Source organism: Hymenobacter arizonensis (assembly GCF_900115775.1).
GTDB lineage: Bacteria > Bacteroidota > Bacteroidia > Cytophagales > Hymenobacteraceae > Hymenobacter > Hymenobacter arizonensis.
In genome coordinates, this window is the sequence record NZ_FOXS01000007.1 from 115,343 (window position 1) to 230,685 (window position 115,343).

The 115,343-nt window shown below is 61.1% G+C and carries 87 protein-coding genes and 2 riboswitches (2 of these 89 running past the window's edge); of the genes, 49 read left to right on the plus strand and 38 right to left on the minus strand.

Going from position 1 to position 115,343, the window contains the following annotated elements; genetic code table 11:
- Positions 1–687 carry the 3' portion of a hypothetical protein gene (locus tag BMZ66_RS20720; RefSeq protein WP_092677979.1) on the plus strand. The gene continues 621 nt to the left of window position 1, outside the view, so 687 of the gene's 1,308 nt are visible here — the last part of the coding sequence; its start codon lies beyond the left edge, outside the window; it ends in the stop codon at positions 685–687.
- 79 nt (positions 688–766) lie between these two features.
- The gene (locus tag BMZ66_RS20725) at positions 767–2,329 is read left to right on the plus strand and encodes an OmpP1/FadL family transporter (protein ID WP_092677981.1); all 1,563 of its coding nucleotides are present in this window, start codon (positions 767–769) and stop codon (positions 2,327–2,329) included.
- Positions 2,330–2,427: 98 nt separating this feature from the next.
- On the opposite strand, the gene BMZ66_RS20730 is transcribed toward BMZ66_RS20725, so the two are convergent.
- Entirely contained in the window at positions 2,428–3,453 is a 1,026-nt protein-coding gene (locus tag BMZ66_RS20730; protein WP_092677982.1) for a hypothetical protein, read from the minus strand.
- 103 nt (positions 3,454–3,556) lie between these two features.
- Between BMZ66_RS20730 and BMZ66_RS20735 the strand changes: the two genes are divergently transcribed.
- A complete protein-coding gene (locus BMZ66_RS20735) occupies positions 3,557–5,797 on the plus strand; it encodes a S9 family peptidase (protein WP_092677984.1) in 2,241 nt (746 codons plus the stop codon).
- 746 nt (positions 5,798–6,543) lie between these two features.
- Here BMZ66_RS20735 and BMZ66_RS20740 read toward each other — a convergent pair.
- Together BMZ66_RS20740 and prmC are read right to left on the minus strand one after the other, a co-directional pair.
- Entirely contained in the window at positions 6,544–8,121 is a 1,578-nt protein-coding gene (locus BMZ66_RS20740; RefSeq protein WP_234795199.1) for a catalase, read from the minus strand.
- Between the two features lie 361 nt (positions 8,122–8,482).
- Complete coding sequence (gene prmC, locus BMZ66_RS20745; RefSeq protein ID WP_092677988.1) at positions 8,483–9,340, minus strand: peptide chain release factor N(5)-glutamine methyltransferase; 858 nt, start codon at positions 9,338–9,340, stop codon at positions 8,483–8,485.
- Between the two features lie 54 nt (positions 9,341–9,394).
- Between prmC and ribD the strand changes: the two genes are divergently transcribed.
- From ribD to BMZ66_RS20765, 4 genes are all read left to right on the plus strand, one after another.
- Complete coding sequence (gene ribD / locus BMZ66_RS20750) at positions 9,395–10,432, plus strand: bifunctional diaminohydroxyphosphoribosylaminopyrimidine deaminase/5-amino-6-(5-phosphoribosylamino)uracil reductase RibD (protein WP_092677990.1); 1,038 nt, start codon at positions 9,395–9,397, stop codon at positions 10,430–10,432.
- A gap of 99 nt (positions 10,433–10,531) precedes the next feature.
- Positions 10,532–11,014: a free L-methionine (R)-S-oxide reductase MsrC gene (locus tag BMZ66_RS20755; RefSeq protein ID WP_092677992.1), complete on the plus strand. Its 483-nt coding sequence runs from the start codon at positions 10,532–10,534 to the stop codon at positions 11,012–11,014.
- Between the two features lie 48 nt (positions 11,015–11,062).
- Positions 11,063–11,740, plus strand: coding sequence for a Cj0371 family chemotaxis-regulating polar lipoprotein (locus BMZ66_RS20760; protein WP_092677994.1), 678 nt, complete (start codon positions 11,063–11,065; stop codon positions 11,738–11,740).
- A gap of 161 nt (positions 11,741–11,901) precedes the next feature.
- Positions 11,902–13,077 carry a glutathionylspermidine synthase family protein gene (locus BMZ66_RS20765; protein WP_092677996.1) on the plus strand — a complete coding sequence of 392 codons (1,176 nt, stop codon included), beginning with the start codon at positions 11,902–11,904 and terminating at the stop codon, positions 13,075–13,077.
- Between the two features lie 143 nt (positions 13,078–13,220).
- Here the strand turns inward: BMZ66_RS20765 and BMZ66_RS20770 are convergent, their stop codons facing one another.
- From BMZ66_RS20770 to BMZ66_RS20785, 4 genes are all read right to left on the minus strand, one after another.
- The gene (locus tag BMZ66_RS20770) at positions 13,221–13,886 is read right to left on the minus strand and encodes a phosphatidylserine decarboxylase family protein (RefSeq protein ID WP_092677998.1); all 666 of its coding nucleotides are present in this window, start codon (positions 13,884–13,886) and stop codon (positions 13,221–13,223) included.
- Positions 13,887–14,063: 177 nt separating this feature from the next.
- A complete protein-coding gene (locus BMZ66_RS20775; protein WP_092678000.1) occupies positions 14,064–15,353 on the minus strand; it encodes a Glu/Leu/Phe/Val family dehydrogenase in 1,290 nt (429 codons plus the stop codon).
- Between the two features lie 230 nt (positions 15,354–15,583).
- A complete protein-coding gene (locus BMZ66_RS20780; RefSeq protein ID WP_092678002.1) occupies positions 15,584–16,588 on the minus strand; it encodes a phosphatidate cytidylyltransferase in 1,005 nt (334 codons plus the stop codon).
- 62 nt (positions 16,589–16,650) lie between these two features.
- Complete coding sequence (locus tag BMZ66_RS20785; protein ID WP_092678004.1) at positions 16,651–17,625, minus strand: CPBP family intramembrane glutamic endopeptidase; 975 nt, start codon at positions 17,623–17,625, stop codon at positions 16,651–16,653.
- Between the two features lie 216 nt (positions 17,626–17,841).
- Here BMZ66_RS20785 and dusB point away from each other — a divergent pair, with 216 nt between their 5' ends.
- Entirely contained in the window at positions 17,842–18,834 is a 993-nt protein-coding gene (gene dusB / locus BMZ66_RS20790; protein ID WP_092678006.1) for a tRNA dihydrouridine synthase DusB, read from the plus strand.
- Positions 18,835–18,933: 99 nt separating this feature from the next.
- A complete protein-coding gene (locus tag BMZ66_RS20795; RefSeq protein ID WP_092678008.1) occupies positions 18,934–20,145 on the plus strand; it encodes an ATP-binding protein in 1,212 nt (403 codons plus the stop codon).
- Between the two features lie 198 nt (positions 20,146–20,343).
- Here the strand turns inward: BMZ66_RS20795 and BMZ66_RS20800 are convergent, their stop codons facing one another.
- From BMZ66_RS20800 to BMZ66_RS20815, 4 genes are all read right to left on the minus strand, one after another.
- The gene (locus BMZ66_RS20800; protein ID WP_092678010.1) at positions 20,344–21,414 is read right to left on the minus strand and encodes a lipocalin-like domain-containing protein; all 1,071 of its coding nucleotides are present in this window, start codon (positions 21,412–21,414) and stop codon (positions 20,344–20,346) included.
- Positions 21,415–21,509: 95 nt separating this feature from the next.
- Complete coding sequence (locus tag BMZ66_RS20805) at positions 21,510–22,214, minus strand: carboxypeptidase-like regulatory domain-containing protein (protein ID WP_092678012.1); 705 nt, start codon at positions 22,212–22,214, stop codon at positions 21,510–21,512.
- A gap of 40 nt (positions 22,215–22,254) precedes the next feature.
- On the minus strand, positions 22,255–23,088 hold the full coding sequence (locus BMZ66_RS25615) for a carboxypeptidase-like regulatory domain-containing protein (protein ID WP_092678014.1): 834 nt from the start codon (positions 23,086–23,088) through the stop codon (positions 22,255–22,257).
- Between the two features lie 112 nt (positions 23,089–23,200).
- Positions 23,201–24,061, minus strand: coding sequence for a carboxypeptidase-like regulatory domain-containing protein (locus BMZ66_RS20815; RefSeq protein WP_092678016.1), 861 nt, complete (start codon positions 24,059–24,061; stop codon positions 23,201–23,203).
- Between the two features lie 183 nt (positions 24,062–24,244).
- On the opposite strand from BMZ66_RS20815, the gene BMZ66_RS20820 reads away from it, so the two are divergent.
- Entirely contained in the window at positions 24,245–24,742 is a 498-nt protein-coding gene (locus BMZ66_RS20820; RefSeq protein WP_092678018.1) for a hypothetical protein, read from the plus strand.
- A gap of 81 nt (positions 24,743–24,823) precedes the next feature.
- Positions 24,824–26,599, plus strand: a complete 1,776-nt coding sequence (locus tag BMZ66_RS20825) for an amino acid permease (protein ID WP_092678020.1) — start codon at positions 24,824–24,826, stop codon at positions 26,597–26,599.
- Between the two features lie 155 nt (positions 26,600–26,754).
- On the opposite strand, the gene BMZ66_RS20830 is transcribed toward BMZ66_RS20825, so the two are convergent.
- The 3 genes from BMZ66_RS20830 to BMZ66_RS20840 form a co-directional block, all read right to left on the minus strand.
- Positions 26,755–27,255, minus strand: coding sequence for a hypothetical protein (locus BMZ66_RS20830; RefSeq protein WP_092678022.1), 501 nt, complete (start codon positions 27,253–27,255; stop codon positions 26,755–26,757).
- A gap of 161 nt (positions 27,256–27,416) precedes the next feature.
- Positions 27,417–27,755, minus strand: a complete 339-nt coding sequence (locus BMZ66_RS20835) for a hypothetical protein (RefSeq protein WP_092678024.1) — start codon at positions 27,753–27,755, stop codon at positions 27,417–27,419.
- A gap of 413 nt (positions 27,756–28,168) precedes the next feature.
- Positions 28,169–28,939, minus strand: a complete 771-nt coding sequence (locus BMZ66_RS20840) for a helix-turn-helix domain-containing protein (protein ID WP_092678026.1) — start codon at positions 28,937–28,939, stop codon at positions 28,169–28,171.
- Positions 28,940–29,265: 326 nt separating this feature from the next.
- Here BMZ66_RS20840 and BMZ66_RS20845 point away from each other — a divergent pair, with 326 nt between their 5' ends.
- Positions 29,266–30,351: a sensor histidine kinase gene (locus BMZ66_RS20845; protein WP_092678028.1), complete on the plus strand. Its 1,086-nt coding sequence runs from the start codon at positions 29,266–29,268 to the stop codon at positions 30,349–30,351.
- Positions 30,352–30,389: 38 nt separating this feature from the next.
- Here BMZ66_RS20845 and BMZ66_RS20850 read toward each other — a convergent pair whose 3' ends face one another.
- Together BMZ66_RS20850 and BMZ66_RS20855 are read right to left on the minus strand one after the other, a co-directional pair.
- On the minus strand, positions 30,390–30,791 hold the full coding sequence (locus BMZ66_RS20850; protein ID WP_092678030.1) for a response regulator: 402 nt from the start codon (positions 30,789–30,791) through the stop codon (positions 30,390–30,392).
- Positions 30,792–30,798: 7 nt separating this feature from the next.
- On the minus strand, positions 30,799–32,226 hold the full coding sequence (locus BMZ66_RS20855; protein ID WP_092678032.1) for a PAS domain-containing sensor histidine kinase: 1,428 nt from the start codon (positions 32,224–32,226) through the stop codon (positions 30,799–30,801).
- Positions 32,227–32,604: 378 nt separating this feature from the next.
- On the opposite strand from BMZ66_RS20855, the gene BMZ66_RS20860 reads away from it, so the two are divergent.
- Entirely contained in the window at positions 32,605–33,594 is a 990-nt protein-coding gene (locus BMZ66_RS20860) for a lipid A deacylase LpxR family protein (RefSeq protein WP_092678034.1), read from the plus strand.
- 152 nt (positions 33,595–33,746) lie between these two features.
- Here BMZ66_RS20860 and BMZ66_RS20865 read toward each other — a convergent pair whose 3' ends face one another.
- Positions 33,747–34,778: a DMT family transporter gene (locus BMZ66_RS20865; RefSeq protein WP_234795190.1), complete on the minus strand. Its 1,032-nt coding sequence runs from the start codon at positions 34,776–34,778 to the stop codon at positions 33,747–33,749.
- A gap of 235 nt (positions 34,779–35,013) precedes the next feature.
- Here BMZ66_RS20865 and hemA point away from each other — a divergent pair, with 235 nt between their 5' ends.
- Positions 35,014–36,285, plus strand: coding sequence for a glutamyl-tRNA reductase (gene hemA / locus BMZ66_RS20870; protein WP_092678036.1), 1,272 nt, complete (start codon positions 35,014–35,016; stop codon positions 36,283–36,285).
- Positions 36,286–36,425: 140 nt separating this feature from the next.
- On the opposite strand, the gene BMZ66_RS20875 is transcribed toward hemA, so the two are convergent.
- The 4 genes from BMZ66_RS20875 to fdhD form a co-directional block, all read right to left on the minus strand.
- Positions 36,426–38,450: a sensor histidine kinase gene (locus BMZ66_RS20875; RefSeq protein WP_092678038.1), complete on the minus strand. Its 2,025-nt coding sequence runs from the start codon at positions 38,448–38,450 to the stop codon at positions 36,426–36,428.
- 281 nt (positions 38,451–38,731) lie between these two features.
- Positions 38,732–41,287 carry an FdhF/YdeP family oxidoreductase gene (locus BMZ66_RS20880; protein WP_092678040.1) on the minus strand — a complete coding sequence of 852 codons (2,556 nt, stop codon included), beginning with the start codon at positions 41,285–41,287 and terminating at the stop codon, positions 38,732–38,734.
- A 321-nt stretch (positions 41,288–41,608) separates the two neighbouring features.
- Complete coding sequence (locus tag BMZ66_RS20885) at positions 41,609–41,932, minus strand: DUF7009 family protein (protein ID WP_092678042.1); 324 nt, start codon at positions 41,930–41,932, stop codon at positions 41,609–41,611.
- A gap of 84 nt (positions 41,933–42,016) precedes the next feature.
- Complete coding sequence (gene fdhD / locus BMZ66_RS20890) at positions 42,017–42,901, minus strand: formate dehydrogenase accessory sulfurtransferase FdhD (RefSeq protein ID WP_092678044.1); 885 nt, start codon at positions 42,899–42,901, stop codon at positions 42,017–42,019.
- A gap of 282 nt (positions 42,902–43,183) precedes the next feature.
- Between fdhD and BMZ66_RS20895 the strand changes: the two genes are divergently transcribed.
- The 6 genes from BMZ66_RS20895 to BMZ66_RS20920 all read left to right on the plus strand — a co-directional run bounded on the left by BMZ66_RS20895 (position 43,184) and on the right by BMZ66_RS20920 (position 51,883).
- Entirely contained in the window at positions 43,184–43,795 is a 612-nt protein-coding gene (locus BMZ66_RS20895; protein ID WP_092678046.1) for an RNA polymerase sigma factor, read from the plus strand.
- A 139-nt stretch (positions 43,796–43,934) separates the two neighbouring features.
- Positions 43,935–44,963 (plus strand): FecR family protein, encoded by a 1,029-nt coding sequence (locus BMZ66_RS20900; protein WP_143080322.1) that lies wholly within the window; start codon positions 43,935–43,937, stop codon positions 44,961–44,963.
- 54 nt (positions 44,964–45,017) lie between these two features.
- Positions 45,018–48,119: a TonB-dependent receptor gene (locus tag BMZ66_RS20905; RefSeq protein ID WP_092678050.1), complete on the plus strand. Its 3,102-nt coding sequence runs from the start codon at positions 45,018–45,020 to the stop codon at positions 48,117–48,119.
- 142 nt (positions 48,120–48,261) lie between these two features.
- Positions 48,262–49,170 carry an AEC family transporter gene (locus tag BMZ66_RS20910; RefSeq protein ID WP_092678052.1) on the plus strand — a complete coding sequence of 303 codons (909 nt, stop codon included), beginning with the start codon at positions 48,262–48,264 and terminating at the stop codon, positions 49,168–49,170.
- Positions 49,171–49,263: 93 nt separating this feature from the next.
- Positions 49,264–50,577, plus strand: coding sequence for a cation:dicarboxylate symporter family transporter (locus BMZ66_RS20915; RefSeq protein ID WP_092678054.1), 1,314 nt, complete (start codon positions 49,264–49,266; stop codon positions 50,575–50,577).
- 139 nt (positions 50,578–50,716) lie between these two features.
- Positions 50,717–51,883, plus strand: coding sequence for a putative sulfate/molybdate transporter (locus tag BMZ66_RS20920; RefSeq protein ID WP_234795191.1), 1,167 nt, complete (start codon positions 50,717–50,719; stop codon positions 51,881–51,883).
- A 53-nt stretch (positions 51,884–51,936) separates the two neighbouring features.
- Here the strand turns inward: BMZ66_RS20920 and BMZ66_RS20925 are convergent, their stop codons facing one another.
- The 9 genes from BMZ66_RS20925 to moaA form a co-directional block, all read right to left on the minus strand.
- Positions 51,937–52,350, minus strand: a complete 414-nt coding sequence (locus BMZ66_RS20925) for an acyl-CoA thioesterase (RefSeq protein ID WP_092678058.1) — start codon at positions 52,348–52,350, stop codon at positions 51,937–51,939.
- A 143-nt stretch (positions 52,351–52,493) separates the two neighbouring features.
- A riboswitch (cobalamin riboswitch) is annotated at positions 52,494–52,717 on the minus strand.
- A 54-nt stretch (positions 52,718–52,771) separates the two neighbouring features.
- Positions 52,772–54,349, minus strand: a complete 1,578-nt coding sequence (locus BMZ66_RS20930; RefSeq protein WP_234795192.1) for an MDR family MFS transporter — start codon at positions 54,347–54,349, stop codon at positions 52,772–52,774.
- Between the two features lie 99 nt (positions 54,350–54,448).
- Entirely contained in the window at positions 54,449–55,681 is a 1,233-nt protein-coding gene (locus BMZ66_RS20935) for an MFS transporter (RefSeq protein ID WP_092678060.1), read from the minus strand.
- Positions 55,682–55,962: 281 nt separating this feature from the next.
- On the minus strand, positions 55,963–56,754 hold the full coding sequence (locus BMZ66_RS20940) for an SDR family oxidoreductase (RefSeq protein WP_092678062.1): 792 nt from the start codon (positions 56,752–56,754) through the stop codon (positions 55,963–55,965).
- 3 nt (positions 56,755–56,757) lie between these two features.
- Positions 56,758–57,135 carry a cupin domain-containing protein gene (locus BMZ66_RS20945; protein ID WP_092678064.1) on the minus strand — a complete coding sequence of 126 codons (378 nt, stop codon included), beginning with the start codon at positions 57,133–57,135 and terminating at the stop codon, positions 56,758–56,760.
- 186 nt (positions 57,136–57,321) lie between these two features.
- Positions 57,322–58,482: an MFS transporter gene (locus BMZ66_RS20950; RefSeq protein ID WP_092678066.1), complete on the minus strand. Its 1,161-nt coding sequence runs from the start codon at positions 58,480–58,482 to the stop codon at positions 57,322–57,324.
- Between the two features lie 161 nt (positions 58,483–58,643).
- Positions 58,644–61,547: a response regulator gene (locus tag BMZ66_RS20955; protein ID WP_092678068.1), complete on the minus strand. Its 2,904-nt coding sequence runs from the start codon at positions 61,545–61,547 to the stop codon at positions 58,644–58,646.
- A gap of 259 nt (positions 61,548–61,806) precedes the next feature.
- A complete protein-coding gene (locus BMZ66_RS20960; RefSeq protein WP_092678070.1) occupies positions 61,807–62,598 on the minus strand; it encodes an alpha/beta hydrolase in 792 nt (263 codons plus the stop codon).
- A gap of 59 nt (positions 62,599–62,657) precedes the next feature.
- A complete protein-coding gene (gene moaA / locus BMZ66_RS20965) occupies positions 62,658–63,695 on the minus strand; it encodes a GTP 3',8-cyclase MoaA (RefSeq protein ID WP_234795193.1) in 1,038 nt (345 codons plus the stop codon).
- A gap of 147 nt (positions 63,696–63,842) precedes the next feature.
- On the opposite strand from moaA, the gene BMZ66_RS20970 reads away from it, so the two are divergent.
- Complete coding sequence (locus BMZ66_RS20970; RefSeq protein ID WP_092678201.1) at positions 63,843–64,085, plus strand: MoaD/ThiS family protein; 243 nt, start codon at positions 63,843–63,845, stop codon at positions 64,083–64,085.
- Positions 64,086–64,168: 83 nt separating this feature from the next.
- A complete protein-coding gene (locus BMZ66_RS20975) occupies positions 64,169–64,591 on the plus strand; it encodes a molybdenum cofactor biosynthesis protein MoaE (RefSeq protein WP_092678072.1) in 423 nt (140 codons plus the stop codon).
- Positions 64,592–64,744: 153 nt separating this feature from the next.
- Here the strand turns inward: BMZ66_RS20975 and BMZ66_RS20980 are convergent, their stop codons facing one another.
- From BMZ66_RS20980 to moaC, 4 genes are all read right to left on the minus strand, one after another.
- Positions 64,745–65,437 (minus strand): porin family protein, encoded by a 693-nt coding sequence (locus tag BMZ66_RS20980; RefSeq protein ID WP_092678074.1) that lies wholly within the window; start codon positions 65,435–65,437, stop codon positions 64,745–64,747.
- A gap of 222 nt (positions 65,438–65,659) precedes the next feature.
- The gene (locus BMZ66_RS20985) at positions 65,660–67,423 is read right to left on the minus strand and encodes a S41 family peptidase (RefSeq protein ID WP_092678076.1); all 1,764 of its coding nucleotides are present in this window, start codon (positions 67,421–67,423) and stop codon (positions 65,660–65,662) included.
- 66 nt (positions 67,424–67,489) lie between these two features.
- Positions 67,490–68,686 (minus strand): NTP transferase domain-containing protein, encoded by a 1,197-nt coding sequence (locus tag BMZ66_RS20990; protein WP_214607041.1) that lies wholly within the window; start codon positions 68,684–68,686, stop codon positions 67,490–67,492.
- A gap of 8 nt (positions 68,687–68,694) precedes the next feature.
- Entirely contained in the window at positions 68,695–69,186 is a 492-nt protein-coding gene (gene moaC, locus BMZ66_RS20995) for a cyclic pyranopterin monophosphate synthase MoaC (RefSeq protein WP_092678078.1), read from the minus strand.
- Positions 69,187–69,429: 243 nt separating this feature from the next.
- Here moaC and BMZ66_RS21000 point away from each other — a divergent pair, with 243 nt between their 5' ends.
- The 25 genes from BMZ66_RS21000 (at position 69,430) to BMZ66_RS21115 (ending at position 106,025) form a co-directional block, all read left to right on the plus strand.
- Positions 69,430–70,497 carry an SDR family oxidoreductase gene (locus tag BMZ66_RS21000; protein ID WP_092678205.1) on the plus strand — a complete coding sequence of 356 codons (1,068 nt, stop codon included), beginning with the start codon at positions 69,430–69,432 and terminating at the stop codon, positions 70,495–70,497.
- 102 nt (positions 70,498–70,599) lie between these two features.
- Positions 70,600–71,814, plus strand: coding sequence for a molybdopterin molybdotransferase MoeA (locus tag BMZ66_RS21005; RefSeq protein ID WP_092678080.1), 1,215 nt, complete (start codon positions 70,600–70,602; stop codon positions 71,812–71,814).
- Between the two features lie 357 nt (positions 71,815–72,171).
- Positions 72,172–72,279: riboswitch (SAM riboswitch) on the plus strand.
- A gap of 72 nt (positions 72,280–72,351) precedes the next feature.
- Positions 72,352–76,044, plus strand: a complete 3,693-nt coding sequence (metH, locus tag BMZ66_RS21010) for a methionine synthase (protein ID WP_092678082.1) — start codon at positions 72,352–72,354, stop codon at positions 76,042–76,044.
- Between the two features lie 83 nt (positions 76,045–76,127).
- The gene (gene metF, locus BMZ66_RS21015) at positions 76,128–77,084 is read left to right on the plus strand and encodes a methylenetetrahydrofolate reductase [NAD(P)H] (protein WP_092678084.1); all 957 of its coding nucleotides are present in this window, start codon (positions 76,128–76,130) and stop codon (positions 77,082–77,084) included.
- A gap of 112 nt (positions 77,085–77,196) precedes the next feature.
- Positions 77,197–77,682, plus strand: coding sequence for a tetratricopeptide repeat protein (locus BMZ66_RS21020; RefSeq protein WP_092678086.1), 486 nt, complete (start codon positions 77,197–77,199; stop codon positions 77,680–77,682).
- A 101-nt stretch (positions 77,683–77,783) separates the two neighbouring features.
- Positions 77,784–78,368 (plus strand): energy transducer TonB, encoded by a 585-nt coding sequence (locus BMZ66_RS21025; protein ID WP_092678088.1) that lies wholly within the window; start codon positions 77,784–77,786, stop codon positions 78,366–78,368.
- A 41-nt stretch (positions 78,369–78,409) separates the two neighbouring features.
- Positions 78,410–78,982 carry a hypothetical protein gene (locus BMZ66_RS21030; RefSeq protein WP_092678090.1) on the plus strand — a complete coding sequence of 191 codons (573 nt, stop codon included), beginning with the start codon at positions 78,410–78,412 and terminating at the stop codon, positions 78,980–78,982.
- Positions 78,983–79,004: 22 nt separating this feature from the next.
- Entirely contained in the window at positions 79,005–79,445 is a 441-nt protein-coding gene (locus tag BMZ66_RS21035; RefSeq protein WP_092678092.1) for a putative signal transducing protein, read from the plus strand.
- A gap of 159 nt (positions 79,446–79,604) precedes the next feature.
- Positions 79,605–80,834, plus strand: a complete 1,230-nt coding sequence (locus BMZ66_RS21040) for a PA14 domain-containing protein (RefSeq protein WP_092678094.1) — start codon at positions 79,605–79,607, stop codon at positions 80,832–80,834.
- A gap of 80 nt (positions 80,835–80,914) precedes the next feature.
- Positions 80,915–81,862 (plus strand): SDR family oxidoreductase, encoded by a 948-nt coding sequence (locus BMZ66_RS21045; RefSeq protein WP_092678096.1) that lies wholly within the window; start codon positions 80,915–80,917, stop codon positions 81,860–81,862.
- 234 nt (positions 81,863–82,096) lie between these two features.
- A complete protein-coding gene (locus BMZ66_RS21050; protein WP_092678098.1) occupies positions 82,097–83,512 on the plus strand; it encodes an L-lactate MFS transporter in 1,416 nt (471 codons plus the stop codon).
- Between the two features lie 34 nt (positions 83,513–83,546).
- Complete coding sequence (locus BMZ66_RS25620) at positions 83,547–83,693, plus strand: MFS transporter small subunit (protein ID WP_177204838.1); 147 nt, start codon at positions 83,547–83,549, stop codon at positions 83,691–83,693.
- 127 nt (positions 83,694–83,820) lie between these two features.
- The gene (locus BMZ66_RS21055) at positions 83,821–85,344 is read left to right on the plus strand and encodes a M20/M25/M40 family metallo-hydrolase (protein WP_092678100.1); all 1,524 of its coding nucleotides are present in this window, start codon (positions 83,821–83,823) and stop codon (positions 85,342–85,344) included.
- 184 nt (positions 85,345–85,528) lie between these two features.
- Positions 85,529–86,134 carry a gluconate 2-dehydrogenase subunit 3 family protein gene (locus BMZ66_RS21060; protein ID WP_092678103.1) on the plus strand — a complete coding sequence of 202 codons (606 nt, stop codon included), beginning with the start codon at positions 85,529–85,531 and terminating at the stop codon, positions 86,132–86,134.
- A gap of 212 nt (positions 86,135–86,346) precedes the next feature.
- On the plus strand, positions 86,347–88,041 hold the full coding sequence (locus BMZ66_RS21065; RefSeq protein ID WP_092678105.1) for a GMC family oxidoreductase: 1,695 nt from the start codon (positions 86,347–86,349) through the stop codon (positions 88,039–88,041).
- A gap of 207 nt (positions 88,042–88,248) precedes the next feature.
- A complete protein-coding gene (locus BMZ66_RS21070; protein ID WP_092678108.1) occupies positions 88,249–89,583 on the plus strand; it encodes a family 1 glycosylhydrolase in 1,335 nt (444 codons plus the stop codon).
- A 105-nt stretch (positions 89,584–89,688) separates the two neighbouring features.
- On the plus strand, positions 89,689–89,979 hold the full coding sequence (locus BMZ66_RS21075; protein WP_143080323.1) for a hypothetical protein: 291 nt from the start codon (positions 89,689–89,691) through the stop codon (positions 89,977–89,979).
- Positions 89,980–90,276: 297 nt separating this feature from the next.
- Positions 90,277–92,856, plus strand: a complete 2,580-nt coding sequence (locus BMZ66_RS21080; protein WP_092678112.1) for a DUF5686 and carboxypeptidase-like regulatory domain-containing protein — start codon at positions 90,277–90,279, stop codon at positions 92,854–92,856.
- A gap of 82 nt (positions 92,857–92,938) precedes the next feature.
- Complete coding sequence (locus BMZ66_RS21085) at positions 92,939–94,984, plus strand: 7TM diverse intracellular signaling domain-containing protein (RefSeq protein WP_143080324.1); 2,046 nt, start codon at positions 92,939–92,941, stop codon at positions 94,982–94,984.
- A gap of 358 nt (positions 94,985–95,342) precedes the next feature.
- On the plus strand, positions 95,343–97,847 hold the full coding sequence (locus tag BMZ66_RS21090) for a beta-glucosidase family protein (RefSeq protein WP_092678116.1): 2,505 nt from the start codon (positions 95,343–95,345) through the stop codon (positions 97,845–97,847).
- 63 nt (positions 97,848–97,910) lie between these two features.
- Positions 97,911–101,090: a SusC/RagA family TonB-linked outer membrane protein gene (locus BMZ66_RS21095; RefSeq protein ID WP_092678118.1), complete on the plus strand. Its 3,180-nt coding sequence runs from the start codon at positions 97,911–97,913 to the stop codon at positions 101,088–101,090.
- 21 nt (positions 101,091–101,111) lie between these two features.
- Entirely contained in the window at positions 101,112–102,590 is a 1,479-nt protein-coding gene (locus BMZ66_RS21100) for a RagB/SusD family nutrient uptake outer membrane protein (RefSeq protein WP_092678120.1), read from the plus strand.
- Between the two features lie 214 nt (positions 102,591–102,804).
- The gene (locus tag BMZ66_RS21105; protein ID WP_092678122.1) at positions 102,805–104,061 is read left to right on the plus strand and encodes a hypothetical protein; all 1,257 of its coding nucleotides are present in this window, start codon (positions 102,805–102,807) and stop codon (positions 104,059–104,061) included.
- Between the two features lie 167 nt (positions 104,062–104,228).
- Positions 104,229–105,104, plus strand: coding sequence for a glycoside hydrolase family 16 protein (locus BMZ66_RS21110; protein ID WP_092678124.1), 876 nt, complete (start codon positions 104,229–104,231; stop codon positions 105,102–105,104).
- A 15-nt stretch (positions 105,105–105,119) separates the two neighbouring features.
- Complete coding sequence (locus BMZ66_RS21115) at positions 105,120–106,025, plus strand: glycoside hydrolase family 16 protein (RefSeq protein ID WP_092678126.1); 906 nt, start codon at positions 105,120–105,122, stop codon at positions 106,023–106,025.
- Between the two features lie 280 nt (positions 106,026–106,305).
- On the opposite strand, the gene BMZ66_RS21120 is transcribed toward BMZ66_RS21115, so the two are convergent.
- From BMZ66_RS21120 to BMZ66_RS21135, 4 genes are all read right to left on the minus strand, one after another.
- Positions 106,306–108,543, minus strand: coding sequence for a xanthine dehydrogenase family protein molybdopterin-binding subunit (locus BMZ66_RS21120; RefSeq protein WP_092678128.1), 2,238 nt, complete (start codon positions 108,541–108,543; stop codon positions 106,306–106,308).
- A gap of 113 nt (positions 108,544–108,656) precedes the next feature.
- Positions 108,657–109,637, minus strand: coding sequence for an FAD binding domain-containing protein (locus tag BMZ66_RS21125; protein WP_092678130.1), 981 nt, complete (start codon positions 109,635–109,637; stop codon positions 108,657–108,659).
- The gene (locus BMZ66_RS21130) at positions 109,634–110,260 is read right to left on the minus strand and encodes a (2Fe-2S)-binding protein (protein ID WP_439645770.1); all 627 of its coding nucleotides are present in this window, start codon (positions 110,258–110,260) and stop codon (positions 109,634–109,636) included. The genes BMZ66_RS21125 and BMZ66_RS21130 overlap by 4 nt, the downstream gene beginning before the upstream one ends.
- A 42-nt stretch (positions 110,261–110,302) precedes the next feature.
- Positions 110,303–110,839 carry a DUF4136 domain-containing protein gene (locus tag BMZ66_RS21135; protein WP_143080325.1) on the minus strand — a complete coding sequence of 179 codons (537 nt, stop codon included), beginning with the start codon at positions 110,837–110,839 and terminating at the stop codon, positions 110,303–110,305.
- A gap of 378 nt (positions 110,840–111,217) precedes the next feature.
- Between BMZ66_RS21135 and BMZ66_RS21140 the strand changes: the two genes are divergently transcribed.
- Both BMZ66_RS21140 and BMZ66_RS21145 read left to right on the plus strand, forming a co-directional pair.
- Positions 111,218–112,828, plus strand: a complete 1,611-nt coding sequence (locus tag BMZ66_RS21140; RefSeq protein ID WP_092678136.1) for a PQQ-dependent sugar dehydrogenase — start codon at positions 111,218–111,220, stop codon at positions 112,826–112,828.
- Between the two features lie 135 nt (positions 112,829–112,963).
- Positions 112,964–115,343, plus strand: partial view of a cyclic nucleotide-binding domain-containing protein gene (locus BMZ66_RS21145; protein ID WP_092678138.1) — the 5' portion only. The gene runs 923 nt beyond the window's last position; 2,380 of the gene's 3,303 nt are visible here — the first part of the coding sequence; it begins with the start codon at positions 112,964–112,966; its stop codon lies beyond the right edge, outside the window.

The following is a 115,343-nucleotide window of genomic DNA, read 5'->3' on the forward strand; positions in this document are numbered from 1 at the left end:
CATGGCAACAATTTCGGCTACGGCAATCGCTCTTTCGGTAACGAAAACGTGCGCCCCAGCCGCACCTATGGCCCCCGCAACAACCGCGTGATGGACGGCCGCTACTCGGCTGGTGGCGGCACTGCCAGCCCCAACGGGGCCGTGCGCAACGCCGATGCAACGGTTGCGCCGGGTCGGGCCCGCGTTCAGGACCGCCTTGCGCCCGGCACTCCGCAAACCATTGACGGCGCTACGGGCACCCAGACGCGTTCGGAGAACATTTCGGCTTCGCCCACTGAAAACGGTCGCAATGAGGGCTACAACCGCCCGCGCCGCCAGATGCGCGGCGAGCAACCCGTGTACCGCGACATGACGCAGCCCGGGGAGCGCATTGTGCGCGAGGGAGACGCCACGCCCCAGCGCGAGCAGACCACTACCCCACAGGAGGGTCAGCGTCGTCGGGGTGGTTTCTTCCAGAACGTTGTTACCCCTCCCAGCAACCCCGCGGGCCAGACAGCTGACCAGCCCGTGCGCCAGCGCACGTACGAACAGCCCCGTCAGGAGCGCACGCGTACCTACGAGCAACCTCGTCAGCAGTCTTACGAGCCCCAGCGCTCCAGCCAGCCCTCCTACTCGGCCCCGTCGTACAACAGCGGTGGTGGTGGCGGAGGTGGTGGCGGTGGCAGCCGTGGCCGTAGCCGCGACTAAGTGTTAAGCTGTTGATTTCTGCAAAACCCTTCTCAGCGAGCCGGCCTAACGGCCGGCTCCTTTTCTTCCTACCCTTCTCATGAAAAAACGGATAATTTGGCTCAGCCTGGCCCTGGTTGCAGGGTCGGCCAGCCACGCCTTTGCCCAATTTGCCAGCGATGCTCTTCGCCATTCCCGCCTGCAGTTTGGCGGGCCTGCCCGCACCCTGGGCATTGGCGGAGCCAACGTGGCGCTGGGCGCCGATTTTGGCAACCTGACCAGCAACCCAGCTGGCTTGGGCATGTATCAGAAATCCGAACTTCACTTCACGCCGGGCGTTGGCTTTGGTCAAGGCGAGGGCCGCATCGAGGGTAACTCGGCCGCGGCCCAGGAGGCAACCCAAAACAGCTTTCACGTGGGCAGCGCGGGCCTGGTATTCACCACCCGGCGCCCCGACGATGACCAGACCACCAACTGGCGGGCCGGGTCGTTTGCGCTGGGCTTCACACGCGTAGCCGATTTCAATAGTGCTTCGAACTACCAGGGTTCCATTAATAACAACCAGTCGTTTCTTTCGCGCCTGAGGCCTCAGGCCGGCGTCCGCAACCAGGCGTTCTATGACGACTTGGATAATCAGTTCGACAACAACCGATACACCACTAATTTGGGCCTTGCCTACGGTGCCTTTCTGGCCGACGTCCGGCAGGCCCGCACCGGAGCCCGACGCGACTCAGCCGTGGTGCTGCGGCAGCAAGGCAGCGTGCTGAATCAGGGAGAATTGGTAACGACTTCTGGCTCACAGTCGCAGTTTGACCTGGGCTACGGCGCCAGCTACCGCGACCGGCTGTACATCGGCGGCGCCATTGGCATTGTGAGCTCCAACTTCACGGAAACCCGTGTGCTGAGCGAAACCGATAACGACCCAAGCACTTATTTCATTGGCTTGCGCAGCCGAACTGTACAAAAAACGCAGGGCTCCGGTGTGAATGCGCGAGTGGGCGCCATCTATCGAGCTACCGACAACTTGCGGGTAGGCGCTTCGGTTCAGACCCCTACTTACATGCGCTTTACGGAGACATTTGATGAAAGCCTGACGTCTGAGTTCAGCGCTCAAGGCGCCGACCGGGTACCCAGCGACCTGCCCGTGGGCGAAAGAACCGTGGCTTTCGACCCGAACGACTACGAATACGCCCTGAATTCGCCGCTCCGAGCCAATGGCGGTTTAGCCTATACCATAGGCAAATTGGGCTTCATTACCGGCGATGTGGAATACGTGGGCTACGGACGGGCGCGCTTTGCCAACACTGACGACGTTGGCAGCCAGATAATTACCGATGAAAACAACGCCATCAAAACCCGCTACCAGAGCGCCCTCAACCTGCGCCTCGGGGCCGAGGGCCGCTTCGATATCTTCCGGGCACGGCTGGGCTTTGCGCGGTATGGCAGCCCTTACAAGACTGATACCGGCAGCGAGCGCGCCCAGAACTTCTATACTGGAGGTATAGGCATGCGGCAGGGCAACTTCTTTATTGACGCGGCCGCGGTGTACACCACCTTCAACCAAATCTATACTCCTTACTCGTTGGTCAATGGCTTGCAGCCGGTTGTGAACGTAAGCAACAACCGCTTCACCACCAGTGTCACGGCCGGCGTCACTTTCTAGTGCCTGGTTGGGCCGCAGTGCCACACAAGCAAAAAGGCTGCTCCTATTGGGGCAGCCTTTCTTGTTTGAGGTGCAGGGCTTTGATTACCTGTGCCCGGCTATTTCTGAACCTTAATGCTGCAGTTAAGCAAAGGAGAAGTGCCGGGCACTAGTTGTCCCACCAGCAGCAATCCATAATACCCTTCGCCGGTGCGGAAAGCAATTACATTGTTTTGGGCCAGCACGCCGGTTGATAAACTGTCGCTAGTGAAGAACGGCGTGCCTGCCGCAAAGGCCGAGACGAAGTTGGCAGTGGTGCGCGCTTCGGCAAACTGCGCGGCGGTGAGGCTGGTGCGCAACAATCGGGTGGCATTGCGGTTGGCCCGAGGCCACCGGGCCGTCGACAGCCGGCGCCCCAGGCTATCGGATGCGGGGCCATCAAGGCGGATGGTGGCCCCGGTGCTGTTGGTCACGCACACCAAGTCAATCAGCCGCTGGTTGGGCTGCACCGTTGTTTCATTATTTAGCACAGCGTATCGGGGTAAGAGCAAGCCGTAGCGCAGGTTGAGAAACACCCGGGCCCGGTTGCGGAGGGTATCGGTGGCCGTCGCGGGCTGGGGCCGCATTAGCACGGTGTAGTTATGAAACACGGCAGCGGAATCCGCCTTGCTCACCGTGATGCGGTAGGAGCGGGAAGCGCTTTGGCCGTCGGCATCCGTCGCGGTGTATGTCCATTGTTCGATGCCAGAGGTAGAGCGCGCCGAGAAGCGGTTGTCGAAGATGTACTCGCCGCCTTTATAAGGAGAAGTGTAGTTGCGAGTGCTGAAAAGGGGCGTTATCAGCGAATCCAGGTAAACGAGGGTTTGGGAGGCTGGGGCATTGTCAGCGTCGAAATTCGAAATCGGCAGTGGATACAGAATGGGGCTTAGGCCGGGCGTGTAGGTAACCTCGATGCGCAGGCGCCGCAGCAGGCTTTCGCCGCCCACGGCGTAAGCTCGGGTGGAGAGGGTATCGTTGGGGGAAGCAGTGCGGTTACTGGACGTCAGGGCGGTGTTGCCGATGAAGTCGAGGCGTACTGGGCCCTTTGCTTTAGAGCAAGCGCCCAGCAGCAAGGGCAGAAAAACGTACAGAAGGCGAAAGCGCATAGTGCAAAGGTAGCGGGAGGCCCGGGCTGCACAGGTGCTGCCGGTGGCTATTACCTTTAACGTTCTGTTCCCTTCCTTATTTCGCTCACGCCCTTTATAGTATATGCGTTTTCGCTTTTTTGCGCTGGCCGCGCTACTGGCCACCAACGGACCGGCCCTGCTGCCAGGCTTCACTCCTACCACTGTTCAGGCGCAGCAAAAGCTGCCTCTCACCTTAGAAGATATTTGGGCCAAACCCACGTTTCGCGCCGCGAGCGTGCCAGGATTCAACTGGATGAACGATGGCCGGTACTACTCGGCGCTAGAAGCCGGGGGCCTCGTGCAGCACGAAGTAACGACCGGCAAGGCCGTGCAAAACTTAGTAGCAGCCACCGACCTGAAAGTAGAAGGCTCCGACAAGCCCCTGGCCGTGGACGGCTACTCTTTCAATGCCAACGAGCAGAAGGTGCTGTTCACTACCGGCACCGAGCCCATTTATCGGCACAGTGCGCGAGCCAGCTATTACGTATTCGACCGCGGCACCAAAAAGCTCACGCCGCTGAGCGCCAGCGGCAAGCAGGGCTACGCCACGTTTTCGCCCGATGGCCAGCGCGTGGCCTTCACCCGCGACAACAACGTGTTTGTGACCGACCTGGCCACCATGCAAGAAACCGCCGTGACCACCAACGGCGTGAAAAACCAACTCATAAACGGCTCTGCCGACTGGGTGTACGAAGAGGAATTTGGCTTTGCCCAAGGCTTTTTCTGGTCGCCCGACAGCAAGCAGATTGCCTTCTTCACCTTCGACGAAAGCCAGGTGCCGGAGTACGACATGCAAAAGTGGGGCGACCTTTACCCCGAGGAGTACCGGTTTAAATACCCCAAAGCCGGCGAGAAAAACTCAGTGGTCAGCGTTTCGACCTACGACGTAGCCAGCGCCCGCACCACCAAAATGGACGTAGGCCCCGAGCCCGACCAGTACATTCCCCGCCTGCAGTGGACCACAGCGCCCAACACGCTCAGCATTCAGCGCCTGAACCGCCTGCAGAACAAGCTCGAAATTCTGCACGCCGACACCCGCACCGGCGCCACCCGCGTGGTGCTGACCGACACCAATCCGGCTTACGTGGAAATCAACGACGACCTGAAGTACCTGGCCGGCGGCAAGCAGTTCATCTTCACCAGCGAGAAGGACGGCTACCAGCACCTCTACCTGCACGACATGAACGGCAAGCAGTTGCGCCAGCTCACCAAGGGCAACTGGGAAATCAGCGCCATCAACGGCTTCGACCCCAAAAGCGGCTTCGTGTACTACACCAGCACCGAGGGCTCGCCGTTGCAGCGTCACCTCTACCGCGTCAACCTGAAGGGCACGGGCAAAAAGCGCATCAGCGACGCCGAAAACGGCACCGACGTGGTGAACATGAGCCCCGACACCAAGTACTTCCTCAATACGCACTCCTCGGCCGGCGTGCCGGCCCTAGTGAGCCTGCGCGAGGGCAGCACCGGCAAGCTGGTGAAGGTGCTGGAAGACAACTCCAAGCTGGTTCAGACCCTGACGCAGTACGACCTTGGCAAGCACGAATTCATCAACTTCAAAACGTCGGAAGGCATCGACCTGAACGGTTGGATGATTAAGCCCAGCAACTTCGACCCCAACAAAAAGTATCCGGTGCTCATGCACGTGTACGGCGGTCCCAGCTTCGGCACCAGCAGCTCCCAGACCGTGCTCGACAACGCCGGCGGCGGCACGGCTTTTACTAACTACCTCTGGCACCAGATGCTGGCCCAGCAGGGTTACATCGTGGTTTCAGTAGAAAACCGCGGTACTTCGGGCCGCGGCTCGGCTTTCCGCAAGTCCACTTATGCCAACCTGGGCAAGCTGGAGACCATTGACCAGGGCGAAGGCGCCAAGTACCTCGGCAGCCTTCCCTACGTTGACAAGTCGCGCATCGGCATTTGGGGCTGGAGCTACGGCGGCTATATGACCTCGCTGGCCATGACCAAGAACCCTGACCTCTTCAAAATGGGCATCGCCGTGGCGCCCGTCACCAACTGGCGCTACTACGACACCGTGTACACGGAGCGCTACCTCAAAACACCCCAGGAAAACCCCGCCGGCTACGACGAGAACTCACCCGTGCAGTTCGCGCAAAACCTCAAAGGCAAGTTCCTGCTCGTGCACGGCACCGGCGACGACAACGTGCACTTCCAAAACTCCATCGCCTTCGTCGACGCCCTGATTAAAGCCGACAAAGACTACCAGACGCTGTACTACCCCAACCGCAACCACGGCATCGGGGGCGGCAACACGCGCCTGCACCTCTACCGGCAGATGACCAATTTTGTGAAGCAGAATTTGTAAGCCTGCTGATTTTCTTTTTAGCTAAGCCAGATACTCGGTTTCTCCATCATGAGAAATAGAGTATCTGGCTTTTTTAATTTTTAATAATTTTTCCAACTCATAAATATACAATTTTGGTAGAGCCTCATATTTTTTAATTCTATAGTGAATGCCCATTTCATATTTTTTATCATATTTTATTTATTTTATAATTTTAACAACTTATCTCATTTGATAATCATTAGTAAATTTATCTTCGTCAACAACTTATGCCTTTGATAAAAATTATTTTGTATAATTTAGCGGGCCCAACGGCATTAGCAGCGTTGGGTCTCCTTCGCAGTGGGGAGTTGTCCACTGTTTAATTCCCACCTTTATTTAGTTATGCCAAGCAATACTTTTACCCGAGCTATTCTGCTGTCCGGAGCAATCTGTGCCTATGCTACCAGCATAGCCAACCCGGCATTTGCAGGCACGAAACCTAGCCGAGCTTCTATCAGTGTGGATAAAACCATGACTGCTATTAGCAATACAAAGGTTACTATATGCCACAAAGGGCACGCCATTACGGTATCCATCAATGCCTTGCCTGCACACTTGGCACATGGTGACTCCCAGGGCACTTGCGGTCAGACCACCGTGCCAGACCGGCCAAATACAGAGCGAGTGGCGCGTTAGTGCCGGGCTGAGGTTGAATAGTATCCTATTTGACGTAGCAATAAAAAAGGGCTCCCTACTGGGAGCCCTTTTTTATTTGTGCCTCTGGATTAGTAAGGCTTGGCGTCGTGCGCCATTTCTTCGGCTTCTGCCACGGCTTCTGAGCCACGGCTTTCGTTGTACTGGTTGCCGCCTTCGGCGCTTTTGCCAGCGCGGGCGGCCTGCAGGCCTTCGGCCAGGCGGCGGCCCCAGTCGGCGTCGCAGTTGGTACACAGCTCAACCATTTTGTCGCTCACGGTGCGGTTGGCATCGGCGAGAGCGCCCACCATGTTGTTGATGAGGTCGTCGCGCTCCCAATCCTCGTGCAGGCGGTAGCGCTCACCAGCTTGCTTGAAGTTGTTGGTGCGGTCGATGGATTCGCGCATCAAACGGCCGTTGTACTGCGGCATGTGGTCGGGCGCGGTACGGGGCGCCTCCTTCAGGCCGTTGAGCGAACTGGGCTCGTAGTTGATGTGGTTGTTCTGGCCCGGGGCCGAGTCCACGTGGTAGGCCATCTGGCCGTCGCGCTGGTTAGTGGCCACGTGCTTTTTGGGCGCGTTGATGGGCAGTTGCAAGTAGTTGGTGCCCACGCGGTAGCGCTGGGTATCGGAGTACGAGAACGTACGACCCTGCAGCATCTTGTCATCGGAGAAATCGAGGCCATCTACCAGCACACCCGTGCCAAACGCCGACTGCTCGACCTCAGCGAAGTAATTTTCGGGGTTCTTATTCAGCGTCATCATGCCCACGGGCAGGTGCGGGAACTGGTCTTCGGGCCAGATTTTGGTGTCGTCGAGCGGGTCAAAGTCCAGCTCCGGGTGCTCGTCGTCGCTCATAATCTGCACGCGCAGCTCCCATTTGGGAAAGTTGCCCTTCTCGATGTTCTCGAACAGGTCCTGGGTGGCGTGGTTGAAGTTCTTGGCCTGAATGGCTTCGGCTTCGGAAGCAGTCAGGTTTTTAATGCCTTGCTGCGGCTCCCAGTGGTATTTCACCAGCACGGCTTCGCCAGCGGCGTTTACCCACTTGTAGGTGTTCACACCCGAGCCTTGCATTTGGCGGTAATTGGCCGGAATGCCCCAGGGCGAAAACAGGAACGACACCATGTGCATGGCCTCGGGCGTGTTCGAGATGAAGTCAAAAATGCGTTCGCCGGTCTGGCGGTTGTGCACCGGGTCGGGCTTCTGCGAGTGAATGAGGTCCGGAAACTTCATGGCATCGCGAATAAAGAACACCTTCAGGTTGTTGCCAACCAAGTCCCAGTTGCCGTCTTCGGTGTAGAACTTTACCGCGAAGCCGCGTGGGTCGCGCAGGGTTTCGGGGGAGTGGCCGCCGTGGCCCACCGTGCTGAAGCGCACAAACACCGGCGTCTCTTTGCCAGGAGTGTTGAACAGCTTGGCGCGGGTGTACTTTTCAATGGGCTCATCGCCCACTTTGCCGTAGGCTTCGAATACGCCGTGGGCGCCGGCGCCGCGGGCGTGCACCACGCGCTCAGGCACTCGCTCGCGGTCGAAATGGCTGATTTTCTCAATGAACTGATAGTTCTCGAGCGTAGCCGGGCCGCGGTTGCCTATGGTGCGGGTGTTCTGGTTGTTGGTCAGGGGATGGCCCTGGCGAGTGGTGAGGGTTTGGGCGTTTTCGCCGGCAGCCATGCGGCCGTCTTGTGAAGTGCCTGCCCCGTTTACCGCGGTGCCCGTGCCGTCGCCAGACGTGGGATTTTGCTCTTGGCTCATAGTATAGGTAGGTTAGAAAAGGTTGAAAGAATAACTACGTGTGCTGCGCAAATAACGCCAAAAAAAGAGGCTATGTTTGAAGCCACACGCCCCAAAAATGCTCATTTATCAGCGTTTAGGGGCGGTATAAAAGAGTCAGCCACAACTGCGGTCAATCCAGAAATTGACTGTAAAGACACGGACTATCAGGACATAGTTCGATGATTACCGCTGAGCATACATTACGGACTATAGTCAGTACGTGACGCCTTAAATAAGCTGGAAAGCTGCGCTCAACAAACTACTCACGGGTGCCGCGCACCACCCGCGGCTTGTCGAACATATCGGCCAGCACGCGCACATCACTGAAGCCGTACTCCTGCACCAACGCCGCCGTTTCCTCGCCCAGCGCTTCGTTGATTTCCAAGTAGAGGCCACCGCCGGGGCGGAGCAATTCGCGGCCAACTTCGCACAAGCGGCGATAAAACAGCAACGGGTCCTCGTCGGGCACAAACAGTGCGGTGGCGGGCTCCCAGGCCAGTACGTTTTCCCGCATCTGGGTCCGCTCGCTTTCGCGCACATAAGGTGGGTTACTCACCAAAATGTCGAGCGAAGCAGGTGGTATGGTAGCTGGCATGGCCTGCAGAATATCTACCTGTTCAAATGATACCGCTGGGGCATAGCGGGCGCCGTTGCGACGAGCGACGGCCAACGCTTCCTCCGAAATATCTACGGCCAGCACCTGAGACTTGGGCAGCAGCCGAGCCAGCGCCAGGGCCAGGCAGCCCGAGCCCGTACCTACGTCCAGCACCTGCAGGCCTGCCTGGCCCTGCCGCTCCATTCGAATCGCTCGGACCAATTCCTCGGTCTCGGGGCGCGGAATGAGGGTGGCTGGGCTTACCTCCAGCGTCATTTCCTCGAAAAACGCCTCTTGCAGCACATACTGCACTGGTTCCTGGCGTAGCAAGCGCGCCTGCAGCGGCGGCAGGGCGGCCAGCGCCTCAGCGGGCACCGGCTCCTGGGCATCCATCATGCGCTGCAGGGAATCGATTTGCAGCAGGTGCTCTACCACGAGGGTGGCAATGGCTTCGGCTTCGCGGTGGGGGTAGGTGGGCTGCAGCGCGGAGGCCAGGGTAGTGGTGAATTCGCGGATGGTCATCGGAACAAAGGTAGGCCCAAGGCGTAGCTATAAGCCGTTACCTACCTTCACCGGATGAAATCAGAAGATGTCATTTTCATGCGCCGCGCCCTCGATTTGGCACACTTGGGCACTGGCTACGCCCGCCCCAACCCCTTGGTCGGCTGCGTGGTCACTCACCAGGGACGCATCATTGGCGAGGGCTGGCACCAGCAGTACGGCGGGCCGCACGCGGAAGTAAACGCGCTGGCCGCTGTGCACGACCAGTCACTGCTGCGCCAAAGCCGCGTGTACGTAACCCTGGAGCCCTGCGCCCACCACGGCAAAACCCCGCCCTGCGCCGACTTGCTCATTGCCAAGGGAGTGCCCGAAGTCGTGATTTGCAACGAGGACCCGTTTCCGCTGGTGGCCGGCCGAGGCATTGAAAAGCTGCGCGCGGCCGGTGTGAAGGTCGAAACCGGCGTACTGGCCGAAGAAGGCCGCTGGCTCAACCGGCGCTTTTTCCGCTTCCACGAGAAGAAAAGGCCTTACCTGGTACTGAAATGGGCCGAAACGGCCGACGGCTTTCTGGCGGGGCGCTTTTTCCAGCCAGTGCAAATCAGCTGCCCGCAAGCGGGCCTGCTCACCCACCAATGGCGGGCCGAAGAACAGGCCATTCTGGTGGGCACGCGCACGGCCCTGCACGACAACCCCCGCCTGAACGTGCGCGACTGGCCCGGCCCCCAGCCCACGCGGCTCGTTATCGACAAAAACCTGTGCTTGCCGCCTTCGCACAACCTGCTCGACGGCTCGCAGCCCACCCTCATCTATACCTACCGGCAGCCCCGCCACGCCACCAACCTCGACCTCGTGACCCTGTCCGAGGCCGACGACCTCATCCCGCAGGTTCTGGCCGATTTGTATGAGCGCCAGATTCAGTCAGTGTTTGTGGAGGGCGGCCCCACTGTGCTCAACGCCCTGATTAATGCCGGGCTTTGGGACGAGATTCGCGTGTTTCGGGCGCCCATGAAGCTGGGCCAGGGCATAGCCGCCCCACGCCTTGGCCTAAATGGTTTGCACGAGCGTCGGAACGTTGGGCCCGATGAGTTGTTCTGGTATGTGAACGATAAGTAATCGGGCCACGGCCTAACTGTAATGCGCCGCATCTTTTGGCGAATAATCCTTTATTAAAATCACCATTCAACAACGCGAACGTACCCGTTCGCGCCTTCCATGGCCGAAAACCTCACCCTAGACACCACCCTCACCAAAGCCGAGCAATACCAGCAGCTGCTGCCTCAAATCGAGGCCCTGACCACCGGCGAGCCCGACTTAACTGCCAACCTGGCCAACACGGCGGCCGCTCTGCGCCAGGCCTTTGGCTTTTTCTGGGTCGGCTTCTACCTGGTGAAGGGCGATGAGCTGGTGCTGGGTCCGTTTCAGGGGCCCATTGCCTGCACGCGCATCCGCCACGGCAAGGGCGTGTGCGGCGCCAGTTGGGCCCAGGCCCAAACTTTATTGGTGCCCGACGTAGAAGAGTTTCCCGGCCACATTGCCTGCAGCTCCGATTCTAAATCCGAAATCGTGGTACCCATTATCAAAGCAGGCCAGGTGGTGGGCGTACTCGACGTGGACAGCGACCAGCTCAACGACTTCGACCACGACGACCAAACGGCGCTCGAGCAGCTCACGCAGCTGGCAGCCCGGTGGTTCTAGATTCTGTTTATACTTCCAGGTAACTTCTTTCTTTCCTATCTCAAGTCTATGAAAAAGCACTTTCACCCCCTTGGCGACTGGCGGCGCAACGTGCTGCTGATTGCCGCAGCCAGTAGCCTGGGCCTGGCGCTGGCCGCCTGCTCCGATAACAACCGCGCCGATACCAACGGCGCCGAAGCCGGCTGGGGCGGCGAAACCTACAGCCAGGGCGTCATCACGGAAATGACCGAGGTGCAGCCCGGCGAATGGAAAATCACGGCTGAGCGCCCGGCGGGCAAGGAAGAAGTAGCGGCCGTCCTGCGCCACTTCGATGGCAAGGTCGATACCCTGCAAGGCCAGGCTCTGCAACAAAAAATGCAGGATTACAGCCGCACCAACCCCGAAAACCGCGCCCGCGGTACGGGCATGATGGACATCCTTATGTGGAGCGGCATTGGCTACATGGCGGGCCGCTTCCTCACGCCCAACCGCGGCGCCTACTCTAACCCCGGCATCCTCCAGCAGAACCAGGGCTGGCGCTCCAACGTGGCCCAGGAGCGTCAGACGCAGGGCCGCGGCTTCTACGGCCGGGGCTTCGCTGGTGGCCGCACCTCTCCCAACGCAGGCATCCAGGAAAGCCGTTCTACGGTGCGCAGCTCGCCCCGCGGGGGCTTCCGCAGCAGTGCGCCGGCCGGCCGCAGCAGCGGGTTTGGCTCGCGTGGCGGCTCGCGGGGTTTTGGCGGGTAACTTATTTCAACGAGCACTGAAGAACGTCATGTCGAGCGCAGCGGAGACATCTCGCGTGGGGCACTAATCCAATCGTACAACGAAGCGAGCGAGATGTCTCGGCTGCGCTCGACATGACGTTCTTCAGTGCTGACTGCTCATTAATAATTGTTCATTGACTCATGATAAACCTCCTCCCCCTCACCGGCGACGTATCACCGGCCGTGCGCACGCTGGGCTGGGACTGGGCCATTGAGGAAGCCTGCCAGAACTATGTGGCCCGCGAAGCGGTGCAGCTCAGTGAGAACGAAGCCGAAGTGCTACTCCAAGCCGCTGACTCGCTCTACGACATGCTGGTGGAAGCCATTCCGGACCCCATTCCCGATGAGTTTCTGCAGCGGCTGGCCATTCCGGCCAACCTGTGGGGAGCCGTGCGCCACTCCTGGAACGATGAGCGCCACTGGCACCTTTACGGCCGCTTCGACCTGGTGATGACGCCGGAAGGCCCCAAGCTACTCGAGTTCAACGCCGATACCGCCACTAGCCTTCCCGAAACCAGCGTGGTGCAGTGGGCCAGCTTGGTGGCCACGGGCCAGTCCGACGAAGGTAGCCAGGCCAATGGCTTGTTTGAGTGCCTGGAAGACCAGTTCCGCCACTGGCGCACCCTCAACATCGACAAGCAAGCCACCCTCCTGCTCGTGTACCTGCCCGACAGCCCCGAGGACGAAGCCAACTGCGCCGTACTGGCCGAAGCCGCCCATGCGGCCGGCTTTGCCGACTACCACATTTGCCCCGTCGACGACATGAAAGTGTCGATAGCTGGCGAGGACCGCGGCATCTGGGCCGAAACGGCACCCGACCAGTGGCAGAAATTCGACTTCCTCTTTAAGCTAGTGCCCTGGGAAATACTGGCCGAGGAAGAGCCCGAGCTCACCGACGACCTCGTGCACCTGCAGCTCACCCGCGACGTGGTTACGGCCAATCCCGCGTATAGCCTAATGTTCCAGAGCAAAGCCCTGCTAGCTCACCTGTGGGAGACGTTTCCGCACCACCCCCTGCTGCTCGAAGCCAGCCTGACTAATCTGCCTGGCCACCACGTTCGTAAGCCTCTATTCGGCCGCGAAGGCCAGAACGTGGCCGAAATCCAACCCGACGGCCGCGCCAGCACTGAGGTACCCGGTGATTTTTCAAACCAGCCGCAGCTCTACCAGCGCTGGGCCGAGCTACCAACCGATGCACAGGGCCGCCGATACCAGGCGGGTGTGTTTTGGGCGGGCGAAGCTTGCGCCATTGGCTTCCGGCGGGAGGCGGGACTGATTACTAATTTGTCGGAGTTCGTGCCGCACGTATTAGTCTGACGCTAAGAGAGGCGCAGCCAACCACGGATTTATCAGATTTTGTGGACGGCATTTATTTGCTGCGTCTCGAAATAAACCTGAAGCAAAAAGCCCGGCTGCATCCATGCAGCCGGGCTTTTTGTATGTTATCAAGCTAGTAGTAATTACTTCACTTTGAGCTGGCAAATTACGGTTTCACCACCTTTTACTTTCTGGCCCAGCTCCACTTTTATCTCGGTGTCGATGGGCACAAATACGTCGACACGGGAGCCGAATTTGATGAAGCCGAACTCTTCGCCCTGGCTTACTTCGTCGCCCTCGTTCACGTACCACACAATGCGGCGGGCCATGGCACCGGCAATTTGCCGGAAGAGCACTAGCGGGCCGGCGTCGCTTTCCACCACCACGGTGGTGCGCTCGTTTTGGGTGCTGCTTTTGGGGTGCCAGGCCACCAGGTAGTTGCCCGGGTGGTACTTGAAATACTTCACCAAGCCCGAAATTGGGTTGCGGGTGACGTGCACGTTGATGGGCGACATGAAGATGCTGATTTGCTTGCGCTCATCTTCAAAATACTCGGGCTCGAACACGTTTTCGATTACCACCACCTTGCCGTCGGCGGGCGCCAGCAGCAGGTCTTCGTGGGTAAACAGGTGCCGGAACGGGCTGCGGAAGAACTGCAGGATTAGCAGAAAGACAATGACCGTGGCCCCGGCAAACAGCCGGTTGAACAGGTCAGCACCTTTGTTAAAATTAAATACCAATAAGTTAAGCACTAGCAAAATAAGCAGTGTAACAAACAGGATGCGTCTTCCTTCTTTATGAATCTTCATGCGAGTTGCGAATCGGGCCGCCGGGAGTGCAAGTTAAGCCCTCTAATTAAACAACGGCCCACTTTACCGCAACGGGTAAAGTGGGCCGTATGTTCGCTTGGTGCGCAAAACGTTGGCCTTGCGCTACCATCCAACCGATTAAAGCAGTTTCCTGCGCCAGTGGATGGGGTTAAATTATTAGAAGCCGCCGCGGAACTTGTAGGTCTGGGCTACTTTATCGATGGCCACGACGTAGGCGGCAATGCGCATTGGCACGTTGTACTTCTGGCTGGTCTGGTACACTTTCTCGAACGCGTCGTTCATGATGCGGTCGGCGCGGTCGGTCACCATGTCCAGGCTCCATTTGAATCCCTGCTTGTTCTGCACCCACTCGAAGTACGACACCGTGACGCCGCCCGAGTTGGCGAGGATGTCCGGCACCACCATGATGCCTTTCTCGTTGATGATGGAGTCGGCCGAGGCCGAAGTGGGGCCGTTGGCGCCTTCCACAATCAGTTTGGCTTTGATGAGGTGGGCGTTGTGCTCGGTGATGACGTCTTCCACGGCGGCGGGCACCAGCACGTCCACGTCGGAAGTCAGCAGGTCGTCGGGGTCTATGGGCGTGGCGCCGGTGAAGCCTTCCAGGCGACCATTATGAGCGTTTTTGTAGGCAATGGCATCGTCGATGTTGATGCCGTTGTCGTTCCAATAAGCACCCGAGATATCGGAAACGCCTTTAATTTTTACGCCCTCGGCATGAAGCAGGATGGCGGCCCAGGAGCCCACGTTGCCAAAGCCCTGCACGGCCGCGGACACTTCGCTGGGCTTCAGGCCCAGCTTTTTCAGGGCAGCCAGCGTCGACACCATCACGCCGCGGCCGGTGGCCTCGGTGCGGCCCAGCGAGCCGCCCATTACCAGCGGCTTGCCGGTAACTACTGCCGGCGAGGTCATGCCGTTGGTTTTGGAAAATTCGTCCATCAGCCACGCCATTTCGCGGGGGCCGGTACCCATGTCGGGGGCCGGAATGTCGCGGTCGGGGCCGAAAATATCTTTCAGGGCGAGGGTGTAACCACGGGTGAGACGCTCAATTTCGCCGGCACTCATGGTAGTGGGGTCGCAGATAATGCCGCCTTTGGCGCCGCCGTAAGGAATATCGACCACGGCGCACTTCCAGGTCATCCAGGCGGCGAGGGCTTTCACCTCGTCGAGGTGCACGTTTTTGTCGTAGCGAATGCCGCCCTTGCTCGGGCCCAGAATGGTATTGTGAATAACACGGTAGCCTTCGAACACGCGAATGTGGCCATCGTCCATCGTTACCGGAATGTTCACGATAACCTGCTTATCGGCAACTTTAAGAACGTTGTAGGTGGCGTCGTCGAGACCCAGAATGTCGGCCGCGATATTGAAGCGCGACATCATGGATTCAAGCGGGTTTTCGCGGTCCATTATCGGAGCCGGCTCTTTGTACACAGTGTGGTGGGCTGCCATTCGGTTGTGTGGTTAGGAAAGTGTTGGGTGGGAGTGCTCGTACGGTTTAGGGGCGCAAAGGTATTGCTTTTGCCAAGACGAAGAGCCGTTTTGGTGCAAACGTTTGTGGTAGTTTTTTAAGATAGTTTTTCAATGCAGAAACCGGCTTGGCTGAGCGCCAATGGCTTCTTGCGCTGGCCCGCAATCACTAAGCGCCAGCTACCGTCAGGCAGCAATAACAAGTCCAATTTTTAGCCAGCCAGCAACTGCAGCAGTGCCAGCACCGGCAGCACCAGCAAAAACGCATCGAAACGGTCGAGCAGACCGCCGTGCCCGGGCATCATAGTGCCCGAGTCTTTCACGCCCACGCTACGCTTGAGCATGGACTCGGCCAGGTCGCCAACGGGCGCAAATATGGCGACCACGGCTGCCGCCACTAAGCGGTGCGTCAGGGGCAAATCGGGCAGCAGAAAGCCCATGGCCCAGCCCAACAACAAGGTCAGCAGGAAGCCCCCGGCCCAGCCCTCCCAGGTTTTGCCAGGCGAGATAGCCGGGGCCATTTTGTGCTTGCCGAAGGTCTTGCCCGCGGCGTATGCGCCGATGTCGGACGCCCAAACCAGGAAAAGCAGGGCGAAGACGCGGCGGTAGTCGTAGTGCAGCAAGTCGGTAGCGTAATTCTGAGTGTAGGCCAGCACTTGCAGCAAGGCCATCGGAATGCTCACGTAAAAGATGCCGCCCAGCGTGACCGATATATTAATGAATGGGGTAGGCGAATTTGGCCAAAGGACTATCTCCCGCAGTATCAGCAACGAAAAGAGGATGAGCAGCACGGCCCCGATGCCGGCCAGGGCCCAGCCCACCAGTACCATTTGCTGCTCGGGCAGGGCGCCGCTCCCGACGGGCACTCCGGCTTCGCCAATCTTGACAAAGGTGCTGCTGGCTTGGGCGTGCCAATATTCCGGCAGCCCCTGCCACAAGTGGAAAGCCGCGAAAAGCACCAGGCTGGCGCCCAGCCCCAGCCACTTGGCCGGCAAATACCCAGCGGCCCGCATCATGCGGTAAAACTCCAGCAGCATCTTGGCCTGCACCGCCGCAAAAAACAACCCGAATGTCCAGGAACTGAACCACACGCTGCCGAGCAGCATGGTAGCCCCGATGGAGGCGTAGATAACCCGCAAGCGCAAGTTGCTGGGACCGGGTTTCTTATCCGTGGGCTCGGCTAGTTCGGGGGTAATCGGAGGCGTAGAAGTCGACAACGCGAGGGGATAAGGAGGTGCGGAAAGGTAAGTGGAAAGCAGTTTACGCTCAGGGCGCCGGATTAGTGACGGTGCAGGTCTACGCCGTCGTGGCTGAGGGTGAGCATTTGGGTGGGAGGTGCCGGGGTGGTCATGCGCCGGTAGAGGAAGTAGAGCAGCCCAGCCGAGAGCAGCGCCGATGGTACCACCAGCGTCCAAGGCATCGCCTCGTTGCCGTCGGGGTCGAAGCCCCAGCCGAACTGGCCGCGCTGCGTGAGGTAGAGTATCAGCAGTTGAAAGGCATTCTGGGTGAAATGCGCCATTATCGATACCCAGAGGTTGCCGCTCCAGAGGTACAGATAGCCCAGCACCAGCCCGAGCACGAAGCGCGGCATAAACCCAAAAAACTGCATGTGAATGGCGCTGAAGATGGCCGCGCCCAGCCACACGCCCACGTGCGGCGAAAACCACCGCACCAAGTTTTTCTGAACCACGCCCCGAAACACCAGCTCCTCGCTCACGGCTGGCACCACGGCGATTACTAGCAACGCCACCAAGAAGCGCGTGGTGGAGTTGAAGCGCGTGAGGTACTTGGTGAGGCCCTGGGCACGGTCTTCGCTGGCGCGGGCCCACACCTCAAAATCGTGCAGGAAGCTGGGGAATTTGGCCTCCGCATTCCATGCAATGAGGGTGGACATGAAGGGCAGAATGATGACAATGAGCGCCGCGGCCGCCAGTAGCCACCAGCCCTCGCCCAAGCGGCGCGGGCTGAAATATTCGCTCCAACCGTAGCCCATCGCTAAAGCAAAGGCCAGCGCACCACCTGAAAAAGTAAAAAACAGCACCATGGCCTGAAAAGTCATTAGCAAGCCCCAGCCCTGCGGATAGGAGGACGGATAGGCCACGGCCTTGGTGACTTCCACTACTGACAAGCCATACCCAAACTGCGCTACCGCAAAGAATAGCGCATAGGATACGCAAAAGCCCCCCATCATCATTACCAGTAGCATCAATAACTGGAGGCCCGGGTGCAGGGTGCGGGGCAGGAAACCTTTCATAGCAGCAGACTAGTTGGGAAGGGCGTAAATTTACCGCAGAATTTAACTTGGGCTTACCCAGTCAGTAATTACAGCACTTTTCGCCGGCTGTCCTCCTGAGCTGCGCGAAGGACCTTATCACGGATGAACCAGTTGCCGTAGTTCAATCGACGCGGACGTGATAAGGTCCTTCGCGCGGCTCAGGATGACAGACGCCCCCAAATCAACCCAATACCCGTGGTCAACATCGGTCCCAACATCCAGCTTCCCGACTTCCCGCTCCTGCTCGCCCCCATGGAGGACGTGAGCGACCCGCCTTTCCGCGCCGTGTGCAAGGCCAACGGGGCCGATTTGATGTACACCGAATTTATTTCCTCGGAAGGCCTGATTCGGGCTGCTGCGAAAAGTCGCAAAAAGCTGGATATTTTCGACTACGAGCGGCCTATTGGCATTCAGCTTTTTGGTTCCGACGTGGAGACCATGGGCGAGTGCGCAGCCATCAGCACCGAAGTGGGGCCCGATTTGATTGACATCAATTACGGCTGCCCGGTGAAGCAGGTGGCCTGCCGTGGCGCCGGCGCCGCCCTGCTGCAGGACATCCCGAAGATGGTGCAGATGACAGCTGCCGTTATCCGCAACACCCACTTGCCCGTGACCGTGAAAACCCGTCTGGGCTGGGACGAGGGCACCAAGAACGTGGAAGAAGTGGCCGAGCGCCTGCAGGACATCGGCATTGCTGCCCTCACCGTGCACGGCCGTACCCGGGCGCAGCTCTATAAAGGTGATGCCGACTGGCGCCTCATCGCCAAAATCAAGGACAACCCGCGCATTCACATTCCCATCTTCGGCAACGGCGACATTACCTCGCCCGAGAAAGCCCTCGAATACAAAAACCGCTACGGCGTGGACGGCGTGATGGTAGGACGCGCCAGCATCGGCTACCCCTGGATTTTCCGCGAAATCAAGCACTACGTGGCCACTGGTGAGCTGCTCGCGCCGCCTACGCTGGAAGAGCGGGTGGCCATGTGCCAGATGCACTTCGACAAAAGCGTGGAGTGGAAGGGCCCGAAAGTGGGCATTTTCGAGATGCGCCGCCACTACGCGCACTACTTCCGCGGCCTGGAGGGCGCCAAAACCTGGCGCACCAGCCTGGTAAATGCCGAAACGCCGGACGTGGTGTATGGCATTCTGCAGGAAATTGCCAGCAGCGATGCCGTAATGGTGGGATAGTGCCAGTAGCGCGAACTTTGCAGTTCGCGTCCCCGCGCCGTTACAAACAGTTTTTACGATTGTCGTTCGGGAACGCGGACTACAAGTTCGCGCTACTACATGATTCTTCCGATTTACGACCAAAAGTCGCGCCTCAAAATCCTGATTGCAGTGCTGGCCCTACTCATTGGGGCGGCCACCGTGGTCTACACCAACTTGCTGGTGCAGCGCGTTTCGGAACGGGAGCAACAGCAGATTCAGCTTTACGCCAAGGCCCAGGAATTCATCATCAACTCTGAGCAGGACTCTAATACACTCTTCGTATTCAGCGAGATAGTGGATGCCAACGCTACTATCCCGGTTATTCTCAGCAGCGACGGCAATGATGTGCTGGCCGCGAAAAACGTTAAGATTCCGGCGCGCACCTCCCCGGAAGACTCGGTGGAGCGCCTCCACGACGAGCTGCAGCGCATGAAGCAGCAGCACCAGCCCATAGTGGTGAAATTTGGAGCGGGGCAGGTCAACTACATCTACTACCGCGACTCGCAGCTGCTGCAGCAGCTGCGCACCTATCCGCTGGTGCAGCTCATCGTGATTGGCTGCCTGGGCATCATTGCCTATTTCGCGTTCAGCTCCTCGCGGCGGGCCGAGCAAAACCGCGTGTGGGTGGGCTTGGCCAAGGAAACCGCCCACCAGCTGGGCACGCCGCTCAGCAGCCTGGTGGGCTGGCAGAATTACCTGCGCGACTCCGACCGCTTCAAGGACGAGCCCATAGTGGAGGAGCTGGGCAAGGACATTCGGCGCCTGGAAATCATCACCGAGCGGTTCAGCAACATCGGCTCGGTGCCGGTGCTCAAGGACGAAAATCTGTACCACACCACCCGCAACGCCATCGAATACCTGCAGAGCCGGGTTTCGAAGAAGGTAGTGTTCAGGATTGAATCTGACCTGCCGATGGATACGCCGGCCCGCATCAACGTGCCGCTGTTCGACTGGGTCATTGAAAACATCTGCAAAAACGCGGTGGACGCCATGGACGGCCGCGGCTCCATCACGCTGCACTTGCGGCGGGTGCGCACCCGCCGCACCTGGTACCGGCGTGGCGCCCCGGCCCGCCAGGTCGCCGTTGATATCACCGACACGGGCAAGGGCATTCCGAGTAACAAGCTGGAAAGCGTGTTTATGCCCGGCTTCACCACCAAAAAACGCGGTTGGGGCCTGGGGCTCGCACTGGCCAAGCGCATCATTGAGAACTACCACGGCGGCCGGCTTTTCGTGAAATGGAGCGAGATGGGCCGCGGCACTACTTTTAGGGTGGTGTTGAACCAATAAGGACAGCCGTGCCACTCCCCTCCTTACCAAGGAGGGGATGTTCGAGCCGCTAGGCTCGGACGGGGGTGGTTGTACTCGTTGAACGACACCTGAACGATTTCCGCTCAACGACTCGGACGCCCACAACCACCCCACCCAGCGCTTCGCGCTGGCGTCCCCTCCTTGGTAAGGAGGGGAGTTTCACCATTTCCGCGCTACTTACCGGTTTGTAATTTCCACGTAGGCGTTGCCCGTTACGGGCTTGCCGTTTTGAGTGCCGGTTACCCGGCACATGCCTTCCCAGTAGCTCAACTTCAGCACTTTGAAAAGCTGTAAGGTCAGTTCTTGGTGGGGCACGAGGGGTGTCACGGTCAGGTCGTAGCCTTTGCTAGGTACGGTGATGTGCCAGGTGGCCGGGTACCTTTTCTTGGTGGTGGGGCTGGTCCAGTACGTAACGGGCTCCAGCGTGAAGTCGCTTTCGGCCAGGTGCAGGTTTTCGCCTTTGGGGCCGAAATGCGAGCCGCCGCTAATTTGCTGGCCGGTTTTGGTTTCGTGCACGGCGTAGAGCATTATCTCCTCCTTGGGGTCGTCGAGCTGGATGCTGAGCCAGTCCCAGGCCACGTTGCGCTTGTTCACGCCGCCGCAGTTCCACTGCCGGTCGTACCACAGCTCGCCAGTGACCTGATGGGTTTTGCCGCCTACCTCAATGGTGCCGGTAGTGGCCAGGCGCGGGTAGCTATAGTAGCCGGCCTGAGCCACGGGGCCGTATTGCTCGTAGCCGGTGCCGCCGTGCAGCAGCACAGGCTTGGCCGGTGTGGTGCTGAGGCTGATGGCTTGGCCAGCCTGGTTGTTGGGGCCCTTGGTGGTCATGCGGGCCTGCAGCTTGTAGCGGCCCTCCTGGCCGGTGAGGGTCCAGGTTTGGTCGTTCTTGCGCTGGGTGAGGTTGATGGGCAGGGAGGCAGTGAGCGGCACAGCTAGCTTATCCAGATAATAATCGTACTTGAAATCCTGCTTCTGCGGGTCCGTCATGGCGAAGTTCACCATCTGGTAGTCCTTCTTGCCGTCGGGGCTGAAGTGAAAAAAGACGTACTCCACGCCGAAGTCTTCGCCCGTGGTTACGTCCTTCAAATGGCCGGTGAAGTACCACCACTCCAGGGAGTTTTTTACGTGCGGCGCTTCCTCCTGCGGCAGCTGGGCCTGGCCGGGGAAGACATCGTTTTTGGTAGTGGGCTTAAGGATGGAGCAAGCCGAAGCAATAGCAAGCAGCAGGGTGAAGCGCAGGAATCTCATACCCTGCCAAAAGGCTTTTGGAGGCCGAAAGGTTTGCTTTAGACCTCTGAGAGTGGTTTAATTCCCTCTTGAAGGTGGCGCTTCCGGCTTCAGCGCTACTGCCTGGGCGGCGTTACGGGCGGCTCCGGCATCCGGATTTTGCCCATCACCTGCCCGCGGTTGGGCACCGATTCCATTCGGACCACCAGCGGCTCCGGTTGGGGAGTGCTGCGTGTGTTCACGCTGAGAATTTTCTCAACAAAGTCAAACGGGTTGCCCACAAACCGCAGCTCCACTGTGCCTCCGGCAATGGGCGCCCAGCTTGGCGACATCATCAGCTCAAACTGCCCCTGCTCGTCGGTAACGGTGCCGTACTGGGTGCCATTGAGGAAAATATTGACCTGGGCCACTGCGGTTTTGGTGTCGCCGTCGAGCACCCGGCCCCGGATGATGATTTGCTGCGACTGCGAGGCATCCGGATTGGTAGCGCTGGCCGCAGTGGCCTGGGCGGGCAGCTCCTGGGGCGGCTTGGTGGTGCAAAATGTTATGGGCTGCCAGCCCAGCAGTGCCAACCCGGCCAGCGCCCAACGCCGCCAGCGGCTGGCCGGAGCTGCTACCAGCTGCGGGACCCGAGCCAAGGCGCACACTGGGCGGCCAGACTGGCGGGCCAGATAAGTCATGATTTCAGCATCACTCATCCGGGTGAAGTCCACCACCTCGGTGGCGCAGGCGGCGCAGTGGCGGCCGTCGGTGGTGGGCGTCATGGCGGCCCAGGGCTGGGCGCAGGGCTGTGGAATGGAGATGCGGAGGGAGGTAGCCATGGGGCTAAAGTAATGATTTTGCGGGCGGGCGTTTCGAGGTCTAACTCGAACGGAATAGACGGGTAATTTTTTGCAGGAAAGAAGAACGATGCTTCTTGGCAGGTAATGCAGGCAGTAGTTGAGCAGGGTAGGCCGGCAACGGCAACAGGCCCATAACAATCATTTGCTGCTGTCCAGGATAAGAAGCTACTATTTCAGCTCCAGCCGCGGAGGGGTCGGGCCGCAGCGCAACAGCGATGCTATAAATCGCCTTCCCATCAACAGGCAGATGCATGGTGTGGGAGATATAGCCGGCGGCGTGAAAAACAAGGGTGTGTGGGACTTTCGGGTTGCGGCCTTTGGGTGCTAGCAGGCTAAAGCGGCCCGAGGAATCGGTGGCAACCGCCCGCTTCTCCCCTTTCAAGAAGACGGCCACGTTCGGCACTGCTTCCTGCGTCGAGGAGTCTCGCACGACTCCACTTATTCGCGTTTCAGCAGAATGAGACTGCGACTTTATGGGCCTCTTTTTCCCTTCCGCAGTGTGGTGCTGGACGCTTGGAGTTTGGGCACGGGCCGCCGGACTGGCCACTTCCCGCAAGGCCCACACGGCCGCCACTGTTGCCATCCACGTCCGCCAACGATGGGACGCAGGCACCTCTAGCGGTTGGAGTGGCCGGGCTAGCTGTTCTTGGCGGAATCGCCCACATGTGCGGCCACGCACTGCCGCATTTAACAGGGCTAAGATTTCGGCATCGGTTTTTTGGGTGAAGTCCACCACCGTTTGCTGGCAGGCGGCGCAGTGGCGCCCGGTGCTGGTGGGCGTCATCGCATCCCAGCTTTCGGCGCAAGGCTCAGGGATGGAGAGAATGGGATTGGGACCTATGTTGCTGAACATAAAGATGTTTTATGCGGCTGAGGCATATAGAAAAACTTAACCCCGCCTAAACCGATGGTAGAAAAGTCTCAAAAAGCAGCTTTTGAAGTGCCTGCGTTTGTGCAATCTAGTCTTACAGAAAAGGCTGCGTGACCCAGTATTTACTCCAGTAATACAGGTGACGCAGCTTCCAGGGAGCGGGCGGCAACTTGCTTGGCTGTAGCATAACGACTTCGCCTAAAAGCATCCCTTTTACGTCGGTTTGGAGTCGAAACGCTTGTTCTACTGCGTAATCTGTGCGCAGTGTACGTTCCTGAGTTACACAGCCAACTGAGGAAACTACGAGGGTTATTTCTCGCACCCCAGCCAGGGTAGCTGGCACCGTCAGCTCAAATTTCCCTTCTCTGTTCGTGCTAGTCCCCAACTCGGTGCCTTTTATGAGTATCGTGCACCCAGGCAATAGGTCTCCGGTAGAAAAATCGGTGACTGTACCGCGTATCACTGACGACGCCGCTACCAACAACGGATGAGCAGAATCTGGCACAGTGGCGTCTCCTGCCACTGTCTGTAGTGCGGCCGGCAGAACCGTGTTCTGCACAGGGGTAACAGGAATAGCTGGAGGCGGGGTAGCTGGCGCCGGGCCGCCCCAATACTGGGAGCGCCATTCCGTGGAGGTTTGGGCAGGTGCTACGGTGCTTGCCGTTTCCCGCAGGCCCCACACGGCCACGGCCGCCCCCAGCCAAGCCCGCCACCGCGTTGGGGCAGCCGGCACGGCGCGCTGCAACGGCCGGTCCAGCTGCCCCGCCGCGAAGCGCCCGCAGGTGCGGGTGCTGGCGGCCCCGGCGAGATAGGCCAGGATTTCGGCGTCGGTTTTTAGGGTAAAGTCCACCACGGTTTTCTGGCAGGCGGCGCAGTGGCGGCCGTTTGAGGCGGGGCGCATGGCGTCCCAGCTTTCGGCGCAGGGCTGCGGAATGGCGAGGCGGGTGGTTAGCATATGTCGGGGCGGTTCGGTTGAGGGCCTTTCCTGACCGATGCCTGCAACACGCAGATTGCACACGTGCCTATGGCCTTTGTTGCGCTGTGGCAAAAAATCTCCCCGAACACTTGACTACAAATTCCTGTATATTAGCTTCTACACGAATGTTGCTGCTCTCTCATTTTCTTGCCCGCCCCTGCCATGAAAACCCTTTACTGCACCGCCGCTGCCGTCGTACTAAGCTTGCTGCCGACCTTGAGCCAGGCCCAAACCGGCGCAACAACTGCAGTAGGGCTTGAGATTCCGGCGCCGGCGCCGCCCAGCCAGGGCAATTTCCTGACGGGCGCCTACGTGCTGGGCAACTACACTCCCGCGCTGGCCACCGCTGGCGGCATGGGCTATTCGGTGCAGCCGTACCTGCGCTACATGGTGGGCCCCAAAGCGCGCACCCGAGGGTTTATTCAATACAGCTTTGCTCCTTATCGGTTGCAGGCCTACAACGCCGACCCGCTTTATACCCCCGGCGGGGTGGCTTTGCCCGCCAATCCGGGCTTTGCCCCGCTCCCCATGCGCGGCATGCAATCCAATAGCTTTGGCAATGGCATGGGCCAGTTTTCGGTGGGCATGCCGGTGCGGCTGGGCGGCAGCCCGGTCATGCTGCACGTGGCGGGCAATGCCCTCACCAACCTGCTTCGCTGAGGTAGCCGAAGGGACTTGCCGGGCCACAACCCGCAATAGGGCGTTATCTTTTGCCCTTCAAACCCGTCCCTCCCACCTTTCATGCGTTCTGAAAAGTCCTTGTTTCGCCGCAAAACCATCGCGGCCATCCTCCAAAATCCACCCGCCGACGCCGAAGGCCACTCCTCCGGGGGCCTGGAGCGTCACCTCACCGTGCGCGACCTCACGGCGCTTGGCATTGCGGCCATCATCGGGGCCGGCATCTTCAGCACCATCGGCAAGGCCAGCCTCGACGGCGGCCCGGCCGTGTCGCTGCTGTTTGTATTTACGGCCGTGGCCTGCGCGTTTTCGGCGCTGTGCTACGCGCAGTTTGCGGCTACCATTCCGGTTAGCGGCTCGGCTTATACCTACGCCTATGCTTCGTTTGGCGAGCTCGCAGCTTGGATAATCGGCTGGGCCCTCATCATGGAGTATGCCGTGGGCAACATCGTGGTGGCCATATCCTGGTCCGACTACTTCACCGGCCTGCTCGATGGCATGGGGCTGCACATACCGGCCTACCTCAGCACCGGCACCCAAAGCGCCTACCAGGGCTACCACGCCGTGATGGCCCTCATGCAGGCCAATTTGCCGCTTTCGCAGGCCACCGCAGCCCAAATAGAAGGCTACACAATCTGGACCACTGCCCCGCGCCTGTTCGGCGACTGGCACCTGGTTGCCGACCTGCCGGCCTTCCTCATCACGGTGGCTATCACGGCGCTGGTGTACGTGGGCATCAAGGAAAGCAAGACGGCTTCCAACATCCTGGTGCTGCTGAAGCTCATTGTGGTCGTGGTGGTTATCGCCGTGGGTGCCTTCTACATCGAGCCGGCCAACTGGACGCCCTTCGCCCCCAATGGCGTGGGCGGTGTGCTCAAAGGCGTGTCTGCGGTGTTCTTCGCCTACATTGGTTTCGATGCCATTTCGACCACGGCCGAGGAGTGCAAAAACCCCCAGCGCGACCTGCCCAAGGCCATGATGTACGCCCTCATCATCTGCACGGTGCTGTATGTGATTATTACGATGGTGCTCACGGGCATGGTGCCCTACACCAAGCTCGGCGTGGGCGACCCCCTGTCGTTTGTTTTTGCTGAAGTGGGCCTGCCCAAGCTCTCGGGCCTGGTGGCGGTGAGTGCGGTATTTGCCATGGCTTCGGTGCTGCTGGTGTTCCAGCTGGGGCAGCCGCGCATCTGGCTCACCATGAGCCGCGACGGGCTGCTGCCGAAGGTGTTTTCGCGCATTCACCCGCGCTTCCACACGCCCTCGTTTGCCACCATTGTCACGGGCTTTTTTGTAGCCGTGCCGGCGCTGGTGCTGAACATGGATTTGGTGGTCGACCTCACCAGCATCGGCACGCTGTTCGCGTTTGCGCTGGTGTGCGGCGGCATCCTCATCATCGACCCCTACGGCCGTTCGGAGGCCCGCTTCCGGGTGCCCTACATCAACGGTCGCTTTCTGGTGCCGCTCATCCTGGCGCTGGGTGCATTCCTGATTTTCCGCTACAACGCCCCCGACAACCACGAGTTCTGGCTGGACGTGACCGGGCAGCGCGGCTGGCTGACTACCGACCCGGTGGACGGCAGCATCACTGGCGGCTTTGCCCACCAGATACCCACGCTGGTGTTCTTTCTGTTTTGCATTGCGCTGGCCTGGGTGTCATTCACCAAGCGCCTCTCTACCCTGCCCGTGCTCGGCCTGCTCATCAACCTGTACCTGATGACTCAGCTCGGCATCAGCAACTGGACGCTGTTTTTTGTGTGGCTGCTCATTGGCCTGGCCGTGTATTTCGGCTACGGATACTCAAACTCCAAGCTGAACCAACGGTCGGCCACGGTATAGCTCAGACCTGAGCCGAGAACTATTATAAAAAGAGCCCCTCGCGATTCAGTCGCGAGGGGCTCTTTTTATGAGTCAGGCAATTGGGGAGCTTCACGGGGGCGCGGCCCATGGTTGCGGCAGGGCACAAGTGGCACCAGTGGCAATGCAGGACCGGCTCAGGACTTATCGGCGCGTACAGCTTTGGCGCGCTCGGCTTGACGACGGAACATTTTCGTTTTCGCTATGCTGCGGTCGGTCGGCATCAGTTCAGGACTTACCTGCGCCAGGCGCTCCGGCTGCAGGGAGCGCGCCGGGAGGGTTTGTAGGTTGAGGGCAAAGCTGTGCACCTCTTTGCCTATGGTCACCAAAAACTTGTACTCTCCATCGGGTAGCTCACTGACGTTGAGCCGCTGTCCGAAGCTGATGTCTGTGCTGCTCATCACGTGTAAAACGTCGCCCTTGGCGTTAACCAAGCGCACGGTTCCGCGCAAGGAGGCCGGATTGCACCCCCAGACCTTGTATCTAAACTCATCAATTTTATTGACGCCCGCCCAATGGGCGGAGGTGTCTTGTGCCAGGGCCGAGCTACCAGGCAGTAAGCTAAGCAAGGCGCCCAGCAAAAGGATTGAACCGAGCCAGCCACAACGGGCTGAAGCAGAATAAATTAAGTTTTTCATGATGAATACATTTTAAAACAGAAAGAAGATGAGAAAAGCTGGCCAGGCAAAAGCAACGGCAACGCAACTCGCGGTTGCCTTGGCCTGGGTAAGAGCCGGAGGTTAGAGGTTCGGAGGGCTGAGCCCGCTGGTTGAGATGGCAGCGCGGAGGGGCACTCAAGCTAGGCCCGCACCAAATTTTTGGTAACAGGGTACTGGGTCCGGTTCAATTTGCGTTCGGCCCGGCGGTCGGTGGGGTTGCGCTTGTTCAGGTCGGGGCAGAGGGTGGCGCTGATGTCGTCGTTCATTAACTGGTCCTGAAAATCCTCGAACTGGACCATGTTGTAATAGTGAACCACGGGGGTGGCGCTGCGGCATGGGCTACCATCGTCAGTGAGCGGGGCCAGAGCGGCATTTACCGGGCCCGACTGGGCCTGGGCGCCTGCCAGCGGCAGCAGCAGCAGTAGCAGCACGACCGGCAAGTGCTGCCGGGCGGCTTTAAGCAGAAATAAGGGTTTCATAGCACAGAGTGTAACAGATGAGTAATGGTGCACAACTTTTCACGGTGTAGCAGGCCAGCCCGGTTGCGATTGTCCGACCAGCACCTGCCACGTTTCATCGCCCCAGCATCGGGCTTGCCCGAAACAACGCTCTCCTTCTTTTCAACTGAGCTACCCCCGACGCGAAATGACTTGCGAGAAGAAAGGCGCCGCGGGGCATAGCCCGTGCTTTGCTCTCGCGGCGAGACGAGTATATCTGTAGCTCCTGCTACTCTGTCCCGCGCTGCTTAAGGGCCCATCAAAGGGCTAAATGGGGTACTATGAGGCCGTTTATGGCCTTCGCTGCCGTGGGCAGGACTGAACTATCGGTAAGGCTTGGCAAAGGTACAGTTACAATTATTCATCCCATTGTATAAATGCGTCTGCTGCCAATATTAATTGCTATGGGGCGCCTGCGCAAAGTAGGCTTTGGGCGTTTCGCCGGTAAAGCGCCGGAATTCCCGAATGAAATGCGCTTGGTCGAAGTAGCCGCAGGCGTAGGTTATATCTGCCCAGTTGGCCTGGGGCTGCTCGTGCAGCAGCCGGAACACGTAGGCAAAGCGCGTCATCTCGGCAAATAGCTTGGGCGGCACCCCCAGGGCATCACGAAAGCGGCGCTCAAGTTGCCGCCGGCTCAGGTTGGATTTTTGGGCCATCTCGGCCACGTTCAGCTGGCCGTGGCGTTCCAGCACAAAAGTTATCAACGCTTCAATAACCAAGGCCTGGGGCTCCCGGCGGCTTAGCTCGGCCAGCATCAGGGTTTCGGCGGCAGCTACGCGCTGGGTGTGGGTGGGTGCGGCGCTCACCTGTTGGGCCAGGGCCTGAATAAAGCGGCCCACAGCGTCGTCGGCCCCATTGGGGAGTTGTGTTTCTGTTGGCACCGACACGCCCAGCAGCCGGTTGAAGCCGCATGGCCGAAACAATATTCCAAAAATGCCGGTGGGCGCTGTGTAGCGCAGGCCAATGCGGCGGTATACGACCGGCAAAGACAAAGCGGCGCCGTCGAGAGTAACGGCAGAAGCCAGCACCACCACAATCGTGTGAATGGGCGACGCCCCCTCTAGGTGCGTAGCCGGACCTAATGGCGCATCCTTTTCCTCAAATGCCAGATAACGTTCTACTACGTTTAGCAGCGGGGTCGATGGCCTAAAGTCCTGTGGTTCCATTTCGCAATACCGGTTGGGCCACGACCAAACCCATGGGCGGCGTCGCGTTTATTTAATATACAGATTGAATTTATGACTATTGCAATTTGCAATATTGTAAAAATGCGACGACGTGTTTCCTAATGAGTTACGCGTGACAAATCCGGCTAGCGGCATACTTCGTTTTATACTCACACTGAAGCGGTTGACGCGGGCCATTATGGCGATGCAAAAGGAATAGTAACTTAGGGCCGGATACTACAGCGCTGCCTCTTACCTTCGGGTGACCCCAATGCACACGGGAAATAGAAGCATGTGGCTCATGCCGCTCCTTCCATCGATATACTATGCTTGACCAATTAGAAGTGTTTCGCCACCTGCTGGAGGGAAGTCCCATGCTTCTTTTCGCCTACAGCGTCAGCACTGGTCAGGTACTCTACGTCAACGACACCTACGAGCGAATGTTCCCGCCGGGTAAGCTGGCCACCGTCAACGACGACCTGCTGTGGTTACTTAGCTGCCTGCCGCCCGAAGACCAGCAATACGCCCTTAGCTGCCTGAGCGACCTGGCTAAAGGCGAGTTGCACGACGACCTGCTGCTGCGCATGCAGCGGCAACCCAACGCGCCCATTCAGTGGCTGTGTTTGCGCGCCCGCCGCAGCGTGGCCAGCGACGGGCAGGTGCTGCTGTGCGGCAGCGTGCAAGACGTGACCGTGGACCACGAGTACACGCGCAACGCCGACAAGTTCATGGCCAAGAAGAACACCACGCTGGAAATTCTTTCGCACGACCTGGCCGGGCCATTCAATATGCTGCAGCAGCTGGCCAGCTTTTTCCAGGAGCGCACGCAGTCCCTGCAAGACCCGCAGCTTGAAAAGATGGTGAACGTGATGCAGGACACCTGCCGCGACAGCGTGAACCTCATCCGCGAGTTTGTGGATAGCGAGTTTGCGGAGTCGGCCAACGTGCAGCTCAAGCGCGCCCGGGTCGACCTGGCGGCCAACCTCCGTCAGGTAATGGAAACTTACCAGCGGTCCGAACACTTGGTGGCCAAGCGCTTCAGCTTCCGCAGCACCCCCGAGGAAGTGTATGTGGAGCTCGACAACAACAAGTTTTTGCAGGTGATTAACAACCTGCTGTCCAACGCCATCAAGTTTACGCAAGAGGGCGGCCACATTGCCCTGACCGTGGAGCTGGAGCAGCACCACGTGCTGGTAACCGTGACCGACGACGGCATTGGCATTCCCGAGAAGCTGCAGCCCGTGCTGTTCGAGAAGTTCACCAAAGCCCGGCGGCCGGGCTTGCGTGGCGAAAAAACCACCGGCCTGGGCATGTCCATTATTCAGTCGTTGGTGCGGCTGCACAACGGCACCATTTCCTTTGAGAGCAAGGAAAACCAGGGCACCACGTTCCACATTCGGCTGCCGCTATAGCGGCTGACGGCAGCGCCCCGCCCGCGCCGGCCCCTTCCTCACCGCAGGCTAGCGGCCGCTTCCACCTGGGCCCGCACCGCGTGAATCTGGGCCGCGTCCAGGGGCTTGTGAATGAGGCCGGCCACCAACGGAAATTCGCGGATGCGGCAGGCGTCCGAATGGGCCAGCGAGGAGGTAAGAATGTACACGTGGCAGCGCCCCAGCAGCTGCGTTTCCTGCGGCTTCAGGGCGTCCAGAAACTCCCAGCCGTCCATCACGGGCATGTTGAGGTCCAGAAAGATGAGTTGAGGCAGGCTGTTGGGCTCGGCGGCCTGCAGGTGCTCCAGGGCATCTTGGGCCGAAGAGAAGGAGGTGATATTTCCATCAAAGCCCTCCCGCTTCAGCAGGCGTTCGGTGAGGAACACACCGATGGAGTCGTCGTCAATTAATAAAGTATCCATGCTGGACTCAGCGTAAGTTCAAGATAAATTGGGTGCCTTGGTCCACGGTGCTGCTCACGTCAATCTTGCCGCCCATGGTTTCTACGTGGGTTTTCACGAGGTACAAGCCCATGCCGCGGCCCGCCTGGGCGGTGTGAAAGCGCTTGTAGAGGCGGAAGATGTCGGGGCCGGCTTTGTCGGTGTCGAAGCCCGACCCATTGTCGGCAAACAGCACGCGGACGCCCTGGCTGGGCCGCCCCGTGGCCGTCACGGTAATCTGCAACGGGCGCTTTTCGGAGCGGTATTTAACGGAATTAGAGAATAGATTGAAGAAAATGCTATACAGGTACGCGCGGTTCCCGAGCACGTGCAAATCGGGCGGAATGTTGAGAATTACCTCGGCGTGGCACTGCGCTAGGGCTTCCTCCAAGTTTAGGCGGGCCTGCTGCACCACATCCACCAGGGGCACGCGTTCGGGCTCGTTCACGTCCTGCTTGTCCCGAATCGACAGGATGGTGTTCATGTCGCGCAGCACCGTATCGAGCTGCAGGGTGCTGGCTTTTAGGTTGTGCAGGGCTTCGTCGTAGTCGGGCGAGTGCTTGTCGATGCTGCCGAGCAAGTCGACCAGCCCCAGAGCATTGGCCAGGGGCGCACGCAGGTTGTGCGACACGATGTAGGTGAACTGCTGCAAATCCTGGTTTTGCCGGTACAGCTCTTCCTGCGAGCGCACCTTGTCCGTGACATCAGAGAAATACACCGAAAGCCCTTCCAACGACGGAAAGGCCTTGACTTCCAGCCACAGCTTCATGCGCTCGAAATAGGCCTGAAAATGCACGGCTTGCTTGGTTTGGAAGGCGTGCTGGAAACGCTCCTGAAACACGCCGTGCTGTTCTTCGGGAAACACTTCCTGCATGGTGCGGCCCAACAAGTCTTCCCGTTTCATGCCCAGCAGCCGCTCTACGTCGCTGTTCACGAAAGTGTAGCGCCACTGCGAGTCCAGTAGGAAAAAGGCATCGGTAATGCTCTCGAAGATGGTGCTGAGCTTGTGGGCCTGCTCCCGGATAACTTGGTGCGAGGCATGGGTTTCGGTCATGTCGCGCATCACGGCGTGCACACCCGTAATCACGCCCTCTACCACCAACGGCACCTTGGTGACCGCAAACACAAACGCCCGGTTGGTGCCCTCGAACTGCACTTCCACATCGAAATTCACTTTGTGGCCTTCGAAGGCTTCGCGCAGCTTTTGTGCGAACAGGCCCCGCAGGTGCGGCGGCAAAAACTCACTAAATGACCGTCCGACTACTTCCTCGCGCGACTTTTCCAACACGTCCAGGTACGCTGGATTGGCGTCAATTATGACACTTTCCCGGTCTTGAAACAACACCAGGTCCGGGTTATTTTCAAACAAGGCACGGAAACGCTGCTCGCTTTCTTTTAATTGAAAAATGTCGCTCATAAACCGCTATGCTGGATTTCCGTAGCCGCCGAGCCTCTTGTTAGAGGATTATTTCTAGTTTACGAGAAAGGCTACTTTTTGTCTTTAGCAAAGCAAAAAAAAGATTTTTGTGCTAAAAAGGCGCTTCAAACGTGCTTCTTGCCAGCAAGCTTTCACACCGCACGCTCTAGTATGTTAGTAAAGTGCAAGTTAACTACTACCGGCAACGCATTTTTTAACTAAGTCGCAGCGCGAAGCACCAAAGCGCAATAGGGCTCCCCGCCCGGTTTCAGGAGTAGCCCTACCTAAGCCGGAAATATAGCCTGCCCTCAACCCGTAAGCCCGCGCCCAACCGTATGTGCCCCGCAGGAGCCAACCGGCTTCCTGCCTGCTCCCGCCATGCGCTTCCCGCTTTCGTTTCTTTTTGTGTGGCTGCTTGCCAATGCATGCCCGGCGTGGGCCACCACCGCCCCGACGGATACGCTGCGCCCCACCAGCCCCGACCGCCTGCTGCGCTACACCTACGCCAACGACTTCTTCTACCGCACCGACTACTACTTCACCCAGGGCATGACGCTCACGCTGGTGTTGCCCAGCTTGGCCCGCCTTCCCACCCAAAGGTTCCTGCTGCGGGGGCCAGCCGGCAGCACCCAGCACCACGGCCTGACGCTGCACTACGACGGCTTCACGCCCCTGCGCATTCAGGACCCGTTTATTCGCGTCGGCGACCGGCCCTACGCGGCGTATATGTACGCTTCTTTCTTCCGCGTCAGCAGCCAACCCGCCCAGCGGCAGCGGCTTACTTCAGCGGTGGAAATCGGGTTTATTGGTCCCGCTGCCTTGGCCAAGGAGTTCCAGACCGCCATTCACCGCGCCACCAACGACCCCACGCCGCGCGGCTGGGACTACCAAATACAAACCGATGCCGTGCTCGGGTACCGCCTGCAGTACGAGCGCCAGCTGCTGGCTGCCGGCCGCGTAGCCGAGGTCATTGGCACTGCCGAGGCTTCGCTGAGCACGCTCTACACGTATGCCAGCACCGGAGCCCAGCTGCGTGTGGGCTTGCTGCAGCCCTACTTTTCCAGCCTGGGCGTGGCGGGCACCACCAGCCGGGCCGGCCACCCACAGTGGCAGCTCTACGCCCACACTTCGCTGGAAGGCCGTTTGGTGGGCTATAATGCCACGTTGCAGGGCGGGCTCTTCAATCAGTCGAACCCTTATGTGCTGCCGGCCAGTGCCGTGGAACGCGCGCTGCTGCGCAACACTACCGGGTTGGTGCTGGCTTACCAAGGCTTCAGCCTGGCAGCTAACTCCACGTGGGTATCGCCAGAGTTTAAGGGAGCCCGCACGCACCAGTGGGGGCAGCTTGCCATCACTGCTGCTTTTTGAAAGCAATTTCGCCGTCACAAGCTCCGGTCCGACGCCCTAGGCGTCCGACCGGTTGTCGTTAGAATTCCGGATACCGATTGTGCTGGCAACAACCGGTCGGACGCCTAGGGCATCGGACCGCGGGCGTACGCTGAATCCCGAAAAGCCAAGCTCTACTTAGCGCGGTGAATAATGAGCACGCCCGCCAGAATAATTACCATTCCCGCGAAGTGCCAGAGGTTGAAAGCTTCGCCATCGAGCGCGCCCCAGGCCAGGGCCACAATCGGAATCAGGTACGTGCTGGAAGACGCAAACAGCGCCGTCGACTGCTGAATGAGCTTGTTGAAGAGCACCATGGCCACCGCCGTGCTCATGGTGGCCAGCAGGGCAATGTAGCCGAAGGCCACCCAGGCCCCGGGCGCGTTGGCCAGCTTGTGCAGGAAGTCCGTGCCCACCAGCAGGTAGGCCAGCGCCGGCCCGCCAATGAGCAGGAGCAGCACCGCCGTAACGGCCATGGGCGTCATGCCGCCCAGCTTGTGCTTGATAACGTTCACGCTCACCCCGTAGCCCATGGTGGCAATCAGGATGTAGATGCCGTACCAGGCATTGCCCTCGCCCGTGGGTGTGTCGGTGCCGCCGCTGCCGCCCAGCAGCAGCATCACCACGGTGCCCACCAGCCCCAGCGTAATGCCCAGCACCCGCAGCGCCGTGAGCCGCTGCCCAAACAGCAGGGCGCCCACCAGCAGGGTAAATACCACCGTGAGGGCATTGAGTACTCCTGCCAGCCCGGAGGCCAGCTTGGTTTCGGCGTAGGCAAACAGAAAGGCCGGAATGAGCGTGCCTACCACCCCGCTCACCGCCAACCACTTAAAACGGCTGCGCTCCACCGTGCCCACGTGCCGTAGGGCAAAGGGTAGCAGCAGCAGCGCCGCCACGCTCACGCGGGTAGCGCCCAGCTCCATGGCCGAAAACACGACCAGCCCTTTTTTCATCAGAATAAACGACGTGCCCCAGATGGTGGCCAGCACCAACAGCAGCACCCAGGCCATGGGCGTGGTGACCGCGGGCGCCGGACCATTCGGTTTTTGTGGGTTTTTAGGGGTCGCCGAAGCCGTTTTGCCTACCACCCCTCCCCCACCCGAAGCAACCGGAACAGTAGTAGCAGCGAGTGAAGAGTTGGTAGCGATTGAGTTTTGGGAAAGCATGCCACAAAGGTACGGGGCCCCATGGCCGGGCGCCGCCCCACAGCCGACCCCAGCGCGTCGACTAACTGATTTTTGTCAAGTAGCGCAAGCTCAGGGGTCTTTGCGGGCCTTTTAGGGGCTTGTATTCATGATATTCATCAGGTTTGGGGCGCGAACCCTTGATGAGCCTTGGTTGTTGATAGATTGTACGAAATCCTGCCGTAATTTTGTAGTCCGATTTCGTGTCGACCAATCTATGTCCCATCCCTTCAAGGCCGTTAGCCTATCCTTCAAGAAAGCGCCGCTGGCCATCCGCGAGCTGCTTTCTCTAGACGAGGCCGCTTGTCGCCGTTTCCTGCACACCCTGCACCACGACTTGGGTCTTTCCGACCTGCTGGTGCTGAGCACTTGCAACCGCACCGAGGTTTACTACGCAGCTGAGGACGACCGCAGCCGTGAAATCATTCTCGCCCTCGGCCACCTCAAGGACCGCACCGACATCGGCGCCTTCCTCCCCTACTTCGACCTTCTGCTCGACGCCACCGCTGCTACCCAGCACCTTTTCGAAGTAGCCATGGGCCTCGACGCCCAGGTAGTGGGCGACTTGCAAATCAGCAACCAGGTGAAGACGGCCTACCAGTGGTCGGCCGACGCCGACGCGGCGGGCCCCTTCCTGCACCGCCTGCTGCACACGGTGTTCTTCACCAACAAGCGGGTGCAAACCGAAACCAGCTTCCGCGACGGTGCTGCGTCCATTAGCTACGCCGCTCTCGAACTAGTAGAAGAGCTGACCGCCGACGTGGCCAACCCCCGCGTATTGGTAGTAGGCCTGGGGGAAATTGGGGCCGACGTGTGCCGGCACCTGGCCGCCAGCAAGGCGTTCGGCGACATCACCATCTGCAACCGTACCCGCGCCAAGGCCGAAGAACTGGCCGAAGAATGTGGCATGCGCCTCGTGGATTTCGAAGAACTGGTGCCCGCCCTGAAGGAGGCCGACGTCATCATCTCGTCCATCAACCGCGCCGACCCTTTCTTCACCCGCGAGCTGGTGGAGCACCTCGACGTACTTAGCTTCAAGTTCTTTGTGGACCTGAGCGTGCCCCGCAGCATTGCCTCCGATGTGGAGCAGGTGCCCGGCGTGCTGGTCTACAACATCGACGCCATTCAGAGCAAGGCTTCGGCGGCGCTGCAAACCCGCCTGGCGGCCGTGCCCCAGGTGCGTGCCATCATTGCCGAGAGCATTGCGGGCCTGGAAGACTGGGCCAAGGAAATGATGGTTTCGCCGCTCATCCAAAAGATGAAGGCCAGCCTCGAAACCCTGCGCCAGGCCGAGCTGGACCGCTACCAGAAAAAAGCCACCCCTGCCGAAAGCAAGCTCCTCGACGAAGCCACCCGCTCGCTGATGCAGAAGATTCTGAAGCAGCACGTGCTGCACCTGAAATCTGCCTGCAAGCGCGACGAGGCCGATAAGCTGGTAGCCATTCTGGGCGAGATGTTCGACCTGGAAAAGCAGAACGTGCCCGCCTAGCGCGCCCGGTTTTTGATTTAGCAGAAAGCCCGACCTGTTATCAGGCTGGGCTTTTTTTATGTCGTCAGAGAGAACTTTCCTCTACACGCGAGACGCGGTGCACTGCATCACAGTATGCGCTAACCTGCATTCTCCTTACACTACCCTGCGTGCAGAAACACCCGGAACGTACTGCCCCGCCCTACCTCGCTTTCGACCTCCAAACGCCCGCCGGCTTGCTCCACAAGGCGCTGCACGAGGTAGAGCCCGACGCCCGAACCGGGCACGTGGTCGTGGAAGCGACGGAATAGCTGGAACAGCTCGTCGCCGTGGCGCTCCAGGTTCATGCCCAGGCCATTGTCTTGCACCACAAGCACCGGCACGCCGTCGTGCAGCTCGGTGCGGACGGCAATGTGGGCCGGCCTGCTGGGGTCAGCGTATTTGAAGGCGTTGCTGAGCAGGTTGTAAAGCACACTGCGCAGGTTGACGCGCACAAACACTACCGCGGACACAGCGGAGAAGTCCAGCTCCCAGGTGGCTTGGGTTGGGCCCGAGTCCTGCACCAGCCGGATGGTTTCTTCCACCAGCGGCTGCACCTGCACGGGTTCGGGCGGCAGTTCCTCGGCGTGGCGCTGCACCTGCACCACCTCCGTCAACGATTGGATGGTGCCGAGCAGCTGCTCCATTGAGCCGTTCACCATGCCCAGCATCAGGCTGGCTTCGGGGTCGTGGAAGGTGGCCGTGCGCTGCAGCTCATCGAAGAGGCCCGCCAGATTCTGCGCGGGCTGCTTGAGGTCGTGCGAGGCGGCATACACGAAGGTGTCGAGGTCGCGGTTGCTGCGGGCCAGCTCGTTGTTCTGCACTTGCAAGGTCTCGCGCAGGGCGTGCTGCTCGTTGATGTCGGTGCAGGTACCAAACCACTGCGCTGTTGGCGAGCCCAGTTGGCTGTCGAGCAGCCGGGCCTGCACCAAAAACCAGCGGTAGTCACCGTTGGCGCTGCGCAGGCGGTATTCACCTTCGAAGTGGCCCTCGGCCTGCTGCCACTGCGCATGGGCGGTGGGGCCATCGTCGGGGTGCAGCAAGCTATGCCAGGAGCGGCCGGAGCAGTCGCGGGCGTTCAGGCCGGTGTAGTCCACGGTGCGGCCGTCGCAGTAGGTGAGCTCGCCGGCGTTGTTGGCCGTCCACACCAGCTGCGGGATGCTCTCCATGAGCACGCGGTACCGACTTTCGCTCTGCTGAATCTGCTCCTGCATTTGCTGCATATCAGTCACATCAGTGTTGGTGCCGAACCAGCGCGTGATGCGGCCGTCGTCGCCCCGCACGGGCTGAGCACGCGACAGAAACCAGCGAAATTCCCCGTCCCGGTGGCGCAGCGGGAACATGTCTTCCCAGGGCTCACCGGCCTTGAGGTGGTGGCTCCAGCGCTCGGTCACCGACTCGATGTGGTCTTTGTGGTGCACTGTGCTCCAGCCCCAGCCCTGCATTTGCTCCAGGTTGGTGCCGGTGTAGTCGTACCACCGTTCGTTGTACCAAAAGATGTGCCCATTGGGCTCGGCCATCCAGGCCAGCTGCGGAATCACGTTGGCCAGGGTGGTGAACTCGGCGTTGCGGCGCATGAGCTGCTCGGCCACTTCCTGCAGCTGTTGGTTGGCTGCGGCTAGCTCAGCAGTTCGCTGCTGCACTTCGCTTTCCAACTGGGAGGTGCTGCGCAATTGCAGGGCGCGGGGCAGCACCTGAATGAGGGCCAGCACCGTGCCCCAGGATGCCACCGCCGTGACAAGCCGCACTAGGCCGCTGAGGCGGTACACGGGCACCCAGAAGATGAGGGCATCCAGGAGGTGCGTGGCCCCACAGGCAAAAATGAACAGCCCGAACAACCAAAACATCCGGTCGAAAGGCATGTCGCGCCGCTGCCGGATGAAGTTGATGAGCAGGAAAGGAATAACGAAATAAGCCCCCCAGATGAGCAGGTCGGAAGCAATGTAGAGCCAACCGTGAAAATTGGTCCAGTGCCCGCAATGCCAGCGGGCCGGGAAACCCATTGGGCTAAATAAATACGAGAAGAACTCGACTACTTGGCTGGCAAGCGGCTGTGTGGCAGAAGCTGCCGAAGCAGGTGGCGCCGCGGCCCAGCCAGCAGTGGCCAGCAGCGCAGTACACGCCAAAAGCCAAAAACGGTATTTCATTCACGATGGCCGAGTATGCGATGCGCATTTTACGCATTTCCCTCAACCTTGCTTCTAAAGATACGATTAGGGCGGTAAGTAGTCGCTGAAATCGATTCAATCGGACTCGTTCCATCAGCAACCATTACCCCTAAAGCCCTATTTCTACTTATGCCCAGACTCACTCCTGCGGCCCCAAAAAAGCCCCGACACCTAGCGGTACCGGGGCTTTTTTGGGGCCGCAGGAGTGAGTCTGTGAAAAATTGTTATTCCCCTGGTAATGCTTCTGCTACAGCAGGCTTTTACTCCGCCATCATGGCCTCGCGGGCCTTGACCCGTTTCTCGTTGTTCACGGCCGTGGGCACCACCGTCACCACCACGTACTTGGAGGTGGGCGTGTTGCTGACCTTGGCCACGCTGGAAATGGGCACCAACGGGTTGGCCTCCGGGAAATAGGCGCAGACGTTGCCCTTCGGGATGTCGTAGGGCACGGCCACGAACTTTTCGACCCGACGCTCCTCGCCCTTAAAATGGCTGGTGATGTCGATGAGGTCCTTGGCTTTGATGCTGCGGGCTGCCATGTCCTCGGCGTTCATGAAGAGCACGCGGCGCTCGCCGTGGATGCCGCGGTACCGGTCGTTGTACTCGTAGATGGTGGTGTTGAACTGGTCGTGGCTGCGCACGGTCATCAGCACGAGTTGGTCGGGCTCCAGCGTGTGCTTTTCCAGCGTAGTGGTGCTGAAGTTAGCCTTGCCGTTCTCGGTGGTGAATTTGCGCTCCCGCGGGCCGTTGGGCAAGTAGAAGCCACCGGGCTTGCGCAGCTTCTCGTTGTAGTTCTCAAACCCGGGAATCACGCGGGAGATGTGGTCGCGGATAACATCGTAGTTCTCCGTCATGGCCACCCAGTCGGCGATGTTGGTTTTTTCGCCCAGCGTGGCAATGGCCATGCCGCTGATGATGGCGACTTCGCTCATCATCTCGCCGGCCACGGGCACCAAAACGCCCTTGTTCTGGCTGACCACGCCCATGGAGTTTTCGCAGGACGTTATCTGTTGCCCGGACCTCTGCATGTCGATGTCGGCGTGCGTGAAGCAGGGCAGTAGCAGGCTGGTTTCGCCGGTCACCAGGTGGCCGCGGTTGAGCTTGGTGCCCACATACACGGTTAGTTTCTGCCGGCGCATGGCTTCGGCTATCATCTCGGTGTCGGGGCCGGCGGCCAGCAGGTTGCCGCCCAGGCCGAAGTACACCTTGGTTTTGCCCAGGCGCATGGCCTTGATGGCTTCCACCACGTCAAAGCCATCTTCGGTGGGCGGAGTGAAGTTGAACTCCTTGCCCAGGGCCTCGCGGAATTTTGGCGACACCCGCTCCCAAATGCCCATGGTGCGGTCGCCCTGCACGTTGGAATGGCCCCGCACCGGGCAGGTGCCCGCGCCAGGCTTGCCAATGGCGCCTTTCATGAGCTGCAGGTTCACAATCTCCTGAATGGTTTGCACGCCCTGGCGCTGCTGCGTGACGCCCATAGCCCAGCAGGTAATAATCTTCTGCTTGTGGGCGATGATGTTGGCCGCCTCAAGTAACTGCACCCGCGAAATGCCACTTTCGGACTCAATGTCTTCCCAGCTGGTATTGCGGATGTTTTGCTCAAACGACTCAAAACCGGTCGTGAACTCATCAACAAACTTGCGGTCCACCACCTGGCCGGGGTTCATGTCCTCGGCCTCGAAGAGGTGCTTCATGATGCCGCGCAGCAAGGCCATGTCGCCGTCGACGCGCACTTGCAGAAACACGTCGGTGAGTTGGGTACCATCGCCGAGCAGCGCGCCCAGGGCCCGCAGCGGATTCATGAAGTCCTGAGGATTTTTGAAGGCCACCAGACCAGCTTCAATCAGCGGGTTCACGCTGATGATTTTGGCACCGTTGCGCTTGGCTTTTTGCAGGGCCGAGAGCATGCGCGGGTGGTTGGTGCCGGGGTTCTGGCCGATGACAATGATGACTTCCGCTTCGTGAATGTCGTTAAGCGTAACGGAGCCTTTGCCCAGGCCCAGCGTGGGACTGAGGGCCGAGCCGCTGCTCTCGTGGCACATGTTGGAGCAGTCGGGCAGGTTGTTGGTACCGAACTGCCGCACAAACAGCTGAAACAGGAAAGCAGGCTCGTTGGGCACCTTGCCGGAGGTGTAGAACACGGCCTCATCGGGCGAAGCGCAGGCGTTCAGGTTGTCGGCGATAATCTGGAAAGCATCGGGCCAAGCGATGCGCGAGTAGTGGTTATCGCCGGGGCGCTTCACCATGGGGTGGGTGAGGCGCCCGGCGTTGTTCTGGTCGCGGTCGGTCAGGCGCGAGAGCTCGGCCAAGCTGTACTTGGCAAAGAACTCCGGGCCCGCGGGCCGGTGGTCGGCGTCGGAGGCACTGGCTTTGGCGCCGTTTTCGCAGAACTCGGCCACCGAGCGGTGCTCGTCGGGGTCGGGCCAGGCGCAGCTCGAGCAGTCGAAGCCATCTTTCTGGTTCATCTTCAGCAGCACCTGCGTGCCGCGGCTCACACCACTCTCGCCCCAGCTGAACTGCATGGACTTGATAACAGCCGTGACACCAGCCGCCACCTTGGGCTGGGGCTCGAGCTTGAGGCCGGTGAGGGCTTCCGGCGGCTGCGCCAGAATGGGATTCAGGTACTTGGCACCGGCTACTTCGGGGGCGGGAATGTGGGCGTGCACGTGCGTCCTATTGGGGTCAGAGGTGTAGTTATTGGGCGCCGGGGCTTTGCCTTGGTCGGGGCGCTCGCCGCTTTTGGGCGCGTTGTCTTCAGCTCCTTGCTGGTGGGTTTTGCCAGCTTTGCTGGGGTCTTCAACTGGGGAGTCTTCCATAGTTTCGGGTGGGAAAAGTGGCAATGTGAGAAGCAAGGCGAGACAACAGCCTAATAAAGTGCCAGCCCAGCTTTTTCAACCACCGGAGCTGGCGGTTGTTTCAAGCTAGTGCCGTGAGTCCAAGCAATGTAGTGGAATTTCGTCACTGACACTGCCAGGTGGTGTCCGGGCTATTATCCAGACGAAGAAGCGGCCCCGGGAGTTGCGACCCGCCGAGTGGCTGGCGCTTGTCGACTCTAGAATGCCCCGCACCGGCCGCCGTGCCGCATATCAGCAGGTGGGGCGTGAGCGGCTACAAAACCGCATGGCTCCTCTGGCGAGCTAATGTTTGCAGTCCAAATCTTTCTCCACCAACACCTTCAGTGGTTGGCTCTCGCCCATCATGAGCGTGGCAGAAAGGCCGTTTTGGTCGGTGCTGGTCCACTGCGTGGCCAGGGCGGCCGGCACCTTCACCGTGATGGCGCCCGCGCCGTGGGTAATGCGGAATTCTTCTGATTCGGAGCGTTCCAGCGCGTAGGTCAGGTTTTCGCGTTCGGAAAGGCCCAGCGGCACCACCACCGCAACCCGGCCGGTTTGGGCAAAGTGCGCCACTTCGGTTTCGGAGAGGCGGAGGCGAATGGAATGGTCTTCGAAGCGGAGTTTCATAACAATTGGGTTGAAAGCAGGAATGAGTGTTTACGAAGAAAAACAGGCAAGGACGGTCTGACTCATATTATAATAACCTACCGTTCAGCTCTGTTCCTGACCGCTGATAATCCGCCAGGCGCCACTGTAAATATTGTAGCGCTGCTGCCGCACGAAGCCTAATACCGTCATTCCAAAGCTTTCAGCGGCCTGCACCGCCAGGCTGCTGGGGGCTCCTACGGCCGCAATTATGCCAATGCCCGCCGCCGCCGCTTTTTGCACCAACTCAAAGCTGACGCGGCCGCTCACCAGCAGCACATGCTGGTGCAGAGGCAACCAGTCGGCCAGCAGCGCAGCTCCGATGACCTTATCCAGAGCGTTGTGGCGGCCCACGTCTTCGCGCAGCAGCAGCAGCTCGCCAGCGGGCGAAAACAGCGCCGAGGCGTGCTGCCCGCCGGTTTGCTCGAAGCCGGCTTGGGCGGCGCGCAGGCGCTCGGGCAGTTGATGCACGGTGTCGTAGGCGAGGTAGGGGCCGTTGGTGGGCAGCACGGGGCAGGAGGCAGTGCGCACAGCGTCGATGCTGGTTTTGCCGCACACGCCGCAGCTGGAACTGGTGTAGAAATGCCGCTCCATGGCCGCAAAATCGACCTTGACGTGGGCGGCGAGCTCGGCGCGGGTCACGTTGCCGGCTTCTTCGGCTTTCTGCACGTCGGGGCAGGGAATGATGCCCAGCAGGTCGGCTTTTTGCTGAATAATGCCTTCGGTAAGCAGAAAGCCGGCGGCTAGCTCCTCGTCGTGGCCGGGCGTGCGCATGGTGACCGACAAGGTGCGGTGCTGGCGCTGCCCGTCGGCCTCGTAGCCCACGCGGATTTCCAGCGGCTCCTCGGCCGCGAGCTGGTCGGAGGCCGACACGGGCGGGCCGGCGCCGCTCACTTTCTGAATGGTGGCAAACTCGTAGCTGGCGGCGGGCAACAGAATAGCGGGCTCCATAAATAGCAAGAAAACGAAAGGTATAATAAAACGAAAACGGCAACGGGCCCGACAAGGCTGAATAGCGAGGCTAAACAGGGTTGCCACTACTAAAAAAAATCCGCAATCGATTTCGGTACTAACAAGCACATATTGTGGGATTAAAACAGTATATTGCAGTAGGATGTTAAGAGCATTATTTGCCAAGTGCTTGGCACTTCTCTTTTAAGCTAGTAATACCGTTCCTCACCGCTTCTATTCTATCAGTCCAACGCTTTAGTCTATTGCTTAATCAAGCATCCCATGCGCGTGTTGTCCTCAACGAGTACCGCTGCTACCCTCGCTACCTGGGACAATGATGAATTGGTGCGTGCGCTAGCGCAGGATGACGAAAAGGCCTTTGCGGAGATTTATGAACGGTATTGGCAGCCCCTACACCAACAAGCTGTGCGCAAGCTGGGCCGCCACGAAGATGCCGAAGAAGTGGTGCAGGACTTATTTGTGACGCTCTGGAACAAGCGCCACACTGCCAACATCCAGCAATTGGATAGCTACCTGTTTTCAGCACTGAAATACAAGGTGATTGATTGCGTGCGGGCCCAGCTGGTGCGCAAAACCTACGCTGCCAGCAGCCCGAACCGCTTCAACGCTCCCAACTGCTGTACCGAGGAAACCGTGGCCGCCACCGACCTAACGCAGGCGCTCGATGCCAGCTTGCGCAACCTCCCCGACCACTCCCGCGAGGTGTTTCGGCTGAGCCGGCAGGAGCACCAATCGGTGCCGGAAATTGCGGCCCGCCTCCAGGTTTCGCCCAAAACGGTAGAATACCACCTGTCCCGCTCGCTGCGCCTGCTGCGGGCTTACCTGAGGGACTTCTTGGTAGTGGGTCTGGCGCTGGTTCAGCTTTATAACTAAGCCGCTATCTGAATAGGCAAAAGGAAAGTCACGCTTTGCACAGCCTTTCGCAGGCGCCAAAAAATATTTTTAGCTGAAGACTAGGGATGTAACCTGCTGAGCCGACTAGGAGATATGGCCCCGCTTGGGCTGGCTCTCCATGAAGAAACCCTACTTAGCAGAACTACTCAAGCGCTACCTGCACGACGATTGCACCGAGGGCGAAGCGTGGACCGTGGAGCAGTGGTACGAAGCGCGCGACATGCCCCGGCCCACACCCCCCACGCCAGCCGAAGCTAACGCCGCCAAGGCCAGGATGTGGCGCCAAGTGCAGGCCCAGGTGCAGCCAAAGCCCGCGCTATGGCACTCGCCTGCACTGCGCTGGGCCGCGGCGGCTATTGTGGTGCTGGGTGTTGGGCTTTCCGTGCTCGTGGCCCTGCAGCGGCCGGCCGTGGGCACTAAGGCTGCTTTGAGTAGCGCCGCGGTGGTGCGCTTTGGCGCCGCCAATGGCTGGATTACCTGCACCAACCCAACCACAAAAGCAACCAAAGTCGCCTTGGCCGATGGCAGCACCGTGACCTTGCAGCCGAACAGCCGCCTGCACTACCCCAAGCGCTTCGACGGTCCGGACCGGCGCGTGACGCTCTCCGGTGAAGCCTTCTTTGAGGTGGCGCACGACGCGCGCCACCCCTTCCGGGTGCTGACCAACAAGTTGGAAACCACCGTGCTGGGCACCAGTTTCACGGTTCGGGCCTTCCCCGGGCAGGCCGAGGCAGCCGTGATGGTGCGCACCGGCCGCGTGCGCGTAGCCCCCAGCCCCGCGCCGTTGGCCGATGCCCAGCGGGCAACCCCGGCCGCCATTGTGCTGCTGCCCAACCAACAAGTGGTGTATTCGGCTGCCGCGCCGGAGCTGCGGCGCGAGCTGGTGGCACAACCGGCCCAGCTCGCACCCCAGCTGCTCACCTTCAACGAGCGGCCGGTGGCCGAGGTGCTGGCCTCGCTCCAGGCGGCGTACGGCGTGCCCATTCTCTACGACGGCGCCGCCCTGGCCAACTGCACCGTGAGCCTGGCTTTTGGGCGCGAGTCGCTCTTCGACAAACTGGACTTGCTCTGCCGAACGCTTGGCGCCAGCTACGAGCGCGAAGACGAGAAAATCGTCTTCCGCAGCCGCGGCTGCCACAGCGAATAGCGCACGGCCACACTTTCTCTTCATCTCAAAATTCCCACCAAATCCATTTCTTTTATGAACCGTTCCTTACTGTTTTTTCGTCCTCTCGGGCGGGTTTATCATGCGGCGCTGGTGGTGCTGCTTATGCTGCTGGCTGCTGAAGCCGCGGTAGCCGGCGGGCCAAACGGGGACAATATTCTGGCCCGCCACGTGACCATCAGTCTTGCCGAACAGCCGGTAAAAACGGTACTCAGCACCATCGAAAGCCAGGTTAATATTCACTTCCTATACAGCCAGCAGCTCATTGGTGCCGAGCGCCGCGTGAGCGTGGAAGCCGTGGACCAGCCCCTGAGTGGGGTGCTGCATTCCTTATTCGGCCCGCTGAATATTAAGTACGAAGTGGTGGCCAGCGGCATTTTGCTGGCCCCCCTAACCCTCACGGTTACGCCAGCGGTGCTGGCGGCCGATGTGCCCATCAGCGGCCGGGTACTCGACGGCGATGGGCAGCCCATGGCGGGCGCCACCGTGCTGGAACAGGGCACCAACAACGGCACTGGCACCGATGGCCAGGGCCGGTTTTCGCTGCGGGTGCAGCCGGGCGCTACGCTGGTGGTTTCGGCTATCGGCTTCAAAACCCAACAAATTGTAGTGGGCACCCGCGAATACTTTGAGGTGCGCCTGGCCATCAGTGCCACCGACCTGACTGACGTGGTGGTGGTGGGCTCGCGCGGCCTGCCCCGCACCGACGTGGAGCGCCCCTCGCCCGTCGACGTGCTCAACGCCCGCGAGCTGCAGGCCACCGGCCAGGTCGACCTGGGCCAGCAGGTGCAGTTCAACTCGCCCTCTTTCAACTCGGCCAAAACCGGCGTGAATGGCGTGGCCAACTACGCCGACCCGGCCACGCTGCGCGGCCTCTCGCCCGACCAGGTGCTGGTGCTGGTAGACGGCAAGCGCCGCCACCAGTTTTCGGCCCTGAACCTGAACGTGACCGTGGGCTCGGGCACGGTGGTAACCGACCTGAACGCCGTGCCCGCGCTGGCCATTGAGCGCATTGAGGTGCTGCGCGACGGCGCGGCCGCGCAGTACGGCTCCGACGCCATTGCCGGCGTTATTAACCTCGGGCTAAACAAGAGCACGGGCATTGCCACGGTGCGCACCCAGTACGGCATTACCAAGGAAGGCGACGGCGCCCAGTACCTGGCCGGCGCCAACTACGGCCTGAAGCTGGGCAAAACCAACCCCGGCTACCTCAACATGACGCTGCAGTACCAGCGTCAGGAGCAAACCAATCGCAGCGACAACTACGTGGGCGGCATTTATACGGCTTTTCCGGCGCTGCCGGCGCAGCCCTCGGCCACTCAAATCGCGAATGAAAACCGCATCCGGACGGAACGGGGCAGCATCTACCCCCAGGTGGGGCAGCCCTTCACAGTAGGCGTGTATGGCAGCAACCAGGCCAATATTTACCAAGGCTTCTACAACCTAAGCGTGCCCGTGGGCGGAGCCGGCTGGTCGGTTTATAGCTTTGGCGGGTATTCACGGAAGGACATTCTGGCCTACGGCTTCTTCCGCAACGCCCAGCCCAACAACGTAAACTACAGCCCCCGCCACCCCAACGGCTACCTGCCCGAACTGCCCGGCCGCAGCGACGACTACTCGGCCGTGGTGGGCCTCAACCGCAAGCTGGCCGGCGGCTGGAACCTGGACTTCAGCACCGGCTACGGCTACAACTTCCTGGACCTGAACGCCAACAGAACCGCCAACCCGTCGATGGGGGCTGACTCTCCCACTGATTTTTTTGTGGGCCGCAGCGCCTTTGGCCAGAGCACGAGCGAGGTAAACGTGTCGCGCAACTACGAGGGATTGTTCGGCACCCAGTCTTTCAACGTTGCGTTGGGCAGCCAGTTCCGCGTCGACCGGTTTGAGTTGGAGCGGGGTAGCCCGGAATCGTACTTCGTGGGGCCGTTTGCCCTGGCGGCGCCGGCTACCCCAACCACCCCCGCCCGCACGGCCAAGGCGCCCGGTTCCAGCGGCCGGCCCGGCATTGCGCCCGACGACGAAACCAACACCACCCGCACCAACGTGGGCGTGTACGTAGACGTGGAAAGCGACCTCACCGAGCGCCTGCTGCTGACCACGGCCCTGCGCTATGAGAACTACTCGGATTTTGGCAGCAACATTTCGGGCAAGTTTGCTTCCCGCTTCAAGATTACGGAGGGTATTTCACTGCGCGGCTCCATCAACCGCGGCTTCCGGGCCCCGTCGCTGCAGCAAACTTTCAACAGCGTAACCACTTCTACGGTGCAGAGCGGCGAAATCGTGCAAACCAAGCAGCTACGCAATAACGACCCGCGCTTAGTGCCCCTGGGCGTGGCCGCCCCCAAAGCCGAAACCTCCTGGAACTACAGCGTGGGCGTGGCCGCCAAGCTCACCGAGAACGTGCTGTTTACCCTCGACGCGTATCAAATCGACATTGCCGACCGCATCATCAACAGCGAGCGGCTGATTAAGGGCAGCGCGGCCACCAACACGGGCATCCGGGCCCTGCAAACGCCCGCTTTCACCGACATCAGCGAAATCCGCTTCTTCACCAACGCCATCGACACCCGCACCCGCGGCATCGACTTGGTGACCACCTACAAAACCGATTTCAGCGAGCGCAGCCGCCTGAGCACCAGCCTGGCCCTGACCTTCAACGCCACCAACATCGTGGGCACCCGCGACACGCCCGCCGCGCTGCAGGCTGGCACCCCCAACCGCATTCTGCTGATTGACACCGTGAGCATCGGGCTGATTGAACGCGCCCAGCCCCGCCAGAAGATACTGCTCTCGGCCACGTATTCATTTGGCAAGTTCAGCATCACGCCCCGGGCTTCGTACTTCGGTTCGGTTACGGCGTTTGAGAAGCCGGTGGCCACGGCGGCCCGTCCCAACCCGCCGCACATCAGCCAGAAGTTTGCCGGCAAGACGCTGTACGACTTAGCCCTGGTGTACAACCCCGCCAAGGTGGTATCGGTGACGCTGGGCGCCAACAACATCACCAACGTGTATCCCGACAAGGTGGACGCCGCCCGGTTTGCCAGCTACTCTAACGGCGAAATTCCCTACTCGCGCAACGTGGCGCAGTTCGGCTTCAACGGGGCCTACTACTACGCCAACGCCACCCTGACGTTCTAACGGGCATTCGGACTTATGGTAATGAACGTCATGTCGAGCGCGGCCGAGACATCTCGCGTGCAGCAGTAATTTAATCGGTACAACGACGCGAGCGAGATGTCTCGGCTGCGCTCGACATGACGTTCTTTCATTTCCCAACCCCATGACAAACCTGGTTCTGCTGCTGGTATGCCTAGGGTTGGGCGCGGCGCTGCGGCGCTGGCGGCTGGTGCCGCCCGGCTCGCACGTCATCCTCAATCAGGTACTCATAGCCGTGCTGCTGCCGGCCCTCACCTTTCTGCATTTGGCGGAGGCCCAGCTCGACCAGCGGTTTTTGCTGCCCATGCTCATGCCCTGGCTGATTTTTGGGGCCGGCTGGCTGTTTTTCGCGGTCCTGGGACGGCACTTAGCGCTGCCCCGCGGCACGGTGGGCGCCCTGATTTTGACTGGTGGAATTAGCAGCGTGTCGTTTGTGGGGTTTCCCATTTTTGAAATGCTCTACGGCAAGCCCGGCCTTGAAATGGGCATAGTGATGAGTCTTGGTGGCTCGATTTTGATTTGTGTAACGCTGGGCGTAGTGGTGGGCTCGTGGTACGGGGAGGCCAAACCGTCGTGGCGCGCCATGGGCTTGAATGTGCTGCGGTTCCCGCCATTTTTAGCCTTCGTGCTGGCCGTGGGGGCCAATGCGGCGGGCTACCGGCACCCGGCCCTGGTGCGCGGCGTGCTGGAGCGGCTGAGCTCGCCGTTTCCAGTTATTGCCCTGCTTTCGGTGGGCCTGCAAATGCGCTTGGTAGTGCCCCGGGCACAAGTGCGACTGCTGAGTCTCGGGCTGGGCTACAAGCTGCTGCTGGCGCCTTTGCTGGTGTGGGCCGTGTACCAGGGCCTGGCTCAGCGGCACGGCTCCACGGTCGACCTTTGCGTGCTGGGCGCCGCCATTGGCCCCATGAACACCGCCGCGGCCGTGGCCGACCGCTACGGCCTCGACCCGCCCCTGGCCGCCCAAATGGTAGGCCTGGGCATTCCGCTCTCGCTGCCGCTGCTGGCCCTGTTGGGATGGTGGCTGAACAACTAAAGGCCGCATGCCGGCCAATTGGGTTCCGACTACCCATTTTTACCCTTTCAAACCAGGCTGGCTCCCTTCTGGCCCGCCCTACGCTCCCAAGTCATGACACTACAAAAACTCACCCGCAACCTCACCCTTTGGGTGTTGTTGGCCATTGTGGCCGGGGCGCTGCTGGGGCACTTTGCGCCGCCCACTGCCGTGAGGATGGAATCGCTCGGCAAGGGCTTTATCGATGTGGTTAAGCTGTTCATCAACCCCATCATCTTCCTCACCATTACGCTGGGCATCAGCACCATGGGCGACCTTAAGAAGGTGGGGCGCATTGGAGGCAAGGCCTTGCTGTACTTTGAGATTGTGACTACGCTGGCGCTGCTCATTGGCGTGGTGGTGGCGGCCGTGGTGCGCCCCGGCGATGGCGTGGCCGTGGGCAGCCTGAGCGGGGCGGCCGTGGGCGAGTACACCAAGCGGGCGGGCACGTTTTCCTGGGGGCATTTCCTGGCCGACAACCTGACCCTACAGGTGCTGCTCATTGCCATCGTTCTTGGCATTGCCCTCAGCAAGTATGGCGGCCGCAAGCCCATCATTCACGTCCTGAAAACCGCTTCCAAATATGTGTTTCGGGGGCTGCACTTTGTGATGCTGTTCGCGCCCATTGGGGCATTTGGCGGCATGGCCTACACCATTGGCAAGTACGGCATTGCCACGCTGCTGCCCCTGGGCAAATTGATGGTGACGGTGTACCTGACCATGGCGGTGTTCATTTTCTTGATTTTGGGCAGCATTCTGCGCTTTGCGGGCATTGGCATGTGGTCGTTTCTCAAGTACATCAAGGCCGAGCTGCTCATTGTGCTGGGCACTTCGTCGTCGGAAGCCGGCCTGCCGGGCCTCATGGAAAAGCTGGAAGGCATGGGCTGTGCCCAGCCGGTGGTGGGGCTGGTGGTGCCCACAGGCTACTCCTTCAACCTTGATGGCACCACCATCTACCTCTCTCTGGCCACGCTGTTTTTGGCCCAGGTGTTCCACGTCGACTTATCGACCGGCCAGATTATTACCATGATGGGCATCCTGATGGTCACCAGCAAGGGCGCTGCCGGCGTGGCGGGCAGCGGCTTTGTGGTGCTGGCCAGCACGCTCACGGCCATGAAAGTGATTCCAGTGGAAGGCCTGGCCCTGTTGCTGGGCGTGGATAGGTTTATGTCAGAAGCCCGCTCCATCACCAACTTCATTGGCAACGGGGTGGCCACCATCTTCCTGGCCCACAACGAAGGCGCCCTCGACCACGACATGGCCGAAGCCGTGCTGGGCAAACGCCTGAAGCCCCTGCGCCTGAACTTCCGGCGCCGGCGCGACCTAAGCAGCGGCGAATACCTGGGCGAAGTAGCCGAGGAAGTAGCCGAAAAAGCCGAGCCGCAGTAGCCGCAGTAGTGCGAAGTAGCGCGACCGTGCCCGGCAGGGACTCTGTAGTTCGCGTCCCCACGCCGTTCAACGGATTCGAAATGCGCGGGGACGCGAACTACAGAGTTCGCGCTACTGCCCGACCTTTGCCCCTGTGGAATTGCCAACACTCACTCGCCCCGCTCCTGCCCGCCCGCCCATTCGCTTCGACCGCAACGAACTGGCCGGCGCCTTTGGCGACTTAGGCACCGACTTACCGCTACTCATCGGCGTCATTGCCGCCTCGGGCGTGGACAGTGCCGGCGTGCTCATCCTGTTCGGGCTGATGCAGGTGTTTTCGGGACTGTGGTACCGCATGCCCATGCCCGTGCAGCCGCTCAAGGCCTTTGCCGCGCTGGTGATTGCCCAGAAGATACCGGGCCGCATCATTTTTGGGGGCGGACTGGCCATTGGGGTCAGCATGTTTCTGCTTTCGGTAACGGGGCTGATTGATGCACTGGCGCGGCTGGTGCCCAAGCCGGTGGTGCGGGGCATTCAGTTTGGGCTGGCCCTGCAGCTGGCCACGCTGGCGCTTAAAGAATACGTGCCTGCCTATGGCGTGCCGGGCTTTGCGCTGGCGGCCGTCGCGTTTGTGGTGACGGTGGCGCTACTGGGCAACCGACGCTGGCCGGCTGCCCTGGTCGTCATTGCCCTGGGCGTGGCGTATGCACTGGTTTTTAGGCTCGATTTGGCTACAGCTCAGCGAGCAATAGGCCTGCACCTGCCCTCCTGGCACATTCCCCAAACGGCCGATATTCTCACCGGCGCCGTGCTGCTGGCGCTGCCCCAGATACCGCTGTCGCTGGGTAATTCGGTGCTAGCCACGCGACAGATTGCGGCCGACTACTTCCCGGAACGCAACCTGACGGTGCGCAAAATCAGCTTCACGTATTCGCTGATGAACCTGGTGAGTCCTTTTTTCGGGGGCTTCCCGGTGTGCCACGGCTCGGGCGGCATGGTGGGGCACTACGCGTTTGGGGCCCGCACGGGCGGCTCGGTGGTGATATACGGCGGGTTGTTTTTGGTGCTGGGCTTGTTTTTCAGCCAGGGGTTTCAGCAGGTGGTTCAGATATTTCCGCTGCCTATTCTGGGCGTGCTGCTGCTGTTTGAGGCCCTAACTCTGGCAACGCTGCTGCGCGACATGAGCGGCCGGCCCGCCGACTGGCTGGTGGCGCTGCTGGTGGGCCTGCTCTGCGCCGGGCTGCCCTATGGCTACCTCGTGGGGCTGGTGGTAGGCACGGCCGTGTACTACGCCATGCAGCGCGGCTGGGTGGGGCTAGGTAAGTAAAGACGCGGCCCGCCGACCTTTTGAGCGCTGGCAGGCCACGTCAGGATTCTCATTTAGGCTGCGGACACCACATCCGGGCCGGGTTCCAGAATGCACAAGGGCCGCTTGTGCTCGTCTACGGCTACAAACGTGAATAGGCCCGTGACGGCCTTGTGGCGCTCGTCGGAATACATCTGCTCCACAAACAGCTCAACGCGCACTTTCAAACTGGTTCGGCCCACGTGTTCTACGGTGCCCACCAGCTCCACCAATGAGCCGCCCGGAATGGGGTGCGTGAAATCGACCCGCTCGGAGGAAACGGTGACCATTTTCAAACGCGAAAAGCGAGTGGCCGTGATAAAGCCAACCTCGTCCATGAGCATAAGGGTGGTACCGCCGAAAAGGGTATCGTAGTGGTTGGTGGTGTTGGGGAAGACGGCTTTGAAAATACGCGTCTCGGCGCGGGCAATGCGGTCGGCAAGGAGCATGGGTCGGGGCAAAAAAGGTGGAAACGACTTTGGCTTGCTTTCAACCCAGTTTGCTTTGAACCCGCCACCGGATGCACCACGCCCCAGCCACGCCCAAGCGCGGCGGCACTGCACAGCCGATGCCAGCCCCAAAGCGCGAGGGCAGCATCACTCGGCGGCCGGCAGGTCTCCTGACTTGTTTCGGGTGAGCCCCACCCTTCTCGGCCCGCATACAGCGAGCCAATGGGCATGTGCGGGGCCACCTGCTCCGGCCCACCCGGGCCGGGAAATTTACAGTAGCGCGTCTGTTCGGGAGTTGCACCCGATTCCCTTTTAATTTCCGTCGGGGCCGAGGCCCCGGCCGAAAACCGTCCGCTGATTGAAGGAAATCAAACCGAAAACCAACGAGGCGAAGGTAGTCGGTTTTCCAGCAACTGCCGGCTCACTCCGCGGGCGGTGGGGCCTCGCCATGCGTCTTGCGCAACGGCAGCTCCGGCACAAACAGCGTCATCAATAAGGCGCATGACACCAGAAAAATATTAACCAAGTACACCCGCGAAATGGCTTTTGAAAACGCGGCCCGCATCTGCGGCGAAGCTGCACTGCCACTTGCAGCGGCTGGCAATTCCGGTCCCTCGCCTATTACCCTTTCCTGCACCGGCGTCAGGGGGGGCGTGCCTGCGGCGGGCATGTATTGCGCCAGCGTGAAGGTGAGCACCGCGCCCAGCACCGAGGCCGTGATGGCCCCGCCAATCTGCCGGAAAAACTGGCTGGCCGAGGTGGCCTGGCCCAACAAGTGCGGCTCAATGGCGTTTTGAATGGCCAGCGTGTAGAGCGGCATGGTGGGCCCCAGCCCGATGCCGCACAGCAGCAAATAGCCCAGCACTTGGTAGTAGCTCACGTTTTCGGGCATGGTGGCCAGCAGCGAAAGCCCCCCGAGCAGCACCACAATGCCCGCTAGCATCCAGCGCTTGTAGTGGCCGAAGCGCGACACCATTTGCCCGGCCAGCAGCGAGCCCGCCACCACGCCCATCGAGAGCGGAATGAGGCTGACGCCCGCCCGAGTGGCCGAAGCTCCGAGCACGTTCACCATAAACAGGGGCTCAAAAATGATGATGCCCAGAAACGCCCCGCCCAGCAGAAACAACGCGGCGTTAGCCGTGCGAAAAACCGGGTTTTTAAACAGGCTGAAGTCGAGAATAGGGTTCTCGTGGCGCAGGCTGCGAAACACGAAAGCGACCAGAGAAGTCACCGCCACGGCCAGCAGGCCCAAGGTAAAAGGGCTGGTCCAGCCGTACTCGGCCTTGTTCAGCTGCAGGGCCGTCACCAGCGGCACCAGGCCCAGCATGAGCAGCACGGCCGAGATGTAGTCGAAGGGTTTGGGCTGGCTGCGCGGGCGCAGGGCCGGCATCTGCGTCAGAATAAACCACAGCGCTAGCAGGCCCAGCGGCAGGTTTACGTAGAACACCAGCCGCCACCCTTCCACGCCCGGAATCAGGTTGCTGCCGTGGTCGGTGAGAAAGCCGCCCAGGAAGGGCCCGAGCACCGACGAGGTACCGAACACGGCGCCCGTAAAACCCTGGTAGCGGCCGCGCTCGGCAGGTGGAAACAAGTCGGCGATAATAATGAAGGCCATTGCAAACAGCCCGGCGCCCCCCAGCCCCTGCACGGCCCGAAAAATCACCAGCTGGTTCATGCCATCGCCGATAAGCGGCAAGGGGCCAAACTCGCCCGCCAGCCCGCACAACATGGAGCCCACGAGGAAAATAATGACAGCTGTCACCTCAATCTTGCGGCGCGAGTACATGTCGGCCAGCTTGCCGTAGATGGGCACCAGGGCCGTGCTCGCCACCAGATATGCGGTGGCCACCCAGGTAAACCGCTCTAGGCCGTTCAGTTCATTCGCGATGCGCGGCAGGGCCGTGGAAACGATGGTTTGGTCGAGCGCGCCGAGAAACATAGCTAGCAGCACGCCGGCAAACGTGAGCATCTTCTGGCGCTGGGCAAGGGTATTCGGCAAAGCAGCAGGGGTAATGAGTTGAAAGCGCTGGGCGGCCTGTTGAGAAATGTCGGACTTCTCCTACTCGTACTTACCCAAACATGTTGCTTGCGGGCCGCCTTATTCCGCAGCCACGGGCACGGCGGCCGCGGGCACCAGCGCCTCGGGAACCGCCGCACCGATGCGGCGCACCACCAACAAACTAAGCAAGTTGCCGGCCACGGCCATGTAGCCCACCCATTCGAAATGCAATAGGCTGCCGCCAGCGGTTTTGACCACGATGAGGCCGGCCAGGTAGGCCGCCGTGCCCGCCGCCAGCTGCTGCACCGATGAATTCAAACTCATAAAGGAGCCGCGCTGCTGAGGCGGCACCACGCTCGTAGCCAAGGCCGTGGCCGGCACAAACCGCCCACTGACCGCAAACAGCAGCGCCGCCAAAAACAGCACCTGAGGCAGCGGCGCGGGCGTGAGCCGGGTGAGAATTAACATCACCGGCAAGGTGGCGAGCGTGAACAGCGTGAACACCGGCACCTTGCCGTAGCGGTCGGACAGCCGCCCCGCCAGCGGCGAGGTAACGAGCGTGACGGCCCCGCCCACCAGGTACACGTAGCTCAGCTGCGCATTGGTGAAGCCCACGTTGCTCACCAAATAAGGACTCATGAAGGAAATGACGCTGAAATGCCCCAGCATCATCAGGGCCGTGAGCAGCAGGGCGAAGCGCACCGAGGCATTGCGGAACAGCCCAAACACTGCCGCGGCCCGCTCGCCAAATGGCACCGCCCGGGGACCGATGTGCCCGCGCATGTCGGGCATCACGAAGTAGATAACCGCCCAAATAATCAAGCTCAGCCCACCCAATACGAGGAAGGGCAGGTGCCAGGAGAAGTGGCTGGCCAGGTATAGGCCCAGCGGCACGCCCACCACCGAGGCCACCGAAAACGCTCCCATCACGATGCCAAGGGCCTGCCCCCGGCGACTTTCAGGCACGGCGTCGCCCACGGTGGCCAGCACCAGCGAGCCCAGTACCCCACCAAACGCCCCAGTGAGCACCCGCGCCGCCACCAGCCAGCCGTAGCCGGGCGCCAGGGCACACGCCACCGTGCCCAAGCCAAAGCCCAGGTACAGGGCCAGCAGCGCCGTCTTACGGTTGAAGCGGTCCAGGAAAAAGGCCGCTGCCAGGCCCGTAGTCCCCGCACTGAAAGTATAAGCCGAGATAACCATCCCAAACTGCCTGGGGCTAATGCCAAGCTGCGGCATCAGCTGCGGCCCCAGCGGCATCATTATAACGAAGTCCAGAATGTTGGTAAACTGCACGGCTGCGAGCAGATATAGCAGCAATTTTTCTTGTTTCATAGCGGTGCCCGTGTGGGCATAAATAGCAGCGATAACCGGATGGCTACGGACTTGTTGGGCGGCAGAAAACAGACACTTCAACACGGGCATGCTGAGCGCAGCCAAAACACCGTCACCGCCTCGTCTGTCATCCTGAGCGTAGCGAAGGACCTTATCACGTCCGAGTTAATCGTTCGGCGGTGATAAGATGCTTCGCTCCGCTCAGCATGACAGACGAGGCGGTGACGATACTTTGCTCGGCTTGGCAAGACAGTTATTTAATATTGTCTCGCCCAGCGCCCTTACAGCAAAGAGCGAATCCAGCCGCCGTCTACGGCAATCGAGCTGCCGGTCATGTAGCTGGCGCGCTCAGAACATAAAAAAGCTGCCAGCGCCGCAAACTCGCGGGGCTCGCCCAGGCGCCGCATCGGGATTTCGGCTTCCCAGCGGGCCGTGGCGTCGGCGGCCGAAATGCCGTCGCGGGCGGCCACGGCATCGGCTAGGTTCACCACCCGCTCAGTGCGCGTGTAGCCCGGCAGAATGTTGTTGACCGTGACGCCAAATGGAGCCACTTCGTTGGCCAGCGTCCGGGCCATGCCGGTCACGGCGGCCCGCAGGCTGTTCGAAAGCAGCAGGTTCTCCACCGGCTGCTTGGCCGCAATGGACGTCACGTTGAGAATGCGGCCCCAGCCCCGCTCCTTCATGCCGGGCAGCACGGCGCGCGTGAGCTCCACCACGCTGGTAAGCAGCAAGTGCGTGGCCGACTCCCACATTTCGCGGCTTAGGGTGTCGAATGTGCCGGCGGGCGGCCCGCCGGCGTTGGTGACGAGGATATCGACGCGCCCGAAGCGGTCCATGGCGGCCTGCACCAAGCGGGCCACATCGGCAGGGTCGGCCACGTTGGCCGCCACGCCCAACACAGGTACGCCGTGGGCCGCCTCAATGGCGGCGCAGGTTTCCTGCAGGGCTTCATCGCCGCGGGCGCAAAGCACCAGCGAGGCGCCTTCGGCGGCCAGCTCTTCGGCCACGGCGCGGCCCAGGCCCTTGCTGGCCGCAGCCACCAGGGCAATTTTTCCTTTTAATCCGAGGTCCATGGGCTACTTCTGGCGCAGGTAGTCGTCGGATTTGTCCAACCAGTCCTGGCGGGGCGGGCTGAAAATGTCCACGTCCAGCGTGTCTTCCAGCGCCTCTGCCGTGTGCGGCACGTTGGAAGGAATGTGCAGCACCTCGCCCGCCCGCACGATGATTTCCTCGCCATCTTCTGACCCGATGTGGAAGCGCAGGGCGCCCTCCAGAATGTAGGTTATCTGCTCGTTGATGTGGTTGTGCAGCGGCACAATGCAGCCTTTTTTGAGGTACACGTGAGCCAGCATCATGTCGTTGCCAGTAATGAGGCGGCGCGACAGCTGGTCCGACAGCTGCTCTTTGGGCATGTCTTCCCAAGTGTATTTGGTGGCGGATTGGGTGTCTTCCATAGGGCTAGATGGGTTTTGGTTGTTTGGATTGGGTTGTTAAAAGGTGTTTGAAAGAACGTCATGCCGAGCGGAGCCGAGGCATCTCGCGTGCAATACTACTCCAATCGGTGAACGATGCGGGCGAGATGCCTCGGCTCCGCCCGGCATGACAGGCTGGTTTCCTTCTTCCCTGCCCGCCCCGCCCAACTACACCCGCACCCGGCTCGCCACCGCCGACACGCACAAACCCATAAAGGCAATCAGCAGAAACGACACCCGCAGACTAGTGGCCCCGGCCACCATGCCAACAACCGGCGGCCCCAACAGAAAACCCAAAAAGCCGATGGTAGAAACCGAAGCCAGGGCCATGCCCGCCGACATGTGCGTGGACCGGCCCGCCGCGCTGTACACCAGCGGCACCACCGCCGAGGTGCCAAAGCCCACCAGCAAAAAGCCTACTATCGCCGTGCCCAACGTGGGCAGGAGCACCGCAATGGTCAGGCCGGTAGCCGTGAGCAAGCCGCACAGCTGAATAACGCGCCGGGCTCCCAGCCGCTCAGCCAGCTTATCGGCCCCAAAACGACCCAGAGCCATGGTGCTCATAAAAGCCGTATAGCCCGCTCCTACCCAGTCCTTATCGGCCTGAATTACTTTCTTAAAGTACACGCCGCTCCAGTCAAACATGGCGCCCTCGCAGATGAGTGCACAGAAAGCAATAGCGCCCAGGCCCAGCAGCTCCTTGTCGGGCTTGACGAAAATGGGCTGGTTGGGGTCGACGTTAGAATCTTCGCGCACGGTGTAGCCGGCGCTCACCGCTAGGCCAGCTCCAATCAGCAGCGCAATCAGGATGAAATGCACGCCCGGGGGCACGGCCCGGCCTATCATAAACGAGCCCATGGCGGCGGCCACAAAGCCAGCTAGGCTCCACAGCCCGTGAAAGGAGGCCATGATGGGCTTGTGCTTATACAGCCGCTCCACTCCCACGGCCTGGGTATTCACCGAAATATTGGTGAGGTTGCCGCCCACGCCAAACAGCATCAGGCACGGCAGCAGCTGGTAGAGGTTGTTGGCCCAGCCCAGGCCCACCAGTGCCACGGCGTAGAGCACCACGCCCCAAATCACCACCTTGCGGCTTCCCTCCTTGGCCACCAGCCACCCGGTAATCGGCAGCGAGAGCAGCTGCCCAATGGGCAGCGCCAAGAGCACCAAGCCCAGCTGCGCCTCGGAAACACCCATGCGCTGCTGGATGCTGGGAATGCGCGAGGCCCAGCTCGCAAAGCACAAGCCCAACAGAAAGAACAAAGCCCCCACGGCCACTCGATGGGCCTTCCGGGAAATGGGCCGCGCAGTTGCAGTCAACGAAATCATAAATCACACTATCCACTCGGCGCAACGAGCCCTGCCCGGCGCCGATACCACAAAACACAAGCTCCCCCAACGCCCCGGGGCGGCAGGAAGTTGCCGCCCCGGGGGTCTTACTCCAATTTTCTCTGGTCAGCTTTGGGAAGAAGGCTCGCAAAAGTGCCGCCTTAGTGCAAAGGTTGCTGGTGTTGCAAATCCATCTTGATTTGCAGAATTATCTCACGCAGAAGCAGCGCCAGCGCTTCTACCAGCGGCGGCAGGGTCATCGCGTCGAAGCCGCCATGCCATTGGTCGAGGGCTTCTACCGGGGGCAGCATGTGCAGCGCACCCAAATGCACGAGGCTGGGCCGCAGGGTATGGGCTGCGGTTCTGAGCAGCTTAATGTCGCCGTTGTCCAGGCCCTGGCTCAGCTGCTCCAAGGCCTCTTCGCAGCTCTCCACAAAAGTTTGCAGCATGAATTCGACAAACGACTCGTCGCCTTGCCCCGCTTCCAGCAGCTCGCCCACATGGTACAGCTTGGTCTTGGCAACCAGCGCTGGTTGCAGCACCAGCGGCAGCGAAGCCACCGTGGAACCGGCCGCGCCGTGCGGCAGCACCCATTTGCTGATGGTTCGCAGCAATTCTTCCTCCTTAAAGGGCTTGGTGAGGTAATCGTTCATGCCCGCGGCCAAGCACTTATCCCGCTCTCCATTAATAGCATTGGCCGTGAGGGCCACAATAGGCGTGGTCAGGCCGAGCTGCTGGCGCAGCTGGGCCGCGGCGGCGTATCCGTCCATCACCGGCATCTGAATGTCCATCAAAATGAGGTCGTAGCTGTGCTTCTGAGCCAGCTGCACGGCCATGGCGCCGTGCTCGGCTTCGGTCACCTGCACGTGGGCGTGGCTCATGAAGGTTTTGGCAATCTGGCGGTTGAACCGGTTGTCTTCCACCAGCAGCACTTGCTTGTTGCGCAGGCCCTGGCGAATGGGGCTGTCTGGCGGCAGCACCTCTTTGGGCGGCAGGTCGTGGGCCGAGCCCACGGACAGGTGCAGCACAAAGCGCATCAATGTGCCCTTATTCTTCTCGCTTTCCAGCTCCACGTCGCTGCCCATGAGCTGCAACAGGTTGCGCGAAATACTCAGCCCCAAGCCCGTGCCGCCAAACTTGCGGGTCACCGACGAGTCTTCCTGACTGAATTCCTGGAAAATTTTCTTCACGAACTCCGGGTCGATGCCCACGCCCGTGTCAGCTACTTCAAATACCACGTTGCCGCTGCCCGGGTCGGGGCCAGCCACAAAATCGCAGGAAATGCTCACGCATCCGCTTTCGGTGAATTTGATGGCGTTGCCGGCCAAGTTTAACAGGACCTGCCGAATGCGGTAGGGGTCGCCGAGAAATACGGCTGGCACGTCGTCTTCCACCAGCACATCCAGGCAAAGGCTTTTTTCTTCGGCCTTGTAGCGCAAGGTTTGCTCTATCTCGCTCAGCAGCTGCCGGGCATCGAAGCCCATGCGCTCCAGCACCATCTTGCCGGCTTCCAGCTTCGAGAGGTCGAGAATGTCATTGATGATAACCAGCAGGTGTTCGGCCGAAGTCGTGATGGCCTGCCGGTAGCTGTCTTGGTCGGGGGCCAGGGGCGTTTTGGCCAGCAGCTGGCTCATGCCCAGAATGGCGTTCATGGGCGTGCGAATCTCGTGGCTCATGTTGGCCATGAAAATCTCGCGGGCCCGCACCGCCGACTCGGCCGCCACCTTGGCGTGGCGCAGCTGCTGCTCGGTCACCACGCGCTCGGTGATGTCGATGCCGTAGGCCACAATCAGGTGCAGGGTGCCGTCGGGGTGGAACACGGGCTGCAGGCACCGGTACTGGTAGCGGGGGCCGTCGGGGTGCCGGGAGTTTTCCTCGAACGTAACCAGCTGGCGCTGCTGGGCGGCCTGCATCAGGTGGCGCTCTCGCTCCTGCGCCAGGGTCACCGGCAGGTCGTAGCGGGCACAGTATTCGTAGTTGTCTTTGCCCACTATCCACTCGCGGGCGTCAGGGTCTTCAATGCTGCTGGTGTTCACAAACAGAAACCGGAACTGGGCGTCGAACACGGCTACGTCGCAGGGCATCTGGTTGAGGGTGAACTCGTAAAAGGCGCGCTGCTCGGCCAGCTTCTGCTTCACCTGCCAGCGTTGGGTGATGTCGGTGCCGGTGCCCACCACCATGCGTAGCGAGCCATCGGCGGCAAACACGGGGATGCACTGCCGCAGCATGCGCCGGGGGCCGCTGGACGAAGACAGGGTTTCTTCCCAGCTGGTTTCGGTGCGCGACTTCACCGCCTGGTCAAACCCTTCGCGGCGCTTCACGGCCAGTTCCATCGGCCGGTTGCGGTAGGCGCAATATTCAAAGTCGTCCTTGCCCACAACCCAGGCGCGCAGGGCGGGGTCGGAGAAGCAATGGGCGTTGATGAACTGATAGCGGTGCTCGGCGTCGAAGGCCACCACTTCCACCTTCAGGTTGTTGAGAATGGTCTGGTAGAAGTCCTGCTGGTCGGCCAGGCGCTGTTCCAGGGCTTTGGCCAGGGCCTCGTAGTGGGCCGTGCGCTCGTGCCGCTTGGTCACGTCGCGGTAGCTCACCAAGTGGCGTTGGTCTTCGTCGTCGAGCACGAGATAGTCGCGCTCCACTACTCGTCCATCCAACAAAATAAACTCCTCGTTCCAGGCGGCCTGGCCGGTCGCCGTGACGGTCGTGGGTCGGGTCAGCGAGCCCGCCGGGTCCTGAAATTGCTCCTTAATAGCGTCCGCAATGTCTAGGAACTGGTCGGACTGACCTTCGCCGGCCGGGGGTGACACCAAGCCAAACAAGTCGCGGCACCCAGGATTGGCCGCCAGAGGCTGGCCTTCGCTGTTGGTAAGCACCACGGCTCCGGGCAGCGCGTTTACCATCGCGGTAAACAGGGCTTTCTGCGACCGGATTTCAGCCTGCGCTTCGGCCAGGGCCCGCTGTAATTCTGCAATCTGTTCTTCCGTTGAAGGCTCTTTATCCCCTTGTTGCTCGGGAGGATTGTTCAGCTTAGTACCAGAAATAATTGATGGGTAGATTAGGGTCATAGACTAAGAAAAATACCAATAACGAATCATAGCAAAGATATAACCGTAGGTAGATACAATAGACTTAAATAGTTGATATTATACCCAGAATAAATAATAACAAGTTTATAAAAAATCAGCAGCCTCAAGAAGTAACAGCTTATACTGCAACTACTGGGTATTGTGGTTTGCTACGGATTGAGGCTCTTGTATTCACTCGCCTGCTCCTGGTAGAGGCGGCATTTGCCGCCAGCCAATAAGCGAGACTCGAGACTGTGTTTTACAGCAGCTTGGCCAGTTCGCGCTGGTACAGCGGGCTGTCGGTCATGCCGTTATGCCCCTCGCCTGGCAGCACAATCAGTCGGTCTTCGGGCTTGAGCAGCGCCTTTAGCTTGAGCGACGACTCGTAGTAAATTACCTCGTCGTGGTCGCCGTGAAACAGCACCACGGGCGCCTTTACCTGCTTAATCAGCTCGTTGGTGGGCAAGGGGTAGCGCACCAAAAAGCCGGGCACAAACGGGTAGAGATGCGTGGCCAAGTCGCGCAAGCTGAAGTAGGGCGCCTGCAGAATCAATAATTTCGGGCGTTGCTGAGCGGCCAGCCAGGTAGCCGGGCCTGTGCCCACGGAATAGCCCAGAATCACGGTCTGGCTTTCGGGGTATTCCGGAAGCAACTGCTGGTAGGCAGTCTGCACATCGCTCAAAAGCTGCTGCTGGCTAGTGATTTTGCCCTCGCTTTTGCCGTAGCCCCGGTAGTCGAGCATGAACACATCGTAGCCCAGGCGGGTGTAGGTAGCAGCGGCATCGCCCCAGCTGTCGAGGGCACCGCCGTTGCCGTGCAGGTAGAACACCAAGCCTTTGGACTGCGGCGCCCGAAACAGGAGGCTGTGCAGCCGGGTGCCGTCCGGGGTAGCAATCCAGCGCTCTTCGAAGTCGCCGGAAAAGCGGAATTTGTAGTCGGCCCGCAGCTGATTGGGGAAAAACAGCAAGCTCTCCTGCTTGAAGTACAGCACGCAGCACAAGGCCACATAGAGCACCAGAACAATGCTAAAAACGAGGAGCAGAATTTTCATGAGTGAAGCCGTGGCAGCCGATGCCACTCTTCGCAAGTACGGCACTCGCCCAGATTTTGCTACCCGCCAATGGTGGCCATGCTCTCGAAGCTGAGCTGGTGCAGGGGCCGCTGCCGCTCGGCCTCGAAACCGTTGGCCGCGCGGTAGCGGAAGGCCGTGGACAGCGCCGTCGTAATCTCGGCATCGCTGGCGCCGCCGCGCAGCAGGGCTCGCACGTCGAGCACGCCCTGGTCGTAAAGGCAGGTTTTGATGCCGCCTTCGGCCGTGAGGCGCAGGCGGTTGCAAGTGCCGCAGAAGGTGCGCGAATAGGCTGCAATGATGCCCACGCGGCCCAGATGGCCGGCAATGGTATAGTCCGACGCAGTGGCGCCAGCGGCCATGGCTACGGGCGTAAGAGCACCGAAGTGCTCTTCCAGGTGCTGGCGAATGCGCACGTGGTTCCAAGGCAGCGAGGCCGGCCCGGCTTCGTGGCTGCCACCGTTAAAGGGCATTTCCTCAATAAAGCGGACATCAACGGGCAGGGCGCGGCTGAGGTCGGCCAGCGGAATGAGGTCGTCGATGTTCTGGCCGTCCATCACCACGGCGTTGATTTTCACCTGAATGCCGGCCTCCAGCAGCGCATAGAACGTGTCCATGACACGCGGCAGCTCGTCGCGCCGCGTGATGCTGGCAAAACGGGCGCGGTCCAGGGTATCGAGGCTGAGGTTGACGGCTTTTACGCCCAGGCGGGCCAGGTCGGGCACGTGCGGGGCGGTGAGCACACCGTTGGTGGTCAGGCTAATGTCATCGATGCCGGGCAGCTGGGCCAGGCGCTCCATGAACGGCACCAGGTCGCGCCGCACAAAGGGCTCGCCGCCGGTCAGGCGCACTTTGCGCACGCCCAAGGTGGCTAGCAGGCTGGTCAGGCGCAGCATCTCCTCGTAGCTGAGCAGGGCGTGCTTGGGCATATACTTGATGCCTTCTTCGGGCATGCAGTAGAAGCAGCGCAGGTTGCAGCGGTCGGTCACAGCCAGGCGCAGGTATTCCAGCGGCCGGCCGTGCTGGTCGTAGAGAGTAGACGCCACGTTGGTGGCCGCAGATGGGGCAGTTGGTAGCACGTTTATCACCAAATTTGTCGGGATGTACGTAAGACAGCCGGCTTGCGCTAAACCCAGCCGGAACCAAAGGTGTTCAAGTACCAAACGCAGCAAGGGCCTCAAACGCCGGATTTCACCGGTTTTCGCCCAAAATTTACGTCGAAAGATATGTCTTTAAAAGTCTCCTTATACGGCATCACCCGCGACATAGTGGGCACGTCCGTCATTGAGCTACCGGCCCCCGCTCCCACCACCGTGGGCGAGCTGCTGGCCGAAATGCGCAAGCAGTACCCGGCCCTGGGCGAACTGCGCAGCTGCGCTGTGGCCGTAAACAACGAATATGCGAGCAACGACCAGCCCCTGCACACGGTCGACGAAATCGCCCTCATCCCTCCCGTTGCTGGAGGGTAAGTAACGCGGACTTTTAGTCCGCGCGTGAACAACTGTTATATTTTATAATACCTGCCTCGCGGACTAAAAGTCCGCGTTACCACATGACGCCCTACCTCGCCATCACCGACCAACCCATAGACGTAGCGGCCGCCCTGGCCGCCGTGCAAACCGATGCCGCGGGCGCCGTCAATGCCTTCATTGGCACGGTGCGCAACCAGTCGGGCGGCCGCCCGGTGCGCCGCCTGCACTACGAATCCTATGACAGCATGGCCCTCACTCAGCTTGGCCACGTGGTGGCCCAGGCCGTGGAGCGCTGGCCTATGCTGCAGGAAGTGGCCGTGATACACCGCAAAGGCACCCTGGAGCTCGGCGACGTGGCCGTGGTGGTAGCAGTGGCTACGCCGCACCGCGCCGAAAGCTTCGCCGCCTGCCAATTCATTATCGACACGCTCAAGCAGGTGGTCACCATCTGGAAACGCGAGGAATACGAGGATGGCACAGAGTGGGTAGCCGCGCATCCTTAGCCGTTGATTCGAATAAAAAAGCCCGGTTCTTTTTGAGGAGCCGGGCTTTTTTATCGGGGTGTAGAGACGCAATACTTTGCGTCTTGGCAGCCGCACGATTTGGGCATTATCGTTCAATGCCGAGACGCAAAATATTGCGTCTCTACATCGTTCTTACTTGCTGCCGATGAGGTAGCCCAGTGAGAGCTGGAACGCCGAGTGGCGGGCGTTTTTCAGGTCGCCGTTGAAGTAGGTGTTATTGTCGCTCTTCACGAAGTCGCTGAAGGCACCGGTGTAGCGCAGGCTCAGGCTCAGGCCGCTGTTGGCCTGGTAGCCGACGCCAGCCACGTAGCCCAGCTCGTTGCGGTTGAGGCCGCTTACGTCGCGCTTGTTCTGCGATTCGGTGGTAGTGGGCGAGCCGCCCAGAGCCGGCGTGGTGGTGGTTTTGGTTTCGTCGTTGGCGCCGAGCAGGTAGGAGTACTGCGGACCAGCCTCGGCAATGAAGCCGCCGGCGTTGATTTTCAGCAGCAGCGGCACGTCGATGTAATTATAATTCACATTGCCTTCGCGCTTCTGCTTGGCACCCAGCAGGCCGGTGTATTCGGTGGGCTTGTTTTCGAAGCCTTTCTGCGAGTAGAGCACTTCGGGCTGCACCGAGAGGAAGCCGTCGGCCAGCACGGGGATGTTGACCATTACGCCGCCCAGGAAGCCGACTTTGTTGTTGAAGGTGTTTTCGTTTTTAACGTTACCGGCCAGGTTGGAGTAGTTGGCACCGGCGCGCAAACCCAAACGAACGTCCTGGGCCTGGGCTGAAGAGATAGCCGCCGTGGCAAGTAAGGAAGCGACAAAAAATGCAGATTTTTTCATGTGAGTGGTGGGTAGTGAAAATATACTCGAGCCGGCTGTATTCGAAAAGTGTGCCAAGCTGAGCTATATGCGCGCTTTTTAAGCTGGGTGAATTTATCCACCTCCTACGAAAAAGCCCGGCTATGAGAATAGCCGGGCACGTTTTCAAAAAGTTAAACTATTGGCTAGCAGTCAGGAGAATTGCAGCTCCAACACACGATGATTGGGCAAGGGACTCAAAAATTATTTTCCCTCAATCAGCTGTACAGCTTTCTCCAGCACCTCATCGCGCCCGTCGCGGATGCCTTGGATGGTGGGGGTTATCACTACATCGGGCACAATGCCGATGCGCTGGGTTTCGCGGCCATCGGGGTAGTACACGCCAATGCCACTAATCCAGGTGTTGATGTTGCCAGGCAGCGGGATGACCGACACGTTGCCATCAGCCCCGGCAGTGGTGCTGCCCACCACCATTGCCCCGGGCGCAGTGCGGAATGCCATGGTGGTGTATTCGGCCTGGCTCTGCGACAGCTCATTCACCAGAATAATCACCTTGCCGGCATAAGCTGGGCCTTTGCTGGCCCATAAGGTCGGGCCCTGCCGGTGCTCAAACATGCCCGGATACGTGACTACCGGCTGGCTGAAACGTACAAATTCTGTTTTCCTTTGCATCAAATACGGCGCCAGGTCAAGCACCACGAACTCAGCCGGGTAGTTGCGCAAGTCGATGACCATGCCTTTAGTCTCCTTGGCCGCTTGCATGATGCCCGGGATTTGGGCTTTGCGCAGGGTGCCCATGGTCAGCAGGCCAATGTTACCGGGCAGCAGGCGCCAGGCCGGGGCTTGGGGGTCGGGTGTGCCGTTGTTCAGGGCCAGGTTGAGCTGGGCGGCGGGCACGCGAGCTACGGGCACCAGAAAGTCGCGGCCGTCGCGGCGCACCAGCAACGTCACTTTGTCGGTGGGGCCGCGCAGTAGGTCGCGGGCAATGTTGCGCAGCTGCGTGGGCTCGTTCGAGGCGGGGGTTATTGGCTGGCGGGCCTTTATCAGGTCGGTTACTTTAGTGCCATCCACGGTTAACACCACGTCGCCTTTTTGCAGGCCAGTAGCGGGGCCCAGGGTTTCATGAAAATAGTCCGTTACCACGGCCTGGCCTTCCACGAAGCGCACTTGCACTGGCGCGTGGAGCGTGCCTTTGTAAGTGTTCAAGATTTTATCGCCGCCAATAATATTGGCGTGCGTGTCGTGAATGCGGGCAATGATGGCCAGCGCCGCCAGCCGGTACTGCTCATCGGTGCGGGCGGCGGCAAACTGCGGAATGAACTCGGGCAGTACCTGCTGCCAGTCTTCCCCGATGGCGTAGCGGTAGGGGAAGAAATAGGCAATCATGTTCCAGTAGCGGTACAGGGACAGCAGGCGCAGGCCGGCATCAGGCGTTTCGGGTGTGGCGTAGGAGTATTCATGCTGAAAAACTGGGTTCCCGGGTCCCGGGGCGGGGCGCACGTAGTAATGCTCACCCTGGTTGCGGTTCTGGCGCAAGTAGACCAGCTGCTGGCTGAGGGCGTTGCTAAGCTGCTTTTTGTCCTGCAGCCAGGCCAAGTCTGCCTGCAGGCGGATTTTGTCGGGAGACGGTTCGGGACAATGCCTGCAAGCGGGCACCGGCCCGAAGCTAGCAACCCAGGCGCTCAGGACCTGGTTGCGAGCTGCAGCGTTTTTGCTTTCGAGCACCTGGGGCAGCACCCGCAGCATAGCGGCATCCATGTTGTGCTCACCCCGGGCCACGGCGGGGTGGTAATATTTCACAAAGCCCCACACCCGGCCCAGCACCGCGAGGCTTTCAATTTGCGGCTCGGTCAGGTTATCGAGGGCAATGCTGGAGCCGCGTCGGAAAGCGGTGTCCTGGTCGGCTTTGTACACCGCCTCACTTTTTGACGGCGTGGTTGGCGCCTGGGCCGAAGCGATACCGCAGCAGCCCAGTAGCAGCGCAAGAGATAGGTAGCAGTTTTTCATCAACCAGGCAGATGCAAGAAATCGAGCCTAGGTTGCTCACTCATCTTTTTTTGCCACTACAGTCCACTACCCCAGCTCACGCTCCGCCGCCGCCCGCTCCTCGGGCGTGTTCACGTTGCGCAGCTCCTCGGGCACGGGCGGGGCAAGCAGCTCGATATCGGAGTTAATCAACGCCTTGCGGGGGCAGGAGTACCCCAGCCCCAAAAAGCGCAGCAGCTGCCCGTAGCTGCGCGGCTCCCAAATAGTGACCAGCGGCTCGGGGAAGTCATTCCAAGGACTTTTCAGGGCAGTGGCGGCGCGGGCCGGCTGCCGGTTGGTCACCAGATACTCCAGCGTGGTGCGGGTGAGAAAGGGCAGGTCGCAGGCCAGCACCAGCCACGCCGCGTTGGGGTCGGCCTGAAAAGCGGACAGTACGCCCCCCAGCGGGCCGAGGTTGAGGAAGGTATCGGGCAGGGGCTTCAGGCCAGCGGGGAGGTCGGCGGCCTGGTCGGGGCGGACGGACACACGCACGTCGGGGCAAAACTCGCCGAGCAGCGCGGCGGTGTGCTGGCGTTGGTCGAGGTCGTGGTAGTGCAGGGCGCCTTTGTCGGTTTGCATGCGTTCGCTGCGACCGCCGGCCAGCACCAGGCCGCGCAGCACCGGCGCGGCCAGCAGGTACCACTGCCGGATGAAGCTGGCGATTTTGGCGACCTCAGCCAGGCGCAGCACGGGCGGCAGCGGGGCCTCGCTCAGGTGCTGGGTCAGCACGGTGGGCAGGTCGGTTTGGCCGTCGGCCAGCAAGATGAGGCGGACGTCGGTGAGGCGGTCGAGCTTTTTGTCGAGCGGCTTGCGCGGGTCTACAATCACCACCTGCTGACGGGCGCGGAAGTGGTTGCCATTCACCAGCACCACGCTTTCGTGAGCCAGCAGCTCGGGCTGGGTAAAGCGGTCGAGGGCGCGGGTGAGGTTGAGCTGGCGATAGGTGATTTTATCGACCAGCTCGGCTGAGAGGCCACCTTCTGCCACATAAGGCATGGGGCGCGCTGCCGGTGCGCTGGCTGCTGCAGAAGCTTCGGAGGCATCCCCGCTGGCGTGGTCGGCATCGACATAAGCCACGCGCAGGGCGGGCGCCAAGTGCGGCAGCAGCTGCGCTACTAAGGTCTGAATATCTCCGCAGGGCGCACCCAGAATGGCTATTTCGTGCCGGCCAAATTCGCCTATGTCGGGCCGGGCCAGGGCGGCGTGTTTGGTGCGTTTTGCGGTCGAGGTTGTAAGACTGTCCATGGTGGAAATTACAAATTTTCGGGCCGATGGAAGTCCTGCTTGCCTCCGGTTTTTTCCACAAGCTGCACGCTATCGATGGTAATGTCGTGCGAAAAAGCCTTGCACATGTCGTAGATGGTGAGGGCGGCCACGGTGGCACCGGTCAGGGCTTCCATCTCCACGCCGGTGCGGCCCGTGACCACGGCGGTGCACTCCACGCGCAGGGCGTCGGGGCCGTCGGGCTCGATGGTGACTTTGCAGTCATCGAGTCCCAGCGGGTGGCACAGCGGGATAAGCTCCGACGTACGCTTGGCCCCCATAATGCCCGCCAGGATGGCCGTATGCAGCACCGGCCCTTTGTGCGAAGGCATTTCACCGGCCTGCACGCGGGCCAGCAATTCAGGGCCGAGCACGACGCGACAGCGGGCGCGGGCTACGCGGCGGGTGGGCGCTTTGGCTCCCACGTCGACCATGGTGGGCTGATTGGCGGCGTTGACGTGGGTGAAGTTCTTTGTTAGCATAGGAGGTTAAGACGCACGATGGCGCTTCATCGTTGGCGTTGCAAAATAAAAAACGCGGGTTTCGGGCTTGCTCGCGGCGGCGCTGGAGTTGCTAACAGCCAATTGAGGTGGCCGGTTGTTTAGCCACAAAGTATGGCGCCTAGTGGGGGATTTCCGGCCACGGCGCTCAGAAAATACGTTTGCAACACACAACCCAGATACCATGTGCGGGCCCCAGCCCTGCACGCAGCCAATAATTTCATCATGACCAATACCGCCTTAGTCGTTGGTGCCAGCGGCATCATCGGCAGCAACCTGGCCCAAGAGCTTCTTGCCAATCAGTGGACTACCTACGGCCTGGCCCGCAAGCCCGGCACAGACATTGCCGGTTTGCAGCCCGTAGCGGCCGACTTGCTCGACGTGCCCGGCCTGGAAAAAGCCCTGGCCGACCTTGCCCCCACGCACGTTTTCATCACCAGCTGGATGCGCAACGATACCGAAGCCGAAAACATCCGCGTGAACAGCGCCATGGTGCGCAACCTGCTGGCGGTGCTCGGCCCGAAGAAGTCGGTGCAGCACGTGGCCCTGGTCACCGGACTGAAGCACTACCTGGGGCCGTTTGAGGCCTACGTAAGTGGGGGCGTGCCGCCGCCCACACCCCTGCGCGAGTCGCAGCCCCGGCTGGCGCTCGATAATTTCTACTACGCTCAAGAAGACGAAGTATACACTGCGGCGGCCCGCGACGGCTTTACCTGGAGCATTCACCGCCCGCATACCATCATCGGCAAGGCTGTGGGCAACCTCATGAACCTGGGCACGACGCTGGCCGTGTACGCCAGCATCTGCAAGGAAACGGGCCGGCCCTTTCGCTGGCCCGGCTCGCAGGCGCAGTGGGAAGGCCTGTCCGACGTCACCGATGCCCGCGTTATTGCCAAGCAGCTGCTGTGGGCCGCCACCACCGAGGCCGCCCGCAACGAGGCCTACAACATCGTGAACGGAGATATTTTCCGCTGGAGCTGGCTTTGGGGAAAACTGGCCGACTGGTTCGGGATAGAGCCCGTGGGCTTCGACGGCACCATTCACCCGCTGGAGGCCGAAATGGCTGCAGATGCGGCCCTCTGGCGCGACATTGCCGCGCGACACAACCTCACCGAGCCCGACCTGAGCCGCCTGGCTTCCCCCTGGCACACCGACCTGGACCTGGGCCGGCCTATCGAGGTGATGACCGACATGGCCAACAGCCGCCAGCGCGGTTTCGCAGTTTACCAGCGCACCGAGGAATCCTTCTTCGACCTGTTTGCCAAATTGCGTGAGGACCGGCTAATACCATAGGCCGGCAACATTAGGATTGGCCTGTAGCACGGCGCAAAACCATGCGCTACTGATGAGTCCTTGGTTGCTATCTAACCCCTTCGTTCCACCCCCCATCACTCCATGCTTTCCGTTGCCGAAGCTTCTGCCCGCGTGCTCGCCACTGTGCGCCCACTGCCGCCCGAGACCGTGCCCCTGCCCCAAGCCCTGGGTCGCGTGCTGGCCGAAAATCTTGTGGCCGACCGCGACTTTCCGCCCTTCAGCCGGGTAGCCATGGATGGCATCGCTGTGGTGCACGCCGCCTGGGCCGGTGGCCAGACGGAGTTCATCATCGAGCACACCCAATACGCCGGCGCACCGCCCCAGCCGCTACAAAACAGCCAGGCGGCCGTGGAGGTGATGACCGGCGCCGTGCTCCCCCCCGGCACCGACGTGGTGGTGCGCTACGAGGACATTCAGCTGGAAAGTAACCGCGCTATCATCCAAATACCGCCGCCCGATGCCCCCGGCGTCAACATTCACCGCCAAGCCGCCGACCGCCGCCGGGGTGATGTTTTACTCACGCCGGGCACCCGCCTCGGCCCGGCCGAGTTGGCCGTGGCGGCCACCGTCGGCGCGGCCGAGATAAGCGTGACCCGTGCCGCCCGCGTGGCGGTGGTGAGCACCGGCGATGAGCTGGTGGGCATCAACGAAACACCCCTGCCGCACCAGATTCGGCGTTCCAACGCCTACGCGTTGCAGGCCTTGTTTGCCCAGACGGGTGCTGAAGTGGCGCTGTTTCACCTCACCGATGAGCTGGCCGCACTCCGCCAAGGCCTGACCAATATTCTGGGCGCGGGCTTCGATGCGGTGGTGCTGAGCGGGGCCGTGAGCAAGGGCCGCGCCGACCATTTGCCCGGTTTGCTGCGGGAGCTGGCGGTAGTCGAAATCTTTCACGAAGTAAACCAACGCCCCGGCAAGCCCATGTGGTTTGGGGCACAGGCCGCGGGGCCGGCGGTATTTGGCCTGCCCGGCAACCCGGTTTCGACGTTTCTCACGGCCTGCCGCTACGTGCGGCCCTGGCTGCGTGCCTGCATGCAGCCCGCCGAAGCTATTTCTTCGGTTGAAAAACCTTCGCCCGCCAGGCTTACCGTCGACATCAATTTTAAGCCCCAGCTAGCCCACTTTGTGCCCGTGCGGCTGACCATAGACGAGGAAGGCCAACGCCTGGCTACGCCGCTGCGGGTGGGCGGCTCTGGCGATTTGGCCGGGCTTATTGGGGCCACCGCTTTTCTGGAGCTCCCCCCGGAGCCAGTGCTGTTTCCGGCGGGCAGCGTGTGGCCGGCGTGGGCCCTCTAAATCAACACTCAGTCAACTTATTACGTATTGAAATAGAAGCCGCGCCACCCGCGGCAATGTGCTGATTTCTTTATGGAGCCGCCGTTCTATTTTCTCACTTTATCCTACCGTTATGCCGACTAAAAAAGCAAGCACTGCCAAGAAAGACCCCTGCTGGAAAGGCTACGAGCAAGAAGGCACCAAAAAGAAGGACGGCAAGACCGTTCCCAATTGCGTCAGGAAAGACTAAGCTCCGCTTTGAATATGCTACTACTGGCCCCAGCCATCGCCCATCCGGCGGCGGCTGGGGCTTTGCTTTAGCGGTTGAGCAAGCTGAGTTGGTTGGCTAAACGTGTCGCGTTGTATCTTCGCAGCACGCTGCTATCCAGAAAGACCGAGGGACTGGGCCCGATGACGTCTTGGCAACCTACCACGAGTAGGTGCCAACTCCCGTTTCACCGCAATATTGGTGAAAGAAGATGACAGCCGGAACCGAACAGCATTGTTCGGGTTTCTTTCTGGATACGCGCTGCTTGCCCGTTACTCAACCCGAAAGAAATGCCCACTGCCACCCTCGTCGCGCCCTCTCCCCTTCCCGAACTGCTTCGCCAGCGCCTGCTGATTCTCGACGGCGCCATGGGCACCATGATTCAGCGCCACCCGCTGACGGAGGAGGACTTTCGCGGCGCCCGCTTTGCCGACCACCCCAAGCCGTTGCGGGGCAATAATGACCTGCTGAGTTTGACGCGGCCGGATATCATCAAGGGCATTCACGCCGAGTACTTCGCCGCGGGGGCCGACATGGTGGAAACCAACACTTTTTCGGGCACCACCATCGCGCAGGCTGACTACGGCCTGGAGCACGTAGTGTATGAGCTGAACTACGAGTCGGCGCGCCTGGCTCGCGAGGCAGCCGACGAGTATTCCACGCCCGACAAGCCGCGCTTCGTGGCCGGCGCCGTGGGCCCCACCAACCGCACCGCCTCGCTCTCGCCCGACGTGAATCGGCCCGGCTTCCGCGCCGTGACTTTTGACGAACTGGCCACTGCGTATCTGGAGCAAGTGCGCGGCCTCGTAGACGGCGGCGTCGACACGCTGCTTATCGAAACCATCTTCGACACGCTGAATGCCAAGGCGGCGCTCTATGCCGTGCAGAAGTTCTTCGACGAAGGCGGCCGCCAAGTGCCACTCATGATTTCGGGCACTATCACCGATGCCTCGGGTCGCACACTGTCGGGCCAGACGGTGGAGGCTTTCTGGAACTCCATCAGCCACCTGCCGCTGCTGAGCGTGGGCCTGAACTGTGCCCTGGGTGCCAACCAGCTGAAGCAATACGTGGAGGAGCTCAGCCGCATTTCGGACGTGCACATTTCGGCTTACCCCAATGCCGGTTTGCCCAATGCTTTTGGTGGCTACGACGAGTCGGCGCAGGAATTTGCGGCCCTGGTTGAAGACTACCTGAAGGACGGTATTGTGACGGTGGTGGGTGGCTGTTGTGGCACCACACCCCAGCACATTGCCGAGCTGAGCAAGCTGGCCGAGCGGTACCAGCCGCGGCCGCTGCCGACTGAAATTCCGCGGGCTACCCACCTGAGTGGTTTGGAGCCATTCGCCATCAAGCCCGAAAGCCTGTTTGTGAACGTGGGCGAGCGCTGCAACGTGACTGGTTCCCGCGCCTTCGCCCGCCTCATCCGCACCGGCGCCTATGAGGAAGCCCTGGCCGTGGCCCGCGTACAGGTAGAGGAAGGTGCCCAGGTACTCGACATCAACATGGACGAAGGCATGCTCGACTCGGAGCAGGCCATGACGACTTTCCTGCACCTCATTGCTTCGGAGCCCGACATTTCGCGGGTGCCGCTGATGATAGACTCTTCGAAATGGAGCGTGCTGGAAGCGGGCCTGAAGTGCGTGCAGGGCAAGAGCATTGTGAATTCCATTTCGCTGAAAGAAGGCGAGGAAGTGTTTTTGCAGCGGGCGCGCACCGTGCGCCAGTACGGCGCAGCAATGGTGGTGATGGCCTTCGACGAAAACGGCCAGGCCGACACGCTGGAGCGCCGCAAGGAAATCTGCCAGCGCAGCTACGACCTGCTGATGAGCATCGATTTCCCGGCTACCGACATCATTTTTGACCCCAACATCCTCATTGTCGGCACCGGCATGGAGGAGCACCGCAACTACGCCGTCGACTTCATCGAGTCGGTGCGCTGGATTAAGCAAAACCTGCCCGGCGCCCTCACCAGCGGCGGCGTGTCGAACATTTCTTTCTCCTTCCGCGGCAACGAAGTGGTGCGCGAGGCTATGCACGCGGCCTTCCTCTACCACGCCATCCGGGCAGGGCTGGACATGGGCATCGTGAACCCCAACCAGCTGGCGGTGTACGACGAAGTACCCAAGGACCTGCTGGACCTAGTGGAAGACGTGCTGCTCAACCGCCGCGCCGACGCCACCGAGCGCCTGCTGGAATTTGCTGAAACGGTGAAGCAGAAAGGCAAGGTAGAAGTGGTGGCCGATGCCTGGCGCAGCCTGCCGGTACAGGAACGCCTTTCGCACGCCTTGGTAAAGGGCATCACCGAATTCATTGACGAAGACACCGAGGCCGCCCGCCAGGAACTGGACCGCCCGCTGGACGTAATTGAAGGCCCCTTGATGGCTGGCATGAACGTGGTAGGCGACCTGTTTGGCGCCGGCAAAATGTTCTTGCCGCAGGTAGTGAAATCGGCCCGCGTGATGAAAAAAGCCGTGGCCTACCTCGAGCCCTACCTGCTGGCCGACAAACGCGGCGCCGACCGCCAGACCGCCGGCAAAATCCTGATGGCGACGGTGAAAGGCGACGTGCACGACATCGGCAAAAACATTGTGGGCGTGGTGCTCGCCTGCAACAACTTCGACATTGTGGACTTGGGCGTGATGGTGCCGCTCGAGAAGATTCTCGACGAAGCCCAGGCGCAGAACGTGGACGTAATCGGCCTGTCCGGCCTCATCACGCCCTCGCTCGATGAGATGGTGTACGTGGCCCAGGCCATGGAAAAGCGCGGCATGAAAGTGCCCCTGCTCATTGGCGGCGCCACCACGTCGCGCCTGCACACCGCCGTAAAAATTGCGCCGGCCTACAGCGGGGCCGTGGTGCACGTAAACGATGCCTCGCGCAGCGTGGGCGTGGCCGCCGGCCTGCTCGGCTCGGGCGAAGCCGCTTATGCCGAAACGGTCGCCGCCGACTACGCCGCCTTGCGCGCCGACTATGCCAGCCGCCAGCGCGACAAAAACTACCTGACCATTGAGGCCGCTCGCGAAAACGGGTTCAAGGCCGACTGGGCTACCACGCCCATCACCAAGCCAACCTTTCTGGGCACGAAAGTGCTGGAAGACTACGACCTCGCCGAGTTGGCCGAGTACATCGACTGGACGCCCTTCTTCCACACTTGGGAGCTGAAAGGCCGCTACCCGCGCATTCTCACCGACGAGAATCTGGGCGAAGCCGCGACCAAGCTGTTCGAAGATGCCCAGGCCATGCTCAAGCGCATCATCGACGAGAAGCTGCTGACGGCCCGCGCGGTGCTGGGTTTCTGGCCAGCCAACACCGTGGGCCACGACACCATAGAAATTTACGCCGACGACAACCGCGACACGGTAGCCACCGAGTTCTACACGTTGCGGCAGCAGGGCGAGAAAGGTCCTGGCATTCGCAATATTGCCTTCTCCGACTTCCTGGCGCCGAAAGACTCAGGCCGGGCTGACTACATGGGCGGCTTTGCCGTCACGGCCGGCATTGGCATTGAGAAGCTGCTGGAGAAATTCGAAGCCGACCACGACGACTACTCTAGCATCATGGTGAAGGCCCTAGCCGACCGACTGGCCGAGGCGTTTGCCGAGCGCCTGCACGAGCGGGTGCGCCGCGAGTTCTGGGGCTATGCACCCGACGAGCACCTCACCGGCGACGACCTCATTCAGGAGAAATACCGCGGCGTGCGCCCGGCGCCCGGCTACCCCGGCTGCCCCGACCACACCGAGAAAATCACCCTGTTCCAGCTGCTCGATGCGGAGGGCAAAACCGGCATCACCCTCACCGAAAACCTGGCCATGTACCCGGCCTCCTCGGTGAGCGGCATGTACTACGCCCACCCCGACTCGCGCTACTTCGGCCTGGGCCGAATTGGCCGGGACCAGGTGGCCGACATTGCCCAACGCAAAGGCGTGGAAACCGCCGAGCTGGAACGCTGGTTGATGCCCAACCTGAACTACGAACCGAAGTAGCGCGGACTTTTAGTCCGCGTTTGAATCCCACAGAATACCTGCCTTAAGCCCCATGCGCGGACTAAAAGTCCGCGCTACAATCCATGAAAGTTACCGAACATTTGGAGCGCGCCGACGGCAAGACGCTCTTTTCCTTCGAGGTGCTGCCGCCCAAAAAGGGTGAAAACATCCACACGCTGTTCTCGAATATTGAGCCACTGATGGAGTTTAAGCCACCGTTCATCGACGTAACTTACCACCGTGAGGAGTACGTGTACCGCCAGCACCCCAACGGCTTGCTGGAGAAGAAAACCGTGCGCCGCCGGCCCGGCACGGTAGGCATTTGCGCGGCCATTAAAAACCGCTTCGATGTGGATACTGTGCCCCATCTCATCTGCGGTGGTTTCACGAAAGAGGAAACAGAAAACGCCCTGATTGACCTGCACTTCCTGGGTATCGACTCGGTGCTGGCCTTGCGTGGTGACCCCATAAAGTCGGAAGGCGTGTTTAAGCCCGAGCCAGACGGCCACGCCTACGCCGCCGACCTCATTGGTCAGGTAGCCAACCTGAACAAGGGCGAGTACCTCGACCAGGAGCAGGACGACGTGTGGGCCACCAACTTCTGCATTGGCACGGCCGGCTACCCTGAGAAGCACTTCGAGGCGCCCAACTACAACTCCGACATCCGCTACCTGCGCCACAAGGTGGACCGCGGCGCCGACTACATCGTGACCCAAATGTTCTTCGACAACGAAGAATTCTTTCGCTTTGAGCGCTTGTGCCGCGAAGCAGGCATCAACGTGCCCATTATTCCGGGCCTCAAGCCGCTCACGACCAAGTCGCAGCTCACCATGCTGCCGCGGGCCTTCTACCTCAACCTGCCCGAAACCCTAGTGGAGGCCGTGAGCCAGTGCCGCGACAACGACGCCGTGCGCACCGTGGGCATAGAGTGGTGCCTCAACCAGAGCCGCGAGCTGATGGCCCACGGCGTGCCCTGCCTGCACTACTACTCCATGGGCAAGTCGGAAAGCATTCGGCGCGTGGCCAAGGAGCTGTTTTAATCATTTAACAGTTATCAATTAACAGTTAACATTCGTAGAGTATGCCATGGGCGCATGGCTTTTGCTGCGTGCCATTGCTTTATCAACCCAAGTGTTAATTGATGATTGTTAGATGTCAAATGCGCTCGACGACCTATTTGCCCGCCTTCGGCTAGCCACTGCACCCACGGAACTTGAGGCCTTGCAAAATGGCATCTGGCAGCTGTGGCTGACGACCGACGACGTAGCGCTCGACAAGGAGCTGGAAGCGGGCATGCGCGCCCTGCAAGCCGGCGACCACACGCTTGCCATCAACTATTTTACTCGTATAATCCAACTTAAGCCAGACTTTGCCGAGGGCTGGAACAAGCGCGCAACGGCCTACTACCTGCGCGGAGAATACCGGGCGTCGCTGGCCGACATTGCCGAGACGCTGCGACGTGAGCCGCGGCATTTTGGGGCGCTTTGGGGCCAGGCAAGCATTTATCGGCAGCTGGGAGAATACCAGCGAGCCCTTCTCATACTCGAGCGTCTGCAAACGCTTTGCCCTCATCTTCCGGGGCTACACGAGCAACTACTCAGCTTGCGCGAGCAACTCGAAGAAGGTGGTTTAGAGTGATAACGTTGCAGAAACAGGAAGCAGTTGCTACCTTTCCCAACCCCAAACGTTTGGGCACTGCTTAGCAATTATACCTTCCTATTTATACACGTTATTATTCCGTGAAAATTACAATTTTAAAGAGCGGGCAGCTTTGCCTGCTTCTGGGGCTTGCCTTCACTGCCAATGCCCAAAAACAGCGCACCACCAAATGGGAGAGCGGCCTGATGGACCACCAGAACAAGGTGGGCATTTGGGAATACTACGGCTACACTGCTTCAAAAGAAAAAGTAGTGGTGCAGCGCTACGACCACTCGGCCAAGCAGCTGGTTTACTACCGGCCCGCCGGCGACATGACCTACCGCGCCGAAACGCGCCCCGGCCAATGGGCCAGCCGCGTGGTGGACCGTCCCCCACTGTTTGTGGGCGGCGACCCTGCTCTGGCGGCCTACACCACCCAGCTGCAGTATCCGCAACAGGCGCAGTCCCGCAACATCCAAGGGCAAGTCGTTATCGGGTTTGCCATTGATACGTTGGGGCGTGCCGCCGACCACCGCGTGCTGCGCAGCATCGGAGGCGGCTGCGACCAGGAAGCCATGCGCGTGGCTCGCACCATTCCCAACGAGTGGATACCGGCCCGCATCGGCACCCGCGCCGTGCCCGTCGAGTATGAGCTCACGCTTACCTTTCGCATGGCGCAGCCGTAGAAGGCACCAGAGCGCCTTGTATATAGTGCTCGTTTAATGCCATGAACAACCCTATTGAAGGCTTGAAAACCGGACTCCTAAAGACTACGGGCCTGCTGTTGCTGCCGCTGCTGCTCACAGCTTGCGACAGTACTCCGCGCGAACGCCAGGAAGTAACCCGCGAGGGCGTCCGCGAACTCGACACCCTCGCCCGCAAAGCTGGGGAGCGGCTGTCCAACGTGGGCAAAGCCGCTGCTACTTACGACGCTTCCAACCGGGCCCGCCGCAAGCAGCCGCTGGACCCGCGCAAGGAAATCGCCATGGAAGACCAGCTCATGGGCCCGTATTCGGGGCAACTGGACAACCTTACCCCGGCCGACCTGCCCAACGCCTACGCCCAGCTCATCCGCTCGGCCCGCACGCAGCGCACCACCTGGACCGACCGCGACTGGGACTACGCCCGTGCCGTGTATAAGCGCCTGAACGACCAAGCCAAGCAGGTGAGCATGGACATTCCGGCCCGCGACGAAGTTCGTATCCGGGCGCGGCAGGCCGAATTTGTGGCCCTGCAAGCCGGCCGAACAGCCGAAGGGCTGAAGGAGGCAAGCAAGCGCCAAGCCCAGGCGTCGAAGTAGGGCACTGTTTATCCTTCCCGGCATGGCCTCTCCCGATTCCGTTGTTTTCCTTGAGTCGTACTACGAGCCCATGGCGGCCAACCTGGCCCGCACCCGGCTCGAAGCGGCTGGCATTCCCTGCTTTCTGAGCAATGAAAACCTGGTGTCGCTAATGCCGCTCTACAGCCCCATTACCGGGGGCGTGCGGCTGCACGTGCGGCAGCGCGACGCCGAGGCAGCACTGGAAATTCTGGGCAACGTGCCCGTGCCGCCCGCCACTGGCCCCGACGAAGCCTCCTTTGCCGCCGATGCGCCCGACCCGGTGGCTCCGCGCTGCCCGCGCTGCGGCTCGTCGGATGTGGCCTATGGGCCCGCCACGCGCAATACTTACGGGCTGTGGTCGGCGCTGCTGTCGGTGGTGCTGCGGTACCCGGTGCGCGGCAAGCGGCATCACTGTTTTCACTGCGGCAACGAATTCAAGTAGCGCGTAAGGAAGCTGTTTGGCCAGTTGGTTTTTGTCGAAATTCGGTGTGGTGAATCCTGGCGGCTTGATGGGAGTTTCGTAACTTCCTGAATAGCTTTAATAAGAATAAGCAATTCAAAAAAAGGAATACTACTGTTTCTGGATTGCCGTTATTGCGTCATGGCTTGCAGAATTTACCGGTGGTCTGGGAGGCTGTTGCTGTTTGGAGTGCTGCTCCTGGCGGGACTATTGCTGCCGCAGTTGCCTGCTGTAGCCCAGTCTCAGCTGGTGGGCAACGGCATTAGGGGCGACTATTACGAGGGAACAAATTTTCAGAAATTTGTGCTCAGCCGCCGCGATGCTACGCTGGCTTTTGACTGGGGCCACATGCCGCCGGCCCTCGGCATGCCCACCGAATACTTCTCGGTGCGCTGGACCGGCTGGCTGGTGCCGCCGGCCACCGGCCGGTACGTGCTGCACGTAACCGTGGACGATGGCATTCGCATCTGGGTAAACAACCGCCTGATTATGGACGAGTGGCGCCCGCAACCGGTAAGCCGCTTTACCACGGCCATTTCCCTCAAGGCTGGCGAGCCCTACCACCTGCGGGTCGAATACTACCAAGACATTCTGGATACCCGCGCGGTAGTCACCTGGGAGCGGCCCGATGAGCCCCTGACGGCCCCTCCCGCCTCGTGGCGCAACTTGTGGGGCGCCACTGCTCAGGTGCCTAAGCCGGCGCCCATTCCCACGCAGTTCTTGTTTCGGGAAAACCCCAAGGCAGTAGCGGCTCGAGTGGTGCCGCCCTTGCCTCCTCCTACCGAGCGCGAGGTTCCGGCGCAGGCCCTTGCCGTAGCGGTTGCCAAACGAGCCGAAGCAGACATTCGGCCCACACGGCCTCCGTCATTGCCTCCATCCCTGGCCAGGGCCGCCGGCAAGCCCGCCGTTGCCGCATTTAGCCCGAGCGCCGGGGCAGCAGCAGTCAAACGCCTGCCAACTCAGCCGGTGCCTGCTCGCGTTGCCACTGCTTCCAGAGCCATAAGCAATGCCCAGCTGGCTAGCCTCAGCGTGGGCGAGGCCCTGACCCTGCCCGAGCTTTACTTCAACCAGGGCCAGGCGCGCCTGCTGCCCGCGGCGCGCGAGCTGCTCGATGGCCTGGCAGCCGCGCTCAGCGCCCAGCCCGGCCTGCGCTTCGAAGTGCAGGGTCACACCGATAACGTGGGCAATGCCGAGCTCAACCGGCTGCTCTCGCAGCAGCGGGCCGATGCGGTGTGCCTTTACCTTACGGCCCACGGGGTAGCGGCCGGGCGGCTGCGGCCCAAGGGCTTTGGCGGCACCCAGCCCGTGGCCGACAACGCCGACCCCGCCCAGCGCCCCCTCAACCGCCGCGTGGTGCTGCGCCGGCTGTAACGGAGCGTTTGTTCGGCCGTTGGCGAACACAGCCGTTCTGGTTTTTTTAGCGTAAGCAGAGTCCACTCCTTGTCTTCCGCATGACCACCAAAAAAACTGCTTCCGCCAAGCCTAACACTCCCAAGCCCACGGCCGCCAAAGCCGCGCCGGCCAAAACCGAAAGCCGCCCCACGGCCAAAGACATGAAAGCCGCGGCCCAAAAGTTGCCCTACCCTGCCGCCCAAGCCGACATGAAGCTGCAGCCCGATTCGGACCTTGCCAACTACCGTGCGGCTGGCAAGCTCCAGGATAAAGTGGCCCTCATAACCGGGGCCGATTCGGGCATTGGGCGGGCCGTGGCCATTGCTTTCGCCAAGGAAGGCGCCCACGTGGCCGTGCTCTTCAACGAAAACGTGAAGGACGCCGAAAAAACCAAGCAGCTGGTGGAAAAGGAGAAGCGCCAGTGCCTGCTGCTGCAGCTCGACGTGCGCGACCCGGAGCAGTGCAAGCAAGCCGTACGCCGCACTCTGGCCGAGCTGGGCGGCCTGAACATCTTGGTGAACAACGCCGCTTTTCAGATGAGCCAGGAGAAGTTTGAGGACATTTCGGAGGAGCAAGTGCGGCGCACCTTCGACACCAACATTCTGGGCTACATCTGGATGGCGCAGGCGGCCATTCCGCACTTGCAGAAGGGCGACTGCATCATCAACACAGGCAGCATTGTGGGCATCACGGGCATTGCCCTGCTCGTAGACTATTCGGCCAGCAAGGCGGGCATTCACGCTCTCACCAAGTCGCTGGCCTTGTACCTGGGCGAGAAAGGCATTCGCGTGAACTGCGTGGTGCCCGGGCCGGTCTGGACGCCCAACATTCCAGCGACCATGCCGCTGGAAGAAATTGAGAAGTTTGGCCACGAAGTAGCCCTCAAGCGCCCCGGCCAGCCCGAGGAAATTGCGCCGGCCTACGTGCTACTGGCCAGCCAGGACGGCTCCTTCATGACCGGCAGCCTTGTGCACGTAACCGGCGGCAAGCTCAGCAGCGACGAATAGGGCCATCGCCTTTAGCAATGGGAATGAAAACGGCCGGCACCCGCCCGTTTTCATTCCCATTTTTGGGCTAATGAAGCTATATCAGTTTAGCAATTTTTTTGAACCTCAAGTAATCAATCAGTTAAAAAGTCGGTTACCTTTCCACTCGTGGGAATTCAACGGCATTCTGATGCCCGCGAATGGTGCCCCGCTTTTCGTTTTTCACGTCAATTTTTCAACCCAATTCCCACTCCTATGGCTGAAAACTCCACTTCATTCCTTGACCGGAGCCGTACCGTGGCGGGCCCTGGCTACAGCCGCTGGCTGGTGCCGCCGGCGGCCCTGGCCATTCACCTGGCCATTGGGCAGGCCTACGCTTTTAGCGTGTTCAAGAAACCCATGGGCGCCCTCATCAGCGGCAACGTGGACGCTCCGGCGCCCGATGACTGGACGGCTGGCCAGCTGGCCGTGATTTTCTCGATTGCCATTGTGCTGCTTGGCCTATCGGCGGCAGTGTTTGGCAAGTGGTTGGAACGAGTGGGTCCCCGCAAGGCCATGCTGGCCTCGGCACTGTGCTTTGGGGGCGGCTTTCTGATTTCGGCGCTGGGCGTTAGCATGCACCAAATCTGGCTGGTGTACTTCGGCTATGGCTTCATTGGCGGCATTGGGCTGGGCATCGGCTACATCTCGCCGGTAAGCACCCTGATAAAGTGGTTTCCGGACCGGCCGGGCGTGGCGACTGGCATGGCCATCATGGGCTTTGGCGGCGGCGCCATGATAGGCTCGCCGCTGGCCGTGGCCCTCATGGCGCAGTTCAAGGATGTGGCCCCGATGGGCGTTGCGCCCACGTTCATCGTCATGGGCTTGATTTATCTGGCATTTATGATGTTTGGCGTGTTCACCATTCGGGTGCCCGCTGAGGGCTGGAAACCCGAAGGCTACGTGCCCAAAACCAACCAGAATGCCCTCATCACCAGCGCCAACGTAGACGCCGACACGGCCATCAAAACGCCGCAGTTCTGGCTGCTGTGGGTGGTGCTGTGCATGAACGTGACGGCGGGCATCGGCGTACTCGAATCGGCGTCGCCGCTCATTCAGGAGTCCTTTTCGGATTCGGCCATGGGGGCGGGCCGGGGCGTGACGGCGGCGGCGGCGGCCGGCTTCGTGGGCCTGCTCAGCTTGTTCAACCTGCTGGGGCGGTTCTTCTGGTCGTCGGCTTCGGACAAGCTGGGCCGCAAGCCTACCTATATGATTTACTTCGGCTTGGGCATTGCCTTGTATGCCCTGGTACCCACGTTGGCCGCCAATGCTTCGCTGACGCTGTTTGTGGTGGTGTGTTGCGTGATAATGAGCATGTACGGCGGTGGGTTTGCCACCATTCCGGCCTACTTGCGCGACATGTTCGGCACCATGCAAGTGGGCGCCATCCACGGGCGCCTGCTCACGGCCTGGTCCACGGCCGGCATTTTGGGGCCGCTGCTGGTGAACTACTTGCGCGACAACCAAAAAGCCAAGGGCCTAGTGGGCGCGGCGGCTTACCAAAGCGTGTTCTACACCATGGCGGGGGTGCTGGTCGTCGGGTTTATTGCCAACTTCCTCGTTTCGGCGGTAGCCGAACGGTACCATGTGAAAAACCCAGCGCCAGTGCCGGCTACGGCCGGGGCTCACTAGGCAGCATTCGCTCACTCTTAACTCCGTTTCTGATATGAATCCGCAATCCACTCCGACTACTTCCGCCCCCGCCGACGAGACCTCCACCCTGTCGTTGGCGCTGGCCTGGGTGTTTGTGGGCGTGCCCCTGGCCTGGGGCGTGTCGCAAACGTTTATCAAAGCCCTGGCGCTCTTCAAATGAGCCTCGCGTGGCCATCACGTTCAGCAAGCAAAGCAGCCGGCCCCGCGCCGGCTGCTTTTTTTTTGGGCTGTTTGTGGCCTAGCCCGCGCCCTACTAATCTCCGACAAACCGGCTTTACTTTACGCCCATGAAAAAGCTATTGGCCCTGGCCTTGCTGGCCCTGCTGAGTTCGGCCCCGGCGCCCGACCCATTCCAGAAGGTGCGGCAGTACCGGCAGGCCCACGAGCAGGAACTACTCTCCGAGTTTGAGCAATTTGTGGCCATCCCGAACGTGGCCGCCGATACGGCCAACCTGCGCCGCACGGCTGTGTTTATTCAGGACATGATGCGCCGCCGCGGCATCAAAACCCAGCTACTGGCTGCCTCTACGCCGGGTGTGCCGCCGGTGGTTTTTGGCGAAGTGCGCACGCCTGGCGCCACTCGCACCATCATCTTCTACGCCCACTACGACGGGCAACCCGTGAACCCTGCACAGTGGCGCGAGGGCCTCAGCCCCTTCACCCCCACGCTGGCCACCGGTCCCCTCGACCGCGGCGGGCAGCTCACCACCCGCCCTGCGCCCGGCCAGCCCTTCAGCCCCGACTGGCGCCTTTACGCCCGCAGCGCTTCCGACGACAAAGCCGGCGTGATGGCCATTCTTACTGGCTACCAGGCGCTGGTGGTTAGCAAGCTGAAGCCCAAGGTCAACATCAAGTTCTTTTTTGAAGGCGAGGAAGAGCGGGGCTCTCCGCATCTGGCCGAAATTCTGGCGCGGCACAAGGCCCTGCTGGCTTCGGATTTGTGGGTGATTTGCGACGGCCCGGTGCACCAGTCGGGCCGAAAGCAGGTGGTGTTCGGCGCCCGCGGCGACGTGAACATGAGCCTGAAAGTGTATGGCCCGCGCCGCCCCCTGCACAGCGGGCACTACGGCAACTGGGTGCCAAACCCGGCGCTGGGATTGGCCCGCCTGCTGGTTTCCATGACCGACAGCACCGGCCGGGTGCGCGTGGCTGGCTTCTACGACGATGTGACGCCGCTGACTTTGGCCGAAAAAGCCGCCCTTGCGCAAGTGCCCAACCTGGACGAAACCATCCGGCAGGAGTTGGGCTTTGCCCGGCCCTACGGCACGGGCCAGTCATTGGTGGAACTCCTCAACCAGCCTTCGCTCAACATCAACGGCATGCAAAGCGCCAACGTGGGCGCGCAGGCAGCCAACGTCATTCCCACGGTGGCCTCGGCCGTGCTGGATTTGCGCCTCGTGCCCGGCAACGACGCCCAACGCCAGGTGCAAAAAGTCATTCGCCACATTGAGAAACAGGGCTACCACGTCACATCGGAAGAACCCACCGATGCCGAGCGCGCCCAGTACCCCTTGCTAGTGCGCGTGAACCCCGAGAAAGGCTACAACGCCCAGCGCACGCGCCTCGACTTGCCGATTGCGCGGCAAGTCATTGCGGCCGTGCAAACCACCACCGCCGACCCCGTGGTGGTGCTGCCCACCATGGGCGGCAGCCTGCCGCTGTACGTGTTCGAGGAACAGCTCAAGGCCAACACCGTGACGGTGCCAGTGGCGAATTATGACAACAACCAGCACGCCGAAAACGAGAACATTCGCCTCGGCAACCTTTGGGATGGTGTCGAGACCATGGCGGCCATTATGCTGCTGAAGTAGCGGTCGAGCGAGCAAATTCATCGCCGGGCTACCCCGCTCATCATGCTCGGCGTAGCGACACAATAGTGGGCTGGCTTTCTCCCTAATAATTCATGATTAAGGTCAGCCGTTGAGACTTTTTTGCTCGTAAGGAGTTATTAGCTGAGCCGTTTGCTGCAGTATTGTATCAGCTGAAGCTCCTTATATGTCCCTTCCAACTTATCCGAGCGGCACGGTGCGCACCCTGCTCGAGACCGAGCACGTGTCCGAAGCTACCCGCGCTGCGCTAGAAAGCCGGCTCGATGCTCCAACTACCTACGAGCCCCAGTTTTTGGCGCCTGAAACCTATGCCTTGCTAGAAGCCGTGGCCGGCCGCCTCTTCCCGCAACCCGACCGCCCCGAGCAGCCCATTTCCCTCGCCCCTGCCGTCGACCAGCGCTTGCTGGAAGGCCGCGCCGACGGCTGGCGTTACGACGCCCTGCCCCCCGACCGTGAGGCAATGCGCATGGGCCTGGGCGGCATTCAGGAGATAGCCCACTCGCTGTACCAAGCCGATTTCCTGGCCCTGCAGGACATCCAGCAGAACGCCGTGCTGCAGGCTCTGGCCAGTGGCCGCCCGCCCGGCGACACGTGGCTGACCCTCGACGCGGGCCGGTTCTTCGAGGAGCTATTGGCCGAGCTCACCGAAACCTACTACGCCCACCCGCTGGCCCAGGAGGAAATCGGCTACGTGGGCATGGCTGACCTACCGGCGTGGTCTAAAATCGGGTTGAACGAACGCGAAGCCCGGGAGCCACAGCCCAAAAACTGAACATCAAACTCCCCTCCTTTTTTTAAGGAGGGGACGCTGGCGCAAAGCGCCAGCTGGGGTGGTTGAACTCGTTGAACGATGGCGGAACGACTCACGCGGAATTCGTTCCGCCATCGTTCAACGAAGCTAACCACCCCCGTCCGCGCTGAAGCGCGAACATCCCCTCCTTATCTAAGGAGGGGAGTTATCCTTCTACTATCCTATCCCTTTTTATGCCCGACGAAGAAATCCTAGAAGAAGGCGTTCTTAACCCCGTATTACCCGAAATACAGGACCCGCTGCTCCGCTCGCTGATGGCCGATGAGCCCGCCACTGCCGCCGCACCCGCGGCTACCACCCTGGAGCAGCCGCAGGCCGTGCCGGCCGAGGCCGACGAAGTGGACTGCCTGGTCATTGGCCTGGGGGCGGGTGGGGCGCCGCTGCTGGCCCGCCTAGCCATGGCCGGCCTGAAGGTGATGGCCCTGGAAGCCGGCCCTTGGCACCAGCCCGAAAAGGACTTCGCCACCGACGAAAAGGCGCAGGAATACCTCTTCTGGAACGACGAACGGCTCGCGGCCGGCCATGACCCACTGGCCATGGGCAAAAACAACTCCGGCACCGGCGTGGGCGGCTCCACGCTGCACTACACCGCGTACACGCCCCGCCCGCTGCCCTCGGATTTGCATTTGCAGCGCGATTTTGGCCAGGGCGAAGACTGGCCCTTTGGCTACGAGGAGCTAGAGCCGTACTACGAGGAGCTGGAGCAGTTTTTGGGCATTTCGGGTCCTTCGCCCTACCCCTGGGGCCCGGCCCGGCGCAAGGGCTACCCGCTGGCGCCGCTGCCGCTAAACAGCGCCGCCCAGCTCATGGTGCGGGGCTGCGAAATGCTGGGCATTGCCACCTCGCCTGCGGCCAACGCCGCCCTCTCGTCCCGCTACTACCAGGAAGGCGTGGGCTGGCGCGAGGCCTGCACCAACCGCGGCTTTTGCCAGGCCGGCTGCTCCAACGGCGCCAAGGCCAGCATGGACGTCACCTTCATTCCGCTAGCCGTGGCGCACGGGGCCGATATCCGTCCCAATAGCTTCGTGACGGAAATTGAGCGCGACGAACGGGGCCGCGTGACCGGCGTGGTGTACACCCACAATGGTGAGCAGCACCGGCAGCGCTGCCGCCACCTGTTCCTGTGCGGCGGCTCGGTAGAAACTCCGCGCCTACTACTGCTCAACGAGCTGGCCCTCACCAGCGGGCAGGTAGGCCGCAACCTGATGGCCCACCCCGGCGTGCAGGTGTTTGGCACGTTTGGCGAAGAAGTGCGGCCTTACAAAGGCATTCCGGGCGGCCTGATTTCGCAGGACACGCATCGGCCCAAGGATGCTGACTTTGTGGGCGGCTACCTGCTGCAGAGCATCGGCATTATGCCCGTCACGTTTGCCGGGCAGGTGGCGCGGGGCCGCAAGTACTGGGGCCAGCAACTGCGCGACTATATGAAGAACTACAACCACATAGCCGGAATCAATATTCTGGGCGACTGCCTGCCCCACGCCGACAACTACCTCGAGCTGGCCGAAGAAAAGGACGCCCGCGGCCTGCCCAAGCCGCGCCTGCATTTCACCATGCAGGAAAATGAGCGCCGCATGAACGACCACGCCGAAGCCCTGATGCGCCGCATCTGGACGGCCGCCGGGGCCACCGATATCTGGGCGTTTCCGCGCATGGCCCACGTCATTGGCACGGCCCGCATGGGCCTGAGCGGCGACGATGCCGTGGTGGATGCCGACGGCCGCGCCTTCGACGTGCCCAACCTCTATATCTGCGACAACTCCACTTTCCCAAGCGCGCTGAGCGTAAACCCCGCCCTGACCATCATGGCCCTGAGCCTGCGCACGGCCGATAAGTTTCTGGAAAGCCAGCAGCGCCGCGACAGTTGAACGACAACTCCCCTCCTTTTTTAAGGAGGGGACGCTGGCGCGAAGTGCCGGCTGGGGTGGTGAAGTCGTTGAACGACACTCGAACGATACTACTGCGAGTCGTTCGCCTATCGTTCAACGAGGGGCACCACCCCCGTTCGAGCCGTTGGCTCGAACATCCCCTCCTTAAAAAAGGAGGGGAGTTTTCAGTTCTTTTAGCTCCTTCCCATGAAGTCCTTTCTCACCAACATCAAGGCCCATTTCGGCGACGGCAACTACGAAGGCGACGAGTTTGGCGGGGCGCGGGGCCACGACGGGCGCGGCCTGCCCACGGGCCTGCCGAATAACTTCATGTTTGCCACCGGCATTGAGTGCTCGAATCCGACCATTGATAATGGCCGGACGCGGCGCGATATGCTCGCCGAGTGCGGCCACTACGACCGGTGGCAGGAAGACCTGGCCCTGGTAAAAAGCCTGGGCCTGAAAGTGCTGCGCTATGGCCTGCCCTACCACAAAACTCACCTCGGGCCGGGCCGCTACGACTGGGAGTTTGCCGACCTGGTGATGGCCGAGATGCAGCGCCTCGAAATCACGCCCATTCTGGACTTGCTGCACTTTGGGGTGCCCGACTGGCTGGGTAACTTCCAAAACCCCGAGTTGCCCGTGCACTTTGCCGAGTATGCGGGAGCGGTGGCCCGGCGCTACCCCTGGGTGCGCTACTACACGCCCATCAACGAAATCTACGTTACGGCCCGCATGAGTGCTAAGGACGGGGTGTGGAATGAGCAGCTGAAAACCGACAAGGGCTTTGTGACGGCCATGAAGCACTTGGTGGCGGCCAGCATCATGGCCACCCAGCAGATTGCCAAGCACCGGCCCGACTGCATTATCGTGCAAAGTGAGTCGGCCGAATACATCCACGAGCTGCGGGCCACGCCCTCACCCCAAATCACGCTCGACAACAAGCTGCGCTTTCTATCGCTGGACCTGCTCTACGCCCATCACCCCGACGGCGACGTGATAAACTACCTCTACGACAACGGCATGACCCGCCGCGAGTACGACTGGTTTATGGCCGGCGAGCCGCCCGGCTACCAGATTATGGGCAACGACTACTACGGCCGCAACGAGAAAATCATTCTGCCCAACGGCGAAATCTGCACCAGCATGGACGTGCTGGGCTGGTACAACATCACGCTGGAGTATTATCGCCGCTACCGCAAGCCGGTGATGCACACCGAAACCAACGTGTTTGAGGCCCACAACGGCCCCACTTGGCTATGGAAGCAGTGGGTGAATATCCTGCGCATGCGCGACGAAGGCGTGCCCGTGCTCGGCTTCACTTGGTATTCGCTTATCGACCAGGTCGACTGGGACATTGGCCTCTCCCGCAAAGTGGGCAAGGTGAACCCCTGCGGCCTGTTCGACCTCGACCGCCAGCCCCGGCCCGTGGCTGATAGCTACCGGCAGCTGCTGGAAGAGTACGGCCAAATCACCATCGTGCCCCACGGCGAGCTCTTTGAAGTGACCGATGCGCCGGCCACGCTGAAGGTGGAAGTATAGCTTCTGCCTCGCGGCGGATTTTTTGCTTCTGTAGAATGCCTTTGAATAAGCCCGAGCATCCGGGTTCTTCCGGTTTGCGTACCGCTCAGGCCACTCTTCTCGCTTATGTCCGCTCCTGTTTTGCTCTTGCGCATGGCCTCAGCCTGGCCCCTGCCGGGCCTGGGGCTGCTGGTGTTGCCCGCCGCGCCCACGCCCCACCTGGCAGCCTATGAACTGCACACAGCTTTAGCAGTAGAGGCGGTGCTGCCCAGCGGCGCCCGCTGCCGGGGCACCGCCACCGTGGAAGAGATAACGCGTACCGAAGTGGTGGAGCGGGGCTTACTGCTTGAGTTAGAGCAGGGCGCGCCGAGTCTTGTGCCGGACACCGAAATCTGGCTTGTAGATTATTCGAGGTAACACACTAGCTAGTTCTATGCAGCGGGGTCGGGTTGACAGGCGCTTGCGCTGCTGCAGCGACATTCAGTTTGATGCTACCGTCCTCCGCATTCCTAATTATGCAAAAAGTATAAATTTTCAAATGGCACGGCGGGCAAAACCTCTTTTAATAGAGCAATAGCGGCTGTTTACTTGGCAGGCTGAATTATTAACCTAAGAAATCCCCAATTCGGGTGGGAACTAGTTGGGAGCCAAGCATGCTTTGCGTAGATTGCGAGTCTACTCCTGGTTAATCCATTTGGCTAATCCATACTTTTTATGAGATTTCTTGCTTCGCTGCTTCTGGTTTGCCTCGGGGCATTGCCAGCCGTAGCCCAGCGTATTTTACTCAGTGGCCAGGTGGTAGAGGCTACCAATGGGGAGCCGGTCCCATTCGCCTCCATTTTTGTTCCCAAAACCAGTTTCGGCGTTACCGCCGATGCCGATGGCCGGTTCAAGCTCACCATCACGGGCTCTCCCGACTCCATTGCGGCCTCAGCCATGGGCTTTGCCACCCAGCGGCGCAAGCTCACTGCCGCCCCCGAGCAGAAGGTGCTGTTTCGCCTGCGGTCCGGCGGCGTGGCCTTGGCCGAAGTGGTGGTGACCTCGCGCCAGCCAGAAAACCCGGCCTTTCGCATCCTGCGCGAAGTGCAGAAGCACAAGCCCAAAAACGAGCGCAACGCCCTACACGCGGCCGAGTTTGATTCTTACAACCGCATCGAAACCAGCCTGATTGACTTGCCCGCCAGCATGTCGAAACGCAAGGTTATCAAAGACATTCGGGCCCTGGCCGTGCGCCAGGGCGCCGCCGCTGCCTCCGACCACGACGCCCCGCTGCCCATATTTGCGTCCGAGGTAAGCTCGCGGGTGTACCAGAAATTTACGCCCCTGCGCCGGCGCGAAGACCTGCAGCACAAGCAGATGCGCGGCGCGGGCCCGCGCGAAGGCTCGGTGCTCTCGCAGATGCTGGGCTCGAACTTCCAAAACTTCGATTTCTACCCCAACTGGCAAAACATTCTGGGCAAGGACTTTATCTCGCCCATTGCCGAGGGTGGCCGCCTCACCTACGAGTACGAGCTGCAGGACTCCGTGTTTGTGGGCAAAGACTGGTGCTATAAGATTGCCGTGACGCCAAAGCGGGCCCACGACCTGGCCTTTAAAGGCACCATCTGGGTTACCGACGAAACCTACGCCCTGCGCCGGGTAGACCTGGTGGCCAGTCCCAACGCCAACATCAACTTCGTGAGCGAGCTGCGCGTGTTTCAGGAGCTCACGCCCCCCGCCGACGGCCCCGGCTTGGCCGCCCGCACCAAGCTGCTGCTGGCCGTGCGCCCCTCCGAGAAGCAAGCGGCCATGCTGGTACGCTTCACCACGGTGAGCAGCAATTTTGTGCGCAACCAGCCCCACACCGAAAGCGGGTTCTACGACCAGCCCATTGTGTCGTCGCTGATGGAGCCCACCGAAAAAGGCGCCAGCGCCAGCCTGCTCAGCGGGCTGCCCCAGGGCACGGGCATGGGCTATTTCGACTTGAACCGGCCCGACACGCTCAGCCTCTCGGAACGTCAGAACTTTGCCGTGCTCGACTCGGCCAGACAGCTGCCTTCGGTTCGCAACCTCCTCGACTGGGTCGAGCTGTTTGTGAATGGATACAAGCGGGTGGGGCGCTGGGACATTGGGCCCATTCTCAATACCTACTCCCGCAACGACTACGAGGGCAGCCGAATTCGTGTTGGCTTTCGCACCACGCCTGAAATCAGCCGCGACTGGGTCAGCCAGGGCTACCTGGCCTATGGCACCAAAGACGAGCGTCTGAAATACGGCCTCAAAACCAGCTTCATTGCCGAGCGCCGCCACTGGACCGTGTTCAGCGCCGAGTACCGGCACGACGTGGAGCAAGTGGCGCTGCTGGACAATGATTTCCTGCCCGATAACAACCTGTTTCTGGCGGCTTCGCGCTGGGGCCGCTTCATTCAGGGCCGCCCCATCCTGCGCGACTTGTACTCGCTGAGTGCCCAGCGCGACCTGTTCCACAACTTCATTCAGAGCGTGACGCTGCGCCACCAGGACGTGTCGCCCCTGCACGACTTCGCGTACTTCTCCACGCCCGAGCGCGGCCCCTCGGCCCCCATTGGCCATGCCCTCACGCTCTCGGAGCTGGTGCTGGAGTCGCGCTACGCCCCCGACGAAAACCTGGTGCAAAGCGAGAACCGCCGCCGCTCCATTGGCCTGCGGCGCCTGCCGGTGTTCACGTTTCGCTATACCGTGGGCTTCCGCAACCTGTTTGACGAAAATACCCCGCCGGCTTACCAGAAATTCAACTTGCTGGTGACGCAAAGCGTGTCGTTGGGCCAGCTGGGCCGCCTGGGCTACCGCGTCGAGGGCAGCTACATTCCCGATGCGGTGCCCTACCTCATTCTCAAAACCCCGCTCGGCAACCAGACGCCGTTCTACAACGCCAACGCCTTCAACCTGATGAACTACTTCGAGTTCGTGACCGACCGTTCGGTGTCGCTCCGGCTCGACCACCGCTTCGAAGGCTTGTTGCTGAACAGCATCCCGGGCATCCGGGCCCTGAACTGGCGCCTGGTGGCCACGGCCAACATGCTCTACGGCGACTTGTCGAACGCCAACCGGGTACAGCCCCGGCGCGACCGGGAAGGCCACGAGCTGCCCGGCATTCCCACCCTGGACAAGCAGCCGTACCTGGAAGCTGGCTACGGCGTCGAAAACATTTTCAAGTTTTTGCGGGTCGATTTCATTCATCGCGTCACCTACCGCGACCAGCCGGCTCGCATCACCTCGTTCTCGCCCGAACACCGCAACTTCGGCGTCAAGCTCAGCGCCCAGTTCCGGCTCTAGTCTTTTCGTCCAGCAGGCTTTGCCTTAACTTCAGAGCCCATTGGTCGAAAGCCAGTGGGCTTTTTTGTTTTTTCGGAACCACATGCAACACGTATCCAATCCGATTTCCAGCCAAGTGCCGGGCTGGGCAACGCGCAAGGGCCTAGGACGGCTTTTCAGCACGGGCCTGTTGCTGCTCGCCTTGCTGGCCAGCAGCCTAAGCAGCCGGGCGGCCGTGCCCGAGGACACGCTGGCGGTGAACCCCGCTCAGCGGTCCATTTACATGGACGAAAACTACTACAGCGTGCTGGAAGACCCCACCGGGCGCCTCACCCTGGCCGACGTGCAAAGCCCCGCCCTGGCGGCGCGCTTCCAAAAGCTGCGGGGCTCCGGGCAGCCGCCCAACATTCAGCACCCCAGCAGCACCTACTGGCTGCGCATCACCGTGCGCCACCCCGCCACCGAAACCGCTACCTGGTACCTCGAGCTCTACGACTCGCACATTGGCCGGGCGGTGTTCTTCCGCCCCGTGGCCGATGCCGGCCTTGCCGGAGCTCCAGCCGCTTATGACAGTGTGGCCACCGGCGCCAGCCTGCCCTTCGCCACTCGCCCCCACCCCTACAAAAACTTCCTGTTTGACCTGCCGCCCCGCCGGGGCCAAACCGCGACCTATTACCTGCGCCTGCGCTCCGATACCCGCACCAGCTTCCGGGCCATGCTGCATAGCAGCGACGGCCTCATTCCGGAGCTATCGGTGCAGTACTGGCTGCTGGGGGTGTTCTATGGCATCCTGTTTATCATGGTGCTCTACAACCTCATTCTGTTCTTCTTCCTGAAGGAGCAGACCTATTTCTCCTACGTGCTCTACGTGGTGAGCGGGGCCTTGCTTTTTCTGACCGAAGACGGGCTGGGCTTTCAGTACCTGTGGGCCGGCTGGCCGGGGCTCAACCACTTCATTGGGGCGATAGCGCCGGTACTGCTGCTACTCACGTTCGCCCTCTACGCCAGCGGCTTTCTGGACACGGCCTCGCGCCTGCCGGCGCTGCACCGCATCGGGCGCTGGGTGGTGGGGGTGAGTACAGCCCTGTTGGTGGTCGACGCAGCCGTGATTCACTCAGGTTTTAGCTTCTGGCTGTACCTGCTGCCGTATGGCTTGCTCTACTACATTGCCTACCAGGCCTACCGGAGCGGGCTGAAGCCGGCCCGCTACCTCTTGCTGGGCCAGGGCCTGGTGGCCAGCAGCCTGGCCTTCCTTATCATGCGTAAGCTGGGCATTGATTTCTACAACAATGCCTACACCGTATACAGCCTGTACGTGGCCTTTGTGGCCGAAGTAGTGGTATTGAGCTACGCCCTAGGCGAGAAAATCAAGGGCATCATGGATACCACCCTGCTCACCCAAAACCGCCTGCTGAAGCAGCTGCGCAAGAAGCACCAGGCCCAGGACCGGCTGGTAGAGCAGATGCGCGAAAACCAAGAGCTGAAAGACCACCTCAACACCGAGCTTGAGGCCCTGGTAACCCAGCGCACGGCCGAGCTGCGCCGCCAGAACGACACGGTGGCCGCCCAAAACCGCGAGCTGCTCGAAGCCAATGGCCTGCTGGCCTTGCAGTCGGCCGCCATCGAGAAGCTCAACAGCGAGCTGAGCCGCGACCTGCACGCCGAGAAAGCCGCCCGCATTGAAGCCCGTGAAGTTGACTTCGGCGAGTTCAGCCAGATATACCCCGACAAGGACGCCTGCCTCCGTTACTTAGCCGACCTGAAGTGGGCGCAGGGCGGCTACCGCTGCCGCAAGTGCGGCCACGAAAAAAGCTGTGAAGCCCGCGAGCCCCACGCCCGCCGCTGCACGCGCTGCCGCTACGTGGAGTCGGCCACGGCCGGCACCCTACTGCAAAAGTGCAAGTTCTCAATAGTGAAAGCACTGTACGCCGTGTTCCTGCTGCACGCTCACAAAGGGAACTACTCGCCCGCCGAGCTGGCGCGCGTGTTGGAGCTACGGCAGGCCACGAGCTGGGCCTTTGCTCAAAAGGTGCTGGCGGCTTTGCAGCGCCGCCGCCTGGCTTCCGACTACGAAGACGGCGAGCCCTGGACTCACGTGCTGCTGGACGCCACAGCCGAAGCCGAATTGGCCGAAATTGAGGAGATGTAAACGGTCCGATTTGGTCCAAAAAGCTCCGGTAACGTTTGCGATAATGCGTGCCCTTTCATTCGGCCTTGGCATGTATTCTGACCAGTATTTGAGGCGCGTAGACGGGGCACAGCATTTTTTGTGAATTATTTTTCACTTAACTGCACTTTTTTTCGTTGTTTTTTAGCCTGCGAAGTGAAAACATCAAAATGCGGGAATAGAATAGACAAGGCCTAAACCACACTTTTTGTGTGTGCAGCAAGCGTATAACACTATGGAGGCTTAAGCGCAAAAACAGCCAAAACACCCGTTCTAAGGGCTTTTCCGAATTGCGTTTGCCAAACACGTTCATATACATTTGGGCAACACTTCCCGCCCAATGTCCGTGTTTCGAGCTCTCCCCACTCTCCTTTCGACGGAGAAAATCCGTCCGTTGCCAACGGCTCCTGGTGTGCCCTTTGGCTGGCGCAAGCTGCTGCTGGCCCTGCCCCTTTTGGCAGCCTGCCAGCGAGGAGTAGTCCCTGGCGCCACCATCACTGCTGCTGCCGCACCCATAACCAGCGCACCCGTAGCAGCCGCAACAGCTGCGGCCTTTAGCCCGCGCGTGCAACAGCTGCTGGCGCAGATGACGCTGGAGGAGAAAATTGGGCAGATGACCCAACTCAACATTTCGGTGATAAATACCACCGGAGTGCAAAAAGACGTAGTGCTGGACTCGGCCAAAGCCGCTAAGCTGGTTCGGGAATTTCATATTGGCTCCTTCCTGAACGGCGAGGCTGTGCCCGCGGCCCAGTGGGTGCGCTACTCGGCCGCGCTGCAGCGCATTGCCCTGCGCGAGTCGCGGCTGAAGGTGCCCATTATCTATGGCATCGACCACATGCACGGGGCGAGCTACGTGGCGGGCACGGCCATTTTTCCGCACAACATCAACCTCGGCGCCACCTTCAACCCGGAGCTGGCTCGCCAAACGGCCCGCGCCACCGTGCTGGAGTCGGCCGACCTAGGCCACCACTGGGTGTTTGCGCCAGTGCTGGACCTGGGGGTGAACGCCTACTGGCCCCGCTTCTACGAAACCTACGGCGAAGACCCGCTGGTAGCCTCCCGCCTGGGCGCCGCCTTTGTGCGCGAGCTGCAGAACAACACCGAAATCGCCCCTTACAAAGTGGCCGGCTCGGGCAAGCATTTCATAGGCTACTCCGACCCCCGCAACGGCTGGGACCGCACCAACGCCCTCATTCCCGACCAGCGGATGCAGGAGTTTTTCCGGCCTTCGTTTCAGGCTGCAATCGATTCCGGCCTGAAATCCATCATGATTAACTCGGGCGAAATCAACGGTGAGCCGGTGCACGCGTCGCGGGCCATTCTCACGGATTTGCTGCGCGACCAGATGGGTTTCAAAGGCGTAGCCGTGACCGACTGGGAAGACATTATCCGGCTGGTGCGCATTCAGAAAGTGGCCGCCAATGAGAAGGAAGCCACCTGGATGGCCATCGACGCCGGCGTGGACATGGCCATGACACCCTACACCACCACCTTCTGCCGCCTGGTGAAAGAGCTAGTTCAGGAAGGCCGCCTCACGGAGGCGCGCATCGACCTTTCGGCGGGCCGCGTGCTGCAGATGAAGGACGAAATCGGCTTGTTTGAAAACCCCATGCCCCGCGCCGACCGCCTCTCCCGCGTCGGCGACCCCGCCCTGCGCGCCCAGGCCGTAGAGGCCGCCCGGCAGTCGTTGGTGCTGCTCAAAAACGACAAGCAGGCCCTGCCCCTGGCCCCGGCCCGCGTGAAGCGGCTGCTGGTGGTGGGTCCCTCGGCCGAGTCGCGCGCCAACCTTGCGGGCGGCTGGACGCTGGCCTGGCAGGGCCGCCCGGAAGACGCCTACCCCAAAGACGTGCCCACCCTGGTGGAAGCCCTGCGCAAGGAATACCCCAACGCCAAAGTAGAAACCCTTCCCTACCGCGATGCCAAAGGCAAGATGCAATTGACCAGCATTGCGGCGGCGGCCAAACAGGCCGATGCCATTGTGCTGGCCTTGGGCGAGCGCCCCTACACCGAAGGCCTGGGCAATACCTCGGACCTGACCCTGCCCGACGACCAGCAGCAGCTAACCCGGGCGGCGCAGGCCAGCGGCAAGCCCACGGTACTCGTGGTGATTGGCGGCCGGCCCGGCATTATTCGGAGCGTGGCCGATAAGTCGACGGCCATCATTTGGGCGGGGCTGCCGGGGTACGGCGGGGGCACGGCCCTGGCCGAAGTCATCAGCGGCAAGACCAACCCGAGCGGCAAGCTGCCTTTCACTTACCCGCAGTTTGCGGGCCACATCTCGAACTACCACCACGACAACAACGAGAACAGTCTCGACCTGAGCGACTTCGGCGCCGGCTTCGAGCAGCGCGGCCCCAAGTATAAAAGCTCCATGCTCACGGAGTTTGGCGAGGGCCTGAGCTACACCACTTACGCTTACTCGGGGCTGGCCCTGAGCGACTCCATCATCAGCGGGCAAGGTGGCAAGCTGCGGGCCACGGTGCGCGTAGCCAACACCGGCACCCGCGCCGGCCAGGAAGCCGTGCTCTGGTTTCTGACCGACGAGGTAGGCCGCATTGCCCGCCCGGTGCGCATGCTCAAGCACTTCGATAAGCAAGCCTTTGCCGTGGGCCAGGCCCGCGACATGGCCTTCGACATCGACCCCCTGCGCGACCTGAGCTACCCCGACGGCCAGGGCCGCCCCCAGCTGGAAAACGGCTGGTACACCCTGCGCGTGGGCTCCCAAACCGTCCGCTTCCGCTACGCGGGTGGGCCGGTGGCCAGCACCACTACGGCTCCGGCCGGCGCTACCGGCGCCGTGCTACCAGCGTCCCGCACTGCTCAGCCCGGAGCACCCAAGTAGCCCGGACCGCCTTCTCCGAATTCAAACTTTTCACCATTCGCTTACCTCTTCACACTTCCCACCATGAAGCGAAATCTTTACTTTAATGCGCTGGTACGCCGCACTGCGGTGGTGCTGGCGTGCGGGCTGCCTGCCCTGGCAGTGGCAGCCCCAACTGGGCCTGAATTGCTGCTGGCCCGCCCCGTGGCCGACGTGCCCGTATCGGGCCGCGTGGTTGGGCCCGACGGCGTGGGCCTGCCCGGCGTGACGGTGCTGGTGCGCGGCACTAGCTTGGGCACCAGCACGAGCCCTGATGGCTCGTTCAGCCTGACGGCTCCGGAAGGCAGCACGCTGGTCTTCAGTTTTGTGGGTTTCACTACCCAAACGATTGTGGCGGCGGCCAACTTGGGCGCGGTCAACATTACGCTGAAAGAAGATGCCCAGAAGCTGAACGAAGTGGTGGTGGTGGGCTACGGCACCCAGCAACGCGGCAGCGTGACAGGCGCAGTGTCGTCGGTTTCGGCGCGGGATATTGCCACGCAGCCGGTGGCCGATGCCACGCAGGCCCTGCAGGGCCGGGCCGCGGGCGTCACGGTGACGTCGAACGGCGGCGCCCCGGGCGGCGCGGCGGGCACGTCCATCCGGGTGCGGGGCATCACCTCGGCCGGCAATAACAACCCGCTGTACGTGGTGGACGGCTTTCCGCTGCCCGAGGGCGGCGACAACCAGCTGAACGCCATCAGCCCCAACGACATTGAAACCATTGACATTCTGAAGGATGCCTCGGCCACAGCCATCTACGGCGTGCGGGCTGCTAATGGCGTGGTGCTCATCACCACCAAGCGGGGCAAGGCCGGCGTTTCGACCATCAACGTGGATGCCTACCGCGGCGTGCAGCAGGTGTGGCGCAAGCTGGACCTGCTGAATGCCAAGGAGTACGCGGTTATCAACAACGAAAACCGCATTGCGGGCAACGAGCCCATAGTGGTGCCCGCCTTGCGTAACCCCGAAGCCCTGGGCGAAGGCACCAACTGGCAAGACGAGGTATTCCGCCGAGCGGCCATTCAGAACTACGCCATGTCGGCCACGGGGGGCAGCGAGAAGGCCCGCTTCGCGGTGTCGGGCAGCTATTTCCAGCAGGACGGCACCATCATCGGGTCGCAGTTTGAGCGCTTTACGCTGCGCGCTAATGGCGACCTGCAAGTAAACAAGATGCTGAAGCTGGGCAGTAACATTGCCCTCACCAACCTCAACGACCGGCAGGTGAACACCGGCGGCGGCAACGATGGCGAACGCAACAACGAGTACGGCACCGTGCAGCACATGCTGCGCATTCCGGCCACCATTCCGGTGTTCCGGCCCGACGGCGGCTATTATGAGCCGCGGGGCCAACAAGACAACTTCGTGGAGGAGAACCCCGTGGTAGCCGCCACCCTTACCAACCAGAAGTTTGTGCGGAACCGGGCTCTCACCACGTTTTTCGCGGAGCTGGAGCCCGTGAAAGGCCTGCGCTTCCGCACCAACGTGGGCGCCGACCTCATTTTCAACAACTTCAACTCCTTCCGGCCTTCGGTAGCGGAATTGAGAGTGCAGCGTGTGGACAATACCAGCGGAACCCCGGTCACTGTCACCGACACCTACTCGACCCGCTACAACCAAGCCGGCGCGTCGGCCACGTCGGACTACAACACCAGCTACCTCATCGAGAACACGGCAACGTACGACCACCTCTTCGCCGACAAGCACCAGGTGACCGTGCTGCTGGGCCAGTCGGCGCAGGTTATCAATACCCAAAACGTGCAGGCGTATCGCACGGGCTACCTGCGCAACGACCTGCAGGTAATCAACTCCGGCCCCATCAACACGCTGCTGGCCAACGGGGGCAACATCACCCCTCGCCAAAGCATTGCCAGCTACTTCAGCCGCGTCAACTACGAGTTTGCCGGCAAGTACCTGTTCTCGGCCATTGCCCGCTACGACGGCATCAGCAGCTTCCCGCCCGGCGATAAGTTCGGCTTCTTCCCGGGGGTGTCGGCGGGCTGGCGCATTTCGGAAGAGGACTTTTTGAAAGGCAACCGCACCATCAGCAACCTGAAGCTGCGCGTGGGCTACGGCCGGGTGGGCAACCCCAACAACGCGGGCCGCTTTGCTTACCTGTTCGCCATCAACTCGGGCATTCAGTACCCCTTCGGTAGCGCCGGCACTATCTCGAACGGGGCCGCCCCCACCCGCCTGCCCAACCCCGATTTGCGCTGGGAGAATAACAACCAAGCTAACTTCGGCATCGACTTTGGCTTCCTCGACAACCGCTTCGAGGGCAGCATCGACATTTACGACCGCACCTCGCCCAACCTGATTGCGCCGGTGCCAGTGTCGCTGGTGTCGGGCACGTTTGAGCCCGTGAACCGCAACGCGGCTTCGGCCTACAACCGCGGCATCGACTTCTCCTTCACCTCGCGCAACATTCAGGGCAGCGGCACCGCCCTGAACTGGTCGACCACCCTGAACGTGTCGGCCTACAAAACCGAGCTGGAAAAGCTGGGCGTGGGCTACCCCTACGACGGTCTGAGGGGCCTGAGCGGCGTGATAGTGCGTTACGACGAGGGCCAGGCCTTCGGCTCCTTCTTTGGCTTCCAGGCCGATGGCCTTTTCCAAACGCCGGAAGACGTGAAGAACCACGCCATCCAGGGCGGCGCCGCCCCCGGCGACATCCGCTTCCGCGACATCAACAACGACGGCATCATCAACGCCGACGACCGTACCTACATCGGCAACCCCAACCCCAAGTTCACCTACGGCATCAACAACACGGTGAGCTGGATGGGCTTCGACCTGAACGTGTTTCTGCAGGGCTCGCAGGGCAACAAAATCTACAACCAGAACCGCTACCTGCTGGAAAGCCCTTTGTATGGCAATAGCAGCGGCAGCACCCGCGTGCTGGGCCGCTGGACCGGCCCTGGCACCAGCAACGACGTGCCCCGCGCCGTGGCCGGCGACCCCAACACCAACCTGCGCGTGAGCAGCTACTACGTGGAAGATGGCTCCTACATGCGCATCAAAACCCTGACGCTGGGCTACAGCCTCCCCAAAAGCCTGACGGACAAAGTAGGCGGCAAGCAGGTACGGGTGTACGTGAGCGGCCAGAACCTGCTGACCCTGACCAAGTACTCCGGCTACGACCCCGAAGTGGGCGCCCGCGGCGTGGACCTGGGCGTGTACCCCCAGCCCCGCGTGTTCCTGGCCGGCCTGAACCTTGGTTTTTAATCTTCTAAACGACTCAACGAGATGTCTATCTTCACCAAATACACTTGCGGCTCCCTGCTACTGAGCCTGGGCTTGCTCACGGGCTGCGGCGAGAAGTTTCTGGAAGAAACCCCCACCGACCAGGTAACCGACGCCAACTTTTATAAAACCACCACCGATGCCATTCAGGCCACCGACGCTATTTACAGCGAATTGGGCAAGGGCGGGCAGTACAACTACGCCCTGTGGAGCATCGGCGACATCGGCTCCGACCTGTCGAACACCGGCGGCGGCGGCGGCGGCGACGGCATTGAGCAGCAGCAGCTGGACCGCTACGGCCGCATTCCGTCGACCAACCCGCTCGTCAGTCGCCTCTGGGGCGGCTGCTACGTGGGCATTGGCCGCGCCAACATTGTGCTCCAGAAAGTGCCGGGCATGCAGATTGACCCGGCCATTCAGCAGCGCAGCCTGGGCGAGGCCTCGTTCCTGCGGGCCAAGTACTACTTCGACCTGGTGCGGGCCTTCGGCGATGTGCCTTTGCTGACCACGCCGCCCACCACGCTGGCTGAGGTGAACATTCCGCGCACTCCTGTAGCGCAGGTGTATGCTCAGATAGAAAAAGACCTGCAGGAGGCCTTTATCAAGCTGCCCGCCTCCTACAGCGGTGAAAACCTGGGCCGGGCCACCAAGTGGGCCGCCGCGGCCCTGCTGGCCAAGGTGTACCTCACCGAAAACAAGCTGGGCGAGGCGGCCACGCAGGCCCGGCTGGTTATCTCGTCGAGCGGCAAGTCGATGTGGGACGACTACGCCGACAATTTCAAGATAGCCAACGACTACGGCAAAGAAGCGCTGTTTGAAGTGGGCTATATCTCGGGCCGCAACGAGTACACCTTCGACGGGCTGGGCTTTGTGGGCAACGAGTTTTTTGGCCCGCGCGGCCAGGGCATCGTGCCCCAGGGCGGCTACGGATTCAACATTCCCGAACCTGATTTTGTGGCGGGCTACGAGGCCGGCGACCGGCGCCGCGACGTGACCATCTGGAAGCCCGGCGACGTGTACCCCGACGGCCGCGTGCAACCCGCTACGCTGCCCGGCTCGCCCAACGGCTACGGCGTGAAAAAGTGGTTCATCGGCAAGGTGAACACCAATGTGTGGGACTCCGGGCTGAACATTCCGGTCATTCGCCTGGCTGAGGTGTACCTGATTCTGGCCGAGGCCGCCGGCCCTACTACCGAAGGCCTGGAGGCCATCAACAAGGTGCGGCGCCGCGCGTTTGGCCTGCCCATCAACTCGGCTTCGGCCCGCGACCTCACGGCCAGCCTCAGCGCCCAAGCCTTCAAGGAAGCCGTGTGGCGGGAGCGCAAGTACGAGCTGGCGTTTGAAAACGACCGGTGGTTCGACATGAAGCGGACCGGCGAGCTGCTGAAATACCGCGGAGTTGAGCCCTACAACATAGTGCTGCCCCTGCCCCAGTCCGAGCTCGACGTGAACCCCGGCCTGAAGCAAAACCCTGGCTACTAAGCGCTGGGCCTTCCCCACATTTATAGGGTGGCCACCGGTAGTCGCTGAAACGGCCCGGTCCGACCGCCCTAGGCGGTCCGACCGGTTGTTGGAACAACGATTTCCGCCGCCTGACAACCGGTCGGACCGCTTAGGGCGGTCGGACCGGAGAAACCTAAAAGGTGAGTAAGCACAAGCTATTAAGCCCTTCCCCTCAACTTCTCTTCGAATTTCCATGAAAAATATAGTACGCGCAGCCGCCCTGGGTTTCCTGGCCGTGCCCCTGCTGCTGGCCTCCTGCCAAAAAGACAACGACAAATACGAGCTGAGCGGCCCCGTGCCCCAATCCAGCTTCACCTACCAGGTCGACGCCACCGAATTCCCGACGGTGGTCACCTTCACCAGCACCGCCAAAGACGGCTTTTTGTACCAGTGGAATTTCCTGGGTCAGAACGCCGTGCAGAGCGGGGCTACGGTGAAGCGCACCTTCCCCCGGGCCGGCACCTACGAGGTGGAGCTGATTACGGCCGGGCGCGGCGGCACGGGTATCTCGGCCAAGCAAACCATCACCATTCCCGATGCCTGCACCAATAACGCTTTTAGCAAGCTGGTGGACTGCGCCGGCGGCGGCACCCGGGTGTGGTCGTTCTCGAACCAGCCCGGCGCGATAGTGCGCGAAACAGCGGCAGGCGTGCAGATTTCTTCTTCAACCACGCTGCCCGCCTGCCAGCTCGACGACCAGTTTTCGTTCAGCAACGGCTTCACCGTCAACTACGAGAGTGCCGGCGGCACCTTCCAGAACGGTGCCTGCGGTAACTCGCTGAACCGAAGCAGCAACTTCGTGTTCCGGCCCAACGGCAACAACCCGCAGCTTGTGGTGCAAACCAAAGGCGGCTTCATTGGCCTGCCCGACTCGGTGTCGAACAAAACCTACGACATCCTGGAAGCCACCGACACCCGCCTGCGCCTGCGTGGCACCAACCCCGACGGCACCCGCACCATCGTCACGTATTCCATCTACGACGCCACGGCGCCCATCAAGCTCCTGCTCACGGGCGGCTCTTCCAAAACCTGGAAGCTGGACAATGCCACCGATGCTCCCATTGTGGTGGGCACCGAAGCCGCGCCCACGACCTACTTCGCCGGCGTGAACGCCGGGGACCTGCCCGCCTGCCAGTCCGATGACGAGTACACCTTCACAACCGCCAACGTGATGACCTACGAGGCCTTTGCCGAAACCTTCTCGGCCAACGGCTTCAGCTGCCAGGCGCCGCAGTCAGGCACTTCGCCCTTCGTGTTTGGCCCTTCGGCCGGAGCCGGGCTGGCCCAGCTCACCCTCACCCGCCCGGGCGCGTTCATTGCCACCACCGATGCCTCGCCCACGGAGCGCGTGTACCGCATTCTGTCCATCGACGCGCAGAAGATGACCATACGCGCCGGTAGCGGCCTGAACGGCGGCACCGTGTTCACGGTGAAGATGGTAGCCAAATAGTCGCACCTAAGTAACTGTAGTTAAGCAAGAAGCACTTCATTCCGAGCTTGCCGAGGAATCTCGCTCGCGCCTATAGGCGGCGCGGATGACCCCTGCGAGATTCCTCGGCAAGCTCGGAATGACGTTCTTATTTAGCTGAACGCTCAGCTCTATTCATTAGCTAAAACATGAAATTATCTTCCCTTACTACCCTCTTCACCGGCCGCTTGGGCGCGGGCTGGCTGCTGGCCCTGGGCCTGGCCGCCTGCACTGAGAAGGCGAGCACGCCGCCCATTGCTACCCCTCCCACCACCCCGGTGGTGCCGGTGGTGAACGAGGAAGCGCGCAACTACGCCGACTACAGCAAGCTGGTGTGGAGCGATGAATTCGACGGCAGCGTGCTCGACGCCAGCAAGTGGTCGTACAACCTGGGTGGCGGGGGCTGGGGCAACAACGAGCTGCAGAACTACACCAACTCCGGCGACAATGTGTACCTGACCGGGGGCAACCTCGTGATAAGAGCCATCCGGCAGCAGTCGGGCAACAACGCCTATTCGTCGGGCCGCATCCTTACCAACAACAAAAAGACCTTTCAGTACGGCCGCATCGATGTGCGCGCCAAGGTGCCCAAGGGCAAGGGCGTGTGGCCGGCCATCTGGATGCTAGGGTCCGACTTCGACCAGGTGAACTGGCCCATGTGCGGCGAAATCGACATCATGGAGCTGCGCGGCAGCCAGCCGCTGCAGTTTCTGTCGACCATGCACTTCGGCAACAGCTTTGCCACCCGCGCCAACAAGGGCTTTACCAAAGTGCTGACCACGGACATCAGCGAAGACTTTCACGTTTTCACGGTGGTGCGCAGCCGCGACCTGCTCCGCTTTTTCTACGACGGGCAGCAGTACTACTCGTTCACGAACGCCGACGCCAACCCGTTTCCCTTCAACAACCCCTTCTTCATGATTTTGAACGTGGCCGTGGGGGGCGATTTCGACGGCGACCCTACTCCCAACACGGTATTCCCGCAGCAGATGCAGGTCGACTACGTTCGCTATTACCAATACTAATAATAACCAGTGCGCATGCCAGCCAGAAAAGGTGGGAAATTTAGACTGGCTGACGTGCGCAGTCGTGGCCTAGCCACGCTGGCCCGGGTGGCGGCGGTATCCAGCACATTGCTGCTGAGTGCCGCTGCCCCTGTTGGGCCCCTGGCGCCTCCGCCCACCAAGCCGCGCTACACCTTCGACAAGCTGGTGTGGAGCGACGAGTTTAACTACACCGGCCTGCCCGATTCCACGAAGTGGACCTACGACGTGGGCGGCAACGGCTGGGGCAACAAAGAGTTGCAGTACTACACCAAAAACCGCCGCGAAAACGCCCGCGTCGAGGGCGGCAACCTCGTCATCGAGGCCCGCAAAGAAGCCCTGATGCCCGAAAATGCTTACACCTCGGCCCGCCTGGTGTCGCGCGGCAAGGGCCGTGGCGGCAGCCAGACCTACGGGCGCTTTGAGGTACGGGCCCGCATTCCGGGCGGCCGCGGCACCTGGCCCGCTATCTGGATGCTGCCCGACGAAAACCCCTACGGCAACCACAGCTGGCCCGACAACGGCGAAATCGACATCATGGAGCACGTGGGCTACGCCCCCGGCGTGATTCACGCTTCCACCCACTGCAAGAGCTACTACTTCCGCACCAACAACCAGAAAACCGGCGTCACACTAATGCCGGATGCCACTACTGCCTTCCACGTTTACGCCATCGAGTGGACGCCCGAAACCATCACGGCCGAAATCGACGGCCAGCTGTATTTCGCGGCCCGCAACGAAGGCACCGGCTGGGAAGCCTGGCCCTGGGACAAGCCCTTCCACGTGCTCCTGAACGTGGCCGTGGGCGGCGAGTGGGGCGGCCAAAAAGGCATCGACGAAGCCGCCTTCCCCGAGCAGATGCTGGTGGACTACGTGCGGATATATCAGATGAAAAAGCGCTAGGCTTACTATTGATGACAGAGTTACTGCCCTTTAACTAAGTGTGGAACGAATCACCTTTAATTTCTGCCAAAAAGACCCCAGCCGGATTGGCTGGGGTCTTTTTTGATGGGCTGTTATGTTCCGGCAGTAGGTAGTGAGAATGTAGCGCGGTCGTACCCGGAGGGATTTTGTAGTCCGCGTGCCCGCGCCGTTAAAGTCGTTCGGGTTTCCGCCAGGGACGTGGACTACAGAGTCCCTCCGGGTACGACCGCGCTACATCCTTGCTGCACAACAGCAGTTACTAAATCAATTTATCCGGCGTAATCGGCAACTCCCGAATGCGCTTGCCAGTTGCATTGAAAACCGCATTGGCAATGGCCGGGGCCACGCCAATAATGGCAATCTCGCCAATACCCTTCGTACCCAGCGCGTTCACGTGCGGGTCGGGTTGGTTCACGAAAAACACGTCCACAGCCGGCGCATCGGCGTGCACGGGCACGTGGTATTCGGCCAGGTCTTTGGTGACGTAGCGGCCGAACCGGTCATCAATTACAGCCGCTTCCATCAAGGCCATGCCGATGCCGCCCACGGCTCCGCCCTTCATCTGGTTACCGGCAGTTTTCTCGTTGACGATGGTGCCCGCATCAGCACAGGAAACCAGCTTGCTCACCCGCACCTCACCCGTAAGCGGGTTCACCCGCACTTCGGCGAAGTGAACGGAGTAGGAATACATGGAGTAGTTCTTGTTGTGTTCGCCATCGGGCTTCGATTCCACGGTTACGAAGCCGTTATCGGTCTGCCGGAGCAGGTCGGCGTAAGTAGCGCGGGCAGTGGGGTTGCCGTTCAGGGTCAGGTAACCATCGGCGAAAACGACATCCTGCGTTTTCGCGGCCGCGAAGGCTCCGTTGCTGGCGCCGGCCATGGTGCGCAGCTTTTCCTTCAGGGCCAGGCAAGCTTCCTGCACGGCCGGGCCCACGGTGTTCACAATGGCCGAACCGCCCTGCGTAGGCGCTTGCGCAAACTGCGAGTTGCCCCACTCAAACCTAATTTTATCGGGCGAAAGGCCCAGCGTGTCGGCCGCAATCTGAGTCATGGCCGTGCCCGTACCGGGGCCGATGTCGGTGACGGCGCTTTGGAGCAGCACCGTGCCGTTGGGCAACAGCCGCACGTTGGCCTTGGAAGAGCCACGGTGCGCCCCGAAGGTGCCCACGCCCATGCCGTAGCCTATTAGCCACTCGCCGTCGCGCAGGCTGCCGGGCTTCAGCTGGCGCTTGTTCCAGCCGATGCGCTCGGCGCCGGCCTGGTAGCATTCCTTCAGAAACTTGCTCGACCAAGGCAGGTTTTTCTCAGGGTCTTTATCAGTGTAGTTGCGCAGGCGAAACTCCATCGGGTCAATATTCAGCAAGTGCGCCATTTCGTCCATGGCCGACTCCAAGGCAAAAGCGCCGGTGGCCTCGCCGGGGCCCCGCATCCAGATGGGCGTACTCACGTCGAGCGCCGCAATGCGGTAGCGGGTGTTCACGTTGGGCGCCGTGTACATCATGCGCGTCTGCTGCACCGTCGACTCGGTGAACTCCTCGTAGCTCGACGTCTGGCCGGTGGCTTCGTGGGTGATGGCCGTGATTTTGCCGTCGCGGGTAGCGCTCATCCCAATTTTCTGCCAGGTGTGCGGGCGGTAGCCCACCATGGTGGTCATCTGCTCGCGGGTGAGCACCAGCTTCACCGGCCGGTTCACGATGCGGGCCGCAATGATGGCCGCCGACTCGTGTGGCCAGCTGTGCAACGCGTTGCCAAAGGCCCCGCCCACGAACGTGGCAATGACTTTGACGTTTTCCTCGGGCAGCCCCCACTCCTTAGCAAAGTCACGCCGCGTGGCCAGGGTGCCCTGGGTTTTGTCGTAGAGCGTAAGGCGGTCGGGCGCCTCCCAGTGCGCCGTGATGGACTGTAGCTCCATGGGGTGGTGCACTTCCGTCGGAATAACGTATTCCGACTCCAGCTTCACCGCGCCGGTCTTGTAGGCGTCGGCCGTGCCGCGCACGTAGTCGGCCACCCCCGATTTGGGGTTTTTCTTGGCCTGGGTGGGCACAAAGCCTTGCTTCACGCCTACCTCCATGCTGGTTTCGTGCTTTTCTTGGTCGTACTGAGCCTTCACCAGCCGGGCCGCGAAGCGGGCGCGCTCCAGCGTATCGGCCACCACCACGGCAATGGGCTGGTCGTTGAAGCGCACTTTGTCGTCGTTGAATACTTTCAGCCGGCCGCCCACGGTTTGGGGCTGCGAGGGGTCTTTGCCCGTGGGCACAAAGCCCGGCACCTTGGGCGAGTTGACGTGGGAAATAACGGCCAGCACGCCTGGCGCCCGCTCGGCGGCCCGGGTATCAATGCTTTTGATGCGGCCCTTGGCGATGGTGCTGCCCACCAGCACGCCGTAGCTCATGCCGGGCAACTGGTATTCGGCCGAGTACGTGGCCGCGCCGGTCACTTTCAGGCGGCCATCTACCCGGTTCATGCCGGCCCCGATTTGCTTATTTGGCTCTTTCATAATGCGGTTAGCGTGTAGAGACGCGTATTCGCGTCTCAATCGTTGCTGATGTTATTTAGTCTGCGCGGGCTTAATCTTTCAACGCCGAGACGCGAATACGCGTCTCTACATCATCAGGCGGCCGCTGCCGTTTTCAGGGCCTGAATCAAGGTATTCGGCGCCAGCTTCAGCTTGTATTCGTTGTGCTTGAAAGCCTTGGCGCCCTGCATGGCCACGGCCGCCGCCTGCCGGAAGGTTTCCTCAGTGGCGGGCTTGCCCACCAGCATCTGCTCGGCGGCGGTGAGGCGCCAGGGCTTGTGGGCCACGCTGCCAAAGGCCAGCCGTGCGGACTTGATGGTGGTGCCATCCAGGTCAAGCGCGGCGGCGGCCGATACAAGCGCGAAGGCGTAGCTGGCGCGCTCGCGCACTTTGTAGTAGCTCACGTGCTTGGTGAAAGGCCCATCGGGCACGTCCACGGCCGTGATGAGCTCGCCGGGTTCCAGGGTGGTGTCTTTCTCGGGGGCGTCGCCGGGCAGGCGGTGCAGGTCCGTGAACGGAATGCGGCGGTCGCCTTTGGGGCCGCTCACCAGCACAGTAGCGTCGAGGGCCACCAGGGCCACGCTCATGTCGGAGGGGTGCACGGCGATGCACTTGTCCGAAAAGCCGAAGATGGCGTGCATGCGGTTGATGCCTTCTAGGGCACCGCAGCCGGTGCCGGGCTCGCGCTTGTTGCAGGGCATGGCCGTGTCGTAGAAATAGGGGCAGCGGGTGCGCTGCAGCATGTTGCCGCCGGTGGTGGCCATGTTGCGCAGCTGGGCAGAAGCCCCGGCGTTGATGGCCTGCACCAGCAGCGGCTGCCGCTCGCGCACTTGGCGGTCGTCGGCCACGGTGGAGTTCAGGGCGAGAGCACCGATGCGCAGGGCGTTGCCCTGGCGTTCGATTTTGGTGAGCGGCAGGCGGTTGATGTCGACCAGCTTTTGCGGGGCCATCACGCCGCGCTTCATCAGGTCGACGAGGTTGGTACCGCCGGCAATGAACTTGGCGTTGCCGTCTTTAGCTACCGCGTCAATGGCGGCCTGCTGCTTGCTGGGCCGGATATAATTGAACTGGTTCATACCTTTTGCCCTCCGTTTTTCACTTCCTGAATGGCAGCCACAATGTTGGTGTAGGCCCCGCAGCGGCAAATATTACCGCTCATGTACTCCCTGATTTCGCCTTCTGAGTCGGCGTGGCCTTCGCGCACGCAGGCCACGGCCGACATAATCTGCCCCGGCGTGCAATAGCCGCACTGGAAGCCGTCGTGTTTCACAAACGCCGCCTGCATGGGGTGCAGCTTGTCGGCGTCGGCCAGGCCCTCGATGGTGGTGACTTTCTTGCCGTCGTGCATCACCGCGAAGCTCAGGCAGCTGTTCACGCGCTGGCCATCGACGTGCACGGTGCAGGCGCCGCACTGGCCGTAGTCGCAGCCTTTTTTGGTGCCGTTCAGGTTCAGATTTTCGCGTAGCAGGTCGAGCAGCGTGGTGCGCGGCTCTACTTTGAGCTTGTATTTTTTGCCGTTGACTTCCAGCTTGAGCGGGACTTTCTCAAAAGCCGCCGCCACCGTTTCATCAAACTGCGCGGACGCCGCCTGCACCACCGGGCCGGGCACCAGGGCCAGGGCCGTGAGCAGCGACGACTGCTTAAGAAAATACCGGCGGGCCTCGTCGTGCTGGGCCGGCTTGTCGGATTCGAGATTCATAGCCATGAAAAATAGAGAGGGGCGGTAGACTAGCCCAATGATTTACTGCGGTGATACCGGGAATTTAGCGAATAAGGCTGTAATGGCCTTGTCAATCCGTTGCGTGAGCTTGGCTTCGTCGGGCGTGAGCACGCTTTTCACCGAGCCTTGCCAAATGAGTTCCTGCTGGGCGGCATCGACCAGCTCGATGGTGGCGGTGCCTTCTTCGTAGCGCCCCACCACTACGTCCTGGCTTTGCCAGTGGTACCGGCGCTGCCCGATATAAACGGGTGCTTCCTGAATGCGCGTTTCGCGGGTTTGCACCTTCTCCTGCGTCACTACGCCAATGTTTACTAGCATATCGGGCGTGTCGGACTGCTGGTAGCCGCGTCGGCTCAGCTCGCGCCCCACCACCTGCTTGAGGGTGGCAATGCCCGTGCCGGGGCCCTCAAAAGCCGCGTCGTTGCGGGCCGTGACGTCCATGAAATTATACGTTTTATAAGACCGGAAATTGACGTTGGGCTGCGGGCGGGCGTACTGCACCTGCTCGCTGGCACAAGCCGCCAGGCTCAGCAGGAGCGCAAAGAGAGCGTATTTCATGGGGTAGAAGTAAAACAGGAAGTCCGCCCCAACGCCCACCTGGGGCCGAGAACGCACGAAAGCTGCTGGGATAAGCACTGCAAGGCCGTTGTTATACGTCGGCACGCAAACAGTAGCTGTGGTGGAGCTTACCTAAAAGCTGTTTAAAAAACCTGTCATCCTGAGCGCAGCGAAGGACCTTATCAGGACAGAACGATTGGCAGTACTATTCTTGCTACAGCTTCTTACGTGATAAGGTCCTTCGCTGCGCTCAGGATGACAGGTTTTTTGAATTGCTAAATAGCTTGGCCTGGTGCCGCTGCAGCAAGCAGAAGCGTAGAAACACGCCCCCTGTCTTTGCAGTAATGTACCCATCTTCTGAATTCAACTCCTTCCTGTATGCGGGTTTTTGGCATTGTTGGCAGCGTGCTGCTTGCGTTATTTCTGCGGCCTGCTGCGGCCCAGACGGTCACCGGCGCAGCAGGTGAAGAATTTGCCGTGCGCGTGCTGGCCCGGCAGCTCAGCGACCCTTGGGAGGTGGCTTACGGGCCAGACAATCACCTCTGGCTAACCGAGGCCAAGGGCTACCGAGTCAGCCGCCTCGACCCTGCCACCGGCACCCGAACGGTGCTGCTCGACCTGAACGCGCAACGGGAATTCCCGCGCTACGACAAGATTCCCGACTCGGCCGACGGCGGCAAACCCTGGCCCCAGGGCGGCCTGATGGGCTTGGCCGTGCACCCCCAACTACTGCAGGGCAAGCCCTACGTGTACCTGGTCTACATCTACCGTTTTGCCGGGGCCCAGCAGCCGGGCAAGGGCGGAGCAGCCAACTACGGCGGGCATTTTTTCACCACGCGCCTGGTGCGCTACGAGTACCGCCCGCCGCAGCAGTCGCTCATCAACCCCGTTACGCTGTGCGATACCCTGCCGGGCAGCAACGACCACAACGCCGGGCGCCTGCTCATCGCTCCGGTCAATGGCCAAGACTACTTATTCTATAGCACCGGCGACTTGGGCGCGGGCCAGTTCGACAACGCCGGCCAGCCCAATCACGCCCAAAACCCGCACCGCTACGCCGGCAAAATGCTGCGCTTCCACCTCGAACCCGACGCCGACACTGGCCCCACCGACCAGTGGCTGCCCAACGACAACCCCTTTGCCACACCCGCCCGCCAGTCGGCGGTGTGGAGCCTCGGGCACCGCAACGCCCAGGGCCTAGCCTATGCCGTGGTGGGCGGCACCGGCCGCCTCTACGAAACCGAGCACGGACCTTATTCCGACGACGAAGTCAACATCATCGAGCGCGGCCGCAACTACGGGCACCCGCTCATCATCGGCTACGCCGACAACAACTATAACGGACTGGCGGCCGGCGTCACGAAGCACGCTGCCCTGCCCGGCGCCTGGAATACGAGTTACCCCTTCATCAAAAGCGAGCAAGCCAATGCGAAGGCCATCGGCGCGGCTACCTACCGCGACCCCATTGCCTCACTCTACCCCAACTCTCATGCCTTCCTGACAAAGTTGTATGCTAAAACCCGCGCGGGCGACAAAGACGCCCCGGACTGGCCCTCGGAGGCCCCCAGCAGCCTGGCCGTGTACACAGCCACGGCCATTCCGGGCTGGCAAAATTCGTTACTGATGCCCACTCTCAAGCACGGCAAGCTCATTCGCCTGCAGCTGAACGCCGCCGGCACGGGCGTTACCGGCGACACCCTGGTGTACTTCCGGGCGCCGGTTCGCTACCGCGACCTCGCCCTCTCGCCCGATGGCACACGTCTGTACCTGGCCACCGACAGCGCCTCCGTCACGTCTGGCCCGTCGAAGGAAGACCCTAAGGGCACCAGTTGCAAGGGCTGCATTCTAGAATACACCTACCTGCGCGGCGGCACCCAGGCCACAGCCGCCGCGCCCACCCCAGCCGGGCAGTGGTGGCAGCCTGGGCGGGTGAGCCCCGCCACCGGGCCCCGCGTGCGCCGGGCTGCTGCCCCGCCTGTCCGCAAGTAGTCAGGCAGTCGTAAAACCCTTGATGCCGGGCTTCTGAATTCTTGGCAGTTCTTACCGGGCCGATGGGCGGCGAAGGCACCGGGGCCCCGTATCTTTGGCTACGGCCGTGCCCGGTGGTGCCGGCGCCTCTTCTGCATGATTTCTGCCACCTCTCTGCAACGCCTATTCGGCATCAAGGCCAGCGAAACCCGTACGGTGGGGCTGTTTTTGCTGCACAACTTTCTGCTCGGCATCGGCTCGGTGCTGGTGTACGTGGCTGCCAACGTGCTGCTGCTCGAGCACGACCCCGAGCACAGCCTGCCGCTGGGCTACATCGCCGGTGCCTTGGCCATGATGGCCGTGAGCAAGGTTTATACCTATTTCGAGCACCACTACCTGCTGCGCAAGCTGGCCGTGCGGGTGCTGCTGGCCGTGGTGGCCCTCACCGGCGTGGTGGGCGTGCTGGTGGCGGTGGGCCACTCGGTAGCGTCGGCCGTGGCCGTAATGGTGGGTTACCGACTAATCTACCTGCTCACCAATCTGGAATTCTGGGGCGTGTCGGCGGTGGTGTTTGATGTGCGGCAGAGCAAGCGGCTGTTCAGCGTTATCAGCTCCGGCGACATGCCGGCCAAGGCCCTGGGCGCTTTGCTGGCGGCCCTCATTCACGGCGACGCTCAACTGCCCGTGCTACTGGGCGTGTCGTTTGTGGCCTACCTGGGCGCTCTGTTTGCCCTGCGCTCCACGCTCAACTCCCACGTGGTGGAAGCCGCGGCGCGCCCCATGCGACACCTGCAGCGGCCCCAGGCCCGGCTGGTGCGCCTGTTTGGCGGCAGCGAGTTGGTGCTGGCCATGTGCCTCAGTCTGATGGCCATTGCGGCCGTGCTCACGGGCGTGGAATACATGTTTTTCATCAACGTGAAGCACCGGTTTCACGCCTCGGAAGACATTACCCGCTCGGTGGGCTGGGTGCTGGGCCTCACCTACCTGGCGGCCATGTTCTTTAAGCTGATGGTGAGCCGGCAGGCCCTGGAGCGCTATGGCGTGCAGTGGTCGCTGCAGCTGCTGCCGGCCGTGGCGCTGGTGCTATTAGCCGCTTTTGGTGGGGTGCAGCTGGTGGGCTTTTCCAGCCAAGCGGTATTGCTGGCGTACTTCTGTGGCCTATACCTGCTGCTGGAAGTGCTGCGCCGCACCGTGTTCGACCCGGTTTTTCTGGTGCTTTTTCAGCCACTGGCCCCGCCGCAGCGCCTGGCGGCCCACACCCTCGCAAAGGGAATTTTCGAGCCGCTGGGCCTGGGTCTCACGGGACTGCTGTTTTTCGGACTGGGCTATGTAGACAAGCTTAGTGGCCCGCTACCATTTATCTGGATGGGGGGCTTGCTGCTGCTGGCCCTGCTGTTTTTGCGGCGCACCTACCGCGCCTACCTGGCCGAGCTGAAGGATGGGCTAGGCCGCCGCTTCGCCGAAACGGCCGAGCTTGCCCTCCCCGATGCGGCCCTGCAAGTGGTGCTGGCCCATCTGCACAGCGCCCGCCCCACCGAGGTGCTCAACGCCGTGGCCTGGCTGCGCCAGCGCGAGCCCGCCGCCCTGGCCAGCCACGTGCCCACCCTGCTCGAACACGCCGATGAGCGGGTGCGCCTCGCCCTGCTGGCCACCCCCGAGGTGCGCCCCCTGCCCGCCGAGGCCCTGCAGGCCCTGGCCCAGCGCGACCCCGCTCCCGCTGTGCGCACTGCGGCTGCCCAACAGTTGGCCACTGCGGTGCCCGAAGCGTCCTTCTTAACGGCCCTGCTCACTGGCACCGATATGGCCGCCCGCGAAGGCGCTATTCGGGGCTGCATCGAGGCCATGCCCCAGCACGGCGCGGCCCAACGCAGCTTGCATGAGCTGCTGCGCCAGCCTTCGCCGGCTGCTACCAAAGCAGCGCTGTCGTTGCTGGCCTACTACACAGCAGAGGCCCAAAGCCAGCTAGTTGAGCGCAGCGTGGCCAGCCCCGATACCGACGTAGCAAATGCCGCCCTCACCGCCCTCGGCACCCTGGGCCACACCCGGCTGGCCCCCCACTTGCTGCATGCCCTGCGCGACAAGCAGCGTTGGCAGCCTGCCGCCGACAGCCTCGTAGCCCTAGGCCCGGATGCCGTGCCACTGCTGCGCGATGCCCTCCCGCACGACGCCAACAACGCCCACACCCACCGCCTGGTCACGGTACTCGAGCGCCTCAACAACTCCGCTAGTCGGGTCGTGCTCGTCGAGCTGGCCCAGGCCCCTAGCTTGTTTTCCCGGGGGCTGGCGCTGCGAGCGCTACGCCGCTTCCCAGCCGTACCTGCCGATACGGCCATCTTTGAGCGCCTGCTGCGCGAAGAATTTGAGCTGGCCAGCCAGCTGCTGCAAGGCCTGCTGAGTGCTTCGTACCCCGCCCTCCGCGCCACCGTCGACTACGAGCTGATGTTGCTGCACCAGCGGGTATTTGGCCTGCTTGCCCAGCTCTATGATGCCGAGCTGGTCGCCACCGCGCAGCGCAACGTGGCCCACGCCGCGCGCG

What these genes read in the sequence shown, in the direction of transcription:
- BMZ66_RS20725 (WP_092677981.1), top strand. Translation starts at nt 767, where the DNA reads ATGAAAAAACGGATAATTTGGCTCAGCCTGGCCCTGGTTGCAGGGTCG.
- BMZ66_RS20730 (WP_092677982.1), bottom strand. Translation starts at nt 3,453, where the DNA reads ATGCGCTTTCGCCTTCTGTACGTTTTTCTGCCCTTGCTGCTGGGCGCT.
- BMZ66_RS20735 (WP_092677984.1), top strand. Translation starts at nt 3,557, where the DNA reads ATGCGTTTTCGCTTTTTTGCGCTGGCCGCGCTACTGGCCACCAACGGA.
- BMZ66_RS20740 (WP_234795199.1), bottom strand. Translation starts at nt 8,121, where the DNA reads ATGGCTGCCGGCGAAAACGCCCAAACCCTCACCACTCGCCAGGGCCAT.
- prmC (WP_092677988.1), bottom strand. Translation starts at nt 9,340, where the DNA reads ATGACCATCCGCGAATTCACCACTACCCTGGCCTCCGCGCTGCAGCCC.
- ribD (WP_092677990.1), top strand. Translation starts at nt 9,395, where the DNA reads ATGAAATCAGAAGATGTCATTTTCATGCGCCGCGCCCTCGATTTGGCA.
- BMZ66_RS20755 (WP_092677992.1), top strand. Translation starts at nt 10,532, where the DNA reads ATGGCCGAAAACCTCACCCTAGACACCACCCTCACCAAAGCCGAGCAA.
- BMZ66_RS20760 (WP_092677994.1), top strand. Translation starts at nt 11,063, where the DNA reads ATGAAAAAGCACTTTCACCCCCTTGGCGACTGGCGGCGCAACGTGCTG.
- BMZ66_RS20765 (WP_092677996.1), top strand. Translation starts at nt 11,902, where the DNA reads ATGATAAACCTCCTCCCCCTCACCGGCGACGTATCACCGGCCGTGCGC.
- BMZ66_RS20770 (WP_092677998.1), bottom strand. Translation starts at nt 13,886, where the DNA reads ATGAAGATTCATAAAGAAGGAAGACGCATCCTGTTTGTTACACTGCTT.
- BMZ66_RS20775 (WP_092678000.1), bottom strand. Translation starts at nt 15,353, where the DNA reads ATGGCAGCCCACCACACTGTGTACAAAGAGCCGGCTCCGATAATGGAC.
- BMZ66_RS20785 (WP_092678004.1), bottom strand. Translation starts at nt 17,625, where the DNA reads ATGAAAGGTTTCCTGCCCCGCACCCTGCACCCGGGCCTCCAGTTATTG.
- BMZ66_RS20795 (WP_092678008.1), top strand. Translation starts at nt 18,934, where the DNA reads ATGATTCTTCCGATTTACGACCAAAAGTCGCGCCTCAAAATCCTGATT.
- BMZ66_RS20800 (WP_092678010.1), bottom strand. Translation starts at nt 21,414, where the DNA reads ATGAGATTCCTGCGCTTCACCCTGCTGCTTGCTATTGCTTCGGCTTGC.
- BMZ66_RS20805 (WP_092678012.1), bottom strand. Translation starts at nt 22,214, where the DNA reads ATGGCTACCTCCCTCCGCATCTCCATTCCACAGCCCTGCGCCCAGCCC.
- BMZ66_RS25615 (WP_092678014.1), bottom strand. Translation starts at nt 23,088, where the DNA reads ATGTTCAGCAACATAGGTCCCAATCCCATTCTCTCCATCCCTGAGCCT.
- BMZ66_RS20815 (WP_092678016.1), bottom strand. Translation starts at nt 24,061, where the DNA reads ATGCTAACCACCCGCCTCGCCATTCCGCAGCCCTGCGCCGAAAGCTGG.
- BMZ66_RS20820 (WP_092678018.1), top strand. Translation starts at nt 24,245, where the DNA reads ATGAAAACCCTTTACTGCACCGCCGCTGCCGTCGTACTAAGCTTGCTG.
- BMZ66_RS20825 (WP_092678020.1), top strand. Translation starts at nt 24,824, where the DNA reads ATGCGTTCTGAAAAGTCCTTGTTTCGCCGCAAAACCATCGCGGCCATC.
- BMZ66_RS20830 (WP_092678022.1), bottom strand. Translation starts at nt 27,255, where the DNA reads ATGAAAAACTTAATTTATTCTGCTTCAGCCCGTTGTGGCTGGCTCGGT.
- BMZ66_RS20835 (WP_092678024.1), bottom strand. Translation starts at nt 27,755, where the DNA reads ATGAAACCCTTATTTCTGCTTAAAGCCGCCCGGCAGCACTTGCCGGTC.
- BMZ66_RS20840 (WP_092678026.1), bottom strand. Translation starts at nt 28,939, where the DNA reads ATGGAACCACAGGACTTTAGGCCATCGACCCCGCTGCTAAACGTAGTA.
- BMZ66_RS20845 (WP_092678028.1), top strand. Translation starts at nt 29,266, where the DNA reads ATGCTTGACCAATTAGAAGTGTTTCGCCACCTGCTGGAGGGAAGTCCC.
- BMZ66_RS20850 (WP_092678030.1), bottom strand. Translation starts at nt 30,791, where the DNA reads ATGGATACTTTATTAATTGACGACGACTCCATCGGTGTGTTCCTCACC.
- BMZ66_RS20855 (WP_092678032.1), bottom strand. Translation starts at nt 32,226, where the DNA reads ATGAGCGACATTTTTCAATTAAAAGAAAGCGAGCAGCGTTTCCGTGCC.
- BMZ66_RS20860 (WP_092678034.1), top strand. Translation starts at nt 32,605, where the DNA reads ATGCGCTTCCCGCTTTCGTTTCTTTTTGTGTGGCTGCTTGCCAATGCA.
- BMZ66_RS20865 (WP_234795190.1), bottom strand. Translation starts at nt 34,778, where the DNA reads ATGCTTTCCCAAAACTCAATCGCTACCAACTCTTCACTCGCTGCTACT.
- hemA (WP_092678036.1), top strand. Translation starts at nt 35,014, where the DNA reads ATGTCCCATCCCTTCAAGGCCGTTAGCCTATCCTTCAAGAAAGCGCCG.
- BMZ66_RS20875 (WP_092678038.1), bottom strand. Translation starts at nt 38,450, where the DNA reads ATGAAATACCGTTTTTGGCTTTTGGCGTGTACTGCGCTGCTGGCCACT.
- BMZ66_RS20880 (WP_092678040.1), bottom strand. Translation starts at nt 41,287, where the DNA reads ATGGAAGACTCCCCAGTTGAAGACCCCAGCAAAGCTGGCAAAACCCAC.
- BMZ66_RS20885 (WP_092678042.1), bottom strand. Translation starts at nt 41,932, where the DNA reads ATGAAACTCCGCTTCGAAGACCATTCCATTCGCCTCCGCCTCTCCGAA.
- fdhD (WP_092678044.1), bottom strand. Translation starts at nt 42,901, where the DNA reads ATGGAGCCCGCTATTCTGTTGCCCGCCGCCAGCTACGAGTTTGCCACC.
- BMZ66_RS20895 (WP_092678046.1), top strand. Translation starts at nt 43,184, where the DNA reads ATGCGCGTGTTGTCCTCAACGAGTACCGCTGCTACCCTCGCTACCTGG.
- BMZ66_RS20900 (WP_143080322.1), top strand. Translation starts at nt 43,935, where the DNA reads ATGAAGAAACCCTACTTAGCAGAACTACTCAAGCGCTACCTGCACGAC.
- BMZ66_RS20905 (WP_092678050.1), top strand. Translation starts at nt 45,018, where the DNA reads ATGAACCGTTCCTTACTGTTTTTTCGTCCTCTCGGGCGGGTTTATCAT.
- BMZ66_RS20910 (WP_092678052.1), top strand. Translation starts at nt 48,262, where the DNA reads ATGACAAACCTGGTTCTGCTGCTGGTATGCCTAGGGTTGGGCGCGGCG.
- BMZ66_RS20915 (WP_092678054.1), top strand. Translation starts at nt 49,264, where the DNA reads ATGACACTACAAAAACTCACCCGCAACCTCACCCTTTGGGTGTTGTTG.
- BMZ66_RS20925 (WP_092678058.1), bottom strand. Translation starts at nt 52,350, where the DNA reads ATGCTCCTTGCCGACCGCATTGCCCGCGCCGAGACGCGTATTTTCAAA.
- BMZ66_RS20935 (WP_092678060.1), bottom strand. Translation starts at nt 55,681, where the DNA reads ATGAAACAAGAAAAATTGCTGCTATATCTGCTCGCAGCCGTGCAGTTT.
- BMZ66_RS20940 (WP_092678062.1), bottom strand. Translation starts at nt 56,754, where the DNA reads ATGGACCTCGGATTAAAAGGAAAAATTGCCCTGGTGGCTGCGGCCAGC.
- BMZ66_RS20945 (WP_092678064.1), bottom strand. Translation starts at nt 57,135, where the DNA reads ATGGAAGACACCCAATCCGCCACCAAATACACTTGGGAAGACATGCCC.
- BMZ66_RS20950 (WP_092678066.1), bottom strand. Translation starts at nt 58,482, where the DNA reads ATGATTTCGTTGACTGCAACTGCGCGGCCCATTTCCCGGAAGGCCCAT.
- BMZ66_RS20955 (WP_092678068.1), bottom strand. Translation starts at nt 61,547, where the DNA reads ATGACCCTAATCTACCCATCAATTATTTCTGGTACTAAGCTGAACAAT.
- BMZ66_RS20960 (WP_092678070.1), bottom strand. Translation starts at nt 62,598, where the DNA reads ATGAAAATTCTGCTCCTCGTTTTTAGCATTGTTCTGGTGCTCTATGTG.
- BMZ66_RS20970 (WP_092678201.1), top strand. Translation starts at nt 63,843, where the DNA reads ATGTCTTTAAAAGTCTCCTTATACGGCATCACCCGCGACATAGTGGGC.
- BMZ66_RS20975 (WP_092678072.1), top strand. Translation starts at nt 64,169, where the DNA reads ATGACGCCCTACCTCGCCATCACCGACCAACCCATAGACGTAGCGGCC.
- BMZ66_RS20980 (WP_092678074.1), bottom strand. Translation starts at nt 65,437, where the DNA reads ATGAAAAAATCTGCATTTTTTGTCGCTTCCTTACTTGCCACGGCGGCT.
- BMZ66_RS20985 (WP_092678076.1), bottom strand. Translation starts at nt 67,423, where the DNA reads ATGAAAAACTGCTACCTATCTCTTGCGCTGCTACTGGGCTGCTGCGGT.
- BMZ66_RS20990 (WP_214607041.1), bottom strand. Translation starts at nt 68,686, where the DNA reads ATGGACAGTCTTACAACCTCGACCGCAAAACGCACCAAACACGCCGCC.
- moaC (WP_092678078.1), bottom strand. Translation starts at nt 69,186, where the DNA reads ATGCTAACAAAGAACTTCACCCACGTCAACGCCGCCAATCAGCCCACC.
- BMZ66_RS21000 (WP_092678205.1), top strand. Translation starts at nt 69,430, where the DNA reads ATGACCAATACCGCCTTAGTCGTTGGTGCCAGCGGCATCATCGGCAGC.
- BMZ66_RS21005 (WP_092678080.1), top strand. Translation starts at nt 70,600, where the DNA reads ATGCTTTCCGTTGCCGAAGCTTCTGCCCGCGTGCTCGCCACTGTGCGC.
- metH (WP_092678082.1), top strand. Translation starts at nt 72,352, where the DNA reads ATGCCCACTGCCACCCTCGTCGCGCCCTCTCCCCTTCCCGAACTGCTT.
- metF (WP_092678084.1), top strand. Translation starts at nt 76,128, where the DNA reads ATGAAAGTTACCGAACATTTGGAGCGCGCCGACGGCAAGACGCTCTTT.
- BMZ66_RS21020 (WP_092678086.1), top strand. Translation starts at nt 77,197, where the DNA reads ATGTCAAATGCGCTCGACGACCTATTTGCCCGCCTTCGGCTAGCCACT.
- BMZ66_RS21030 (WP_092678090.1), top strand. Translation starts at nt 78,410, where the DNA reads ATGAACAACCCTATTGAAGGCTTGAAAACCGGACTCCTAAAGACTACG.
- BMZ66_RS21035 (WP_092678092.1), top strand. Translation starts at nt 79,005, where the DNA reads ATGGCCTCTCCCGATTCCGTTGTTTTCCTTGAGTCGTACTACGAGCCC.
- BMZ66_RS21040 (WP_092678094.1), top strand. Translation starts at nt 79,605, where the DNA reads ATGGCTTGCAGAATTTACCGGTGGTCTGGGAGGCTGTTGCTGTTTGGA.
- BMZ66_RS21045 (WP_092678096.1), top strand. Translation starts at nt 80,915, where the DNA reads ATGACCACCAAAAAAACTGCTTCCGCCAAGCCTAACACTCCCAAGCCC.
- BMZ66_RS21050 (WP_092678098.1), top strand. Translation starts at nt 82,097, where the DNA reads ATGGCTGAAAACTCCACTTCATTCCTTGACCGGAGCCGTACCGTGGCG.
- BMZ66_RS25620 (WP_177204838.1), top strand. Translation starts at nt 83,547, where the DNA reads ATGAATCCGCAATCCACTCCGACTACTTCCGCCCCCGCCGACGAGACC.
- BMZ66_RS21055 (WP_092678100.1), top strand. Translation starts at nt 83,821, where the DNA reads ATGAAAAAGCTATTGGCCCTGGCCTTGCTGGCCCTGCTGAGTTCGGCC.
- BMZ66_RS21060 (WP_092678103.1), top strand. Translation starts at nt 85,529, where the DNA reads ATGTCCCTTCCAACTTATCCGAGCGGCACGGTGCGCACCCTGCTCGAG.
- BMZ66_RS21065 (WP_092678105.1), top strand. Translation starts at nt 86,347, where the DNA reads ATGCCCGACGAAGAAATCCTAGAAGAAGGCGTTCTTAACCCCGTATTA.
- BMZ66_RS21070 (WP_092678108.1), top strand. Translation starts at nt 88,249, where the DNA reads ATGAAGTCCTTTCTCACCAACATCAAGGCCCATTTCGGCGACGGCAAC.
- BMZ66_RS21075 (WP_143080323.1), top strand. Translation starts at nt 89,689, where the DNA reads ATGTCCGCTCCTGTTTTGCTCTTGCGCATGGCCTCAGCCTGGCCCCTG.
- BMZ66_RS21080 (WP_092678112.1), top strand. Translation starts at nt 90,277, where the DNA reads ATGAGATTTCTTGCTTCGCTGCTTCTGGTTTGCCTCGGGGCATTGCCA.
- BMZ66_RS21085 (WP_143080324.1), top strand. Translation starts at nt 92,939, where the DNA reads ATGCAACACGTATCCAATCCGATTTCCAGCCAAGTGCCGGGCTGGGCA.
- BMZ66_RS21090 (WP_092678116.1), top strand. Translation starts at nt 95,343, where the DNA reads ATGTCCGTGTTTCGAGCTCTCCCCACTCTCCTTTCGACGGAGAAAATC.
- BMZ66_RS21095 (WP_092678118.1), top strand. Translation starts at nt 97,911, where the DNA reads ATGAAGCGAAATCTTTACTTTAATGCGCTGGTACGCCGCACTGCGGTG.
- BMZ66_RS21100 (WP_092678120.1), top strand. Translation starts at nt 101,112, where the DNA reads ATGTCTATCTTCACCAAATACACTTGCGGCTCCCTGCTACTGAGCCTG.
- BMZ66_RS21105 (WP_092678122.1), top strand. Translation starts at nt 102,805, where the DNA reads ATGAAAAATATAGTACGCGCAGCCGCCCTGGGTTTCCTGGCCGTGCCC.
- BMZ66_RS21110 (WP_092678124.1), top strand. Translation starts at nt 104,229, where the DNA reads ATGAAATTATCTTCCCTTACTACCCTCTTCACCGGCCGCTTGGGCGCG.
- BMZ66_RS21115 (WP_092678126.1), top strand. Translation starts at nt 105,120, where the DNA reads ATGCCAGCCAGAAAAGGTGGGAAATTTAGACTGGCTGACGTGCGCAGT.
- BMZ66_RS21120 (WP_092678128.1), bottom strand. Translation starts at nt 108,543, where the DNA reads ATGAAAGAGCCAAATAAGCAAATCGGGGCCGGCATGAACCGGGTAGAT.
- BMZ66_RS21125 (WP_092678130.1), bottom strand. Translation starts at nt 109,637, where the DNA reads ATGAACCAGTTCAATTATATCCGGCCCAGCAAGCAGCAGGCCGCCATT.
- BMZ66_RS21130 (WP_439645770.1), bottom strand. Translation starts at nt 110,260, where the DNA reads ATGAATCTCGAATCCGACAAGCCGGCCCAGCACGACGAGGCCCGCCGG.
- BMZ66_RS21135 (WP_143080325.1), bottom strand. Translation starts at nt 110,839, where the DNA reads ATGAAATACGCTCTCTTTGCGCTCCTGCTGAGCCTGGCGGCTTGTGCC.
- BMZ66_RS21140 (WP_092678136.1), top strand. Translation starts at nt 111,218, where the DNA reads ATGCGGGTTTTTGGCATTGTTGGCAGCGTGCTGCTTGCGTTATTTCTG.